The organism is Arthrobacter sp. GW822-FHT05G07 (assembly GCF_058799755.1).
This window is the reverse complement of sequence record NZ_JBXALT010000010.1, coordinates 112,464-219,044: the sequence shown is the minus strand read 5'-3', so window position 1 is coordinate 219,044 and position 106,581 is coordinate 112,464. Positions and strand designations below refer to the sequence as shown.

Genomic DNA, 106,581 nt, shown 5'->3' with positions numbered 1-106,581 from the left:
GCGATCGCGGCATCCAGATCGGTTTCGACCTCGTCCAAGTACCGCTTCCCCACACGCCGACGCAAACGGGACTCATCAACATCAACAATCAAGCACGCACCGTCGTTCAACGTCACGGCCAACGGCTGCGCGCCGCCCATGCCACCACAACCACCGGTCAACGTCAAGGTCCCGGCCAACGGGCCCTCCGTGGAACCCGCCGGAGCGGGTGCCGGGTGGCGTCCCTCAGCGGCCAGCTTGTTCCCCACCGCAGCAAAGGTCTCATACGTGCCCTGCAGAATGCCCTGGGTACCGATATAGATCCAGGACCCGGCCGTCATCTGCCCGTACATCATCAAACCCTCGGCCTCGAGCCGGCGGAACTCAGGCCACGTCGCCCAATCCCCCACCAGGTTCGAGTTCGCCAACAACACCCGGGGAGCCCACTCATTCGTGCGGAACACACCCACCGGCTTACCCGACTGCACCAGGAGGGTTTCGTCCTTCTCCATGGTCTCCAACGTCCGGGTAATCGCATCAAACGCAGCCCAGGAACGCGCTGCGCGGCCGGTTCCGCCGTAAACCACCAGATCATCAGGACGCTCAGCAACCTCCGGATCCAAGTTATTCATCAACATGCGCAACGGCGCCTCGGTCTGCCACGACTTGGCAGTAAGCTCAGTGCCCCGCGCGGCCTTAACCGGACGGGCACCAGAAGTGAAATCGGCGGGTGCCATGGTGACTCCTTCGTCTGTGGGAACTGTGTGGTGGAAAGATCTTCTGCTTCTACTAAAGCCCCTTTAGCGAGCGGCAGGAACGGCTTTTGGAGTGGTGCTGTCCGGGATTACAGACATGCTCAACCCCTCGCATTTACGCGACAATGAGCGCATGCTGGACCCATGGCAACGTTCCGCATTTCCACCCTTGTCGCAGCATCACCCGAGCACGTTTTCGCGACCTGGACGGACCTTGACCGGTACCCCGAGTGGATCGGCGGAGTCACCCGCGTGAGCGACCTCGTTGGTTCGATCGATGTTCCCGGCAGCCGCTACACCCTGTGGTTTGGACGCATGGCAAGCCCCACCGAGATCCTTGAAGTTGAGAGACCCCGGCACATCCGCACACGGTTCGGCAATGCGATTCTGAAGGGCGAGTCGGACGTCAGGTTTACTGCCGAGGGCGAGGGCACGCGCATCCACCAGGAGTTCGTCACCCGGGGATTCATCGCCGGGATTTTTGGCCGGCTTTTCGCCCTGGGATCCTACCGGGGCAGCTTCCGAGGTGAGCTGGAAACCTTCCGTAAACTCGTCGAGCGCGACGCGCCGAGACGGGGCTGACAGAAGTTTGCGCGCTACTGCCCGGGCCGCCCGTGGATTCGCACCGATAATTCGTCAGCGGCTTTCCGGATGCGGGCTGCCAGCACCGGCCATTGCTCAGCCGGCACTTTGTCCTCCAAGAACGTGACGGCGACTGCCGCCGTCGGCCATCCCACGTGGTCTGTCACAGCGGCGGCGATGGATCCGAATCCCGGCGTGATTTCGCCGTTCTCGGTGGCGTAGCCACGTTGCCGCACCTGGTCCAGATGGGACGATAACGCGGAGTACTTCATGATGGGGAACTCCACCTCGTGCCGGGACGTGAAGGCGGCGGCGTTTGGATACAACGCGCGAACCTGCGACTTGGGCAGGGCAGCCAGGATCGCGCGGCCCGACGCCGTGAGGTGGCTGGGAAGGCGGACCCCGACGTCGGTCACCAGACTCGGGCGGTTCTTTGCTCGTTCCTCCACAATGTAGAGCACGTCACGGCCGTGAAGCACCGCCAAGTGCGCGCTCTCACCAATCACGTCCACCAGGGAAGCGAGCATGGGACGCCCCAGCCGGGACAAGGGTTCCTGCCGCGAGTAGGCCGAGCTGAGCTCGAACGCGCTGATGCCCAGTCCGTAGCGCTGCTCCTCGTGCAGGTGCAGGACGAAGCCATTCGCCTCCATCACGCCGAGCAAGTGGTACACGCTGGATCGCGGCAGGCCGAGCGCCGTTGCAATGTTCGACGCCGCCATGGGACCGCGGCGCGAAGCCAACAGTTTCAAGATGCGCAGCGTATTTTCGGCGGCCGGGACTTTGGACGTGGCTTTGCCTGGTGCGGTGGGCGTCGTTGTCATGGTTCCTCGCTGCTTGGGCTGCTGACGGGATACCGGGCATAGCTGTCCGGTATCCCGTACTCAAGCGTGCACCCTTGTCAGGGCATCCGACAATGCGAAACCGCTGATCCTGTCTCGGATACCGGACCCGCTTGCGACCCCTAACCCTTGGTTGGGGCTACACCCTTACGCCTGAGCAGGAACGTAATGGCTCCCGCCGCGGCCAGGACCAGAGCCACGATCAGCCCGATGGTCCAGCCGCTCATCCCGTTGGATGAGGCAGCCAGCGGACTGGCGGCCTCTTGCGACTGTGAATCAACCGAGGCGCCATCCTTGGCAGCTGACGCGGCCGGCGGCACTGAAATACTGGGCGCGGCCGACGCTGTGGCTGCGGGGGTTTCTACGGCTTCGGCCGGCGTACCGGTTTCGGCAAGCTCGACGGCGGGAGCGTAGTCACGCGGCCAAGGAACCACGATCGGGGCTACTCCGGTTCCCGAGTGCTGGGAGACGTCAACCTGGCCGGCTGCAGCCTGCCCGGCCTGTCCACCAGCATTGGCCGCGGCAGTTTGGCGTGCAGCTTCAGCCTGGCGGGCGGCTTCTGCGGCAGCTTCGGCCTGACGTGCGGCTTCGGCCTGACGTGCGGCTTCGGCGGCTTTGGCAGCGTCGGAGGCCTTGCCGGCGTCGACAGCTGCTGTATCTGCCAGGCCGGCAAGCTCGGCGATCATGGCGTCGATCGAGGCAACGTGGGCCCTTGTGGCCATGTCCCGATCAAGGGCTGCAAACTGACCAACCGTAGCGAATGCGTGCGCATCTGCCCGGCTGCCGTCCAAGGCAACATCGGCGGCTACCCGCAGTTCCAGATCTGCGGCGTCCAGTTTCTGGTAAGCGAGGATGCGGTTGTCGAGGTCCTGCGGACCAGCAAATCCGTACTCCAGGAAGTAACGGACGTCTGCGTGGCTGGCAGACTTCACGGCCTCGGTGGCAGCCTTCTGTACGTACTTGCCACCCGTGGCCTGGTATTGGAAAGCACGCTGGCGGTCGGCAACCAGTGCGGCCTCGTCCAGCTCAAAGGCAGCATCGTGGCCGACGGCGACGAAGTCCTTGATTGCAGCATCGCCACCCAGCAGCGCAGCCTCCGCGGCTTTCCGAACCTCAGGCGTACCCACCAATGCGAGATCCAAGGTGGCCTGGCGGGCATCATTGATCAGCGCGTCGAGGTCGGCACCGGGCGCCGTCAGGGTTGCGAGAAGCCCGGGAAGCTCTTTGGCTGCTTTTCCAAAAGCTTCTTGAAACGGCTTCTTAGCGGTCATGCTTGCACCGTCGATGATGGCACGCGGAACGGCCTGTGTGGTCTGGAATTTCCAGTCGGCCATCAATCGGGCCGTGTCTGCTTCCCTCGCAGCTGATGCTGTGTTTTTGGCCTTCTCCACGGCGGCCTTCGCGCGATCAGCGACCGCAACGGTGCCGTTGGGATTGGCTGCGATGTCTGACTTGATTTGTTGGAGCAGCCCGGTCACTGTTGCCGTCTCTGAATCGCGATCGGCAGCAACAAACTGGCCGTAACGAAGGAAAGTAGCGAGGACCTCCGGATCATAGGTGTCCAGAGCCGCTTGGGCTCCGAGAGTGACACCGGCGATGGGCGAATTTGTCAGGTGTGTGACAGCCTCCCGGTCCTGGCCCTGAGCAGTCTTACGCCAGCCCTCGAGAACGAATCCCTCGATAGCCTCAGCGCCTTGATCCAAGCTCTTGGAAGCAGCCATGCGGACGGGACCCTCGTAGTTGAGGAACCAGCTCGTAGCGATCCGCAAATCAAGTTCCCAGGACTTGGCCCAACCGCTCGACAGGAAGCTATCAATCACAGCGGGGTCATTCGTGGCCAGTACCCGGACCGCGCTCTCCCTGACGTTCTCGCTTCCCCGCGTCGTCAGCTCGGTGACCAGCTGCTTGCGGTCCGCGGCCAGCGTAACGTCCTGTCCGCCGTCGAGAAATGTCAGCAGCGCCTCCGGCCCGCCCACAAGAGCCGCAGCAGCGGCGGCACGGGTTGCAGGGCCACCCGCCTTCCACAGCTCAACGACGCCGGCAGTATCAGTCGCCCGCTCCACGAACGGGACAGGAGCCTGAGCGGCGTGCGGAACTTCAAAAGCTGGAATTTCGTAGGCCTGAGCGGGAGCAGCGAGGAGCAAAGAAGCCCCAGCTACAACGGCAACAAGGGCAGCAGTAACACGGCGCCGGGCAGTGCGGAATGCAGAGTTCAAGAGTCCCCCAAGTAACGGATGCGATGGCAGCGCGGAGTTCAATGGGGGCGACGCGGATGCGAGGGATGCCTGACCGGTGACGAGCTGTCCGCGGTCATCATATCCGACCGGAGACTATGACTTTTACCACGGTGAAAATCGACGCCACTGGACTGTCTGCGATCAAAGACACCAAAGCCCCGTGAGTCCCATCACAAGGCGCCCAAAAGTGATCTGCTGGATAGCGATCCCCTCCCAAAGACGAGAAGGTTTTACTATGCAACAAACCAAGCTGGCTGTGGAGAGCTCTGTCCTCCAGGCCGCGGGTACGGCGCTCAGCCGAGGCCTCAACGTCCGTCACATTCGCTTCATGGCGCTCGGATCTGCGATCGGCACCGGCCTTTTCTACGGCTCCGCCTCCGCCATCCAGAAAGCCGGCCCCGCCGTCCTGCTGGCCTACATCATCGGCGGCGCGGCCGTGTTCATGGTGATGCGAGCACTGGGCGAAATGGCTGTCCGACACCCCGTGGCGGGCTCCTTCGGCCAGTACGCGTCCAAGTATCTGGGACCGTTCGCGGGCTTTGTGACCGGTTGGACTTATGTGTTCGAGATGGCGATCGTGGCCATCGCCGATGTCACAGCCTTCAGTATCTATATGGGCTTTTGGTTCCCACAGGTGGACAGATGGATCTGGGTGCTCGCGATCATCCTGTTTCTGGGCGCCATGAACCTGCTCAGCGTGAAGGTGTTCGGCGAGCTCGAGTTCTGGTTCTCGCTGATCAAGGTGGTGGCGATTATCGCCATGATCGTCGGCGGTGCAGCGATCGTCGTGTTCGGCTTCCAAACGGGCGACGGCGGTGGCGTGGCACCGGGACTCGGGAACCTCGTGAATCACGGCGGTTTGTTCCCCAATGGTTTCGAGGGGCTCCTGGCCGCGTTCGCCGTCGTGATGTTTGCCTTTGGCGGGATCGAGACGATCGGTATCACGGCGGGCGAGGCCACGAACCCCAAGAAGGTCATCCCGCAAGCAGTTAATACTGTGCCCGTCCGCGTTTTGTTGTTCTACGTACTGACTTTGGGCGTGCTGATGAGCATCTTCCCGTGGAATGAAATCGGCAGCAGCGGCAGTCCGTTCGTGCAGATCTTCGATGGTTTGGGCATCCCGGCCGCCCCGCATATCCTCAACGCCGTGGTCATTACCGCCGCGCTCTCGGCGATCAACAGCGACATCTTCGGTGCTGGCCGCATCCTGTTCGGACTGGCCCAGCAGGGACACGCGCCCAAGAGCTTCAGCAAGATCTCCCGGCATGGTGTTCCGTGGATGACCGTGGTGATGATGGGCGGGATCCTGCTGGTGGGCGTCGTATTGAACGCTGTCATTCCGGAGGACGTGTTCGTGCTCATTGCCTCGATCGCTACCTTCGCCACCGTGTGGGTTTGGGTGATGATCCTCGCTTCGCACGTCGCCATGAAGCGGGAGATCAAACGCAAGGGCCTGCCGGCGTCGGAATTCGGTTCGCCTCTGTGGCCTGTTGCGTCCATTCTCACCATGGCGTTCATGGCCATGGTGATCGTGATCCTGGGCGTCTTCGAGGACACGCGTGTTGCCTTGTACGTTGGCGGAACCTGGCTGGTGCTGCTGTTCGTGGCCTACAAGCTGTGGGTCCGCGGTGGCGGATTGCTCAGGGCAGAGCTGGTGGACGAGACCGCGCAAATGCCCATTGTGAAGGCACCCTAGTTTGCTGGCCGGGCTGTCGTTTGCTGGCCGCGTCTAGTTTCTGAGGCGCGTGGACTTGTGCCCCGGCAGCGGTGGCGCTTTGGATTTGTAGCTATGCCCGGTGGGAGTGCTGACACGGATCGTGTGCACGTCACCGGGCATGCTCTTTGCGGTCCAGCCCGGATTCTCCTTGGTGTGGTTGCAGGCTTCGCAAAGCCCGGCCCCATTGTTGAGGTGGGTGCTGCCTTCTGAATGCCAGGGAATGACGTGGTCGATGTGCCGGATGGGCGCGTCACAATACGGGGTACGGCATGTGTTGTCCCGGATGTGGATGAAGCGTCTCAACTTTTGGGGGAAGAACCGTGCTTTTGAGTCCATCGTCAGGAGCTCGCCGCTGCGGGGAGCTGTGTAGAGGCGGCGGAGCAGCACTCTCAATTCGCTGCGGTCCGCGGACTCCAGGTTCCAATGAAGCTGATCCTCATACCCGGATTGTTCCTCAACCAGAAGCGCCCTTGCCCATTCAGCGGGTACGATTCCGTAGCCTTCGAGCCGCGCGGGCTCGGGGTCCCCTTGAAAGAGCGTGCGATCGGTCATGACGAGGTTGAGGTTGATGCCCGCGACACCACCCGACGTGCCCGTAACGCGTTCGGTCAGGGTGTCAGCCATGACTTGGCCGCGGGTCCGCGCGTCCCCGCTGGAACGGACGGAGTCCGCTGTCCGGGTCAGCGCTGCATAGACGGCCACACCTTGGGCGACCGGGAGCAGTGCGGTGAGGTACGTCATGGTGTCCGGCGCAGGACGGAGGCTGACCGTACGTTCCGTAGCTGCACGGCTGGCTCGCTGTGCCACAGACCGCGGGTCACGACGATATGCGGCGGCTTTTGCGGCGGCGATGATGGCCTTGTCTCCGGTCCCATCGAAGGTCCCGGCGTCCGGGGCGAGTTCCTCGTCCACCGCTGCCCGGTCCTCAACGGACAGGCAGGCTGTTTCCTTCACGAGCAGCGTGGCCCGCCACTCGTTCAACTGGCCCGACTCCAGCGCTGCCATGGTTCGCGGCATCTCCGTGACAAGCGCTTTGGCAAAGCCAAAGAGTCTGGATCCTTTATTCGGTGATTCCCGCCGTGCCAACGCCACCTGCGCAGCAACGCCCATGCCACGCTCTGCCGCGGGAACCCCGGCCTGGGCCTGCTCGGCCCTCTGCGCCAGATCAAACGCCACTGCAACCCGGGCTTGCCGGGCTGAAATGGCAGACTTCAGGTCCTCAAGATCGCGCAATTCATCAATCAGCGCCGAGCTATCGGCGGTGATCTGAAGTGACCCCAGCTCAAGGATGAGCTCCCGGATGCCCCGTCCGCTAACTGCCACTCCAGACGCCACCGCCCCGGGAGGTGCAGAAGGCAGGACACGGGCTGGTAAAGCCAGTGGCGAAGCCACTGCTGCCTCCTGCGATCCCCGAATTCCGCCCATAAAGCTACTCTTCCAGGGGCCCCGGCCGAACATCAGACCTGTAGTTGTCTATGTGGAAAACCCCACAAACGCCCGCGTCGCAGCAAACGTTTGAAGCGCACCCGCGCCGAGATGGCAGTTAATGCCATCTCGGCGAAAGGGTGGGCGCGGCAGGGCTACCGAGCCGACCATCCACCGTCCATGGTGTAGCTCGCACCGGTAACCATGCCGGCGTCGTCGGAGGCTATCCACGCTGCCAACGACGCAACTTCCTCCACCTCCACCAACCGCTTCACCGCGGACTCCGTCAGCATCACCTTGGCCAAAACCTCGGCCTCGGGGATGCCGTGGAGCCGGGCTTGATCGGCAATCTGGCGTTCCACCAAGGGGGTCCGAACGTACCCGGGGTTGATGCAGTTGGACGTGACCCCGCGCTCGCCGCCCTCCAAGGCGGTGACCTTGCTGAGTCCCTCGAGGCCGTGCTTGGCGGACACGTACGCGCTCTTGTAGGCCGAGGCGCGGAGCCCGTGGACCGACGAGATGTTGATGATCCGGCCGAACCCGTTGGCGTACATGTGCGGGAGGGCGGCCCTGATGAGGAGGAACGGGGCCTCCAGCATCAGGGCCAGGATCCGCCGGAACTCGGCGGGTTCGAACTCCTCTATCGGCGCAACTTTCTGGATCCCTGCGTTGTTGACCAGGATGTCGCAGTCGAGGCTCAGGGCGGCCAGCGCGTCCACGTCCAACAGGTCCACCGTCCAGGCTGTGCCGCCCAGCTCATCGGCGAGCGCCGCAGCTCCGGAGGCATCGACGTCGGCCACTACTACTTTCGCTCCGCGGGCGGCGAGCGCCCGGGCGCAGGCGGCCCCGATTCCGCTGGCGCCGCCGGTCACCAGTGCTTTGCGTCCGTTCAAGGAGTTGTCCATCAAATTAGCCCTTCGCTGCTGAAGACGTAGTCAGTCCATGCCGGATTGCGTCCGCCTCGTCCACCTCTTGCAGCGCGATGCCCTTGGTTTCCTTGAGTGAAACAACGGCGACGACGGTGATGGCGCAGGCGACTACAAGGTAGATCGCTGTGGGAACCCATGAGCCGGTGTCCTTGAGCCACTGGGTCGCCAGCAGCGGGGCGAGTGAGCCGGCGAAGATGGACGTGACCTGCGAGCCGAGCGAGACACCGGAGTAGCGCATGCGGGTGGGGAAGAGCTCGGACATGATGGCCGGCTGCCCTGCGTACATGAAAGCGTGGAGGCACAGGCCGATGGTCACGGCGAGCACAATCACTACGGCGTTCTTGGTGTCGAACATGGGGAATGCGAAGAACGGCCAGGTTGCGCCGGTGATTGCGCCCACCAGGTAGACGGGCTTGCGTCCCCACGAATCCACCAGGCGTCCCACCTGCGGGATGACCAGGAAGTGGATCACATGGGCGATCAGGAGCGCCAGAAGGAGCGAGGAAGTGTCGTACTTGTGGACGCTCTTGAGGTAGACAATCGCGAAGCTCACCACGAGGTAGTACATGATGTTCTCGGCGAAGCGGAGGCCCATGGCCTGCAGGATGCCCTTGGGGTACTTGCGGATGACCTCGCCAACGCCGTAGCTGATGGCCTTGGACTCCTCCACCTGTGCCTTGGCTTCGAGGAAGATCGGGGCTTCGGTGACGTGGGTGCGGATGTAGTAGCCAACGAACACGATCACTGCAGAAAGCCAGAACGCTACGCGCCAGCCCCAGCCGAGGAAGGCTTCGCTGCTCAGTGTGGTGGACATGACGAACAGGACCAGCGTGGCCAGGAGGTTACCCACCGGCACGGCTGCCTGCGGCCAGGATGACCAGAAACCGCGGGACTTGTTGGGGCTGTGCTCAGCCACCAGCAGGACAGCACCGCCCCATTCGCCACCGAGCGCGAAGCCTTGGATGAAGCGAAGAGCAACCAGCATGGCCGGTGCCCAGTAGCCGATTTCCATGAAGCCGGGGAGGCAGCCCATCAGGAACGTCGAGACGCCCACAATCACGATGGTCAGCTGCAGGGTAGGTTTGCGTCCCAGCTTGTCGCCGATCTGGCCGAAGACGATGCCACCCAGCGGACGGGCCACGAAACCAACGGCGTACGTGATGAAGGCCTGGATGATGCCGTCCAGTTCGTTGCCCGTGCTCGGGAAGAAGTACTTGCCGAAAACCAGCGTGGCGGCAGTGGCGTACAGGAAGAACTCGTACCACTCCACCACCGTGCCCACCATCGATGCGGCGACGATCTTCTTGAGTCCGGAACCTTCGCCGGCGCCTTTCCCTGCTCTTGATGCGGAGCGCTGCTCTACGCTCATATCCATCTCCTCAGTGTCCTCTTTGACCCTCTTGAACGTGATGTGATCCACAACACGAAATGCTCCACTGAGTATTGCTGCAGATTCTTCCGCACTCAATGACCAAAGTGGCACTGAGTATGTGCAAAATTGCAGATATGAATCCGAACCCCGACGACCTCCTCATCTTGCTTACCGTCTCACGTTCAGGAAAATTTACGACGGCGGCCCAAGCCTTGGGACTCAACCACACCACCGTTTCGCGCAGGATAGCGGCGCTGGAGAAAGCGCTGGGGGGCCGGGTCCTCGCGCGCGCGGCTGGTGGTTGGGAGGTAACGGAGCTGGGAGCGGAAGCGGTGCTGGTCGCGGAACGGATCGAAGCGGCGGTGGGCGCGCTGGGACCGAGCGACCGCGCACCCGACCCCATCACCGGCGTCGTACGCATGACCGCAACTGATGGCTTCAGCGCCTATATCGCGGCACCTGCCGTGGCCCGTTTGAGAAGGGAGCATCCGGGACTCAGCGTGGAGATCGTCACTGTGACACGGCGGGCGTTGCAACAGCGATCGGGCCTGGACATCGAGGTGGTGGTGGGGACGCCGCAGGTGCACCGGGCCGAGGCGATCCGGCTCGGTGAGTACCGGCTGGGGATGTACGCGTCCCGCGCCTATTTGAAAGACAACGGAACGCCGTCCAGCATCGAGGAACTCACGCAGCACCAACTGGTGTACTTTGTGGACTCCATGCTGCAAGTGGATGACCTGGATGCTCCCCGCAGGCTGGTCCCAGCCATGCGCGACGGCCTGAGTTCAACCAATGTGTTCGTGCATGTTGAGGCTACCCGTGCCGGGGCGGGCGTGGGATTCCTGCCGTGTTTCATGGCCGATCGGCACAGTGATTTGGTGCGGCTCCTGCCAGCGGACTTCGCGGAGCTCCTGCCCTACTGGATGGTCCTCCGCCCCGACTCCATGCGCCGCCCCGCAGTTGCCGCCGTCGTGCAGGCCTTGCGGGAGGAGACGGAGCAGCGTCGGGAGGAGTTGCTGGGCGCGGAATAGCGCAAGGGGGAAATCACGACCCCAAGGGGATCACCAGCGGCGTGTGGCTCACAGGATCGTCGATGACTACGCACGGCAGGCCAAATACGTGCTCCACCAACTCGGCCGTGACCACGTCGGCGGGCCGGCCCTCGGCAACCACCGCGCCGTCCTTCATCGCGATGAGGTGCGTTGCGTAGCGGCAGGCGTGGTTGAGGTCGTGCAGCACGGCCACCAAGGTATTGCCCTCGCCGTTAAGCCGCCGGAACAGCTCAAGGAGCTCGATCTGGTGCGCGATATCCAGGAACGTGGTGGGCTCGTCCAGGAGCAATAAAGGGGTTTGCTGTGCCAGCACCATGGCCACCCACACGCGTTGCCGCTGCCCACCGGAGAGTTCGTCCACCAAGCGACCGGACAGCGACGTTACGTTGGTGGCCTCCAACGCAGCAACTACTGCGGCTTCATCGGATTCGGACCATTGACGCAACAGCTTCTGGTGCGGGTAGCGTCCACGGGCAACAAGGTCGGCCACGGTGATTCCGTCGGGCGCAATGGATGTCTGCGGCAACAAACCGAGACGCCGGGCGACTTCCTTGGCTCCGTAGGACGAAATGTTCTTGCCGTCCAACACAACGGAACCGGAGGAAGGTTCCAGCAACCGGGACAACGCCCGCAACAGTGTTGACTTACCGCAGGCATTCGGGCCCACGATCACCGTGAACTCGCCGTCGGGAATGCGGACATCGAGCGCCGAGGACACCGTGCGGCCAGCGTATCCGAGGCTCACATTATCGGCCCTGAGGCGCGAACCCACGCCAGAGCGGACCCGGGAAGGCCGCGAGCCTGCCGATCCCGGTTCAACCAACACGTTAGTCATTGCAATCTCCTTCAAGTCGTCACTCATTGCCGCTTCACCTCACGGGCAAGGAGCCACACGAGGTAGCACCCACCGATGCTGACGGTCACTACACCCACGGGCAGTTGGACGGGCGCGAAAAGGTTCTGGGCCACGATGTCGCTGGCCACCAGCAGGAACGCACCCATGGCGGCCGATGGAACCATTGCCACAGAAGCGGACCGGGTCAGTCGCCGAGCAAGTTGAGGGGCGGCCAAGGAAACAAACGCGATGGGGCCGGCAGCAGCGGTGACCATTGCCGTCAAAGCCACGCCCACCACTGCGAGGACCAGCCGCGAGCCTTCCAGCCGAACGCCCAAGGCCCGGGCGGCGTCGTCGCCCATTTCCAACAGGCCCAGCCGCCTGCCGTAGAAAGACAACGCAGCCAGCAGCGCCATGAAGATGACCACCACAGGCAACACCTGATCCCACGAAACTTTGTTCAGGGAACCAGCGCCCCAGACGGCCGCGGACATGGCCTGTTCCAGGGAGGCTTTGAGGATCATGAAGGTGTTCACCGACGCCAACATGGCGCTCATAGCGATGCCGGCGATGATGAGCCGGAAACCCTGGATGCCCTTCTTGTAAGCGAATACGTACACGAGCGCCGCCGTCACCAGCCCACCCACCAACGCACCGACAGACACCGCGTAGTAACCGCCGCCCATCAGCAGGATGACCACCAGCGCGCCGGTGTATGCACCGGTGTTGAAGCCGATCACGTCCGGACTTCCCAGTGCGTTTCGGGTCAGCGACTGGAAGATTGCCCCGCTAACCCCCATGGCCGCCCCCAATAACAGGGCCAGGAGGACGCGGGGCAATCTCCACTCCACCACCACCATGTGCACGGCGCCGCCGGATTGGCCCAGCAGCGCAGAAACAACGTCCGGTACCGCCACGCTGAACTCGCCCAGGCCAAGGGCGACGACGGCGAGCGCCAGGGCGGCGGCGACGAGGACGGCGGTGACAATCAGGGTGCGGACGTCGATGCGGAGTGAGACGCGCCCGCCGAAGCGGCGGACGGAGAGGGTCCGCCTGCCAAAGTCAACGGGCGCCGCTTGCTCAACCGGGGTAGCTGACTCAACCGAAATCACAAGGTGCTCACTTTCCGGCGTCGGATGAGCCAGATGAGGACGGGCGCGCCAACAAATGCGGTGATGATTCCAACCTGCATCTCGCCGGGACGGAGAACAAGGCGCCCCAGGATGTCGGACATCAACAGCAGCACGGGAGACAGCACCAGCGTGTAGGCCAGGATCCATCGCTGGTCCGGACCAACAATCCATCGGGCAACGTGCGGGACCATGAGCCCCACGAATCCGATGGGGCCCGCGGCTGCGGTCGCGGCGCCGCAGAGCAGGGTCACTGAAACGATGGTCCAGACGCGGGTGCTCACAATGTTGGCCCCGAGTGACTTGGCGGTGTCGTCGCCCATGGCCACGGCGTTCAAGGGCCGGGCCATGGCAAGGGCGATGAGCGTTCCAACAAGGATGAACGGCGCCACGGTGGTGAAGATCTCCCACGTACGGTTGCTGAGGGTGCCGGCGCTCCAACTGCGCATGCTGTCAAAAACGGCCGGGCGAAGCAGCGTGATGCCGGACGATATCCCGCCCAGGACTGCCCCGAGGGCAACTCCGGCAAGGGTGAGGCGGAGCGGGGTTGCGCCGCCCCTCCCCCGTGAACCAATGAAGTACACAGCCACAGTGGCCACCACTGCACCCGCGAAGGAGAACCAGATGTACTCCTGGATGCTGGTGACGCCGAAGATCGCCACTCCAAGGACCACGGAGAACCCCGCGCCCGCGTTGACGCCCAGGATGCCGGGGTCCGCCAACGGGTTGCGGGTCAACGCCTGGATGAGTGCCCCGGACAAGCCGAGGGCAACCGCGACCACCACGCCAGTGACAGTCCGTGGCAGGCGGAGATCGTGGATGATGACGTGTTCCGGCGAGCCATCGTAGGCAGTGATCGCGGGCCAGAGAGCGGCCAAGTCAACGTCCTTGGACCCCACCACCAGGCTCAGCCACAGGACCAGGGCCAGCGCGGCGAGTGCTGTGAGCAATCCCAGCAGGCGGTACCGGTTCACGGCCACCAACCCTGCCGACGCCGAGGGTGGCGGGGAGTCCCCGGCAACCGGCACCGCGTCTGGCAGCTCGACCGCCGCTGCAGTTGCCGAGCGCGGCGCCATGGTCCCGGACGCCATTTAGAGGCCCAGCAATTCGAACTTGGCGTCCTGAAGGTCCACGATTTCCTCGCGATCCCACTTCTCGTTGGACCACAGTTCGTCAAACCAGCGGCGCGTTTGGGCGTCGAGATTTTCCCAGCGCTCTTCCCAGGCTTCGCTCTTGTCCGTCCAGTAGCCAATCAGCTTGTAGGACTCGGGCTTGAGCTTCTTGTCATGCCGGAGGTACTTGCGGATCCCGCGCAATACCTTGGTTTCGCCGGCGACCCAGATGTAGCCCACGCCGCCAGGCAATTCCATGGAGCGCAGAACCTCGTCCAAACGGGATTGGCTGTGGCCGTTCCCACCGTAAATCCAGGCAACCTCGGTTCCGGCGCCAAGGGTAAGTTCCTGCTGGTGCGACGGATCCTCCACTTCGATCAGGACCCGCGTCCGGACACCCGGCGGACTCTGCTCAACGAGCCGTGCGACGGCCGGGAGGCCCGTGGCGTCGGCGAGCAGGATCTGCCACTGCAGCCCGGCCGGCGGTTCATACAGTCCGGTTGGAGAGTTAAGTCCGACGACGTCGCCAGCTTGGGCGCGCCCGGCCCAGGAAGCTGCCAATCCGCCGTCGTGAACCACGAAGTCAATGTCCACGGTGCCTGCGCCGGCGTCCACCGCGCGGACCGTGTACGTCCGCATGGCGGACGGTTCGACGCCAGGCGACCAGTCCCACGAGTCCCCGGTGGAGATGGGCAGGCGGGCCTCATGGCAGCCCGGATCCGGCAAGAACACGCGAAGGTATTCGTCCCCGACTCCAGTGGTGTCGAAGCCGGCCAGCCCCGGACCGCCAAAGGTAATCCGGATCATTCCGGGGGTGAGCAGCAGTGTGGAAATGACCTCGGCGCGGTAGATCCGCATCATGATAGGAGCGCCTTTTCAAACTTCTCCAGCAGGGCATACTGGCCGCTCGGGGAGCCGTAGATCATTTCGAGGTCGTAGGTGTGGATCTGCTTGTTGGCCACGAACGGCAGCGAGGTCCACAGTTTGTTGTTGGCCAGCGGAGCGAAGGCGTCCGGGTTTGCGCCGTCCTTCTCGGGAACCTCGGTGGTGATGATGGCGTCGATTCCGTTGAGCTGTTGGAGCTGCTCGGCACTGAGCTTCACACCTTCGCCGTCGGCTAGTGGGGAAACCTTCAGGCCCAGGTCCTTGATGACCAGACACGGCGTCCCGTAGCAACTGACCGAAACTTGGTCTTCGTAGTAGTCCACCGGGCCAATCACCAGGTTGCTCTTGCCGGCATCGGCCAGGCGCTTCTTCACGTCGTCAACCTTTGCCTGGTACTTATCCATCCAGGCTTGGTACTGGTCGGTCTTGCCGAAAGCCTCGGCTACGGTCTTGAACTTGGTGCGCCAGTCGCTGCCGTCGAAGCCGTTGAAAGTGTAGGTGGGGGCGATGTCGGAGAGCTTGGCGTCAAGCTCCTTTTCGTAGCCCAGGCCGTTCAGGATCACGTCCGGCTGTGCTTTGAGGATGGCCTCAAAGTTGAACTCCGGGTAGTTGGTGAATGGGGTGATGCCCTTGAGTGCATCTTGGTCGAAGAAGTACGGGAAGCCCGTGTATCCGCTGTCCCGGATGGGCTGCTGGCTTGCGAGTGGTATGCCGAGCGTGATCAACATGTCCAGGTCCGTGGTGTACATGCCCAGGGCCTTCTTCGGCTCGGCCGGCATGACTACTTCCTTGACCTCACTTTGGACCGTCCGCGTTTCGGATTTGGTGGTGGCGCTGGCGTCAGTGGTGGCGCAGCCACTCAGGAGCAGGGCTGCGGAGGCCAGGGCCGCAACGGCGGCAGACATGGTTTTAGAGCGTGAAATCACTGCGGTCCTCTTGATTCTCAGGGGAGACGGAGAGCTCCCGGTAGCGGCCGCAGGTATCTCGACGGGCCGCCGAAGTTAGGTATACCTACCCTAACAACGGAAGGGGCTGAGAAGCCCCTGGATTCTACTCGGAACCGGCCAAAGAATGGCGGTTTCCGGCCTTAAGCGAGGACACGTACCAGCCGGGAGTGTGCCCCATCACCTTTCGGAACACCTGCACGAAGGCGCTCGGGTTGTTGTAACCCACCCTCCTGCTGACCGAGGAAACCGGGTAGCCGGCGGCCAGTAAACCCAGGGCAACCCGCACCCGGGCGTGGATGCGCCACTGGGCAAACGTCATCCCCGTTTCCTTGTGGAAGAGGCGGGACAAGTTGCGGACACTGATGGAAACGTGAACGCTCCACTCCTCCAGTGAACGGTCCAGGGCAGGATCATCCAGGAGGGCCCGGGCAATGAGCTCCAGGCGAGGGTCGGAGGGCATCGGCAACAGCATCGGCCTGGCATCCACTACATCCAACAGTCCCAGTACAACTTGCTCCGAACGTTTCCTGATGGAATCGTCCATGTCGAAGTTGCTCATGTGGCGTAGCAGCTCCTGAGCGGCCGTGGGCACAGTAACCGCCACTGTCCGGCTTGTCAGCTGCGGGGCGAGCTGCGTAGATATGTGCGAGCAGTAGAAGTCGGTCCCCTGCGTGGATTTCACCGCATGAACCACCCCTGCGGGAATCCACAACCCGAGGGTGGCCGGGACAGCAAAGAAGCCTCCGCCGGCCTCCACCGTCAGCACTCCGCGGGCACCCCAGAGCAGCTCATGGGTATCGTGGACATGTTCAGTCCACGTCGCCGGCGTCGCGCACTCGAAATATCCCGTGTAAACGCCATAGTCCTGCGACATCGTCTCGCCCTCCACAGAAGCGTCCACCTGGATTTCCGAAGCTGGCGCGGTCTGTCCGGATTGCGATATAGCTTGGCGGGTCATCTGGCCTTCTCGAAGTTAGGTGAGCCTTACTATGGTAAGCATGCCCTCCAGTTCCGCCATTCCGTCCTGCCCGCCCGGACGTAACAAGCCAGCACCCTGGACCGTCTCCCGTCTCTTCACCTTCACTTTGTTCGCCAATCGCCGCTGGAAGCTGTTGCTGGTGGGCTGCGCGGGACTCGCCCTGCACCAGGTCAGCGAGGCTTTGGTGCCGGCAACCATCGGCGCCGCGGTGGACAACGCCATTCAACCGAACGACGCCGGCGCGCTCCTCGGATGGCTGGGCGCCTTGGCTGTGGTGTTCGTTGTGCTCGCTTTGTCGTGGCGTCTCGGCACCCTGGCCACTGAGCGATCCTTCAATTACGGCTCTCATGACCTCCGGCAACTGGTGGTGGAACGGACGCTTCACCACCGCGGTATGGCGGCCCGACGAGCACCCGGCGAAATCGTGGCCATTGCTTCTTCCGACGCCGACAGGGTGGCCGGGCTGTCCTGGCTGATCAGCGGCGGTCTGGCTGCAGCGGCCGGCGTGATCACCTCGGCCGTTACCCTCCTGCTGATCTCGGTGCCCCTGGGCCTTGCCGTTCTCTTGGCAACCCCGGTCATGCTGCTGGTGATGCACCGGCTCACCAAACCGCTCGAAAACCGCAGCGACATGGAGCAGTCCACGGCGGCCCGCGCCGGCGCCTTGGCCACCGATTTCATCACCGGCTCACGCCCCCTCAAGGGCCTTGGCGCCGAGGATGCAGCCATCGAGCGCTACCGCGCAGCGAGCCGGGAATCCCTCGCTTCGGCCCTGAAAGCCATCCGCGCCAAGTCCGCTTACACAGGAGCCAGCACGGCCTTGTCCGCAGCGTTCCTGGCCGGTATAGCCTTCTTCGCAGCTTGGTTCGCCGTCCAAGGAACCATCACGGTGGGGGAACTGGTGGCCGTTGTTGGCGTGGCCCAGTTCGTTCAGGGCCCCATGGCGTCGCTGGGCTTCCTCAGTGTGGAACTGGCACGCAAACGCGCCTCGGCAGCACGCATCGCAGTCCTGCTCGAGGAACCGGACGCCGTACCCGCCCCGGACGCGGAAGAACGTACGACGGCGGCAGCTGGCTCAGCAGCAACACTCACCTCCCCGGCGGAACCAGCTCCATACGGGGAACCAGCGCCGCTGCTCGAACTCAGCGGCAACGCAGACAACAGCGCATTCCCGCCCTTCACTGCGTCAATCGGCGAAATCGTTGGCGTCGTACTTCCGGACGGAGACCACGCGCGGAAACTGGTTGACACTCTCGGCTTCCGCACACCGGCTCCCCCGGGTCTGATATCCATCGATGGCCGCGACGCCGCCCACCTTGATCCCCACCACGTCCGTTCACGGGTCTTTGCCGACAGCCACGATGGTGTCCTGTTCCGCGGCAGTGTCCGCGAAAACGTGGCAGTATCCAGCACCGAACTGGAGGAACGCGCCCTGGCGGCCGCCGCCGTCGGGGACTTCGTCTCGCAACTGCCGGAAGGCACGGAAACTGTTCTCACAGGGCACGGCCAGAGTCTCTCCGGAGGCCAGCGGCAGCGACTGGTGCTCGGCCGCTCGCTGCACCAAAAGCAACCGGTTCTGGTGCTGCACGACCCCACTACCGCCGTCGATACCGCCACCGAAGCGGTGATCGCTGATGGCTTGCGGAACTTCCCGGACAAGGCCCTGGTGTTGGTGACAACGAGTCCCACTCTGCTGGCCATTTGCCATCGGGTGGTGATGGGCGGAGCTGATGGGCCGCCTGCAACCGGTACGCACCGGGAGCTTCTTGCCACGTCCGCCAGCTACCGTGAGGTGGTGGGCTCATGAGCGCGGAAATCCTGCCCATTGCCACGCCACGCGAGACCCGGAAGGCAATGTGGCGCCTGCTGGCGCAACACCCGGGCAGGCTCACCCTGACCATCGTGGTGTTGCTGGCGGCGTCCTGTTGCGGCTTGGCGGCCCCGGCACTTCTGGGCGTGATGGTCAACATCGCGGCCTCGGGCGGGGACGTCTTGTCCCTGCTCTGGCTGGCAATCGGGCTGCTGGTTGCTGGTGGACTCGGCGCCCTCCTGGGCATTCTGGGCCAGAACCTGCTGGCGCGGATCTGCGAGGAAGCCCTCGCCGGACTGCGCGAGGAAGTGTTTGCCGCCGCCGCCCGGAAGCCGCTCGCCCAGCTGGAAAAGGCGGGCATCGGCGACGTCGTGGCCCGCGTGTCCGGCGACGTTGAAGCCGTCAGCGAGGCCATCTCGGGCGTGCTTCCGGCGTTCACCAGCGCCGCCTTCACCATCGCCGTGACGCTGCTGGGTCTGGGCGTGATCGACTGGCGCTTCGCAGTTGCCGTACTCGTTGCGGCGCCGCTGCAGGTCTTCACCCTGCGATGGTTCCTCAAGCGAACCGCGCCCATCTACCGGACCGTGCGGATCACCGAGGCCAACCGGACCGAGCAGATCATCGAGACCGTGCATGGTTCGCCGTCCGTTGTGGCGTTGGGCCTCGGGTCGCGGCATGCGGATCTTGTGGCGGCAGCCTCCCACGAAAACATCGGCCATTCGATGCGCGGGGTGGGTTACCTGACCCGCTTCTACAACCGCCTCAACTTGGCCGAACTCATCGGTTTGTCCGCGGTCCTGGTGGTGGGGTTCTGGCTCCACGCCGAGGGCGCCGTCACCATCGGCGCGGCGACGGCAGCAGCACTGTACTTCTACCGGCTCTTCGATCCGATCGGGCTGGTTCTGGGGCAGTTCGATGAGCTTCAAAAAGCCGCAGCCGGATTGGGCAGGATGTTCGGGCTCACCATGTCTGCGGGGCGAACCACTGCCCGGCCCTCGCCAGCGGCCGCTGATGCCGGCATCGTCCTGGACGACGTCACCTTCGCCTACCCCGGCCAGCGGCCCGCGCTCCACGGCGTCTCCCTCACGGTGCAACCCGGAGAGCGAGTGGCCATTGTGGGCACCTCAGGCGCCGGCAAGACCACCCTCGCCAAAGTCATCATGGGCTTGGAACACCCCCACAGCGGAACAGCATGGGTGGGCGGGCTGGACTCAGCCGCTGGTGCCCCGGCGGAGCTGCACGAGCGCATTGCCATGGTCAGCCAGGAGGTGCACGTCTTCTCGGGCACACTCGCCGAGGACCTCAGGCTCGCCAGACCGGACGCGTCCGCCGATGAGCTTGCGCACGTGCTGGAGACAGTTGGGGCGACTTGGGTTGAAACGCTCGACGACGGACTGGACACCTCCGTAGGCGCCGGCGGCCACCAGCTCACTCCGGAGCAGGCGCAGCAATTGGCCCTTGCGCGTTTGATGCTGAAAGACCCACCCATCGCGGTTCTGGACGAAGCTACTGCTGAGGCCGGAACAGGATCGGCCCACATGCTGGATCAGGCTGCCGAAGCAGCATTGGCCGGAAGGACCTCAGTGGTGATCGCGCACCGGTTGTCCCAAGCAGCCTCGGCTGACACCGTGGTGGTCATGGAGCAGGGGCGGATTGTCGAGTCGGGTTCCCATCAGGAACTGCTGGCAGTCGGCGGGCGCTACGCTCACCTGTGGGAAGCCTGGAACAGTTCACTCAGCCGCAACTGAAGGTTCGTTTGCGGCCACAGTAACGGGATCGTGCCGGACCGGGATTCCTTGGGCGAAGGCCCGCACTTTGGCGTCGTCCCACATGTGCGCGGGAACGCCACCTCCCAGGAGCTTGCGGGCGAGGGTGGGGTCGTCGCCGAACGGTGCGTGGCTGCCGGCCATGATCATGTTGCCGTAGCGTCGCCCCTTGAGCATGGCGGGATCGGCAATGATCATGGTGTGTTCGAAGGTGGCTGCGATGGTGGCGGCGTCGGCCCGGGCGTTCTTGAGGTCCGGTGCATCGCCGGAATTGACCACATACAGTCCATCCGGGGCCAGGACCGAGTCCGCATGCGCGGTGAACTCCCTGGTGGTCAGGGCCCGGGGCGTGAGGGCTCCTGCGAAGACATCGCGAATGATGAGGTCCCGGGTGTCCGGCGTTAGCGACTCGGTCACCTCACGGGCTTCGCCCACACGGATGCGCAGCAAGGGGGCCTTGGGCAAGTCGAACCAGCCGCGAACATAATCGGCCAGTTTCCCGTCGAGCTCCACAACCACCTGCCGCGCTTCCGGATAGGCGGCGTGAAAGTACCGCGCCATGGAGCATGCTCCCCCGCCCAAGTGCAGGGCACGCAGTTTCGGTTTCTGTTCCCGGGGCCAGCGCGACTCCACCAGCGCCGCAATCCAGCGCATGTATTCGAAGTCGAGGAACAGCGGGTCAGCAAGGTCAATGTGCGAGCTCATGACTCCGTTGATCTTCAGGAGCCAGCCGTTGGAGTTGTCCTGGTCCTGCAGTAACTCGCAGTCGCCGGTATCGATGTAGTAGACCCCCGCCACCGGACCGTCGGGGCGGGTGCCTGTGGGCACCTCGACGACTCCCGCCGTCGACCTTTGCGACTTACTGATCCTGCCGCGTTTTGCCACTACTTCCGCCCTGCCTGAGTCATGCTTCAAGCCTAGTGGAGCGCCGCATTACTCCGAACGGTCACACAAGTAGTAAGGATGCTTACAGTTTTGCTGTTTGCGCCATAAGATCACATCATGGAGCTTGGTGAATTGGTGTGGGCGGAGGTATTGACCGTCGCAGTGGCATGGCTGACCGTCGTCTGCCTCCTGCTGGCCCGAGTGCCCAAGCCGCCAAGCCTCATCGACTCACCACTCGACATGGACCAGCCCGAAGACTCTGAATCGCGCTAAAGCCTGGCGTCTCGTATCGGCAGTCCGCAAGAGTCAGGTCCTGCGGATGGACGTGGGTTCGTAGACCATGACCGAGCCCTCGGCCGGCGCCAGGCAGGTCAGCTGACACTGCGGTGAGCGGCGGGGCTGCAGTTCCACATCGATATGCGCCGGGTGTGGCGGGTTGCCGGTGATGTGGATACGCCAGTGGTCGCCCTCGTGCAAAGTCTCCGTGACCAGATAGTCATGGCGGCCGGCAGGACCGAAACGCTCGAGCACGGCCGCGACGGCGGCTTGTTGCAGTGGGGAAAGATCCGTATATCCGCGCAGATACCCTGCGTGGATGCGTCCGGCGAGGTGTTCTTCAATGGTGGCGACTGAGGACTGGGCATCGAGCCCGCCGTAGTACACGCCGTCGGGAACCACTACGGCGTTGGCTGCGAACCTGTCCCCGCCAACGTGGGAGCACTCCCAGACCAGCTCCGGCCAACGCTCACCCAGTGCACGTCCCACGGGCCGGCCCCGCACCGCGCAGCAAGGGTCATGCCGACCATGAGCGCAGATCAGGATGACCGGCGGAAATCCGGGCTTTCCGGGGGATGCCAAAGCGGTAACGATGTCGGCCAGGTCCTCATCCCGGTCCCACGTTCCCCACAACTGCTGATAGGCGCCCGAGCTGTGATGGCGCACTACGGCCCAACTGTTCGGACCGTGGCGTCGGCGGGGACCGGGCCGCCGCACCAAGAGAACCCGGGCACCCGCCGTCCGAGCTGCGGAGAGTACAAGGGCTTTGGTCCCGGCCTCAAGATCAAGGCCGTCGAAGCCGTTGGGCGGCCACCCGCCCCGGTACTCTACGAGGACCCAGACCAAGCCGGGTGACGCCGTGCCTGCCATCGAGTCGCCGCGAATCCGGGCGCTATCCGCGCAAAAGAAGCCTGGTGTGGGAAGCGATGAGGTTGTCACTGTTGATGGTCACAGTTCAGCGGTGACGAGAACTCCAGCGCGTAACAACCTTTCGACCAGTTCAACGCCAAGATCAGACGCGAGGTGAGCTTCGCCGTCCAGCAGGCGCCTTACGGAGGGCAGATTTGCCTCGGGGAAGTCGAGCCAGCCCACGCGAGTAGTCAAGCGTGATCCTTCAAGCCGCGCTTCCAATGCCTCCCGAAGCCGCACCAGCGACTCCGGGCCCAGGCCATCGAGAGCCGCGAGTTGGGCCACCGGACCAAGCGGGGCCGGGCGTCCCTGTCCCCTCCGGGTGCGATGAAAAAGGGACGTAGTGTCCGCCTCCAAGACGGCTGCGGCGAGGCGTTCACGGACAGCGGCGATCTCCTCATCAGGTCCATCCACGCCCAACGGCAAGGACCGGCGCACCTCGGGATCGTCGCACAGCGCTGCAAGCGCGGCCTGTGCGAGGTGTTCGGCCAGCGCATGGCGGGTCCAGCTGTGGACTCCCAAGGTGAGGTGGATCGAAACCTTCCCCTGCGCCTCGGCGGCATGCAGCCAGCCACGCGGCAGGTAGAGGACATCGCCGGGCTCGAGGACGGTATCGATGTAAGCCTTGCCTTGAGCTGCCTCGGCGACGGCGGAGCGGCGATCGGTCCACGGCTGGCTACGCAGCGGGTCCACATGGACCGGCTCATGGATGATCCAGCGCTTCGTTCCTTCGATCTGCAGGACGAAGACGTCGTGGACGTCGTAATGGTCGTCGAAACCACGGTTCTGGGGCGGAGTGATGTAAGCATTGGCCTGCACGGGATGTCCGAGCTCAGTGCTCAGCTGCGTGCTGAAGCTGGACACTGGCTCCCATGTGCGATGCAGCGCTTGGAGAACCAAGGTGGCTCCGTCGGCGAACTTGCGCCAGAGCTGGGTGTCGTCCAGCTGGTCGGAGATAGTGGCGCCAACGCCTGCCGGCGACGTGAACGAGGACTCGGGAAGAGTCGAGCCGCCCTTGGCGACGCGCAGGAAAGGCGTCCGCAGTCCGCGACGCGAAATCAACTCGTCGACGGCGTCGGCTGAGAACAAATCGGAGAAGTCGCCCACACCACGGGTGAGCAGCGCAGTACGCCCCCAGACGTCGCTGGCGAACTTCTCATAGCCGATGTCAATCAGGCGTGTTTCCAAGACCCCGGCGTCCTTCACAGCGCCGAGGTCTTGGAAATCAGTGCTGGTAGAGCTCAAACTTAGCTGCCTTTTTGCTCAGCGCCGCCGTCGGCACCACCATCAGCGCCACCATCGGCACCACCATCAGCGCCACCATCGGCACCGCCGTCAGCGCCACCATCGGCACCGCCGTCAGCGCCACCATCGGCACCGCCGTCTGCACCGCCGTCGTGGACACCTGGGGTGCCGGCTGCGCCACCGTCAGCGGGGCCTTCAGCGCCGGAGTCTGCGCCACCGTCGGCGCCCCCGTCAGCACCGCCGTCGTGTGTGCCCGGGACGCCGGCCGCGCCGCCGTCTGCCGGGCCTTCCTGCTGGCTTGGATCCTGCTCTGGATTAGTCATGCTTCCTCCCGAGAATCTAATGGCGTAACCAGGCTCCGATTTCGGCGCCTGCTTCCCGGGCGTTCTGCACCGAGACCGCCCGTGATCACCATATCGATATGAATCATCTGTGGGAACAGCTTGCGCGCACTGAAAACCGCTAAAGCCCGACGGCGGGACGCACCATCCGATGTTCGGGCAGCGAGTACCAGGAAGGGTCGCAGAGCTGCCGTTTGCCGTCCGGTACAAAACCGTTTCGACGATAGAAAGCCTCGGCCCGGGGATTGTCATCGAGCACCCACAAGTATGCCGGCGCGTCGCCGATCAGCGCATCTACCAGCGCCTGACCTACACCCCGGCCATGGACATGCTCCAAGGTGTAGAGCATGTAAAGCTCCCGTTCGCACGGACCGTCTTCGTCCTGTCCGGGGCCTGCCGCGCCGAGGCCCACCAAGTGACCGTCGGGATCGTGTGCCAACATCCGGGTGTGCCCCGCAGCGATGAACGCCCGGTACCGTTCGATGCGGTCGGGCAGCGCAGCTTCCTGTTTCTCGAAGAACTCCGGAGGCAGGAGGTGCCCGTAGCTCTCCTTCCACGACTGGACATGCATGAGGGCCATGGCCTCGGCGTCGTCCACCGTTGCCGGGCGAATCGTGAAATCCATCCGCTACCGCACCCTGGCAATCGCGAAGCCGTCCCAGCCCTTGCTTCCTACCGTCTGGATGGCGGTGGCATCGAGGCGCGGATCCTGGCCCATCTTTTCCAGCATGGCAACGATTCCGGGCGCATTCACCTCATCCCGCTCGGGCTCCAGGATGGCGCCGTCCCAGATAACGTTGTCCACCACGATCACGGTGCCCGGGTGGCCCAGCCTGATGGCCCAGTCGAGGTAGTTGGAGTCGTTTTCCTTGTCGGCGTCAATGAACACGAAGTCGAACGATTCCTGGCCCACCAATGTTGGAAGCGTGTCCAAGGCAGCACCTACCCTGATGTCCACCTTGTGTCCGACGCCGGCGGCATCCACGTTGGCGCGCGCCACGTCCGCGTGCTTCTGGAGGAATTCGCACGTAACTATCCTGCCGTCGTCGGGCAGTCCCTGCGCCATCCAGATGCTGCTGAACCCGGCCAAGGTTCCCACCTCCAGCACCCGCCTCGCACCGGACATCTGCACGAGCATCCGCAGCAGCTTGCCGGCGTTGGGGGCCACTTCGATGGCCGGCATGTCGGCCTCGACGGCGGATGTCAGGGCGCGCTTATGGGCAGGATCAGGACGCACGACGACGTCAGTCAGGTAATGCTCGACGTCAACCCAACCGGGCTCGGTCACGTGTTCAATCATGGGCCCCAGTCTTGCACTCACCGCAGCCCGGGGGAAGGAACTACTCCGTAGCGGAAATGGCGTCTTCGAGCCGCTCCACCTTGCCGGTCAGCTCACCGCTGTACCCGGGACGGATGTCAGCCTTGATGACCAGGGAGACGCGGCTGCCGTAGCGGCCAACTGCCTCGGTGGCGCGCTTGACGACGTCGAACACCTCGTCCCATTCGCCCTCGATGGTGGTGAACATGGAGTCCGTCTGGTTGGGCAGACCGGACTCGCGGACAATCTTGACCGCAGCAGCGACGGCGTCGTGCACGGAGGCGTCAGGGGTTGGCCCCCCGTTGGCGGCGGAAGCGGGCTGGCCCGAAGGGGCGACTGAAAATGCAAGCAACATGAAATCCAGTGTTTCATGTACTGGTTTGTCATATAACAACGTACTCCCGCGTAACAACGGGCCGGCACGCCTCCATTGCTACCCTGACAAGCATGGAACAGCCCTCTGAACGCAAGCCCCTCAGGGCAGACGCCGCACGCAATGTGGACAAGATCATCACCGCCGCACGGCAGTGCTTCCGGGAACATGGCCCCGAGGTACCCCTTCAGACCATCGCCGCCACCGCTGGAGTTGGCCCCGCGACGCTGTTCCGCAACTTCTCGGACAAAGAGCAACTGGTGCTCGCAGCACTGTCACGTCAGCTCCGGTTGCACGTGGACCCGGTGGCTGAGGCTGCCCTCGACGGCATGGACGCCGCCGAAGGATTGACTAACGTCATCGACGCCGTGATGAAGGTTGCCAGCGACGACGCGAACCTTCTGGACGCCGTCGCGGGACGACGCGGACTCCTGGTGGGCATCACCGGTGGCCTCATCGGCTCCATGGCCACTCTCCTGGAGCGCGGCCAGGGGCAAGGCTCCCTGCGACGCGACATCACCATCGAGGACATGGTCCGTTTGGTGGCCATGCTCATCGGTTCCGTGGACACCATGGAGCCGGGATCTGAAGCATGGAAGCGTCCTGTGGCGCTGATCGAGGATGCCATCCGGACGGAGCGCCCCTCCCGGCCGCTGCCGGAGCAGTCGGGCATCCCGGGGATGACGTTTACTGAGGCCGTGTAGTTCTTAGCCCCAACCCAGCAGCCGAAGCAATGCTGCAGCCGCTGCGCCTGAAATCACCACCACGAGGAACGGCGCGCGCAGCCACAGTGCGACGGCGGCAGCAACCAGGGCGCCGATGCGGGCGTCGATGACCAAGCCTTGCCCTGACGCGACGGCGTTCACCACGGTCAAGGACGCCAGCAGGCCAATGGTCATGGTGCCGGCGACGTGCATGATCCTCGGGCTTTCCAGCAGCTTGGCCGGCACGAAATAGCCCACCAGCTTGGTCAGATACGCCAGCACACACGCAATGAGGATCCACAGCCAGAGGTTCATTTCTTGCCTCCGTGTCCGCGCTGGTGCTTCTCCGCGTAGGGATCGACGTCCGGTTCCAGTCCTTCATCCATGCGTGCGTGGCTGAACCAGCCAATGACGCCTGCCACTACGGCGGCCACCAGGATGGGAACTCCGGAGGGAACAAACGGCACGGCCAGGATGGTGGCCAGTGCACAGGCGGCGGCGATGGCCCAGGGTTCGCGGCCCTTCAGTCGCGGCCACAGCAGAGCCAGGAACGCCGCAACGGCAGCGCCATCCAAACCCCACTGCTTGGGATCACCCATGGCATCGCCGGCCAGAGCACCAATGGCGGTGAAAATATTCCACAGGATGAATATGCCTATTCCGGCTGTCCAGAAGCCGCGACGTTGCTCGTCGGGATCCGACTGGCCGGACGCCGTCGCCGTTGATTCATCGATGGTTACATGCGCGGAAAGGTAACGCTTCCACCCTCCGGGGCGAAGCATTGCATTGATCTGCATGCCATATATGCCGTTGCGGAGACCCAGCAGCGCACTGGCTGTCATCGCCGCCACCCCGGAGCCGCCTCCGGCCACTACGCCGATGAAGGCGAACTGCGAACCTCCGCTGAACAGGAGGAGGCTCAACACCATGGTTTGCCAGAAATCGAAACCGGACGCCACGGACAAGGCACCGAAGGACACGCCGTACAGGCCCGTGGCAATGCTCAGGGACAGCGCCACTTTGAATGCCGGAGATTCCCTGAGTCTCGTAGCGGCAGGGCTGCCGCTCATTTCCGCAGGCTCCAGGACCAGAGGATGAGCGGAATCTGAAGGGGCAGGCGGACGGTGTGGATGCGTCGTTCCGCGGCTGAGCCCTTGGGACCATAGGCGCGTCGCAAGGCATCTATATGCCCCGCAAGGAATGCAGCGAACATCGCCGTAGTAGCGTCCGCAGCAACCTTACGGGTAGCAGGGATCAGAAGTCCGACGGCGGCAGTCACCTCAAGCAGTCCCGACGACGCAACCCATTCCTCGCGGGACATGACTGCCAGCGGGCCGTTCGGACGGCTGCCAGGCTCATCCTTGCGGCACAAGTAATCCGGAACCACCGGGAAATAGAACGTGGGCGTACGGAAGTGCTTCGCGGCGCTGGCCAGAAGCAGGGCGCTCAAAGCGACTGCGGAGGTGGTTTGGGTTGCTTGTGCTGACCAGCGAAAAGACATGAGACCACTCAATCACAAGCAAGGTGACCCCCAAAGCCGAGCCCACGTTGACCTAGTTGGACACCATCAGCTGCGCCAGCACCTGCGCCGGCTTGTTGGTGGTGATTTCATGGATGCCCAGGCCTTGGCACAGGGCCACGTCCTTCTCCGAATCAACGGTCCACACCCGGAAGATCCGGCCAGCCTCCAACCAGCGCTGAACGTTGCGTGCATGCTCCCTGACGTATTCAATGCCAGGGCCGGCAATTCCTACCTGACCTTCATCCAGGACGCGTTCGGCATCCAGTTGAGTTGCCCTCAAGACGTTGGCCACCGCCCCGCCGGTGAAGAAGCCCAGACCGAACTCCTGGCGGATCTCCTTCGCGGTGAAGTTGTCCACCAACTGGCAGATGTGCTTTCCGGGAACGGTCTCCAAAAGGCGTTGCACCGAGTCCGAGTCGAAGCTCATGAAGGAAACCAGGATGTTATCCAGCCGGGACTCCTCCGGCGTCCACCCTTCCTCATGAAGCAGGGCCAGCACGCGCTCCTCGAGCTTGAGGCCATAGGGACTCGGGTGCTTGAGTTCAATGGCCAGGCCAATCTCGCGTCCAGCTCCCCGCAGGATGTCCAGCAAGTCGGGCAACGTCAGGAACTGATCAGACACTCCCCCGTAGGCTTCGGGAATGCGGGCGCCCTTCCATGAAGAAAAGTCCAAAGCACGGAGCTCCTCAAGGGTGTGCTCACCAACCGGACCAGTGCCGGTGGAGGTGCGGTCCAGATCGGCGTCGTGCAGCAGGACAAGATGCTGGTCCCGGGTAAGGTGCACATCGCATTCCACACCGTCGGCACCATCGGCAATGGCCTTCAGATAGGCGGCACGGGTGTGCTCGGCAAAGGCGGCACTGGCGCCGCGGTGGGCGTAGACCTTGGGCCGGCTCGGGGCGAAGTCGTCGCTAGTCATGCAGACACGTTAGCCCACCCTGCTGGACGCTCGGGGGCTACGCTGGGCTAATGCAGGTGAACTCTGAACAAATCCCAACCGAAGACGTCACCAACCCCAATTCCACGGCAGGTTCCGCACCCGCACGCGGCCGTTCCGCCGTCGTCGAACTGTCCGCTGGCGACATGGAAAAAGCGGCAGCGTTGCTCCGCATGAAACGGTTGGCCCTGGCGCTGCTGATCGCGATGGCGGTGATCTTCACGGTGGCGTTCGCGTTCCAGAAGCAGTACCCGTGGCTGGAATACGTCCGGGCGGCGGCCGAAGGCGGCATGGTGGGCGCACTGGCCGACTGGTTCGCTGTCACCGCACTGTTCAAGTACCCCATGGGTCTGAAAATCCCCCACACAGCAATCATTCCGCGTCGCAAGGACCAGATCGGTGAATCGCTCAGCGACTTCGTGGAGAGCAACTTCCTGTCCCAGGAGGTTGTGCAGGACAAGTTGGCGAGCATCGACATTGCCCGCAAGGCAGGCCGGTGGTTGTCGGCCCCAGGCGGTGCAGAGCGCGTGGCCAAGGAAGGCGGCGCGGTGATTCGAGGCGCCTTCACGGTACTGAACGACGACGACGTGCAGGCTGTCATCGAAGGCATGGTCCGCAAGCACCTGCTCACCCCGCCGTGGGGACCGCCTGTAGGCCGGATGGCCGAACGGATCTTCGCCGACGGCCACCACCACACCCTGGTTGACCTCCTGGTTGACCGTGCAGCCGACTGGGTAGATGCCAACCACGCAACTGTGAACAGGCTCGTCTCGGATCGCTCCCCTCTGTGGGTGCCGACGTTCGTGGATGGCCTGGTGGGTGACCGCGTGTACGTGGAACTCTCCAAATTTGTTCGAGCAGTACAGGCGGACCAGAACCACCAGGTGAGGCAGTCAATCGACGCCTACCTCACTGATCTTGCCCAGGACCTGCAACACGATCCCGCCATGATCGAGCGCGCCGAATCCATCAAGGCCCAAATCCTCGGCGACCCCGAGGTCCGCGAACTGGCGTCCCGCACATGGGGAACGGTGAAGAATGCGCTGCTCAACGCCGTCGACGATCCCAACAGCGAACTGAGCCAGCGTTTCAAGAACGCCGTCCGTGACTTCGGTACGCGCCTGGTCAACGACGACGAATTGGCCGGCAAGATCAACACCTGGATTGGCGATGCCGCCGGGTACCTGGTGAACACGTACCGTTCGGACATCGCCGGCGTCATCTCCGATACCGTAGCCCGCTGGGATGCCGAGGAAACGTCCCAGAAGATCGAGCTTCAGGTGGGCAAGGATCTCCAGTACATCCGCATCAACGGAACCGTGGTGGGCGCGCTGGCCGGGTTGGCGATCTTCACCGTGGCGCATCTGCTGTTTGGCTAGACGCTAGAGCTATTCAGTCCCCCTTGGTACCTTCAAACGCATGCCTATCAAACTTGAGAACGTCGGTATCGCAGTCCGGGATCTCGAAGAAACCGTCGCCTTCTTTACGGATCTGGGCCTCACGGTCGTGGGCCGGGACACCGTCAGTGGTGAGTGGGCCGACACCGCTGTGGGGCTGGATGGCAACCACGCAAAAATCGCGGTGCTCCAAACCCCGGATGGCAATGGCCAGCTTGAGCTCTTCGAGTACATCCACCCTGACGCGATCGAAACGAACCCAACCCTTCCCAACGAGATCGGAATGCACCGCGTCGCGTTCTCGGTTGACGACATCGACCACGCCCTTGAGATCGCCGCCAAGCACGGATGCCACCCGCTCCGCGGTGTGGCGAACTATCAGGACGTTTACAAGTTGACGTATCTTCGCGGTCCCAGCGGGATCCTGGTCATGCTGGCGCAGAAACTCTAACGGGAGTCACAGCCATGCTGAAGCAAGTCGCTGAAGGCGTTCTGGTTCACGAGAGCGAGTTCATCCAGAGCAACTGCACGGTGGTACAGGGCCGGGACGGAGTGTTGCTGATCGACCCCGGCATCACGGTCAACGAGATGGCGGGCATCGCTGAGGACCTTCAGCGGTTGGGCCAACCGGTGGTGGCAGGATTCTCCACGCACCCTGATTGGGATCACGTGCTGTGGCACCCGGACTTCGGTGATCCGCCGCGGTATGGCACAGCGCGCTGCGCGGCGTCCATCCGGGGTGTCCTGTCCCAGCCGGACTGGACGGACCAAGTGGCTGAGGGACTGCCGCCGGAGTATGCCGAGCAGATTCCGATGGATCTGCTGGGGCTCATCACCGGCTTACGCGCCGGGGCGGATGAGATTCCCTGGGATGGACCCACAGTTCGCGTTCTGGAGCATCAAGCCCACGCCCCAGGCCACGCAGGACTCTTGGTCGAAGAAAGCGGCGTCCTCGTGGCCGGTGACATGCTTTCGGACACCCTGATACCGTTCCTCGACCTGGAGGCGGCTGATCCGCTCTCTGACTACCTCGAAGCGTTGCAGCAGTTTGAAGCCGCGGCCGGCGATGTTTTTGCCGTGGTCCCCGGACACGGTTCGGTGGGCGGAAGTGAGCAATTGCTGGAACGCATCAGCTTGGATCGGGCGTATGTGCAGGCCCTGCAGGATGGCCGTGATCCGCAGGACCCACGCGTAGGCCCGGCGGCACCCCTGTATTGGATGGCCGATGTGCATTCCTGGCAACTGCAGCGGCTAGCTGAGAAACACAGGGGCTGAGTTTCTCATGAAGTGTCATTCTTGAGAAAATCGGCCCCTGCGATTCGCACTGTATTGACTCAGTTAATGATTGGCGCCGCATCACAGCGTTCCTTGTCGGCTCAGCCCAGCAGATGCACCATCTGCCCCGGCCTCGCTTGACCGAGCACGTCAAGGTCTTCATCGCGCACCACGGCGATCACCGGCGACTGCGAAGTGTCCGGGTGGCCAGCCAAGGCGATGACCGGCAGGCCCGACGACGGCAACAGGACAGAGCCTGATACCAGCGGTTGAGCTTGGGGTATTGGAGCGGAGGTCACGTCAAGCGGCCGGCCCACCAGCCGCGCGCCTGCGCGGTCCGACTCGGGCGAGAGAATCCACGGTTCGCTGGTCAACCGAAGCCACGTGCCGGCGTCGTCATTCTGCGCCTGAGGCCCGCGCGAAACCCTCGCAACCACTGGACGTTCGGGGTCCAAAGCGCGCCGGGCAGGGTGGTTCACCTCCGGGGAACCATGATTATTGGGCCGCCCGAAGGTCAGGGCCGCTCCGGCGCTTATTGCCTCTCCTTGCGCGGCCTCTCCCTGCGCAGATATTCCGCCTTGGACCGCCAGGTAATAGCGAATACCAAACATGGCAGGGCCAAGCTCGAGCACTGCTCCCGGTGGGACGCGAACGGCTTTGTTCAGAGGAAGTTCGGTGCCGTTGAGCGTCACCATGCCTTCGGCGCCGGTGACCGCAACGGCCGAGCCCGACACGAATCTCAGCTTCAGCCCGCCCAACAGCACCTCAAGTCCGGCTGCAGAGTCCGGGTTACCCAGCAGGCCATTGGCCAGATGCATGGACGCGCGGTCCAGTACTTGCTCAGGACCGAGAACCATGGAGCTCGATCCCGGCTCCACCACTACCGCACCCATCAGGCCTCCCCGAACACAGAGTTAAGCGAACGCTTCGATCTGGACGCCGGCCTGTTCAAGGCCTTCCCTCACCGCAGCAGCCATGTTCACCGCACCGGGCGTATCGCCGTGGATGCACAACGAGTCAGCCTGTACTGGCACCACGGTTCCATCGATGGCCAGCACTTCCTTGCGCGTTGCCAGCCGCACGGCCTGGGCCACGACGGCTGCCGGGTCCTGCAGGACGGCGCCTTCCTGGGTGCGGGGCACCAGTGTTCCGTCCGGTAGGTAGGCCCGGTCCACGAACGCTTCGCGGAACACCGGGTGCCCGGATTCCTCGGCGAGCGTCAGCCACGCCGATCCCGGCAGGCCAAGCACGGGCAGCCCGGGATCGTAAGCGTGCACGGCAGCCACTACGGCTTCTGCCTGCTCAGCGTCCCGGACGATCCTGTTGTAGAGCGCACCGTGGGGCTTCACGTAATCCACCGATGCTCCCACCGCGTGGGCCATGCCGTCCAGGGCGCCAAGTTGGTAGAGAACGTCGCCGAACAACTCGTCAAAGGTCATGTCCAGTGAGCGCCGGCCGAAGCCTGCGAGGTCCCGGTAGCCCACATGGGCACCGACACGGACATCCAGTTCGAACGCCGCACGGCAGCTGTCCAGCATGGTGAGGGGATCACCGGCGTGGAAGCCGCAGGCCACGTTGGCGCTGCTCACGATGCGGAACATCGAGGCGTCGTCTCCCATGGTCCAAGAGCCGAAAGACTCCCCGAGGTCAGCGTTCAGGTCCACTGTTACCGCCTTCCAGCGTTGGGTTGTTCAAAACATTCTTTGGAGCGTTCGGAAGCAGTTCGCCAGGAACAGTGTCCGGCAGCGGGCCGAACGCTTCCTTGGCAGTGGACACCACTGCACGGCCCATCATCAGGTTGCCTGCACCACCTACCACCGCGCCGACGCCGAACGGCAGAGCGCGGCCCAGGAACGCGGTCCCTTGCCGCTTGAGGAGGTTCTTCAGGAACGCGCGTTGGATGGAATCGCGGATGACACCGAAGCCACTTCCGGGAATTTTCTTGGTAAGCGTCCGACCCCACGCATTGGTCACGCCCTTGCTGCGCCCCAGCGACTGCCCGCTCAGGGCACCCAGCATGGACGTGCCTTCCTCGCCTAGCATGATGGCCATGACCATGGTCTGCGCGCGGACAGGGTCAGTCAGCCGGATGCCGTGCAACTCCGCCAATGACGACGCATACAGCGCGGTGGTCTCCAGGAAGCCCACGGTTGCGAGCGCGGAAAGTCCCAGCGATGCCGCGGTTCCGATACCAGGCACGACGGCGGTGGCGCCCACCGCTGCACCCCCGCCGGAGATGGCCAGCAGGTAGTGGCGCTCCAGTTTGGCGGCCAGCTGCGCCGGTGAATCATGGGGGTGCCTGCGTTGAAGCCTGCGAAGGTTGGCCAGGACCAGGGGTCGCTGGACTTCGACAGCCCTCAGAAGCACATTGTGCACTCCGGGCTTGGCGTTGCCTTCGGCGTCAAACACTGCGTTGTGGGCTGTTTCCTGGGCGATCTTCACCGCCGGGTTGGGGCGCTTGGGCATCTTCACATCTCCTTGGCAGTTAGTCGTTTCACGGGGAACTGCTTGCTTCAGCCTATGCCACGCCCCCGCCTTGCGAGAGCCGTTCATGGGCGTATGTGGACAGTATTCCGCGCAGAGCGGAGCCCACAACGGGCGCGCCTCGGCGTAGACTTGGATGCACTCACGGAAGCAGTCCATGCAAGGACAGGGAGTATCCGTAATGAAGGCGACAAACAAAACCGAGCATGTCATCCGACACCACACCGACGCTCCGGCGGAGGGTGAAACGGAAGGCTGGGTTTCGCACGATACCGGCATCCACAGCCAGGACGCAGCTGAAGGTCCGGACATCGACGACGACGGCGTGCCGCCGTCGGGCGCTTCATAACTTAGATTCCTCCGGGACTTCGTTCCGGTCAGCCGGCCACCGCGCCAGCGCAAGGTGCAGAGCGCCAGCGCAAGGGGCAGAGCGCCAGCGCAAGGGGCAGAGCGCCAGCGCACCTTCCACAGCGTCAACCCCCCGGTTTAGGCTAGTGGGATGGCCTCGTTGAGAGCGCTGCGGCCCTTTGCACACCGCGAATTCCGGGTGCTGATTTCTGCGCTGTCCATCTCCATCTTTGGATCCGGCATGTGGGCAGTGGCGATGGTCTATGAGGTGATCCACCTTGGTGGCGGCCCGCTGGAACTGTCCTTGGTTGCCACCGCGGCCAGCATCGGACTGGTGGGCTTTGTGCTGGCGGGCGGCATCGCGGCCGACCGTTTCCCGCAAAGGCTCCTGATCATCGCAGTGGAGGGCGCCAACCTGGCAGTCATCGCCACCATCACGGCACTTGCCATGTTCAATGTCCTTCAACTGTGGCATCTGGCCATCGGCGCGTTCGTTCTAGGTGTGGGCCAGGCGTTCTTCTTCCCCGCCTACTCGGCCATGCTTCCGCGCATCCTCCCTGCCGACGACCTTCTGGCCGCTAATGGCCTGGAAGGAACCGTGCGGCCGGTATTGCAGCAGGCGGCCGGTCCGGCTCTCGCGGGGATCTTGGTGGCGGTGCTGTCCCCGGCCCATGCCGTGGCTGGTGTGGCTGTGTGTCATTTGCTGGCGTTCGGGATCGTGAACCTCCTGAGCCGTCAATCGCCTGATGATCCCGGCTTGGCTGACACTGGTCCGGACAATGCTGTTACGGGCGCTCCGGCCTCGCGCAAGTCCTCCCTCTTTAAGGATCTCCGGGAGGGATTCAGCTACACCATCCGCACACCTTGGCTTCTTTGGACCCTGATTTGGGCTTGCCTGTCCGTGCTGTTCCTGATCGGACCCATCGAGGTCCTGCTGCCGTTCGTTGTCCGCGATCAGTTGGGTGGCGATTCCCGGACGTTCGGTTTTCTGCTGGCTGTCATGGGGGTGGGAAGTGCCGCCGCCGCGCTGGCCACTGCAACGGTCCGCCTCCCCCGGCGCTACCTGACGGTGATGGTGGTGACGTGGGGACTGGGCAGCCTGCCGGTAGCTGCGATCGGATTCATGGACAACTTTTGGGTGCTCGGTGCCGCCATGCTGATCTTCGGTGCCACCGAAGGAGTGGGCATGGTGATCTGGGGGACGCTGCTGCAACGGCGAGTGCCACGGCATTTGCTGGGCCGCATATCGAGCCTGGACTTCTTCGTTTCGCTGGCCCTGATGCCGGTATCCATGGCACTCGCCGGACCTGTTGCCGAGGTGGTTCCCATCTGGGTCATCTTCTTCGTCGCCGGTTTGGTGTGTCCCATCATGGCTTTTGTGGCTCTCTTTGCGGCCCGGATGATGAGCGATGAGATCGAGAACCCCTTGACCTCCACCACCATGGCTTCAGAATCTGCAGACACACAGCCCGACTCTGTGTAGCGTGTGCCATATCGCAGAAAGGACTCCCCCATGGCCGCTGGTACCAAAGATGATCCCTGGCAGCTCACAACTCCCCCAGGATCGTCCGGCTACACCATGTACAAGGACGAAGCCGCGGATCCCCAGGCGATTGTTTGCCAAGTGGGATCCACCAAACTTCTGTACCAACTGCGTGCCATTGAGGACCTGCACGCATGGCTGCTGGAGCAGGGTGATTGGGTTCCCCTAGGTGCCGCCGATGAAGGCAAGGATGCTGCCCCGGGAACAGTAGAGGCATGGGGCCGGAGCGAGGACAACCCCGTGGGCGGTTGGTACGGACTCCGCAAGGGCTACCGGGGCCGGTTTGGAATGTACATGCCGCCGCTGCTCGAAGCCCTCGGCTTGGCTGAGCTCACCCACGAGAAGCGGAACAACACCATGCGGGCTATCGCCAAGTAGCTCAATAACCGCGGCTTTCACTCGGTGCGTACGCTTGGGACGCGAAGATATTCAAGCCCAGGACGCGGGAGAGATACGCGGTGGCCTGTTGGCCGCGGACGCTGTTCCCCGCGGGATCGAGCCGTGGTGAAAAGGCTCCGATTCCGGCTTTGCCGGGCGAGACCGTGAGCAGTCCGCCGGACACTCCGGACTTACCTGGGAGCCCGATCTCAAACAGCCATTCCCCTGACCTTTCATACAGCCCGTTGGCCGCAAGAACCGCGAGGGTGTCCCGGCATACTTCGGCTGAAACCACGCGCTTGCCAGTGACCGGGTTGACCCCGCCATCGGCAAGTGTGGCGCCCATGATGGCCAGATCGCGGGCGCTGACCCGCAGTGAGCATTGCTTGGTGTAGACGTCCACCACTTCCAGCGGGTCGCGCCCGATCCTGCCGTAGCTTTCCAAGAGCCGAGCAATGGCGCGGTTGCGGGTGTTGGTGACAGCCTCGGACCGGTAGACCACCTCATCCAGTACCAGATCCCGGCCTGCGAAAGCGGATAGTCCTGAGTGTATGGCGTCCCACTGCTTGTCAGGCGCACTCCCGGGCATCAGGGCCGTGGTGGCCAGCGCACCGGCATTCACCATGGGGTTCATGGGGTGCCCGTCATTGAGCTCGATGGCAATCACGGAGTTGAACGCGAGGCCGGTGTTGTTCACCCCCACTAGGTCAGCCATGGCCGCATGCCCGAATTCCTCGCAGACCAAGGCATACACGAAGGCCTTGGAGATGGACTGAATGGAAAACTCCACGTCGGCATCGCCGGTCACATGCACTCCACCGTCCACTTCCACCACACAGACGCCGAAGAGTTCAGGATCGGCTTGGGCCAAGACAGGAATGTAATCCGCAACCGCACCGTCCTTGCACCCACGGTTCCGGTCATGAGAGGCGGCTACCAGCGAATCAACCTGCTCCCAGCCCGGCAGTGTTCCCGTGGAAACTGACTGTTCCACGCCCTCAACATTTGAATTCACACAGGTGCCCCCCGGATCCGTCGAAATACTTCTACTGAGGACCGCTATTTGCCCGCGAGCGTGCCGATCTGGGCTCCCCCTTGACCGAACACCGCCAGCTTTCCGTCTTCCTGGATCTTTGCTGTGGCGGCATTGGAAAGCCACGTGTCAACACCCTCGCAGGCCATCCGGGTGGACGCGAAACCTCCGAACGCGATAGTTTTCCCGTCCTCTGTCCAGGACCCCATGAGCCTGTTGCAGCCGTCGGTTCCAGACACACTGCCATCTGACTTTAGGTCAAGGGAGGGTTGCTTGGTGTCGCTGGTGTCACCCCACACACCGACGAAAGGACTGGTGCCGCTTCCCGCGCAGCCGGCCAGAAGGGCTGCCGCAACGAACGCCAGGGAAACAGTGCGGAAAATGCGAGTCTGCGCCATGCGGTCAGCTTAGGTCTAGTTCTCCAAGATTCACCAGAGTTCGGACAGCTCTGCCTGCCACCATCTGTTGGCGTTCACATGATCGTGCGGTCGGTCGCGACTCAGACGACCGACCGCACTAGCCCGTTTACGCAGCGATGGCGCCCCGGGCGGGCCCCAGAACCCGCCACACCCATCGCTGCTAACTCCGTCGATGAACCGCAACGCAGCCGAAAAGGGCAACGGCGCAGTACGCGGTTCAACGACATGGGCACTGGATAGGTGCTTTGACCTGCGGAAACGTGACGCGGAGTTGGGAGAATTATTTTCTGCCACTGCTTTTCTGATACTTCACGGCGAGTGCCCGGCCCTGTCCGAGGGGTTCGAGCCGCAGACATCCACCAGAATCGCCTCCTTAATCGCCGACACTTTTCCCCCTCTCAGAACACTCATGAGTAGTAAGAGAAAATGAGCAACTGACGCCTCGCAGGAGCAAATCGTGAAGTTACCCCTAGGTCTCGCCGTCCCAGCATTCACGGAGGCTTCGGACATCCACCTTCTGATAATGGTCGGCTTGGTCTTCTTGACTGGAGTCGCAGGGGCGGCCACCGTTAGCTTGCTCCTGCTGCTTGCACCACTGGCCACATTGTTCCTGGGGCGCAACAAGCCCGGCAGGAAGACCGACGTGAAGCAAAAGAAGACCGACGGCGGTTCGACGCGCCTGCCGCCGCCGCTCACCCTTGGCGACGAGGCTGCTTAAGGTCAGCTGCCGCCGTCGTGGGTTACTCGCGGCTGGCCCGGCGTCACAGCACCAGCCTGGAACTTTGGCCCGAGGACCGGCGTCCTCGGGCCGCGCGAGCGTGGGCAGATTGTGGAGTTCAGTCCTCGAAGCGCAGATGATTGTCGGAGCCGCCCGTGAGGTGGGCGATGATGTCCGATGCAACGGCGTGAAGTTTCTTGTTTCTGTGGCTTGAGGCCTTGGTGAGAAACTCGAACGCCTCGTCCTGGCTGCAACGGTTCTGGGCCATGATGACTCCGCAGGCGAGGTCGATGACTGTTCTGGAGGACATGGCCGTTTTCAGGTCGGCGTTGAGCTGCTCCACGGTTTCGATTCTGATGGCCAGGCGCAATGTACTCCCGGCAACGTCAGCGAACGCGGCGGCTTCAGCAATCACGGCCTCCGTGAAGGTACCTGCTGTGGGTGCGAAGAAGTTGATGACCGCTTGGGATGTTTCACCCAAGTCCATGGGTACCCCCAAGGCACTGTGGATGCCTTCAGCCGCCAAGGCGGCGCTGTAACGCGGCCAGTTGGTGTCGGTGGCAACATCAGCCAGCAGCACCGGATGGCCAACATCCAAGGCTTCCAGGCAGGGACCTTCCCCAAGTCCCTGTTCAATCATGTCCAGTTGAACTGCCCTCTCGCTGCTGCCGGCGACGGTGGCGGTTCGCTTGCGCCGGCGCAAGGTCAGGGCGCAGTCGATGTTCTCGCCGGCCACCTTGCTCATCGCATCGCAGGCGAAGCCGGTCACACCGTTCAGGATCCCGTGGATGTCGGAGCTGCCAACCACCAGCTCGTGCAGGCTTCTGATGTGTTCGGCACTTCCGGTGGTTTCCATGAGCCTAATGGTAGGAAGTGTTCCGCTTTCCGTCACCCATTGCCGGGAAACCGGCCCAACGCACCTACCGCCCCGCGTGCCGCATAACTAAGCATGCTTACTATGGTCCAGGCGGTACACAACTACTGACGAGGAGCCAGGCATGACCCAGCGAACGGTTTCGGACCTCATTGCCGAACGCCTCCAAGCGTGGGGCGTTGAGCGCGTCTTCGGTTACAGCGGTGATGGCATCAACGGTTTCATGGGCGCCCTCAGCCGCGCCGAAGACAAGATCGAGTTTGTCCAGGCGAGGCACGAGGAAGCAGCGGCTTTCATGGCGGTGGGGCATGGCAAGTACACGGGCGGCGTCGGCGTCGTGACATCCACCCAAGGCCCCGGCGCCGTCCATCTGCTCAACGGCCTCTACGACGCCAAGATGGACAGCGTCCCGGTGGTGGCCATCATCGGCCAGCAGAGCACCACGGTCCTGGGCTCGGCTTACATGCAGGAGATTGACCTGCTGACGCTCTTCAAGGATGTCGCAGCCCAGTTCGCACAGTTGGCGAGCTCACCCGAGCAGGTCCCCATGCTGATCGATCGCGCGTTCCGCACGGCACTGGAGACCCGGTCCCCTTGCGTTGTCATCGTGCCGCACGATATCCAGACCGCCGAAGCCCCCGAGCTCAAGCAGGAACACGGAATAGTGGTTACCGCTCCCGTCTGGCATCCGGCACGGGTCATGCCCCGCGAGGAAGAGCTGGATGCCGCAGCGGACATCCTCGCCACAGGTGAACGGATCGCGCTGTTCGTTGGGCAAGGTGCCCGTGGAGCTCAAGAAGAAGTTGCGGCGCTGGCCGAAAAGCTCGACGCCGGAATCACCACCAGCCTGCTCGGCAAGCCTTACGTCGACGAGACCCTCCCTTTTTCTGTCGGCACCATGGGCCACCTCGGCACGACTGCCAGTGCGTTTCTGCTCGAGAACTGCGACACCCTGCTCATCATCGGGTCCAACGATCCCTGGACCGAGTTCTACCCGAAGCCCGGCACCGCCAAGGCTGTGCAAATCGACATCGATGGCCGCAAGATCGCCAACCGATACCCCGTTGAGGTGGGCTTGGTGGGCGACGCGGCAGAGACCCTGACCGCACTGAACCAGCGCCTGGCATCACGAAACCAGCCATCACGCACCCAGTGGCGTTCCGACGTCGAAGACCAAGTCCGCGCGTGGCGTCGCCTTTCAGAGGAGCGCGCCAATGTCCCCGCCGAGCCCGTGAATCCGGAACTGGTGGTGCGGGAGCTCAACGGCCGGCTCCCCGACAACGCCCAGGTGAGTATCGACGTCGGCAGTTGCGTTTACTGGTACGCCCGCCAGTTGATCCTTCCGCGCGGAGTCCCGGCTCACCTGAGCGGCACGCTCGCCAGCATGGGATGTGCCATCCCCTACGGGTTGGCGGCGAAGCTCGCGCATCCTGACCAGCCGTTGGTAGCGCTGGCCGGGGATGGCGGCATGCAGATGCTGGGCGTCGCGGAACTCATCACGGTGGCGCACCGCTGGCGCGACTGGACGGACCCCCGCTTCGTCGTCTGCGTTTTCAACAACCGAGACCTCGCCGAGGTTTCCTGGGAACAGCGCGAGACCGAAGCCGAGCCCAGGTTCACCGCCAGCCAGGAAATCCCCGACTTCCCCTACGCGGCCTATGCGGAGCTGCTGGGCTTGGCGGGAATCCGGGTGGAAGACCCCGCCAAGCTCGGCGACGCTTGGGACTACGCTTTGTCCGCGGATCGTCCGGCTGTCATTGAAGTCCTGACCGATCCCGGCATCCCGCTACTCCCGCCCTTCCCTGCCGGAGCAGAGAAGCTGGAGGGCATGCGCTCCGCGCTCGCCCAAGAAGGCGCCGAAGGTGAGCACGCCCGCCAACTACTGGACATCTATGCGGAGGGCGAGTCCCGGCTGCGGGACTCTCAAGGCAAGCAGCAGCCTTAGAGGTTTTCCACCAGTGAGACGTCACGTACAGCACCCTTATCCGCGGACAGTGCCATGGCGGCGTAAGCGCGCAGGGCAGGAGAGACCTGGCGGTCACGGTTCTTGGGCTTGTAGCCGCCATTGACTTCCAGTTTTTCGCGGCGTTCGGCGAGGATCTCGTCGGAGACCTGCAAGTTGAGGGAGCGTGTAGTGATGTCGATGCTGATGATGTCGCCGTTTTCCACCAGTGCGATGGCGCCGCCCGAGGCAGCTTCCGGGGAGATGTGCCCGATCGACAGGCCGGAGGTTCCGCCGGAGAAGCGGCCGTCCGTGATGAGGGCGCACTTCTTGCCCAGGCCGCGGCCCTTGAGGAAGCTCGTTGGGTACAGCATTTCCTGCATGCCCGGGCCGCCCCTGGGGCCTTCGTAGCGGATGACCACCACGTCGCCTTCCTTGACCGTCTTGTTGAGGATCTTTTCCACGGCTTCGTCCTGAGACTCGCACACAACTGCCGGGCCTTCGAAGATCCAGATGGACTCGTCCACGCCTGCGGTCTTCACCACGGCGCCGTCCACTGCCACGTTGCCGCGCAGCACAGCCAGGCCGCCGTCCTTGGAGAAGGCGTGCTCCACGGAACGGATGCAGCCGCCCTCCGCGTCGGTGTCCAGGGAGGTCCACTCGTTCGACTGCGAGAACGCGGTGGAAGAGCGGACGCCACCGGGAGCCGCGTGCCACAGCGCCTGTGCTTCCTCGGTGGCCTTGCCGCCGCGGATGTCCCAGTCGTCCAACCAACCGTCCAGGTCCGCGGAGTGCACGGAGTGGACGTTCTTGTGCAGGAGGCCGCCGCGGTTCAGCTCACCCAGCAGTGCGGGGATGCCACCGGCGCGGTGCACGTCCTCCATGTAGTAGGTCTTGTTCCCGGCGACGTTCGGGGCCACCTTGGCCAGGCAGGGCACCTGGCGGGACTTGGCATCCATCTCGGCCAGGCCGTACTCCACCCCGGCTTCCTGGGCCGCAGCCAGCAGGTGGAGGATGGTGTTGGTGGAGCCGCCCATGGAGATGTCCAGGGCCATGGCGTTGTCAAAGGCCTCAGCGGTGGCGATGGAGCGCGGCAGCACGGAGTGGTCGTCGCCGTCGTAATAGCGCTTGACGAGCTCGACGACGGTGGCGCCGGCTTTCTCGTACAGCGCCTTACGCGCGGTGTGGGTCGCCAGAACGGAGCCGTTGCCCGGCAGGGCGAGGCCGATGGCCTCGGCGAGGCAGTTCATGGAGTTGGCGGTGAACATACCCGAGCAGGAACCACAGGTGGGGCAGGCGTTCTCTTCGATGAGGTTGATGTCTTCATCGGAGATGGATTCGTCCACCGCGTCGGCAATCGCGTTCACCAAGTCAAGGGAGCGCACGGAGCCGTCGGTCAGGGTCACGCGGCCGGCCTCCATGGGGCCGCCGGAAACGAACACCACGGGGATGTTCAGGCGCAGGGCGGCCATGAGCATGCCCGGGGTGATCTTGTCGCAGTTGGAGATGCACACCAAGGCATCGGCGCAGTGTGCGTTGACCATGTACTCAACGGAGTCGGCGATCAGGTCACGGGACGGCAGCGAGTAGAGCATGCCGGAGTGGCCCATGGCGATGCCGTCGTCCACGGCGATGGTGTTGAATTCGCGGGGCACAGCGCCTGCGGCGAGGATCGCGTCGGAGACGATCCGGCCCACAGGGGCGAGGTGGGTGTGGCCGGGGACGAATTCGGTGAAGGAGTTGGCCACGGCGATGATCGGCTTGCCGATGTCCGTGCTAGCGACGCCGGAGGCGCGCAGCAGTGCGCGTGCGCCAGCCATGTTGCGGCCGTGGGTAACTGTTCGTGAGCGTAGTGCAGGCATGAATACCATCCTGCTGTTGTTCTACGGCGGGTGGAAGACGGTGTGGCTACTAGTAGTGAAAGTACCAGAGTAATAGTGTTGGATGCGTGAAAGATGAGAGGCGTAAGGAACTGGGGCTTTTCCTCCGGACCCGCCGCACCCAGGCCCTGCGTTCGGACTACGGCCTGCCGCCGGTAGGCCGATCCCGCGAGCGCGGCCTCCGCCGGGAAGAGATCGCGTTCCTCTCAGGGGTCAGCGTCACGTGGTACACGTGGCTTGAGCAGGGCCGGGATATCAGTCCGTCACGGCAGGTCCTTGAGTCCATAGCGCGGGCCCTGCACTTGTCCGATACCGGGCTGAGCTACGTGCTCTCCTTGGGCGGCTACTCGTCTGCTCCGCCTAAAGGACCGGTGGCCGCCGATGCGCCAGCCCATGTCCAGCGCCTGCTGGATGCCCTGGACCCCAACCCTTCTTATGCGCTGTCCCCGGACTGGGGCATTGCCGGCTGGAATCGCGCCTACGAAGCCCTGTACCCCAACATCGGCACCTTCAATGCCTCGGACCGGAACCTCCTGTGGCTCGTCTTCACCGATCCGTACATCCGCGACCTGCTGCCCGACTGGGACGTCACCAGCAAGAGGTTCCTGGCTGAGTTCAGGGCCGAAACAGGCCAGCGGCTGGGCGATCCCGACGTCGAATACCAAGTAGAGCGGCTCAAGGAAGCCAGTAGGGAGTTCCAGGAAAGCTGGGACAGGTACGACATCCTGGGCTTCGAATCCCGCGAGCGTCAGTTTCACCACCCGGCGGTCGGCGTACTGCAGATGGAGCACCACCAGGTGTCACCATCGGACCGGCCGGACCTGCACATCGTGGTCTACACGCCGGCGCCCGGGAGTGATGCGGGCGCGCAGATGCAGCGGCTGATGGGTGCCTGACGTCAGCCGGGCTCCTTCTTGTTCACGACGAAGTTCGCAGGCACCGATGCGATGCCATTTGCCTGGACTACCACGTAGTGCTGCCCGGGATAGTAGGTCCGGGTGGTGATGGGGCGGAAGGAGTGTTTTTTTGAGACAGTGACGGTTTCACCGGGCGCAATCCGGCGGGATGTGAGCTTGAAGGTTTTGGCGCTTACCGTGCCGTTGAAACGCTGGAAACCGATGGAATAGTCAATGGCTGCCGTGGCGGGCTGGGAGCCCTTATTCTCTATCTCCGCTGTAAATTCCACGGTTCCGTCCCACGCGATGGCCGGGTGGAGGATCCGGGGCTCCATGACCACGAGTCGGCCACCCGAGTAGCCGAGGAGTGCCAGTGCCTCGGGATTGCCTTGCTTGACCAGGGTCCTGAGTCCGTGGCGAATAACCCTTGCCGTGGTGGCATCCGGGTTCCCTGACCAGCGGCGCGCCGTGGCCACCACCAGCAGTGGATCAATCCGGCTCAGATCGTTGAGATGGTTTGCCGCGGATCGTCGAACATAATCGGCATCGTCCTGGTAGGTGGCATCGAGGATCCCCTGCGTTGCCGCTGGATTGGCCACCAGCCACGGCACTCTCTTGGCCCATGGCAGGTAGGCGCGGGAGCCCTCTGTTGCGAGTCGGCGGACGTTGTGGTCATGGTGGTTCGTCCAGCTTTGCATGGTCGCGATGGCCCGTTCCGGCCGGGCAGCGATGAGGTCGCGGATGGCGAACTCTCCCGTGAGCCGGACAGTCAGGCGGGAAAGCACCGCGAGTGCGGCGTCGAAGTCGGCGAGTGCCCCGGATTGGAGCGCCCTGCCGGTCACCACTTCGGAAACCGGCCAGAGCATCCATCCTGTAAACCGTGGGTCGTCGAGAGCATCGAGAAAGATCCGCTCAACCGAGGAGCAGCCTGCCGGAAGGTCTTGGAGCAGCGCGTCCCTCACGATATCCACGCGTTGCCGGAGACGTTCCCCGTCAAGGGACGGGCGTGAACGCTCCAGGGTTGGCAGGTCAACGCCAGGCCCGGAGCCCATGAGGATGGACCGCAGTTCGGTCACCACACTGGAATCGATCAGCTCATCCATAGCGCCCATGTTTTCTCCTTCGCCGGTGCTGTCATCGTAGGCGATGGGAGGGACACCCAAAGCGCGCACAAAGCCGCCCACCCACCGGCGGTGCGCTGGACGCAAGCGGCCCGGGCGACACAACGCCACAGACCTGACGAGCATCACCGGACCCCTCGCCGTCGTCGTCGAATAGTGGATCCAACCAGGCCATCCATGGCGCGGCGCGTTCAGTAAGCGCACTATGGGGAGATGAACGCCCACAGTGCCAACGGAATGGCGCAGGGCGGTTCCGGTAGCTTCGGGGCTGGCCTGCACCCGTGGAGCCGTTATGTGGCTTTGGGCGATTCGTTTACCGAAGGTTTGGGCGATCCTGAACCGCGTAGCCCCGGTGGCCTCCGCGGTTGGGCGGATCGGGTTGCCGAAGAGCTGAGCACGGGTCACCAGGATTTCGCCTATGCCAACTTGGCCATCAGTGGACGGCTGCTGCACCAGATCCTGGAAGAGCAGCTGGGGCCGGCCATCGAGCTGCAACCTGATCTGATCACCCTCAACGCCGGCGGCAATGACCTGCTCTTCCACAGGAGCGATCCGGACAAACTTGCCCTTGAGTTGGATGCAGGCGTGGAAAGTCTCGCCAGGACCGGCGCCACAATCGTGCTCTTTACCGGCCCGGACTGGGGCGCTACCCCGGTGCTGGGCTTGGCCCGCGGCAAGGTGGCGATCTATAACGAGAACATCCGGGTCATTGCGGCCCGGCATGATGCCCTGATCGCGGACCTCTGGGCACTGCGCCAGCTGACGGATCCGCGCATGTGGGATGCGGACCGGCTGCATTTTTCTCCGCTGGGCCAGCACACCATTGCCATCATGGTGCTGGACACCCTCAATGTTCCGCACTCCCTGGAACCATTAACCCCGAAAGCCCTGCCCGAGCGGAACTGGCGTGAGGCACGCGCAGGTGACATGGTATGGGCTCGTGAACACCTCTTCCCGTGGGTTGTGCGTCGCCTGACACAGCGAAACGCCGGCGACGGGCGCCACCCCAAGCGCCCGGAGCCCGGCCCCGTCTTCGGCGCGGGCATGCCGCCGGGAAGCTTCGTTGGCAGCGATCCCCGCAACCTCACCGCCAAGGATGACTCCTTGTAGAACCGGACGGGAGAGGCCGGACCGCAAACTGCCGGTGTATGCAGTCCGTCACCCTTTGCCGCGCCTGTGGTGGTGTTGGCTGGATCGACGCTAAAATTTCACTTGCCGCAAGTACAAGCTCTTGGGCATCAATCTGCGTTTCATTTCTTAGGAGCGCCATACCGTGAGTGGGGGAACCGACCAGTCATGACGGCAGGCAGTACCCCCCGTCCGCTTCCCGGGACAGCAGCGGCCACGAACCAGCCTTCAAGCACTGCTATCAAGGCCCCACAACCAGCGGCTCCTGCAACAAAGCCTGTAGCGTACCCAGCTATCTTGCAGGGGTTCCTCGGCTCCTTGTTCATGTTTGCAGGGTCCATCGGCATCGGGTGGATCGCCAACGGTTCCCCGATGATTCGACACCCCATAGTCATTGCCCTGCGCACTGAAGGCTGGGGCGTGACGGTCTCTGCCGTCCTCCTGACCGTGGGTGCCATGTTGCTGGTCCGGTCCTGGCTGAGGTTGGGCCAACGGATGGGCAGCTGGGAGGGCAATTCCCTCAAAACGATCGTTGCAGCGATCGGAGCCTGGTCCCTTCCTTTGTTGTTCGCTGTGCCCGTGTATTCGCGTGACGTTTATGCGTACATAGGCCAGGGCAGGCTGATGATGGAGGGCCAGGACCCTTACGACGTCGGCATTTCGGCTTTGAATAACTGGTTCGCTTTGGGCGCAGACCCGGCTTGGGCGGAAGCCCGTACTCCGTACGGGCCCTACTTCTTGTGGATGGCCCACGCCGTGGTTGCCGTCACGGGAGCCCAGCCGGACGTATCAGTCCTGCTGTTCCGGCTGCTTGCCGCCGGCGGGGTGTTGTTGTGCGTTGTGTACGTGCCCAAACTCGCTGAGCTCCATGGAATCAACGGCGCCAGGGCGCTTTGGATCGCGGTGGCCAACCCGCTCTTCCTCATCAGCTTCGTGGCCAGCGCCCACAACGACGCCATCATGGTGGGCTTCGCCGTTGCGGGAACCTACTTCGCGGCCACCAAACGGCCTCTCCTGGGCATCCTCCTGGTAACACTGTCCATCGGGATCAAACCGGCCACCGTGCTCTTGCTGCCCTTCATCGGCCTCATGTGGGCAGGCGCCGGTGCGTCTTGGCCGCGCAAGTTTGGAATTTGGGCAGCTACCGCGAGCATAAGCTTCGCCATTCTGGTGGTCAGCGGCATCCCTTACGGCCTGGGCCTTGGTTGGGCGTGGGCCATCACGGACCCCACCCCCGGCTTTACTGGCTACTCACCGTCGGGATTCCTGGGCCAGCAGATCGAGTTCCTCGGCAACGCTCTGGGGCTGCCTGGCAATGCGATGGCTGACGTCCTGCGAGCCGCCATGAAGTGGGGCGCGGTGGCTTTGGTGCTGGTATTGATGTTCCGCGGAGATCATTCGCGCGTAGTGCGGCGGATGGCTCTGGCCTTCGCGGCGATCGTGCTGCTCTCCCCCATCATTCAGCCGTGGTACATCCTCTGGTTCGTGCCTTTCCTGGCCGTGACGGGGATCAGGGACGACTGGCAGATGCGGTGCCTCTATGTCGGGGTGACGTTCTTTGTGGTGTTCGGTGCGCAAGACCAGCTATCGGTCTGGTCCTTCGTGGAGGTCTCGGTGGACCTGTCCTCACTGGCCTTCGCCATCGCATTGCTCTTCGCGTTCTACCTGGTGTTCCTGGACATTCATACCCGCAGGCTGCTGGTTCAAGGCAAGCTATCGCGCTGGGTGGGGCAGACTGACCGTCGCCTGCTCCACCGCCCTCCGACTATCCGCTAAAGCGCTTTCGGCACCACCGGGGCGCCGTCGCGGTTCACGCGCCGTCCCAGCTCAACCGTCCGCTGCACGGACCACCACAGCAGAACCACCAGCAGGACATTCCGGGTGGTCAGCACGGCTGCCATGACCGGGTGGGCGTGTATGAGCGGGGTGTAGAACAGCGGATAAATCACGAACGTGGTCATGGCAATCGCCATCAGCAACGCGGCCGGTACCTTCCAACGGTTCCAGTCGTGCGTCAGGCCCGCAATGATCACGGGTGCCAGCCAGATGATGAATTGCGGCGAGCCCACTTTGTTGAACACGATGAACGCCGTGGTCATCATCAGGGCACCTTCGAGGAACAGTTCCTCGCGCTCCGCACCGCGCTTGAGTGCACGGATCAGGAGGATAGCGGCCGCGATCGCGGCAACAATCAGCAGCGGCTGCATCAGGAAAGCAGCCACTTCGGCACCCGGCCCGTACACCTCCGTGGAGTTAATGGCTGTGTTGTCGGCCATTTTGGAGCCGGCAACGTTGAAGACACTAAGCCACACCCAGGGCGTGGAGAAGGTGGCTTCCAGCTGCATACCGCGCTCACCCTGATTGATCAGGAAGTCGAGGATGTGGCTGAAGCCACCAGCGAGGTACGTTCCAAACCCTACGACGGCGGTGACGCCCACCCCGGCAGCGATCATCTGCAGACGGTTGCGGGAAGCGATGATGATCGGTACCAGCACCGCTGCGGGCCACACTTTGATCCACGTTGCGATGCTCAACAGGACAGAGGCGACAACGGGCCTTTGAGCAGCGCAGATCAAGGCAATCAAAACAATGGAGGTGGTGATGCCCTCAACTCGGGCAAAGCTGAGATACCCCATGAACACGGTGAAAAACAGCCACCACCATGCGGGCGCGATCCCGCTGACCCGGCGCGGGCCACGCGTCAGGTACCACAGGCCCAGCGCGTTGAGGGCTGTGATGAGCAAGGTCCACATCAGCAAATAGAGGTCCGGACCGGCAATGCCCGCCAGGAAAATGGGAATCTGGGCCAGCACCGGATAAACCCAGGGACTGATCTTCCCGCTGAGGTTCTCCGGGTTGTAACCGTCCATGGCCCACTGACGGTATTGCTCAGTGTCACTGAACGTGTTGCCGCTGAGGAAGAAGGACGCCATCCAGCACAGGAAGTAGAAGTGAACCACGGCAAAGCCCCACCAGACGCTGCCGGGGCGGGCGAACCACGCTATGACTGCTGGAGGCAGGACACGGCTGCGGAGACGGACCAGCTGGTCGAAGAACGTCGCGGAAATCTTAGTGCTCCTTGGCAGCTGGGGCGGTGACCACGGATGGCTTGCGGCCCAGTGAATACAGGCGACGCGCCGACCAGAAGAAGAGAACCACAAGCAAGACGTTGCGGATGGTCAGGACCAGCGCCATCCAAGGATTGTTGTGGCTCAGTGCATCGTAGAAGAGCGGGTAAATGAAGTAAGTGGCAACGGCGATGACTATCAGCATGGTGGCCGGAACCCGCCACTCTTTCCAGTTGTGTGCCAGCCCCACAGCTACAGCCGGAGCAAGCCACACCATGAACTGCGGTGAACCCACTTTGTTGAACACGATGAAGGCGGTCACCAGGGTGAGGGCTCCCGAAAGGAGGAGCTCTGTGCGGTCCACTCCTCCGTTGAGCTTGCCTTGGTGCAACGCCCAGAACGTCAGACCGGCGACGGCGGCTGCGGCAAGGAGCAACAGCGGCTGCATCAGCACGGACATGAATGCGGTACCGGGCCCGTCCACCTGCATGGAGTTGATGTCTGTGTTCATGTACATGCGGGAATCCCCCACCCCGAGCACCGACAACCACAACCATGGTGTGGTGAAGGTTGCTTCGAGCTGCATGCCGCGGTCTCCCTGTTGTGTCAGGAAGTTCAGCAACTTGGGGACGGCACCCACTGCCGCGGCGAGCCCAACTACAACCGCCGTCGTCGCAATTCCTGCCGCCACAACGTGCAGGCGCTTCCTGACCACAGCGAACAGGGCCAGCATCACAGCGGCGGGCCATACCTTAACCCAGGTGGCAACGCTCAGAAGGACCGACGCGACGAACGGCCGGGTAACACCGTAAACAAGGGCCACCAGCACTATGGGTGCCGTGAGTCCGTCAACACGGGCGAAGCCCAACCAACCCATGAGGAAGACGAATACCAGCCACCACCAGGCAGCCGGGATTGCTTCCTGCCGACGGCCGCGGTCGGTGAGTTTGAGCACCGCCCAGCCGTTCAGCAGAGTGGTGAGCAGGACCCACAGGAAAAAGAAAGGGCCTGGACCGGCAATAGCTGCCAAGCCCATAGGAATCAGCGCCAGGATCGGGTATACCCACGGGCTGGGTCCGCCTGTGAGGTTTGCGTCGTTGAACCCTGCCAGCGCCCAATCACGGTAGATGAAGGTGTCGCTGAAGGCTTCCCCGCGCAATGAGAGCACGGCGGCAAAGACCAGGAACACCAGGTGAATCACCACAAAGCCCCACAACAGGCCACGCGGGGAGTTCATGCGTGAAGCCAACCTCGCTGGGATTGTTTTATCGCGAAGGTCCGCGAGCATACTGAAAAAACTGTCCATCAACGAAGAACTTCCTGGCTAGGTGGGTCCTTGCCTCAGCAATCCCCAATTTTCATGGGACCGAAAAACCCCCGCATGCTACTTTACGCGAGTCACCCAAATGCCCGGCAGTTGCCTAGCCTGCGGGCTGGGCTTCGGTCTGCGCGCGTATGCTCCATGCGGACCAGTCCAGGGGGTGAACGGAGGGTCGACCCAGCAGGTAGCCTTGCGCTGCTGTGACCTTCAGCGCGGTGACTTCATCAAGCTCGGCTGCGGTTTCGATGCCTTCCGCAATGATGTCCGCGCCGATCTCCCGGGCAAGCTCCACAATGGCCCTGGCCCGGATTTTCTGACCGTCGCTGCTTTCTATTCCCTCAATCAGATGGCGGTCCAGCTTGATGATGTCCGGGCGCAACTGTTCAATCCGCTCCATGGAAACCAGGGCGGCTCCGGACGCACTGATGGCCAGCCGCAGGCCCAGGGTTCGCAGTGGCCCCAGGCCGTGGTCGCCGGTTTGCCCTTCCACGGATTCCAAGCTGCCCGTCAATTCAACAATGATCCTGTCCGGAGCGAGTGCCGCCGCAGCCAGAAGGTTCCGCACGCGGGGGTCGCTGGACGTTGCGGGGGTGAGGTTCAGCGCCACGGACATGTTGTCCGGGACGTCGTGCGCTGCCGTCAGGGCGCAGTGCAGCGCGGCAATTTCGAGTTCCGTTCCCAGTCCGGCTGCCGCAGCCTCGTTGAACCAGACATCGGCTCCGGCGCCATCCTCTCCGACGAATCTGGTGAGCGCCTCTACGCCCACCACCTCGCCGCCGGGCAGTGCATGGACGGGCTGGAAGGCTGTCAGCAAGAGTTTGTCCGCCAGGATCGACTGGATGCCTTCACGGACTTCGTGGCTGACGGGTACCGATACTGTCCTGGCTGTATCCGAGGACTCCAAGTGCAGGCTGGCAACTTCACGCTGAACGGGGACCTTGGCCGCTGAAGCTGGTGTCTTGCGGGTCTCGAGCAAGTGCTCCAACAAGGCACGCTCGGGATTCCCGGGACGTGCCTCAACCAAGGCGCGGAGGTTGTTCCTCGCTCCTTCGCTCCGGGCGTCGCTGTCCGCAAGGATGGATTCAATGATGTCCAGCACTTGTTCGCGCATGGTCATGTCTTCGCTTGCCGGCGCCTTAACAGCGTCATCGGCCGCAGCAGCGTCATCCTTCGGTGAGCTGCCGCTTTCCGGTTTAAAAGAGCCCGCGTCTTGAGCCATTAATTATTCCTTTGTGTGTCCCCCACTGGCTAAGCCAGCCATGACTTGGCCCACCAATAAATATGTGGGCCTTGTCACGAATCTTACAGATGAATGAGGGCATCTGAGACACCGAGGAGACTCCTGACGAGGGAAAACGTGTTATTGGACGGCAAGCCCTGACATGCTGGAGGGGTGACATCCATTTCAACGGAATCACCCCGCACCGCACTCAGTTGGAAGCTGTTGCCGGCGGCGTTGCTTTCCTTGTCCGGCGTGCCGCTCTTTGCCATGGGCAACGAGCTGCTTGGCTATGGCCTGCTGGGGGCGAGCGTGGCCACCGCGGCTTTCATCGACCACCGGCTGATGCGACACCTCGCGTTGATCGCGGCCGGTATGACCATCTTCAGCCTGGTGCCCCTCAACGCTGACCTCAGCACAGAGCACATGGCCCTCATGGGCGGCGCTCTTGCATTGGCGGTGCTGGTGCCATGGGTGGTTTCCCGGTTCGCCTACCGCGAGGACATCATCAAGTTTCCCGTGAACACCGGCCGTAAGTGGCCGTTGGCAGCGAAGCTGTACCTGATAGGCGTGGTGGCGCTCGGATACTTCATCCTGCCGGTGTACCTGATCAGGACCGGTGTTTACCAAAACTGGCCTGACGCTTCGGATCCCGACATCTTCTGGCGGCTTTTCCTTGGAGTCAACGCCGTGGGTATCTGGGATGAACTGTTCTTCATCTGCACCACCTTCACCCTGCTGCGCCAACATTTTCCGGACTGGCTGGCCAACCTCCTGCAAGCAGTGGTCTTCTCGTCATTCCTGTGGGAGATCGGCTACCAGTCGTGGGGCCCGCTGCTGACGTTCCCCTTCGCACTGCTGCAGGGCTACACGTTCAAGCTCACCAAGTCATTCACCTACGTAGTGTCCGTGCACCTGCTCTTCGACTTTGTCTTGTTCCTGGCGTTGGTCCACGCACACAACCGGGATTGGCTGCCGATCTTCCTGTACTAGTACCAGGGCTACGCCCCGGAACCAGCCCACGCCTCATCGGCGACTTCGATCTCCTGCGCCATGTCATCGAGGAACCGCATCACCGTTTCCCGTTCTTCGGGTGTCAGACGTGCTGCCGCCAGGAATCGTTTGGCCTGCTGGCGCCCAACGGTCCGCATCGCAGCCTCGTGCGTTTCGGGAGTGATGGCGATGGCGAGCGCGCGGCGGTCGGAGGGGTGGGCGCGTCGCGTGACGTGCCCGGCGCGTTCCAGCCGGTCGAGCAGCTTGGTGGTTGACGCCGTCGAGATATGGAGCCGGGAGGCTATTGCACCGGGGGTGGCAATCACGCCATGGTTGGCGCAGACAATCAGATAGTGCAGAGCTCGCATATCGGATTGATTGAGTTTCATGTATCTGAGGGAAGCGTCGGAGAGGCGTTGTTCAGCCTCGCGCAGCCTCGCCAACGATGCCATGAGGTCGCTAACTTGCTGGACATCGGCCTCGGAGAGACCGGAGCGATCCACTAGTTCCTGATGAGGATCGTTGGCGTCCAGATGATAGATGCCGGCAGAAACCGGGGTCCCGGCTTCTTCGGGTATCTCTTCAGGACTGGACATGTTTGGTATGTTACACCTAACTTCCTACATGGTAGCCTTTCTTCTAGCTTGTCTAGCAATATTCAGGTTTCAGGCAGAAACAGGGTGTGGAGGAAGGGCAAGATGAACGCGACAGAGATGGTGGTCCTCCTTGACGACGCCGGAACGCCCATTGGCGAGGCTCCCAAGGCAGGGGTGCACACACTTGATACTCCCCTCCACCTCGCTTTTTCCTGCTACCTGATCAACGATGTTGGGGAAGTTCTGCTGACCCGCCGTTCGCCGGAGAAGAAAACGTGGCCCGGGGTGTGGACCAACAGCTTCTGCGGCCACCCGGGGCCCGGTGAAGAGTTCGAGGACGCCATCCTCAGGCGGGCACAGTTCGAACTCGGAGTGGACGCCAACAAGATCGAACTGGTTCTCCCCCACTTCCGATACAGGGCCATTGACCCCACGGGGATTGTCGAGAATGAAGTTTGCCCTGTGTACGTAGCCCGCATCACCGGTGTGTTGAACCCGAATCCCGCCGAGGTAGCCGACTGGGCCTGGATCTCACCGGCACTGCTGGCGGATGCTTTGGAACACACACCCTCCGCTTTCAGTCCGTGGCTTGGGCTGCAATTTCCACAGCTCCTCGAGGCGAACGCCTTGCCACTCCAAGCAGGAGCCGAGGCATGACCATCACCTCAAATGCCGTCCGGGGTCGCACTGATCTTTGCACCGCAATAGAGAACGAACTGAGCGGACTCATTGACAAGAGGGCCAGCGCAGCAACGGCATACGGTGCGGACTTCGCCAGGCTGTGGGCGCTCGCGGGCCAGAACGTCCTCGGCGGCAAATTCGTCCGGCCCTTGCTGTTGATGGAAACGTACGACGCACTCCACAAGCACGGTCCCGCAGAGCCACACCAGCGCGAGACCGCCATCAGCATCGCCGCTGCCATCGAACTCCTCCACTACGCCTTCCTGCTGCACGATGACGTGATCGACGGCGACCTCGTCCGCCGCGGGCACCCTAACCTGATCGGCTCCCTCCTTGCGGAAGCCGGCGAAACTGCCCGGACGGACGGCGCTGACGGCGCCCGCGCCGGGAGCGGCCTCCACTGGGCCCAAACCGGCGGAATCCTGATGGGCGACATGCTCCTGGCCGCGACGCACCAGGCCTTTGCCCGTGCCGAACTCCCTCACGAGCTTCGCCTGCGGCTCCTCGATCTCCTGGAACACACCATCAACGAGACCGTGGCCGGCGAACAACTGGATGTGGGCCTTGGTGATGGCATTATTGCCCCGGACCTCCAGACCATCCTGATGATGTGCGGCTACAAGACCGCGACGTACACCTTCGAACTCCCGCTGCGTGCCGCCGCCACGCTGGCCGGTGCCGACTTCGCCGTCGAGAATGCGCTCGCAACAGCCGGCCGGCATCTTGGGCTCGCTTTCCAACTCCAGGACGACCTCCTGTCCACCTTCGGGGATCCTCGCCGCCATGGCAAGGATCCCTTTTCAGACCTACGCGAGGGCAAGGAAACAGCCATCATCGCCCACGCGCGGACCACCACCGTGTGGCCGGACATCGAGCCCTTCTTCGGCAGGCCCGAGCTCAGCGTCGGTGACGGTGAGCACGTGCGGCGGCATCTCAGCGATTGCGGTGCCGAGGTATTTGTCCAAGGCCTCATCGAGGAACAACTGCAGGCATTCAACAATCAGCTGACAAGCACCATCCCGGCAAGCGTCCGCAACGTATTGCTTGACCTCGCGGGACAGCTGGAAGGACGGCAATCATGAGCGTCGCCGCGGACACCTCGTTTACGCATTTCACCCGGACGGCCGAACGTGCCGCCAACCAAGTCATCTCCGCGTACTCCACCTCGTTCGGTTTGGCGTGCAGGCTGTTGGGATCCCGACACCGCCAACACGTCCGCAACATCTACGCCTTGGTGCGGGTGGCCGACGAACTCGTGGACGGCGTGACGGCGGAAGCCGGCCTGAGCTACCAAGAGCAGTGCGACGCCCTGACGCACTTCATCGCTGAGACGCACCGGGCCGTCAAGCTCGGCTACAGCAGCGACCTCATCATCCACGCGTTCGCTCAGACAGCCCGGACCGCCGGAATCGATGATTCGCTCATCGATCCGTTCTTTGATTCCATGCGCATGGATCTCGGCGAGCGAAGCGAAGCGCCGGCGGCGCCCCTGCGCTTCGATTCCGACGCCCACGACGGTTATGTCCACGGTTCCGCCGAAGTTGTCGGACTGATGTGCCTGCGCGTCTTCATGCGGGATGAGAACATCGACGACGGCGACGCCGCGGCTTTGGAGTACGGCGCCAGCAGGTTGGGTGCTGCTTTCCAGAACATCAACTTCCTGAGGGACCTGGCCGACGACACTACCCGCTTGGGCCGCAGCTACCTTGGCACCTCGGACCACCTTGAGGACCGCGACCGCATGGAGTGGGTCAGCACCATCCGGGCGCAGCTGGCCGATGCCAACGCCGTCATTCCGATGTTGCCCCGCGACGCCAGGGCTGCAGTCCGGAGCGCATTGGCGTTGTTCCAAGCCCTCACGGACAGAATTGAACAGACCACCGTGGACGAGCTCTACCGTCACCGGGTTCGTGTCCCGGATGCCGTGAAAGCCGGACTCGCCGCCCGCGCTGTTGCCTCAACCTGGATGGAGTTGCACCGATGACCCGGACAGTAGTGATCGGCGGTGGCATCGCGGGGCTTGCCACCGCCGCGCTCCTCGCCCACGAAGGACATGAGGTCCAGCTCCTTGAGCAACGCGACCACGTGGGCGGCCGTGCAGGCAGCCTCGAACGGGACGGCTTCCGCTGGGACACCGGCCCTTCCTGGTACCTGATGCCCGGCGTCTTCGATCACTTCTTCAACTTGCTCGGCACCAGCACCGCCGAACAGCTGGATCTGCGCACCCTCAGTCCTGCGTACCGCATCTTCAGCGAACCAAACCACGACGGCGTGCGGCCGGACCCGCTGACAATCCCCCTCGGCAGCGAGCAGGTTTTGGAGACCTTCGAAAGCGTTGAGCCCGGCAGCTCCAAGGAACTCGCGTCCTACCTGGTTTCCGCCCGGCACACCACCGAAATGGCTGAACGGTTCTTCCTTTACAACCCGTTCACCAAAATGCAGGCGCTGCTCCAGCCGGAGGTTGTGCGCAGCCTCCCCAAGCTCGCACAGCTACTCCTGACACCCCTGGACAAGTACGTTTCCCAGCGGTTCCAGCATCCGGTGCTCCGGCAAGTGCTTGGCTATCCCGCGGTTTTCCTGGGCACCAGCCCTTCCGCTGCTCCGGCGATGTACCACCTGATGAGTGCCTTGGACCTGGGCGACGGCGTGCAGTACCCGATGGGTGGGTTCCGGGCTCTGGTTGAGCGGCTCGAAGCACTGGCCGTCGACGCCGGAGTGCGGATTCACACCGGCGCGGAAGCCCTCAAGATCACCACCCGCGAAGCGACCCACCCCAAGAAACTCGGGCGATTCGACGGCCTTAACCTTCCCGCCGGTCTCACCGGCAAAGACAGCCGGGAAGTCACCGGTGTGAAGTGGCGCGACAGTTCCGGGGCCGAGCACTACAGTGTTGCCGACCTAGTGGTCTCCGGCGCTGACCTGCACCACACCGAAACCCAGCTGCTCGGCGTCAGGGACAGGAGCTACAACAAAAAGTACTGGCAGAGCCGCACCAGTGGTCCCGGCGCCGTGCTGGTGATGTTGGGAGTGAAGGGTTCGCTGCCGGACCTGCCTCACCATTCCTTGTTCTTCACCCGTGATTGGGAGGCGAACTTCGCCTCGATCTTCGGTGACGATCCGAGCATTCCCGATCCTGCGTCCATATATGTCTGCAAACCCAGCGCCACCGATGCCGGTGTCGCACCACAGGACCACGAGAATCTCTTTGTCCTGGTTCCCATCCCCGCCGATCCCTCGTTGGGAGGGGGCGGAGCCGATGGCAGCGGCGATGTGATGATCGAACGAACTGCCGACGCCGCCATTGACCAAATCTCTCAGTGGGCCAACATCCCGGATCTCCGCGAACGAGTGGTGGCCAGGCACACCATTGGGCCGGCCGACTTCGCCCGCGATTACAACTCGTGGCGCGGCGGCATGCTGGGACCCGCACACACACTCCGGCAAAGCGCGATGTTCCGGGCACAAAATGCCTCCAAGCGTGTTCGAGGCCTGTACTACGCCGGCGCCACAACTGCTCCGGGCGTTGGCGTACCCATGTGCCTCATCAGTGCCGAACTGGTCCTTAAACGGATCCGCGGCGATCACAGTACCGGCCCTACCACTGTGAGGCCTGTAGCTAGCAGGATTGGCTAATGGGTGTTCTCTACTTGGTCTCGTTGCTCCTGGGCATCGCCTGCATGCTCCTGCTCGATCACCGTTTCCGCCTGTTCTTCTGGCGGGACCCAAAAGCGGCCGCAACCGTGACCGCCGTCGGGGTCTTGTTCCTTCTCGGCTGGGACCTGGCCGGAATCGGCCTGGGGATCTTCCTCCGCGGCGAGGGCACCATCGCCACCGGGCTGCTGCTCGCCCCGGAACTGCCCATCGAGGAACCCGTGTTCCTGCTTTTCCTGGTGCTCTGCACCATGGTCCTGTACACGGGCGCGCGTCGGCTGCTTGACCGGGCACCGGCCCCCCGCAGTGCGAAACAGCGGGAGCACGTATGACGTACCTCTGGCTCGCGCTCGCCCTCATCGCCGCAGCCGTAGTTGCAGGCGTGATCTTTGCCCGTCAGGGCGCACGACCAGGCGAGGCAGGCAAACACTGGAAAGCCGTAGGCCTCGCGTTCGCTGCGCTGGCCGTCCTGACAGCTGTTTTCGATTCCGTGATGATCGGCATGGAACTCTTCCACTACGACGCTTCGCACATCCTCGGCGCCAAAATCGGCCTGGCGCCCATTGAGGATTTCGCCTACCCGCTCGCCGGAGTGGTGGCGCTTCCCGGCCTGTGGATGTGGCTGACGCGCAAACGTTCCGGGGAATCCAACCGTGCGGGCAACCTCAAAGGCCTCGTCCCCCAGGCATTACTCGCATCCCGACCAGTCAGTTGGATCAACACCGCCTACCCGTTCGCCGCGGCCATGCTCCTCACCACCCGGGAAATCGACTGGGTCCTGATCGTGGGTACTTTCTACTTCCTGATCCCCTACAACCTGGCCATGTACGGCATCAACGACGTCTTCGATTACGAGTCGGACCTCAAGAACCCGCGCAAAGGCGGCATCGAAGGCGCGCTCCTCCAGCCGAGGCTCCATCGCCCCATGCTGTGGCTCGCAGCCATCACCAACATTCCGTTCCTACTGGTACTGGCATTCGCGGGCGGACCCGCCGCCTGGATCAGCCTGGCCGTGAGTGCATTCGCAGTGGTGGCCTACTCCGTCGCCGGACTCCGCTTCAAGGAACGCCCGGTCTTGGACTCGCTGACGTCCAGCACGCACTTCGTCAGTCCCGCCGTCGTCGGCTTGGCGCTGGCAGGCGCCGACGTGACGCCGGGACTGGTTATCCTGCTGGCCGCCTTCTTCCTCTGGGGAATGGCCGCCCACGCTTTCGGCGCCGTCCAGGACATCGAACCCGACCGGCAGGCCGGCATCGGCTCCATAGCAACAGTCATCGGTGCCCGCCGGACGGTGAGGCTCGCCGTCGGCCTCTGGCTTGTTGCGGGCCTCGCAATGCTGGCCACGCCGTGGCCCGGGCCGCTCGCCGCGATCATCGCCATCCCGTACATCGTCAATTGCGCCCCGTACTGGAAGGTGATGGATACGACGGCGGCACGCACCAATGTGGCTTGGCGGCGGTTCATCTGGCTCAACTACGGTTCAGGATTCCTGGTGACGCTCATTTTCATCCTGCAATGGAGCCTCACGTCATGATGCTGTGGATTTCTCAGGGTCCTCAGGGTCTTCGTCGATCGTGTCCAGTGCTTCGCGCATGTGCTGCAGGAAATTCACCACTACCTGCGACTCGTCAGGGCTCAAGGCGCATGCTGCGTCCAGCATCCGACGGTGCATCCCACCCAGGGTATGCCGCACTTCCTGGTCCGAGCCGGGAGTGGCCTTCAGGATCAGTGCCCGACGATCAGTGGGGTGAGGTTCGCGTCGAATATGGCCGGACTCCACCAAACGATCGATCAGGGTTGTCATGGACGCGGACGTTATGCCGAGCTTGTCACCCAGATCCTTCGGCTTCATCACCTTGCCGGCAGCTTCGGCTTCGAACAAATAGCGCAGGGCCAGCAGATCCTTCTCGCCCATACCCATGGAAGAGCGGGTCCTGCGTCTCATCGCTTGCTCGGAGGCGCGGTAATCCCGCAAGGCGTTCAGGACGTCAATGGCTATGGCCTTCTGACCTGGGTCTTTGCCGTACCAATAGCCCTTTGCGTGGCCTTCCGCGTCCATCCGTTGTTCCTTCGATAAGCGTAAAGCTTGATTCACTAGCATTTTGATACTAGGTCACGCAACGCGCTTGTGCATGACATTGCACCGCCCACAAGGAAAGAGGCTCAGAACATGGCAACTCGAAGCTCAGATCTTAGGCGGCAGATCGCAGTTACCGTGAGCTTGGTGGTCTGCATCGTTGGCTCGATGATCGGCGTCGGCGTGTTCGGAGGGACGCCCATCGCGCAGGCAGCCGACGGCGCCTTGGCCGCCGATTCAACCCTTTTGGCGCCCGCGACACCGGCGTTCTCCATCTGGTCTGTGGTTTACACCGGGCTTGCTGCGTTCACGGTATGGCAATGGTTGCCTTCCCAGCGGGCTAATCCGCGACAGCGGTCGCTCGGCTGGATCGTTGCCGGGTCCATGCTCCTGAACGCGGCGTGGATTCTGTCCGTGCAGGCCGGCCGGCTTTTGGTGAGCGTTGTGGTGATTCTGGCGTTGCTGGTGACTCTCGTGGTGGCCTTCCTTCGCTACAGCCGGAGCCGTGCTGACTCCTGGGTTGAGGCCGTTGTTGTTGATGGGACATTGGGGTTGTACCTGGGCTGGACCAGCGTGGCAGTGTGCGCCAACATCGCAGCTGCACTGAAGGCCTCTGGTTTTGGGGGCTTCGGGTTGCGCCCTGAAATCTGGTCCGTTGCTGTACTTGTGGTAGTAGCTATCGTCGGTATTGCCTTGGCGATCAAGGGCCACGGTCGCCTCGCCCTGGCGGCCGCCATCGCGTGGGGCCTAGCGTGGATCACCGTCGGCCGCAGCACTGACGCACCCGAATCATTTCCGACGGCGATCGCAGCCGCCGTTGCTGCCGCGCTGGTCCTTGGCGCGGCGATTACGGTACGGGCGCGGGCGGTGCTGGCCGAGCGGTAGCCTCGGCGGTGAGGGGCGACATCTCGGCTCTTTGCCTAACGCCCGCACCCAGAGCGGGACAAGCGCAACCGCCGAGGGGCGACGTCTCGGCTCTTTGCGACGCCCGCACCCAGAGCGTGACAAGCGCAACCGCCGAGGTGCGACATCTCGGCTCTTTGCGACGCCCCTGTGGGCTCAAGGAGATGGACTCTCTGGCCTTGTGCGGGCTGGTTTTCCACATAGGGAAGTTGGGGCCTGATGGTGCTGGCTGTGGGCTGGAAGAGTTGAGACATGCAGCCGATTCGAGCCACTCAAACGCCGTCAGGTGATGCGTTCGATCGCGCCTCGGAACCTCTACCCGGCGACTCCACGCCCCCTTCTTCAGGGCCTCCATCTGCTTATTCAGCGCCCCGGGTTTCTGACCTCTTTGCGCTCCTTGGCTCTGTCTCTCTGGGCCACTCCAGTACCGAGCTGATTGACCAGCTCCGCGGATTGGAGGACCTGAAGTCCGCCATCACCGGCCTCCAGGCCCGGATCGCTGTGGCCTTTGACCTCGCCCAGCGCAGGGAACAGGAGACCGCCGGCGTTCCCGCGTCCGAACGCGGGCAGGGTGTCGGGGCGCAGTTGGCGTTGGCGCGGCGTGAGTCCCCAAACAAGGGTTCCCGGCTGTTGGGGTTGGCGAAAGCGTTGGTGTTGGAGATGCCGCGGACCTTGGCCGCGTTGGAGTCGGGCCAGCTCAATGAGTGGCGTGCCACGCTCCTGGTGAAGGAAACCGCGTGTTTGTCTGTGGAGGACCGGTGCAGTAGATGAGGAACTCGCACCCGACACCGGGACCTTTGAAGGGAAAGGCGATCGGGCAATCATCGCCTCTGCCAAGGCTGCCGCGTATCGTCGTGATCCCCGCTCGGTAGCCCAACGGGCCAGTCACGCAGCCACCGAACGAACAGTGAGTCTGCGACCCGCGCCGGACACCATGACCTACCTGGCCGCCCTCCTGCCAGTCGCCCAAGGCGTGGCTGCATATGCTGCGTTGACCCGGGCCGCTGACTCGGCCCGATCCAACGGCGACTCCCGTTCCCGCGGCCAGGTCATGGCGGACGCCTTGGTCGAACGCGTTACCGGAACCCCCGGCGGGATCTCCGGGATCAACCTGGACGTCGTCATGACCGACCGGACGCTCTTCCAGGGCGACAGTGAACCAGCCCGGCTTAAGGGCTACGGAATCGTCCCGGCTGAGTGGGCCAGAACCCTACTTGTGGAACTTCAAGCAGTCGAAGCAAGTGGTTTGGCGACCGGCCAAGAAGGCGCATCAGATCCTGACTGTGACTTCAAAGTGTGGCTGCGCCGCTTCTATACGGCACCCGGAACGGGTGAGCTCCTGAGCATGGACTCCAAAGCTCGACTCTTCCCCACACGACTCCGGCGTTTCATCGAAGCTCGGGACGACACCTGCCGCACCCCCTACTGCGACGCGCCCATCCGCCACATCGACCACGTCGTCACCTGGCACTCCGGCGGAACCACCACCTTGACCAACGGGGCAGGCCTCTGCGAAGCCTGCAACCACACCAAAGAAAACCTCGGATGGACTGCAAAGCCGCTCAACGACGACGTCCACACATTCGAACTCCGCACGCCCACAGGCCATTCGTATAAATCCAAAGCGCCACCATTACCCGGATGTCACACCGCTCAGGGACGCGAGCGCGGTGATCATTTGTCACAGACGACGGTGGCGGCGGCCGCAGCAACGCCCGCCAACTGGGGATCACCTCAGCAGGAAAGCCGAGATCTCACCCGAATCTAGGTGCGAACTGGAGAAAGGAAGAGCTCAGCAGCACCTACGGCGTGCAGGCGTCCTTCAGTGCCTGAACTGACTCAGCCGGCACTTCGTCTCCTGCTTCGGCGATCTGGTTCAACGGCGTCGTAATTTCTGCGGGGACACCGGCAGCTCCGGCTGCCGAGACCAGGCCGGCAAGTAGTTGCTTGTCCTGAACGCTGACCAAGCCGTCCTGGACCACAGCGCAGACCTGCTTGGTCACCTCGTCGGCGGCCGCAGTGGCCACCTTCGATGCGGCGTCGCTGGCTGCGTTGGTAGCTGCTTCCTCCACGGCTCCGCAGCCGACGAGCAGCAACAAAAGGGGGACGGCGGACAGTGCTGCAAGTCGACGAGTCATGATCCCAGACTAGCAATCACTGGCCGGCCCACTGACGCGCTAGTTGGAAAGGTGCCGCGGTGCTCCCAGGGTTGTGCCGGCAGCGCACGGTGCAACCACCGGCACAGCATGGGAGGACCTAACCGGCAATGAGCTCCTTGACCGGGCCTTCGTGCAGGGCAAGGTAGACATCATCCCGGATCTGGTTGGCCTGCCGGTCCGTCATGGTCCGCGTGAGAGGACGCATCACCACCCGGATCAGGGCGTTGGACTGCCCCTCGCGGATGCGGAGCCGTTCTTGCGCTGCCGGGGGAAGCGACCCGCAGGGAGTCAGGGCCAGCAGTTCCACGCTTTCAAGGTTCTCGGCCCGGTCTCCCAGCGCAGTCCGGACCCTGTCGCCAAGCAACTCAGCATCCAAGTCTTCCCCAACCACAATCGAGAGATCCCGGCTGATGGAAGGCATCGGGGAGACCGGCTCCCAAGGTTTCAGGTCCATCATCTGTTGTTGAATTCGTGGGTCCGCGGACCTCAGCAACCTGATGTCGGGGATGCCTTTGCGCAGCATCAACGCGCGGTCCAGGCCCATCCCGAGGGCCAGCCCTGACCAGCTCCCGGGCTCCAAACCAGCGTCCAGGAAAAGTTTCGGCGACATCAGCCCACACTCCGCGAGTTCCAACCATTCGCCGTCCATACGGACATCGATCTGAAGGCCGCGGTGAGTGTAGGAATGGACAGCCGGAACTGCCCTCCAGTCCGCGCCCGGAAGCACAGCTGTCACAAGGGCCTCGACCATATCCTGCAAGTGGCGCGGGCTCAGAGCCGTGCGGGAACTGACCCTCCACAGGTCCACTTGATGGGGTGTCCCAACGTGGGTGCGGTCAATGGAATCACGGCGGTAGACCAAGCCTGGGATGGCCCAGAGCTCGTCGATAGACTCTTCAGGATCCAGACCACGCAACAGCGACGGGATGGACGCTGAGGTGTGGCTGCGCAGCATGACGGTGGGGCTGATGTAACGGGAGTATCTTTGGTCGCGCGTGACGTCTGCTGGACTGAAACCCAGCCGATCGTAGTTGTCCGCAACGCTGACCAAGGGACTGTGGCGGATGGTCCGAGCCGTCACGTCCCCTTTGTCGCGCAGGGCACGCACCACGTCCCGCAAGAGTAACTGCATGGCGTGGGGGCGGTGATCAGGATTGGAGAGGTCCCTGACCTTCAGGGCGTTGTGAAGCTCGTCCGGGCTTAAATACGTAGGCATAGCTGGTCCTTCAGTGTGGAATGAGTGGGTTTTCCTCCCCCGACTCACTCCGCGCCAGGACCTAGGCGCGCGCCAATAAGCCCTCGCGACCGGAGACCGGTCGGGGGCAAGTAAATCGGCGCATGGAGAGCATGGGCCGACTATACCCCCGCGCAGGGCTCCGGCACAGGCACGTGGAAACTTCGCAGTGCTTGGTAACTAAGGATTGCGTGCTAATTACGGGTTGCTCGGAATCCGTGAAACATCCGCCACGCATCGTAGAGCCAGGCCTGAAGAGTCGGAAGAGAGCGCACAGTCTCCTTCAATCGCCGCGTCCGGGTCATTTATCGCTACGCGTCACCGCAAGCGCAAGTACCAACAAACTTTCTTGAAGACCCTAGCGTTCAATGAGCCGGTACACCGAGACGTGGCTCCGGGACTCGGCGGTGAACTCGCTGCGGTCCCAGTCCCCCACCTGGATTCGAGCTCGAATCCGGCCAACCGTGCCATGAGATCGAGCTCGCTAGGCCAGATGTAGCGGTGCGGCGTCCGCCCCACCCGCGCCTCGCGCCCGTCCGTAAGCTCCGGGCCGAAGTGCACGTGATGTGAGATGACGTGTTGGCGCAGCACATCGTAGGTGTCCACCAGGAGATATCCGGGTTGAGCCACCTCCACAGTTCCGCCGTGTCCGGGCGGCAGCGAACGCAGTTGCGGCACCCAGAGCTCAATGACGAAGCGTCCGCCAGGTATCAGGTGCCGGGCAGCGTTCTCGAAGCACCGGATTTGCTCTTCCTGGGTAAGGAGATTGGCGATGGTGTTGAACACGAGGAAAGCCAAAGAGAAATTCTCGCCGGCCCGGGCCCCGGTCATGTCGCCCTGCACCACGGGGATCCGGTCCTCGCCCACCTTTTCACGGAGACGCGCGATCATCGCGTGGGACAGCTCGATCCCACTGACCGGGATCCCGGCTTCCGAAAGGGGGATGGCCACGCGACCGGTACCGATCGCGAATTCGACGGCGGAACCTCCCTTGGCGAGCCCGGACAGGACCTCGACTGTGGGGCCCAGGACCTCGGGAGAGAACATCCCCTCGCCAGGAGTGTCGTACTGGCCGGCGGCTTCGTCGTCCCAGAGCTGTTGCTGGTTGATCATCCTTCCACTATTGCAGCCGGGTACCTGCGGCCCGGTGAGGCGCCCCCACCTATGCTTGACGGATGGGAGAAAAGCCAGTGGACCATGTGGCGTTGGCCGTCTGCATGATCGATATCTCGTCCGACATTCGGCGTAAGTCGCTCAACGAGACCGGCTTGCGCCCCATTTCGAACGGTGTGCTGGAAATTCTCCGCGTCGTTGAGAGCCACCCCGGCGTCACTGTTGCCGAGGTGGCCGCGCGTTTGGGTCGGCAACTGAGCAACGTGAGCGTCCAGCTGCGCGAGCTCGTGGCGGCCGGATTGGTCACGCGGGTCAAGGATGTTGCAGACAAGCGATACGTTTCCCTCCACCCCACGGACGAATCCAAGCGCATCAAGTCGCTCCTGGAAGGAGCATGGGCTGACGCGCTGACGAAGGCCAGCGATCGGCTGCTCCCCGAAGAGCGTGAAAAAATCGCGGCCAGCCTGCCCGCCCTGGAGCGGTTGGCTTCGTTCCTTGCGGAGCCGGAACACCACTAAGACACACATCACGTCCCCACGGCTTACGCCCATCTTTCAAAGTACTTATACTTTTATAAGTATTACTACTTTCAAGAATGGGTGACGCGTGGCATCACAACTGCTCGAATCGGTGGGCAACAAAGTCCAACCAAGCCAACACAACAAGAAGGGCATCGGCTGGCGGGCCCTCCCCTTCCTGGCTTTGGCTCAGTTCATGGTTGTCCTGGACGGCACCATCGTGAACCTGGCACTCCCCCGCCTCCAGATCGAGATGGGCATCAGCGACTCCACCCGGGCATGGGTGGTCACCGCCTACGCCCTGGTCTTCGGCGCTTTCCTGCTTCTGGGTGGCCGGATCTCGGACTTCTGGGGGCGTAAGAGGACTTTCATCACGGCCTCCGCGGGCTTCGCTGTTGCCTCCCTGATCGGTGGACTGGCGCAGCAGCCATGGGAACTGCTTGGGGCACGTGCGCTGCAGGGCATCTTCGCAGCGCTGCTCGCACCGGCGGCGCTCGCGCTCCTCACGGTTGCCTTCCCTGGCGGCAAGGACCGCGGCACGGCGTTCGCCATCTTCGGCTCCATCAGCGGGGTGGGTGCGGCGGCAGGAGTTTTGCTGGGCGGCTTCCTCACCGAGTTCGTCTCGTGGCGGTGGTGCTTCTTCGTCAACGTCCCCATCGCCATCATCGCGCTCATCGGCGTTTGGACTTTGGTGAGCGAAAGCAAAGCCGGAGGCTCCACCAAATACGACTGGCCCGGCGTCGTTCTTGCCGCGCTGGGCCTCGGCTCCTTGGTTTACGGCTTCGCAAACGCCGAGCACGGCTGGGGCGCGATCGAATCGTGGGGCTTCATCGCCGCAGGTGCCCTGCTGCTGGTACTTTTCGTCGCCGTCGAACGCAAGGTAAAGAACCCGCTGCTGCCGTTGCGCGTCGCTACAGAACGCAACCGTGCAGCAGCCTTCCTGGCATCATTCCTGGCCGGAGCGGTGTTGATCGGCGGGATCCTGTTCATCAACTTCTATCTGCAAATCGTCCTGGGCTTCGCGCCGTTCGCCGCCGGAATCGCGTCGCTGCCCATGACGGTGGTGCTGATCATCACCGCCGGCCTCGTTGCGAAGAACCTGCCCAGGTTGGGCGCCAGAATCCCCAGCGCGCTGGGACCTGTCTTCATGGCGGCAGCCACGCTGTGGCTCACCCAAGTCACCCCCGACGGCAGCTACCCAATCAACGTGCTGCCTGCGCTGGTGCTTATGGGCGTCGGGCTGGGAATGGTCTTCGTTCCCATGCAAAACCTGGCACTGTTCGGCGTGGACAAGGACGATTCCGGCGTCGCCAGCGCACTGGTCAACGCTTCACAACAGATCGGCGGCTCGTTGGGCATCGCACTGTTCAGCGCTATCGCGGCAGCAGCCACCGCCGTCGGCGGTGGGACACTGGCCGCACTGACATCGGGCTACTCACTGGTGTTCCTGTGGGCCGCAGGCGTGGCGATATTGATCGCCCCCATCGCGCTCCTCCTGATCCGAATCGACCGCAAGACGTTCAGCGGGACGGGCGACACTCCGCACATCCACCTGGGTTAGCCAGAGCAAGGCGCCGCCACCCGATCAGGGTGACGGCGCCTTTGCGCTGCAGCATTAGCTGTCGCTGGGGAGCCGGAGTTCAGGACGACGACGGCGGACGGCTTACGTAACCATTGGCGTGAGGTAACTCACATTCTGTAAGCTAAATTCAAAGTCACGCAGCCGGCTTCCCTCGCACCACGTTTGGCAGGTCCCCAATGGCCCCCAATTCACTCAAGGCCGAGATTCTCCTGGCCCATGGCGTCGCACCCTCCGCGGCCTCCGTTGCTCGACGAAGAGCAGCCGAGAACCATGGCCACCATCGCGTTGCCAATAAACCCGATGCTCTCCTGGGAGCCATCGCCGTCAGGCAGCTCTTCCACCGCTGGCCGTTGGTGCCCTCCCGCGAACTGGAACGCATCCGCCACGTGCTCATCCACTGCGACCAGCTGGGCTCTCCGGATACTCATCACTTGTCGGAACCGGCCCAAGCGTTGTTGGACCTCATCAACGGTGAGTTGGACCGTCGCGCCGTAGCCAAAACCCGGCAGGAAACCGCCAGCAGCAACTGACTACGGAATGACCGCTACCACGTCGATCTCCAAGCTCGGGGCACCGGGCCTCGCGTCAACCGGCGCTACCGGATGATCGGAAGGCCTGCCGTCGGGAAGACGCTGGGGAAGATCGACGGCGGCGGGACGGGTACGGTCTCCAGCGGCACGGCGACAGTCTCCGCACCAACGGTGACGTCGTAACCCCGCACATCAATTCGAAGCGGCTCCTGGCTGTAATCCGCTTCGGGCACCAGCGTCAGGGCAATGGAACCCTGTGCGAGATCCACAGCCAACAAGCGTCCCTGCACCTTGAGCCGGAAGGACAGGCCTTCCCATTCAACAGGCAGGCGCGGATCGAAGCGCAGCACCTCACCTTGGTCCCGCATGCCTGCGAAACCGCACACCAAAGAGCTCCAAATACCGCCCGTGGAGGCGATGTGGACGCCGTCGATGGTGTTGCCGTGGGAGTTGTCGAGGTCGATGAAGAGTGCCTCGGTGAAGTGCTTCAGCGCGACATCTCCGTAGCCAACCTCGGCCGCCATGATGCCCTGAACGCAGGCGGACAGGGTGGAGTCGCCGGTGGTGATGGGATCGTAGAAATCGAAGGCGCGCTGCTTCTCCTCCGCAGTGAAGTCCTGCCACTGCAGGAACATGGCCAGTACGGTGTCAGCCTGCTTGAGGACCTGGTGCCGGTAGATCACCAGGGGGTGGAAGTTCAGCAGCAACGGGTACTTGGACTTGGGAGTGTTCCAGTCCCAAGGCTCCAGGGTCATGAAGTCGTTGTCCTGGCTGAACACCTGCAGGTGCGGATCGTACGGGAGCGACATCCGCTCGGCCGCCTGCCGCCACACCATGCGCTCGGTTTCGGCGACCCCCTCGTGTTCCAGCGCAGCGGCGGCCCGCAGATTGAAGCGCGCCATGACGTTGGTATAGAGGTTGTCGTTGACCACGGCCGTGTACTCATCCGGGCCGGTGACGCCGTGGATGTGGAACATTCCGTCCTTGCCGAAGAAGCCCAGCGACGCCCACATGCGTGCTGTTTCAATCAACAGGTCGGCGCCCAGTTCGCCGCGGAAGGTGTCATCGCCGCTGGCCCACTGGTATCGGTTGGCTGCGAAGGCGATGGCCGCCGCAATGTGGAACTGGGCAGTGCCGGCAGCGTAGTACGCACTCGCTTCGAGGCCGTTGATGGTCCGCCACGGGAACAGCGCACCGTCCACGCTGAGCTCCTTGGCCCGGACGCGCGCGTCCGGCAGCATCGCGTGCCGCGATTCCAGCACCTTACGCGCCCCGCAAGGATTGGTGTAGGTCAAGTAAGGCAGGAGGTAGACCTCCTGGTCCCAAAAGTAATGGCCCTCGTAACCGGAACCACTCACACCCTTGGCCGGGATACCCGCAACGCCCGCCCGGGCAGTGGCTTGTGCCAACTGGAACAACCCCCAGCGCACCGCCTGCTGCATTTCCGGCTGACCACCAATTGAGATGTCCGCAGTGGTCCAGTATTCGGCGTAGTGGGCCTTGCTCTGGGCAAGGATGTCGGAGAAGGACACCAGGTTCGCTTCGGCTTCGGCCGCGAGGATTTCGCCGCGGTCTTCGGCGTCAGTAGAGCCGGCCACCACGTAGCTGACCGACTTCTCCAAACGGAAAGTGTCGCCGTCGTGAATGGCCAAAACGTAACGGACAGAGGACTCGTCCTCCGCCACCAAAGTCTCGAACGGCTGGCCTTCGGCGGAAATCCAGTGGTCCACGGCCATGGCGACGCGCTGGCGGGACTCAGAGGTCTCCCATGCGAGGCGAAGTGAGCCGTCGGCGCCTTGGAGGTGAAGCGGCAGCAGGACACGCCCGGCGTGCCGGCCTGAGCGGCGGGGATCGTGGACCGAGTGGTCCTCCACAGGCTGGTCCTGGCGGTTCACGACGCCGGAGGTGATGTCCGCGGACACGTCGCGGTCAGCTGTCAACGACAGTTCCAGGCCAAGACATCCGCGGGAATCGAAGCCCACGGCGCGGCGCTCTACCGTGGAGACGGTAGCGCCCGAACGGCAGGCCCAGGTGATGCTTTCCTCGTAGACGCCTGTGGAGAAGTCCACGCTGCGGTTGTAGTCCAGCACCGTGGATTCGGCCAGGCTCAGCGCCTCACCGTCAATGGAAACGGTGAAGTTGTTGGCATCCGGCACGTAAACGATCCGCTGGCCCGTCCGGGCAAAACCGTAGGCATTTTCGGCGTGCTTGATGTCCCAAATCTCATGGAAACCATTGATGAACGTGCCGGGAAGTTCGCCGTCCCCGGCTGTTGAATGCGAGCCACGAATACCAAGGTGGCCGTTGCCAAGCGCGAACAGCGTTTCCAGCGTTCCCTCGTCACCGGGGACGTGGATATTCTCCACGAGCTTCCAGGGCTCGCAGGGGAAGCGAAGCCGATCGGAGCTGATGAGTGCCATGGGCTGTTGAAGTCCTTCGTAAAAAGTAGGGTCAGAGAAGATCGTTGAGGTCGTCGACCACCAGCGTGGCACCGGCGTCGAGCAGGGTCTGCCGGCCCGCTCCGCGGTCCACGCCGATCACGGCATAAAAGGCCGCACCCGCACCGGCTTGAACGCCGGATACTGCATCCTCAACCACGATGCATTCCTCCACCGGCACGCCCAACAGGCCTGCCCCATAGACGTAGGTGGCCGGGTCCGGTTTACCGGGAAGTCCGACGCCGGCAGCAACCTGGCCGTCCACCACCACCTCGAAGTGGTGGTCGAGCCCGGCGGCCTTCAGTACCGCAGGCGCGTTACGTGAAGAGGACACGACAGCCACCTTGAGACCCAGCTCCACTGCGGCGTTGATGAACTTGACCGAACCTTCATAAGGCTCAACGCCGCGTGAGTTCACGATCTCGTTGAAAATCGCGTTCTTGCGGTTGCCCAGGCCTTGCACGGTCTCATTGTCCGGGTGGTCATGGACCGGCCCCTCGGGCAGCGTGATGCCGCGTGACGTCAGGAAATCGCGGACGCCATCGAAGCGAGGCTTGCCATCAATGTGATCGAAGTAGTCGCTCTCTTGGTATCCCTGCGGGTGGCCTGTGCCGGCCAGGTAGCCGTCGAAAAGTTCCTGCCAGGCCTGCTCATGCACCACGGCCGTGGGCGTCAGCACGCCGTCGAGGTCGAACAACAGCGCCGAGGCGCCGGTCCAGGCATTACGAAGATCAGTCATGTGCATTGTTCCGTTCAGCGCTTGTGGCGCGTGGTCTTGCGTTCGATGAGCTTGGTATCGAGCAGGTGGTTGGAGGGTTGGTGGGGGGATTCAGTATTCAGCAGGCGTTCACACAGCAGGTTCGCTGCGAAGGCGCCTTGGTCGGCAACGGGTTGCGCCACGGTGCTCAGGCCAAGGAACCAGCTCATGGGGTGATCGTCTATACCGATCACGGACACGTTCTTGGGCACGGAAAGGCCGTGCTCGCGCAGCGCCATCAGGGCACCGAACGCGGCCTCGTCACAGTGGGCGAACACTGCTGTGGGCCTCCCGCCGCGGGTCATGAGTTCGGTCATTGCCCGCCTGCCGTCGTCGATGCTTGGCCCGGCTCCCACCACAAGGTCCGGGTGGACGGTGAGGTGGTGTTCATCCAGTGCACGCCTGAAGCCACGGAACCGTGGAGTCTCAGTCACAACGGAGTGTTCATTGCTCGAGAGAACGGCCAAGTCCCAATGGCCCAGCCCCAGCAGGTGTTGGGTAGCCTGCCAGGCCGCGTGTTCGTCATCGATACCTACATTGTCCCACGGAACATTTCGCATGCCCACGCTGGCTACTGCGAGCCCGCAGGCTTCCAACGCTTCCACCTCATTGGGGGCGAGGTCAATATTGAGCAGGAGCAGCCCGTCCACTCTTTGCGCAAGGTTTCCAAGGTCCGCAAAGAACTGCTGCCTCACGCTGGCCTTGTTGCGCAGGCTGATCAGGACGGTGTCGTAACCACTGTCGCCGAAGACTTCTTCTGCCGCTTCCACGGCTTGGGCGAAGAACCAGGCGGTGGCCGTGGGGGCGACGATGGCCACCAGACCCGTGCTGCCGCCCGCCAGCCTGGACGCCGCGGCTGAGGCTTTATAGCCAAGTTTGCTGGCGGCTTCCGCCACCTGTCGCTGTGCCTTTTCGGAAACGTTGGGGAGCTTCCTGAGGGCCCGCGACACCGTGCAAATGGACAATCCGGAGAGGACAGCTACGTCCTGGATTGTCACCCTGTGAGTCCTAACCATGCAACACGGCCTCAACCCTTTCCATCCTCGCCTGACGCCTTGGCGTGCGACCCGAACCGGGTCACCAGCCAAAAGTGTAAGCGCTTACAATTTTGTCATTCAATAGAGTGCAGTCGAATGCGAAATTGTGACGCGAATCTCCCCAAGAGATTGCTTCCGGGCGGCAAATGCCTTCTAATCCCGGGACTTAACCCAGCACGTAGTACTTCAGGAACGCGCTGACATCCACCAATTCGGGGGCCTCGATCCTGTGGCCCATCCCCGGATAGGTCCTCGCCGTCAGGGCAACATTGGCGTTCAACCACTCCTCGGTGTGAGCTATGGCGTCCTCGTTGATCACAGGATCGGCCTTGTCCCGCCCCCAAAAGAAGGGTGGCGGCGAGTCGAAGGACTCGCTGAGGGCCAAGAGATCGTTGTCCAGGACGAACCCGGAGAGGCCCACGGTTGCTTTGAAGGCGTGGGGCCGCAGGCGGAGGAGCGTGCTGGCCATGGCCATGCCCTGCGAATAACCCAGCAGGCTGACGCTGCTGTGGTTGTCCTTGACGGAGTTGATCCAGCTGAACACCGAATTGGTGGATGCGATGACATCCGCGAAGTCGTTGGTCAGGAAGTAGTCCAGCAGGAACCAGCCGTAGTGGTCCCCAATGGCTTTGGGGCCGCGAAGCGCCGCACAGCTGAACTCGCCGGGAAGGTGAGGGAACAGGTCAACCATGCGCTGCTCGCTGGTGCCATACCCGTGCATCATTACCAGCAACGGCGTGCCCTTGCGCTGGTTTTCGGGCTTCGACCACACCACTGATTCCATGGGCACGAGCCTAGTAGACTGCGCTGGCCCTAGTAGCCTGTGCTGGCCCTAGTAGACTGTGCCCATGACTCCGCAGGAACTGGCCAACCTGGCCCATCTGCGGCGCGCCCGCGACTTCATCGATCGCGAATATGCGCGTCCCTTGGATGTGCCTACCATGGCTGCCGGCGCCCTGATGTCCCCCGCGCATTTTTCCCGCCAGTTCAAGGCCGCCTACGGAGAATCTCCATACAACTACCTCATGACACGGCGCATCGAGCGGGCCATGGCCCTGCTCCGCGCGGGAACCAGCGTCACCGATGCCTGCATGGAAGTCGGCTGTACCTCGTTGGGCTCGTTCAGCACGCGTTTCACCGAAATCGTGGGAATCAACCCCAGCGAGTACCGCGCCCGGGAGCACCACGCCGTGAAGGCCATGCCCAACTGCATCGCGAAGCAGCACACGCGCCCTGAAAGAAACGGCAAGTCCCCGCAAAACCTGAGCAGGATTGAAGAAGCGCCCGCGTCATAGCTGCAATAGCGTGTGATTCATGAACATTTCACTGAAATATGCACACGTCACTGTCAACGATGTTGATGAGTCGCTCGCCTTCTACCGGGACGCCTTGGGTTTTGACGTCCGGAACGACGTCGGCTCAGATGGCCAGCGCTGGGTCACTATCGGCAGCGATGCCCAGCCTGATCTTGAGCTGGTCCTTTCCCCGCCGCACGCTGGCCGCTCCCAGGCCGACGGCGACGCCATCCAGGAACTCCTCACCAAGGGCGTCATGCCCATGCTGGTGTTCACCACGGACGATCTGGACGCCACCTTCGAAAAGCTCCGCGCGTCCGGCGCCGAAGTACTGCAGGAACCGATCGACCAGCCATGGGGCCCGCGCGACTGCGCCTTCCGTGACCCCTCCGGCAACATGATCCGCATCAACCAGGGCTGAGTTTTCCCTGTTGAGCGATGTTCCGACGCCTGCCGATTGTTGTCAGCGACTCAAGAGGCCGGCGTCGGAGCGTTCGCCGTAGTTGTGTGTAGAGGCAATGGCGGTGGAAACGACGTCGGACAACCGGAACCGCCGGCCGTAAGCTTGCCGCTGCAGCCGCTCGCCGGTTCCGCGCCGGAGGATATTCGCCACTCCGGTCCGCGCGAGTGCCAGGTCCCCTGATTCCGTTAGGGCGCGGCGGATGTGCCGGAGCAGGGCGCCCGCCACGTCTGCGGCGGCAAAGGGCGCCTGCTCCAGCGGGTGCAGCAGTTGGTTGGTGACGCCGAAACGGCTGGCTTTCCAGTTGGCCATGCGGATCACAGGCGTCATGACGCCCGACGGCGGTTCCCCCTTGCGCCATTCGCTAGCCGACGTTTCCACAAGGGCACGTGCGAGGATCGCAATGGTAAGGGCGTCTTCGGCGTAGAGGCAGACGTCGGCGATCCGGACTTCTACGGTTGGATGCCCCCTGGACAGGCGCGCGTCGAAGTAGATCATGCCCTCGTCCAGTGGAACTCCGGTTCCCAGCAGTTCTGAAAGCACCTGCCTGTAGCCGTCTGCCGAGCCGAACACATCCATGGGACCTGCCGTGGGCCATCTGTTCCAGATCTGGGTCCTGTAACTGGCAAACCCTGTGTCGGCGCCCATCCAGAACGGGGAGTTGGCGCTCAAAGCCAGGAGAACCGGCAACCAATGTCGCATCCGGTCCAGCACGGCAACGCCTTCCTCCGGCGACTCGATGGACACATGCACGTGGAAGCCGCACGTGAGTTGCTCCCGGGAGATCAGGCCAAATTCCGTACCCATCGCGGCATAGCGCTGGTTGCCCGCGGTGGGCGTGGCATGGAAGACCGGCGGAGTGGCCAAAGCAGCAACCCGCGCCCCTACAGCCCGGGCCGCAGAGTCAGCCAACGCCCGCCCGGCACGAATCTCGGCACGGAGTTCTTTGGCGGTGCGGCACGGAAGCGAGTTGACCTCAATCTGTTCCTGCTTGAACTCCGACTTCAGGGACGGCCCGGCATCGGAGCTGTTGTCCGTTTCGGAGAAGCCAGCCACATCCAGAATTCCGGAGGCGAGCGCCAAGGGCATGCCATCTACTGGATCGGCAATCAGCAGTTCCTCTTCGACGCCGAATGTACGCACAGCCACCCTCCCCACGATGAGTTATTTAGAGACGGCGGTTATCCAACGTGGCGCGGAACCTCCATTTGGAAACCGCAGCGGCAGTGGAGCACCTGCGTTTGCAGGTACACCTCAAGGAGGCTGGGGCTGTCCGGATCGTCAGTGGTCCGGGGCGCCTCAATGACGCGTTCCGTGGGGCGTCCCAACGTCATGGGATCACCACAGTGGGTGCAGCTGAACCAGAGCCCGGCGGCAGAGGTGGCCAGAAATTCGCTCTGAATCGCAGGCACCAAGGCACTCAGGCGGACTGCGTGGGCGTAAAAGGTATCGCATTCGCTACAGGTGTAGCTGACCTCGACGATCTCCGACTGATTCGGCGTGGCTTCCACGACCGTCTCCACAAAAATGTACGAATCAGTGTCGCAAACGGTGCACCAAGGGCGCGCTCCGGTATCGACAGTTGCAGGCGCCCGCCCGCTTGCAGGTTTCGGGGCGGGAATCGGGGATCCAAGCGTCATTGCTGTTCTCCTTTTGTTCCTTCAAGGAGCCTGCATGGCGGCACGCTATGAGCCGGCCGAAAGGGGCCACGGCTAGAAAGGTGCAGTTCTTGGACCATCTCGGATGGCTCCAACTCATGAGGCTCCAAGGGCTATCTGCTTAACCCATGTATGAATGTAGTTCATGAGTGGCGGCCGTCACAAGTGAGGGAGTTGCGGTGGATTCCTTGCCAGCGCGGGCCTAGGGCTCAAAATGGGCTACAGGAGCCTGCTTCGCCACGCTGGTGACGAGCGACTCCGCGACTTCCCGGAGCTTCTGGTTGCGGGTGCTGGACGCCTTCTTGAGAATCTGGAAGGCCTCTTCCTGGGTGCACCGGTTTTGCCCCATGATGATCCCACAGGCGAGGTCAATGACCGTCCTGGACTGCATTGCGTCTTGCAGGTCATCGGCGTGCTGCTGCTTCACGCCAATCCGCACCGCCAACCGGAGAGAGCGTTCGGCCTGGCTGGCGTAGAGCTCGCAGTTCCTGATGGTCGCTTCGTCGTAAACGTTGGGCTGCGGCGCGAAGAAGTTAAGCGCCGCCGTGGCTCCTTCATCCAGTTCCAAGGGAACGCAAAGCGCGGAAAGATGACCGCGGTCCGCAATGACTGAACAGTACTCGGACCACCTCTCCTCCGTGGAAGTGTCAGGAACGTGCACCGTCCCGTGGCTGCGCATGGCCTCCAAGCAAGGACCATCCCCGTACGCCTGCTGAACTTCGTCGATCAGCCTGGCCTCATGGGTGCTTCCAGCCACCGTGGCAGTACGGCGCCGCCGGCTCAGGGTGATGCCGCAGAGCACGTCCAAGCCCACTGCTTCAGAGACAGCCGCCGCCGAGAACTTAGCAAGCTCGTCCAGAAATCCAGCTACATCCTCGCTGTCAACAACAAGATCCTGCAGCTGCTCCGGCACCGAAACAACGTCCGGCGCTGAAGCGGCATCAGGCAGCGCTAATTCAACGTTAATTTCGTCCATGCCTCATTTTACGATCGTCCGGGTGCGGCTTGTCACCGTCTCAGAAAGAGCGACGGAATCCTTGCATCTCCCGTGCACCTATGTGCACAATCTAGCTACAGTCCCCATCACAGGACCAGGCTTTTCAGCTCATGCAGACGGGCGTCCCTCATTTTTTGATGCCGAGGTACAGATCCATGCCGGCCCAGCCAGCCTCCAGAGTCCCGGACGAAGCCCATCAGCCCCCTGATGAACCGCTATGGTGCTCGCGCTGCAACACCGACCAGCACCTTCTGGTGAACTCGATCCAGTCGCATTACCCGCCCGCTCCCAACATGGTGGACGTTGCGTACGAGTGCCATGCCTGCAGGTACTCCTATGAGCATGTCGCCTCTGTGCGGCGAGTGGCCGCGGTTCTGAACCGCCCGGGCGTCCCTCAAGGAGTTCTGCAGTTCGGCGGCCAGTACCTCCACTGCGGTGAACCCATGAAGACCAAGAGCTGCGAGCTCCGCAGGATCCAGGCACCGCTGGTATTGACTCCTGGAGCGCAGCTACGGATGTACGAGGTACTCATCAATACACGCATCCTCGGATGTCACTGCGGTTTCCGCATGGAAATCCCGGATTGAGGTTTGGGGACGCCATGAGGAGCTACACCATCAGTTCTGGAGCTACCGGGAGGGACAGCATGCACGCAGAATCGCAACGAAAAGATCCTTTGACCACGGGTGGAAAGCTGAGGTCGGCCGGCAAGCGCAGCCTTCCGGATCCACCAGATCCGGACAACCTGCCCATCGACTACCCGGGTTCGGGGTGGGATTCCAGCAGATATCCCGCCACTGTTCCCGGAAGCCTCCGGCCGCAACATTCCGCTCACCGACGGAGCGCACGATCATGAGCGGATTCCCGCCGGACCCGTCACACCCTGATCCAACCCGCGAGCCGGGTCCCACGCCTGAGCCCGTTCCGTTGCCGGAACCAGGACCGCCGCCCGTTCCGGACCCCACGCCCGGGCCCGAACCCGGACCGGGACCCGCAGTTCCCACGCCCCCGCCAGGGCCTGGAACGACAGGGGAACCACCCGGGATTCTGACGTAGTCATCGCCGGGTCACTTCGCTCCACAGACCGGATCCCATAAATCCCCCAGTCGGGATCCGCACGAGGGCATGCCGCGCTACAGGGAGCGCGGCATGCCCTTTTTCGTGCCTGACAACCCTCCTCATCGCCTGCGGATCTTTGTTTATGTTGATTTCTCTTGACTTACCAACATAAACAAAGATAGAGTCAAGCAATTCCACATCGTTGTGACAGCAGTCACTGATGTGGCCGCCTTGAAAGTCGCCTTGACCGCAATGGAGGGTTAGTGTTCGCCGAAGAACGCCAGCAACTGATCTCCGCACTCGTCGCAGAGCGCGGACGGGTGAGCGTCACTGACCTCGCCGACCGTTTCAGCATCACCACTGAGACCATTCGCCGCGACCTCGCAGCCCTTGAGGGCTCCGGGAACCTGAGGCGCGTCCACGGCGGCGCCGTCCCCTCGGATCGCTTCAGCACACGCGAAGAGAGCATCCTTGAGCGCGCCGTCCAACGCCAAGTTGAAAAACTCCGCATCGCTCATGCAGCCCTCGCCCTGATCCCCCAGCTCACCGCAGGCAGCATCCTGCTGGACGCGGGCTCCACCACGGAAACCCTCGCGGACCTGTTGGCCCAACAGACACCATCGCGTAACGGAAACGATGAGCTCGTGGTCATCACCCACGCCATCCCCATCGCCGGCAAGCTCTCCTCCACTCAAGGCATAGCACTCCAGATCCTCGGAGGCCGCGTCCGCGGACTGACGCAGGCCGCCGTCGGGCAGTCCACAGTGGAAGCGGCCCACAAACTTCGCCCGGACATCGCCTTCGTCGGCGCCAACGGCATCCATGCAACGTTCGGGCTCAGCACACCCGATCCCGAGGAAGCCGCAGTCAAGGCCGCGTTCGTCACGTCAGCCCGCCGCGTGGTGGCCCTTGCCGATTCTTCCAAGCTGGACGCCGAAACACTGGTCCAGTTCGCCACCCTGAAGGATGTTGACACCTTGATTACAGACATCGAACCCTCTGCGGAGCTCGCAGCAGCCCTGGCCGACGCCGGCGTGGATTTGGTGATCGCATGATCGTCACCTTGACCGCCAACCCCAGCCTGGACCGCACGGTTGAGCTTCCCGGCGCTTTAGCCCGGGGCGAGGTGCAGCGCGCCGTGGCCGTGCACCAGGAATCTGGTGGCAAGGGGGTCAACGTTTCACGCGCGCTCGTGGCCTCCGGCCTCGAAACCCTGGCTGTTCTTCCGGGCGCCGATTCGGACCCGGTCCTTTCAGGGCTGCACGACGGCGGTGTGCCGTTCGCGGCGCTGCCCATCGGTCAGGCGCTGCGCAGCAATGTCACACTCACCGAACCGGACGGCGTCACCACCAAGATCAACGAACCCGGTCCGGAACTGAGCGATGACCAGCAGGACGCCCTGATCGGGCTGCTGCTGGAACGCTCCCGTGGGGCCAGCTGGGTGGTTCTCGCCGGATCACTCCCACCAGGAGTACCCGCGGACTTCTACGCCACCATCGCTCGTCGACTCCGGTCGAACTCGGACGGTACGGCCACCCCAAGCATCGCCATCGACTCCTCCGGGGCGCCGCTCGCGGCCGCTTTGGTAGGCGATGCCTCGGGAAAACCGGACCTCCTCAAGCCGAACGCGGAAGAGCTCGCCGAGCTTGCCGCCGCCGCCGGTTTCACCAACGTCTCCACAGCTGACGAACTGGAAGCAGATCCGGCCAAAGCCGCTGAAGCCGCTGCCGCCGTCGTCGCCAGCGGTGTAGGCGCCGTCCTCGCAACACTCGGGTCCAAGGGAGCAATCCTGGTGACGGCAGACGGAGCATGGCTCGCCACGCATCCGCCCATCAGAGCCGTCAGCACGGTAGGCGCCGGGGACTCTGCATTGGCCGGCTACTTGCTGGCCGCAACCCAAGGTGGCTCCGCACAGGACTGCCTTCGTCAAGCCGTGGCACATGGTGCCGCTGCTGCTTCGCTGCCGGGCTCCACTGTCCCGGCAGTCCACCAGACAACCCCCGATGCCGTAACCATCACGGCCCTCCAGAAGGACTCACAGTGACCCAGCTGATCACACCCCAATTGGTCACCCTCGACCAAAACCTGGGCGACTCCCCCGCCGACGTCATCCGCGTCCTGGCTGGCAAAGTTGCCGCCTCGGGCCGCGCCTCCGAGGTTGAAGGTCTCTTTGCCGACGCCTTCGCACGAGAGCAGAAGACCGCAACCGGCGTCCCCGGCGGCATCGCAATCCCGCATTGCCGCTCCGCTGCTGTCCAGGAGCCTGCCTTGGCCATGGCCCGCCTCTCCCACAAGGTGGACTTCGGCGCCAAGGACGGTCCTGCCGACCTCATCTTCTTCATCGCAGCCCCGGACGGCGCAGACCAGGAGCACCTGAAGCTGCTCTCCAAGCTGGCCCGCTCGCTGATCAAAAAGGACTTCACTGCAGCACTGCGTGCGGCTGCAACTGAGCAGGACATTGTGGACCTCGTGGATGGTGCGCTGGCTGATAAGCCGGCTGCTGCTACCGCTTCTGCCGCAGCACCCGCAGAGGCTGCACCGGCCGCTGCCGCCGCCAGCACGACGACGACTGCCGCACCCAAGCGCATCGTGGCCGTCACCGCTTGCCCAACGGGCATTGCACACACGTATATGGCTGCCGACTCGCTGGTAGCCGCGGCCCAAGAGATGGGCGTGGACCTCCAGGTGGAGACCCAAGGTTCCTCGGGCGCAAAGCCCTTGGACCCGGCAGTGATTGCGGCCGCTGACGCTGTGATCTTCGCCGTCGACGTTGACGTTCGCGGCAAGGAGCGCTTCGCCGGCAAGCCGGTCATCAACGCTCCGGTCAAGCGCGGCATCGACGAGCCAACCAAGATGGTCCAGGAAGCACTGGCAGCCGCGGATGACCCGCACGCGCGCCGTGTTCCGCACTTTGGTGCCGAAGAGCAAGCTGAGCGGGCCGAGGAGGAGAAGGGCGAGCACATCGGCCAGAAGCTGAAGCGCGCACTCCTCACCGGCGTCAGCTACATGATTCCGTTCGTGGCTGGCGGCGGTCTGCTGATTGCCCTTGGATTCCTGCTGGGCGGCTACGAAATCACTGAGGTTGCGGACAAGGTGGTGTTGGAGAACAACTTCGGCAACCTGCCTGAAGGCGGGCTCGCCATTTACCTCGGCGCGGTCCTGTTCAAGATCGGTGCCCTGTCCATGGGCTTCCTCGTTCCGGCGCTTGCCGGCTACATCGCCTACGCCATCGCCGACCGGCCGGGCATTGCCCCCGGCTTCGTTGCCGGCGCAGTATCAGGCTTCATGGGTGCCGGTTTCCTCGGCGGCATTGTTGGCGGTCTTCTGGCCGGCTACATCGCGCATCTGATCGGGACGTGGCAGGTACCCCGCTGGCTCCGCGGCTTGATGCCGGTTGTGATCATCCCGCTGCTGGCCTCCATCGTCGCTTCGGGCCTGATGTTCCTGGTCCTGGGCGGTCCCATCGCCGGCCTCACCGTGGCTCTCAACAACTGGCTCACGGGCATGAGCGGTGCCTCCGCCGTAGTCCTCGGCATCATCCTTGGCCTCATGATGTGCTTCGACCTCGGCGGCCCGGTCAACAAGGTTGCGTACGCCTTCGCAGTGGCTGGCCTGAGCGCCGGCAGCGCTGACAACCAGGCACCGTGGCTCATCATGGGCACCGTCATGGCCGCGGGCATGGTTCCGCCGCTGGCCATGGCCCTTGCAACCGTCCTGAACAAGAAGCTCTTCAGCCTCGCAGAGCGCGAAAACGGCAAGGCCGCCTGGTTGCTGGGCGCCTCTTTCATCTCAGAAGGCGCCATCCCCTTCGCTGCAGCCGACCCGCTGCGCGTCATCCCGGCCAGCATGGTGGGCGGCGCACTGACAGGCGCCCTCTGCATGGCTACCGGGGTCACCTCCCAGGCTCCCCACGGTGGTCTCTTCGTCTTCTTCGCCATTGGCAACCTGCCAATGTTCATCATCGCCATCGTCGCCGGAATGGTGGTCAGCGCGCTGGCCGTCATCGCCCTGAAGCGCTTTGCAGTCAAGAAGCCGGTCGAAGCCGAAGCCGCCCCGGCAACCGTCAGCGTCTAGCCTCTCAGGTCAAACGTCTAGACTTCCCACAAAGCCACCTCCCTCACCGCCACCCTTCATAAAAAGGAGCACCAATGCCAGAACGTACAGCCACCATCGCAAGCCGCGTCGGCCTCCACGCACGCCCGGCAGCAATTTTCGCCGAAGCAGCCGGAGACCTGGACCTCGACGTCACCATTGCACGCCAGGGCGAGCCGGAGGACGACGCCATGGACGCCGCCAGCATCCTGTCCCTCATGAGCCTCGGCGCTTCCCACGGTGACGTCGTGGTGCTGCGTGCCGAAGGTGAAGGCGCCGATGCAGCACTGGACAGCCTGGTGAAGATCCTCGAAACGGACCACGACGCGTAGCAGGGACACGCAAACTCCTTAGGGACGCAGAAAGAGCCTGGCGCCACGCAAATATGGGTGGCGCCAGGCTCCTTCCGTGTCCTACGGACCCGCCAACTCGTCGAGGTGGCGTGCGAGCATGCTGAGCATTGGACTCGTATCCGGCAGTTCCCCGCTCCACAGGCCGTGCATCGCGATTCCATCCAAGAGTGCACGCAGCCGCTGCTCTTCATACTGGGGGTCGCGCCCCTTGGAGAACTGGCCCGCTTCGGCCAAGATCTGAATGGCAGCGCGACACGCGCGATTTACCGCGTCGCTAAGCCTGATGGCAGCAGGGCGAAGCTCGCTGTCGGTCAGCGAAAGGACCCCGAGCTGGACTTGCGCCACCAGTTCCATGCGCCGTTCTTTGTCGAGAGGGAGCAACTGCAGCAGCAACTCATCAACGAGTGCCCGGCCGGCCAGCTCAAGAGCGGCCACCCTGGCGGTGACTCGGTCCTCAATGAGTTGCAGGCAATACTCCCGAAGAGCATGCTGCGTGGCAAACGCCCGGCGCAACGAAGCGGCGGCAATGCCGGCTTCCGCGGCAACCCCGCGCACGGACAGGCCCGCAAGCCCATCACGTTCGAGGACACGTAGAGATGCCTCCGCAATCTCTGCAGTGCGTGCTTCGGCGTCGATTCTTCGGGGCATGGGGTTTCACTGCGAGGAAGTAGTGGCGGGCACGGGACGGGCGGCCTTTTTTGGCCAGATCGTGTAGCTCACAGCCCAGAGGAAATCGATTGCGAAGATGATTCCCAGAATGCGAAAGAATCCGGAGAGCGCTGAGGTTCGCTCAGCGTCATTGACGAGGAGGATGATCGCGCCCAGGGTCGCGGAGGCGATGACCACCGCCAGGGCTGTAAGAAGTACATCCCGCCAGCACTTGACCGTATAGCGGGCTCCCGTGAGCCGTTCCGGTGCAGGTCCGCTGGCGAATCGATGCTGGAAGTGAGCATCGGCCCAGGCCACCATGCGTTTGCCATAGGCGATGGAGACGCCAATGTAGATCGCTGCCAGTCCGTGCTGCCATGAGGCAGTTCCCCCGCCGAGTAGATCGACGGCCACCAAGGCAAGCAGGACAGCATCGATCACGGGAGCAAGGATCAGGAGAGCCCCACCAAGGCGGGGGCGCCGCAACAAATACCGCGCCGCAAGCCCGGCAAGAATCGCCACCCAGAACGCAACTTCGCACACCACGATTGCTAACAGAATCATTTACGGCCCCCAGACGCTATGCCCCGTCAATCCTTATTAGTACGAGTGTACTCATAAAATTCCCGGGACCGCCTTAAGGCGCATGGTCTACCTCGGCGCCTCGCCGTTCAAGTAGGCAGCAATCGAGGCTTCCGTGGGCTTCACTTCCTTCAGCTCTTCCGAGAGGAAAGCCTCGATGATGCGCGGGTCTACGTAGGAAGAGCGGGCCACGGAGGGGGTGTTGCCCAGCAGCTCCGAGGTCTCCTTAATGGCCCGCACAATCGCTTGGCGGGGAGTCCCCTTGTGGCCTGATTTGATGAGGTACATTGCTGCCGCGGCTGTCCCCTTCCACGTCCGGAAATCCTTGGATGTGTAGGCTTCGCCGGCGATTCCGCGCAGGTATTCGTTGATCATGGAAGCGTCCACGGAGACCCATGAGCCGTTGGCTTGGTAGGCCAGCAGTCGCTCCTTGCCTGGCCGTCCCACGAGCGGCTCAAGGAAGGCCGCCAAGGCGGGATCGTGAATGGAAGTGTCCCACAGCTGGCCACTCTTGCCGGGGAATTTCAGGAAGACGTCCGGACCGTCCACCCGCGCGTGACGGCAGCGGAGAGTGGTGAGACCGTAGGAGCCGTTCTGCTTCATGTAGATTTCGGAACCGACGCGGAGCGCGCCCAGATCCATGAAACGCACTGCGGCCGCAAGGGTCTGCTGCCGGGGTTCAGTGGCGTCTTGGAGGTGGACTGTCACGTTGCGTCGAACCGTTGGCAGGACCAGGCCCAGCTTGGCCGCACGGATGAACTTCTCGGTGTCCTTCCGCTCCCGCCAACCAGGGTGGTAGATGTACTGACTGCGCCCTGCGGCGTCCACCCCGGTGGCCAGAATGTGCCCGTGTTCGTAGGGACTGATCCACACATCGGTCCATGCAGGCGGGATCGCCAGCGCATTGATGCGCTGGCGATCCTCTTTGCTGACCAAGCTGCCATCGGGGTGGCGGTAACTGAATCCCTTCCCGACCTTGCGGCGGACAATGCCGGGCTTGGAAAGATCACTGCGCTTCAGCCTGGGCATGGCCTGTCCGCCCTGTTCGCGATCAGCCTGGTCCGGAGTTCCGCCTAGGCCTCGTCCGGATCCGTCACGGCAGCGCCGGCGTTCATGATTTCGGCGTTGATCATCCATACCAGCTGCTCAAGGCGGGCGATGAATGCATGCAGAAGGTCCGCCGTCGTGGGATCTTCTTCGTCCACTTCGTCATGGACATCGCGCATGGTCTGGACTGCACGCTCTACGCGGTCAGTGACAAGCTTGACGGCGTTCTTGGTGTTGACCAGGCCAGCCGGGAATTCTTCCAGGCGAGTGCCCTTGGCGATGGTCGCACTGCGGCCGTCGGGCAAGGCGTGAAGGGCCCTCATGCGCTCGGCAGTGTCGTCAGCGAACTGGCGCGTCGCCAAGACCAACTCGTCCAGCTGGAGGTGAAGGTCGCGGAAGTTCGGACCCACGATATTCCAGTGTGCCTGCTTTCCCTGGAGCTGTAGCTCGATCAGGTCTGTCAGGACGATCTGAAGGTTGTCTGCAAGCTGCTGTGACGCTTTCATGTGTTCCTCTCGTGGACGTTCATGTGAGCGAAAAACGTGCCGCTGAATATCTGCGGCAACTGCCCAATCATCAGGTGACGACTTCAATAAGCCTTTCATAAGGGTGCTTAGTAGTACAATGAGGAGTGTTACTGTTCACGACTGGCGAACTTCGCCCCCCAGCGAAGCCCGCTTCGTGATAACTGAAAAGGCACTTCGAGGCGACGGACCGCCTCCAAGTACCGGCATAACTAAATCGAAGTAAATCGGAATGCATAGTTGGGAATCGGCGATTCATCAAAGATTCCCCCAGAAAGGAATGTGCTGACCATGAATACGCTTCTGATCATTGCTGGTGTAGTAGCAATTGTTCTCCTTCTCGTAGGCGGCTTCTCGCAAGCCCTGAACTGGCTGCTGTGGGTAGGCGTCATCCTCCTCGTCATCGCGGCCATCGGCTGGCTGCTGAGCTTCATGTCGGGTCGTAGGGGACACACGGTATAGAGCAACGGGGGCTTGCTCCAGACGACGTAGGGCTGCCCCCGCCGCAGCACAGCTGCAGCCCGGGGGCGGCCCTCAGCCGTACTCGGAGCTTATTCAGCCCCGTCCGGACTTTCTCCGGTGGTCGAGGGCGGGGGTGCCGCGTCGGGGTCCTGGGGAGTGGGGAACTCGTCACCCGGAGCCTCGGGCTCTCCCTGGGCCGGCCGTTCGGGCGTCTCGCGCTCATCACCCTGACCGGGCATTTCCTGCTCAGGCGTGGGCGTGCCGTAGCCGCCGGGCTCGCTTTCCGGGTCCACGCGGTGTTCGTCCTGACTCATTGCTTCCTCCTTGGAAATCCGATGAGGCCCCGACACAAAAGATCGAGGAATGCTGATAGTTCCGACCGTAGTCCGGAGTATGGTCGTCGTCCACCAGAACCACACGGAGGTGCACAGATGGTAGAGCCGGAGCAGGCTCCCCGGATCGGCAGGAACGAGTCCACCGAGGAACGGATGGACCGGAACTGGATGGAATTGATCCAGGAGTTACGGGTTCTCCAAACAGGGGTGCAGATCCTCGGCGGTTTCCTGCTCACACTCCCCTTCCAGGAACGCTTCGAACTCCTGGACGACTGGCAACGGAGCCTCTACCTCGTCAACGTGATGGTGGCAGCCCTGACCACCGTCCTCATCGTGCTCCCGGTCAGCGTTCATCGCCGCTTGTTCCGCAGGGGGCTCAAGGCCACCCTGGTTTCGAGTGCCGATGTGGTCACCAAGTGGGCTTTGGCTGGTGTGGCTTTGTTGATCGTTGGCTCTGCCACCCTCGTTTTTGACTTCACCGCCGGCCGGACGGCCGGGCTTGTTGCTGCAGGATTCATCATCCTGGTGCTGCTGCTCCTGGTGGTGGGAACGCCGCTATGGCTGCACCGCCGCGCCATCCGAAACGGCGACGGCAACGGCAACGGCATTGCAAGGGAAGAGTGAGCCCGATGCTGAGACCCGTCAAGCACCCCGACACATCCGGCAAGGACAAGACGCCCGCGCGCCATTGGGTCAAGGACCACGGCTTGCTGTTGGTCAACGCAGGCCTGTTCGTCGTCTTCCTCGGGGGAATGATCATCTCGGGAGCGGCAACGTACAGCGAGGAACAACAGGCTCACGGCCAGCCGGCCACCGGGATCCCGGATTTTTTGACATCAGGCAGCTTCTGGGAAGCCGTCTTTGAAAACTGGGAATCGGAGTTCCTTCAAATGGCCATGTACGTGGTCCTTACCGTTTTCCTGTTCCAAAGGGGGTCCTCGGAGTCAAAACCCGTGGACAAGGAAGCACCACAGGACCAAGATCCCCGCGATGCCAAGAAGTCACCCAAGACCCCGTGGCCGGTGAGGCGCGGCGGCTGGGTGCTGAAGGTCTATGAGCACTCGCTCTCCGGCCTGCTAGGCCTCCTGTTCCTGGCCTCCTTCACGTTGCACGCGGTAGGTGGCGCGGCCGCTTACAACGAGGAACAGCTCAGCCATGGCCTGCCCGAGGTCTCCACCTGGGAATACATTGCTTCCAGTCAATTCTGGTTTGAGTCCTTCCAGAACTGGCAGAGTGAGTTCCTTGCTGTGGCCGTCCTGGTGGGAGCCTCCGTGTACCTCCGTGAACGTGGTTCGCCCGAGTCCAAACCGGTAGCAGAACCGCACTACGAAACCGGCGCCTAGTAGAAGCAGGGAGAATTAGGGACTAGTGGAATTAGAGAAAGGAAACACATCTTGCCGGGAAAGAAGAATTCCAGCTTGAAGGACCCAAAGCTCTATGAAGAGCTTCGCGATGATGGCGCTTCCAAGGAGAAGGCAGCACGTATCTCCAACGCTGCCGCAGCCAAAGGCCGCAAAGAAGTAGGCAGCAAGGGAGGAAAGTCCGGTGATTACGATGACTGGACCGTGGACAAATTGAAGTCACGTGCAAAAGAGCTCGGCCTCAAAGGCTACTCGGCCAAGAAGAAATCCGAGCTGATCTCCATGCTGCGGAATCACTAACCAACAAAAGCTGCGGCCGCCCACCGGACGGCCGCAGCTTTGTGGAATTACGACGCCGGTTCACGCCTTTTTCTTGGCCCGCGCCTTTGGTTTGCTGGCAGTTTTGCTGGCGGCAGCAGCGTCGTCGTCCGCTTTTTCCTTGCCGCGTTTCTTGTCCAGGCTGCGCTTGAGCGCTTCCATGAGGTCGATGACGTCGCCGCCCTCGCCTTCACCTTCCACCACGCCGAAGGTTGCCTCGGTGTCCAGCGCTTCGCCCTTCTCCAGCTTGGCCTCGATAAGTGTCTTCAGCTGCGCTTGATAGTCATCGGTGTATTCGTCGGGATCAAAGTCGTGCGCCATGGATTCCACCAGGGCGGAAGACATTTCCAATTCCTTGTCCGAGATCTTGATATCAGTCTCCAGCGACGGGAACTTGGCCTCGCGGACCTCATCGCCCCACAGCAGCGCCTGGAGCAACAGCACATCCCCCCGCACCCTGAGCGCCCCCAAGCGGGTCTTCTGCCGCAGTGCATACTGGACAATCGCGATTCTGTCCGTGTCCTCGAGCGTCTGCCGGAGCAACATGTACGCCTTGGGCGATTTGGAGTCAGGCTCCAGGAAATAGCTGCGCTCGTACATGATGGGGTCCAGCTGCTCGGCGGGGATAAACTCCACCACCTCAATTTCGCGGCTGTTCTCCTCAGGCAACGACTTCAATTCGGCGGACGTCAGAACTACCGTGCGGCCTTCTTCTTCGTAGGCCTTGTCAATATCCTCGTACGCCACAACTTCGCTGCAAATCTCGCATTTCCGCTGGTATCGAATGCGCCCGCCGTCCTTATTGTGGACTTGGTGCAGGCCAATATCGTGATCCTCCGTGGCACTGTAGAGCTTCACTGGTACGTTGACCAGACCGAACGCGATAGATCCCTTCCATATGGCCCTCATGCACCCAGTCAACAGCACAACACAGCGGAGGAGAAGAGGTGGCAGGCAAGCAACAGGAGCGGGTGAACGTGGAAGGCCACGAGCTCACCCTCACCAACCTGAACAAAATCATCTACCCGGAAACCGGCACCACCAAGGCCGAAGTGCTGGAGTATTACGCCGCAGTGGCGCCTTTCCTGATCCCTGCCGCTGCCAACCGGCCCGTCACCCGCAAGCGCTGGGTCAACGGAGTGGGTACCGCCGAAAACCCCGGGCAAGTGTTCTTCCAAAAGAACCTTGAGGACTCGGCACCCAAATGGATTCCCCGTGCCGCCATTCAGCATTCAGACCACACCAATGTTTATCCCATGGTCAACAACCTTGCGACGCTCACATGGATGGCCCAAATCGCGTCGCTGGAAATTCACGTACCGCAGTGGCAGGTGGATCCTTCAGGGAAGCCGCTCCGCCCCGACCGTTTCGTCCTGGACCTCGACCCCGGGCCCGGGGCAGGACTGCCCGAGTGCGTTGAAGTGGCCAAGCTTGCCCGTTCCATCCTGCAGGACATGGGAATGGACCCGGTCCCTGTTACCAGCGGCAGCAAAGGCATCCACCTCTACACTGGCCTGGACGGGACGCTGAAGTCCGAGCAAGTGTCCGCCTTCGCCAAAGAGCTGGCCCGGGCCTTGGAATCGGACCACCCCGAGCTGGTGGTCAGCGACATGAAGAAGTCCCTCCGCCACGGCAAAGTGCTGGTTGACTGGAGCCAGAACAGCGGGAACAAGACCACCATCGTCCCGTATTCGCTGCGCGGGAAGGCCCACCCTACGGTCGCCGCGCCCCGCACGTGGCGGGAGCTCTCCTCTCCTTCGCTGGAACACCTCGACTATGTGGCCGTGATGAAGCGCGTGAAGACAGGCAAAGACCACTTCGCGCCGATCTCCGAACGCCACCTGCCGCCTCACGGCGAGGATGAGAATGACGACGACGGTGCTACCGGAAGCAGGTCAGGCACCGGCCGTTCCCGCGAGCGTGTGGTGACAGTAGAGAACCGTCTCGCCAAGTACGTCGGGATGCGCGATCCGGGCAAAACCCCGGAGCCGTTTCCGTCGTCGTCGGCTGTTTCTGCCTCCCCGCAATCGGCGGGCTCCTCCTCCGAACAGCCGAAGCCCGGCGACCCTCCGCCGCCCGGCGGCATTTTCGTCATCCAGGAGCACCACGCCCGCCGCTACCACTTGGACCTGCGCCTGGAGCACCATGGCGTCCTGGCTTCCTGGGCACTGCCGCGTGGCATCCCGGAAAGCCCCGACCGCAACAACCTTGCCGTTCATACCGAGGACCACCCCATGGAATACGCGAACTTCGCGGGCGTCATTCCCAAGGGTGAGTACGGGGCCGGGACCATGACCATTTGGGACCGCGGCGAGTACACCTGCGAGAAGTGGCGCGACGGCAAGGAAGTCATCGCGACGCTCACAGGCGAGCCGGGTGGTGGCCTTGGCGGCACCAAACGGTTCGCGCTCATCAATACGGGTCAGAACTGGCTGATCCATCTCATGAAGGAGCAGCCGGGCGGGCGTAGGGGCACCCAATCTGCGGCCAAAGCCGCGGCACCCAAGTCCGCTCCGACTCAGGCCCCTGCTCCCCGGCCCATGCCGAACTACACCCCCATGCTGGCCACTTCCGGGACCACCGCCGACCTTAGAGGCGACGATTGGCTGTATGAACTCAAGTGGGACGGAATCCGGGCGATCATCACCGGCACGGAGGGCAGAGTCCGGCTCATGAGCCGCAACGGAAACGATCTCACCGCCGCCTATCCCGAACTGACGGACCGCGCATGCTGGCCCGACGGCGATTTCGTGGCTGATGGCGAAATTGTGGCGCTCGGCAAAGGATCGCGGCCTGATTTCGGCCGGCTGCAGCTAAGGATGAACTTGGTCAAAGCCGCGGACATCGAACGTGCCCGGGCAACGGTTCCGGTGCAACTCATGCTGTTCGATCTTCTGTACGACGACGGCACGGACCTTAGCGGGCTGCCTTTCCACGAGCGCAGGGAGAGGCTTTCCGGATTTGCGGAGCGCTGGCGGGTCGGCTGTCCCCTTCACCTTTCCGCGGTGCTGGACCACGACGTTGAGGACCTTATGACGAGTGCCGCCGAGCTTGGCTTGGAAGGAGTCATGGCTAAGAAAGCCGACAGCCGTTACGTGATTGGCCGCCGCAGCAGGTCCTGGATCAAGCTCAAACTGGAGCAGAGCCAGGAAGTGGTGGTGGGCGGTTGGCGGCCCGGTGCCGGTGCACGGGCCGGGACCTTCGGCGCATTGCTGTTGGGCATCCCGGACGGCGACAAGCTACATTACGTGGGCCGGGTGGGCAGCGGTTTCAAGGACTGGCAGCTCAGGGACATCATGGAGAAACTGGAGCCCTTGGCTATTGTTGAGTCGCCGTTCGCGGACATTCCCCGGGAAGACGCTGCGGGCGCTACATGGGTGAGTCCTGAGCTCGTGGCGGAAGTGACATTTGGGGAATGGACGGGCCCTGGAAGGCTGAGGCATCCGGTGTGGCGTGGGTGGCGTCCGGACAAGTCCGCTGGCGAGGTAACGCTGGCCGGCTCATGAACCAGCCCAACTTTGGAAACCAGCCCAACTCATGAACCAGCCCAACTTTGGAAACCAGAGGCCCGTCCTGACGGTGCAGTAAGGGCTGGCTTGTCCCGAAGCTGGGCTGGTTCGTAGGGAGTTGCGGTTAGGAGGAGTGCGGCATCTGCGGGCGGCTGGTTCTATGGATCGCCGTCACAGCTGCGCCTTGGCCCATACGTCCGTGGGCTTGGTCGCGCTCCTTCGGGTGGCGTCGTTTGCCGTTACCGTCAGGCCATTGTTTGCTCTGGTCAGCGCCCAGTGCCACGGCAATGGTTGTGGGCTCGGGCATCGGGGCCATGTCCATGGACTCCACCAAGTGGCTCGCTACCTCAGGATTGATGCGCTCAGAATCGTGATTCGCAGTCATGGTTCTTCCTTTCCAGTGTGCCTGTATTTCCATGTGCCTGTCCGCAGGTTTACCAGCGGACCTTCTTCTCGGTCTTAGCCTGCTTGCCGCTGGCGGAGGTGGGCTTGTGCCCCTTACCGGTGCTTTGCCAGCCGGCCGGTGCACCGCCCCCGGATTTGCTGGCCAGCATTGCCTTCTGGGCGTCGGTCAGTTTGGACTTGATACCACCGGAAGCCGGGGTCTTCTTGTTTTCGGAAGGGTTGGCAGTCATACGTGGACTCCTAAAAGTGTGAGTCCTGAAGAGACACGTATCCCATGTCGTTGCGGTTCGGGAAAAAGGCGTCGAGAACGGGAACGGCATGGAGGCAGGGCCTCAACAGGCGTGGATTTTTGTCAGGTGAAACTCGGCTGTGCCGCGAGGGGCAGAGACCGGTCTACTCAAAAATCAGTGTTCCCATGCCTCATACCCTAACCAAGACCCGGCAGATTTGTGAACCCCTCACCTGCAGCTTCTTCCAACCGCACAAGGATTCATCCTCGGCTAGCATGGCAAACGTGACCCGGAGAGCATCCATCGCCACCACATTGCGCGCTGCCGGCTGCGTTTTCGCGGAGGACGAAGCCCAACTCCTCATCGACGCCGCCCACCATCCGGAGCAGCTCAACCGCATGGTGGACCAACGTCTCAGCGGACAGCCCTTGGAACACATCGTCGGGTGGGCGGATTTCTGCGGGAAGCGCATGTCCGTAGGACCTGGCGTGTTCGTGCCGCGGCGTCGCACGGAGTTCCTGGTGCGGGAAGCGGCGATGATCGCCAAGCCGCTAACAGCCAGGCGCCGTGCCGTCGTCGTGGACCTTTGCTGCGGTTCCGGCGCTATAGGTGCAGCTCTCAACGATCTCCTGGGGAGCTGCGAGCTGCACGCGGCGGACATCGACCCCGCCGCGGTCCAGTGCGCGCGCCGCAACGTTGAGCCCCGAGGCGGCTCTGTGCACCACGGCGATCTCTACGGAGCCCTCCCCCGGGAACTGCGCGGGAAGGTAGACATCCTGCTGGCGAACGCGCCGTACGTGCCCACGGAGTCAATCGGGATGATGCCGCCGGAGGCGCGGCTCCATGAGCCGCGGGTGGCGCTCGACGGCGGCGCTGACGGTTTGGATGTGCAGCGTCGGATAGCGCTGGGGGCGGCTCAGTGGCTTGGGCCGGGAGGGTCCGTGGTGATGGAAACCTCGGGACAACAGGCGCTGGAGACCGCTCGGATTCTAGGCGAGGCGGGGTTCATCGCGGAGGTGGCCTCGGACGAGGAATTGGAGGCAACCGTGGTGATCGGATCATCACGGTAGCCCCCTCGAATCATCAGCTTTTGGACCCGAATCCGGCACGTTAAGTTGGCTCAGCTAAACAATTTGGTAACAACGTGCTCCGGAGGGCAAAAACGGGCCCGGATCCGCATGATTACGGGGTAAGAGCGGGTAATGACATGCAACACAGTTAGGCAATTTGCATCCTCATATGGCCCAAAAATAGGATCTCAACTCGGGTTTCCGGTCCAAAACGCGTAAAATTGAAACCCTGCCCAGAGCGGGGCAGCAGAAGTCGCAAGCAAATGACCTCCCTAGGAGAAGCCCAAATGCCCACAGACCAAAGCAACACCGTCTCTCCGGATGGCGCAAGGAACGCCACCGGGAACCAGGTATTGGCAGGCCCCACCCCGGCCGCCACGAACGCAGCACATGCAGTAAAGAACGCAACCAAGAAAACGAAGCTTCGCCCGAAGCGCCGGCTGAAAGAGTCCGACGTCAACGTGGTGAACAAGCCGATGCTGCGCAAAGCACTCGGCGGCACGATCGTCGGCAACACCATGGAATGGTACGACGTCGGCGTGTTCGGCTACCTCATCACCACCATGGGTCCTGTCTTCCTGCCCGAAGCAGACCCATCAGTACAGACACTCTTCCTGCTGGGCACCTTCGCCGCAACCTTCATCGCGCGCCCCCTTGGCGGCGTCGTATTCGGTTGGCTGGGCGACAAGGTGGGCCGCCAGAAGGTGCTCGCAGCAACACTGATGCTCATGGCGGCAAGTACGTTCGCCGTCGGCCTCCTTCCCGGCTACGCGCAGATCGGCATCTGGGCCGCCGCGTTGCTGGTGATCCTGAAGCTCATCCAGGGCTTCTCCACCGGTGGCGAGTACGCCGGTGCCACAACCTTCGTCAGCGAGTACGCCCCGGACAAGCGTCGCGGCTACTTCGCCAGCTTCCTTGATATGGGCAGCTACATCGGCTTCGCCCTCGGCGCCGCCCTGGTTTCGGTCCTGCAGCTGACGCTCGGACAGACGGCCATGGAGGAATGGGGTTGGAGGATTCCGTTCCTGATCGCTGGTCCGCTGGGCCTCATCGCCGTGTATTTCCGTAGCAAGATTGAGGAATCCCCCCAATTCCAGGCAACCCTGGACGCCCAGGAAGCTTCTGCCAAGGACGCAGCATCGCAGGATGCTGCGGTAGCCAAGGGCCCCATTGGCATCATCAAGGCCTACTGGCGCCAGATCGTGTTGGCCATGATCCTCGCAGCCGCAGCCAACACTGTTGGTTACGCCCTGACGTCGTACATGCCCACATACCTTACGGATTCCAAGGGTTACGACCCCGTCCACGGCACCTTGCTGACCATCCCGGTCCTGGTGATCATGGCCGTTTGTATCCCACTGACCGGTAAGCTCTCCGACCGTATCGGCCGCCGTCCCGTGCTGTGGATCGGTGCAGGCAGCACCATCGTCTTCGCTATTCCGGCCTTCCTTCTGATCGGCATTGGCGACATCTGGTCCACACTTGCCGGTCTCGCATTGATTGCCTTCCCGGTGACGTTCTACATCGCCAACCTGGCTTCGGCCCTGCCGGCCCTGTTCCCGACATCCAGCCGCTACGGCGGAATGGGCATCGCGTACAACTTCTCCGTAGCGATCTTCGGTGGAACCACGCCGTTCATCGTGCAAGGCCTTATCGAAGGCACCGGCGACGACATGATGCCGGCGTACTACCTGATGGCAACGTCAATCGTGGGTGCGGTGGCCATCTACTTCCTGCGTGAATCCGCCCAGCGTCCCCTGCCCGGCTCCATGCCCAGTGTGGACACCCAGGCAGAGGCACGCGAGCTCGTGGCAACGCAGGACACCAACCCGCTCATCAACCTGGACGAAATGCCGTTCGACGGCCGGCCGATCGATGATGCCGTGTTTGGCAAGAGCGACAAGGACTTGACCCCCGCTTAGGAACTCACTGCCTGCAACTTCTGCACAGCGACGCTTAATACAAGCGATTCAGTTAGTTCGCGGCAGTTTGCCGCCCACCGTAGCCACCAGCCCCAAGGCGCTCTCCTTGGTGTTGGTGGCTACGGCTTGTTAAGCGCCCAACTGCGCTTGGACTGCCTCGCCAATGATCCGCGCACCTTCCGGGAAGGCGCCCGGATTGGGTCCGGTGTAGTTGAGGCGGATGTACGGCCCTTCCGGCTCAGCGGGGAACCACTCCGTTCCGGCGGCAATGAGCACCCCGGCAGCCTCGCAATCTTTAGTGAGCTGATCCACGTCGAACCCGTCCGGCATCCGCAACCACAGGTTCAAGCCGCCCTTGGGCAGGTGGCTGAGGTGGGCCTGCGGAACATGTTCGCGGAGGCTGGTGACCAGGAGGTCGCGCCGCGACTGCAGTTGGTGGCTGAGGCCGCGAAGGTGCGTTTGCCACCCGGGCTGCGTGACGACGTCGAGCGCTGCCGCCTGAAGCAAGCCGCTGACATACATTGACTCGGCGGCTTGCGCGCCCATGATGCGTTCGCGCGCAGGACCCCGCGCGATGATGGCTGCGATGCGAATGGATGGCGAAACGCTCTTGGTCAGCGAGCGGATGTACACCACGTGGCCGGAGTCGTCCTTGGCGGCGAGTGGCACTGATGGCGCGGTGATGCCGAAATCGTGTGCCCAGTCGTCCTCCACAAGGAAAGCTCCGTGCCGCTGGACGATCCTCAGGACCTCCTCGCCACGCTCCGCGGACCATTGCGCACCAGTGGGATTGGCGAAATTGGGTTGCGCGTAAAACAACCGCGCTCCGGATTCCTCAAAAGCCCTCTCCAGCTCGTCCGGGTCAGGCCCCTCCGGGCCGCTGGGGACAGGAATGACATTTACCCCGGCCTGGCCCGCTGCCAGCAGCGCGCCCCAGTAACTGGGCGACTCCACCAGCAGCGGCTGGCCGTGCCCCACCAGACCGCGGAAAATCGAGCTGAGTCCGCTCTGGCTGCCTGGAAGAACGACGACGTCGCTTGGCTGGGGCGGCGTGACGCCAACCGGCGTTGAGGTACTGAGTTCATGCGCGAACCAGGTCTGAAGTTCGGGAAGCCCCTGCGCGGGTGGCCGGGACAGGGCGGCGTCTCCCCTTGCGGCCCGCGTGAGGGCGGCGCGGACGAGTCTTTCAGGGAGGAGTTCGCGGTCCGGATACCCCGAGTGGAACGCGATGACATCGTTGGTGGCACTGCGCATGGCGGCAGAGTTCAGGGGCCGCGCGGTTTGGGCTGCCCGCAACGCCGCTGTTTGCCAGCCGTAGTCCGAGGGCCTGGCCGTGCGGTATGCCCGCACGAAGGTTCCGACGCCGGGACGGCTCTCGATGAGGCCCTGGGCCGTGAGTGTCCTCAGGGCTTTCTGCACTGTGACGGGGCTTGCTTGATATTCGGCAACGAGTTGTCGCGTGGATGGCAGTTTGGCTCCCGGCGCCGCCCCTGCGATCCATTCTTTTACTCGCGAGACGATTCGAGAACTGCTATCGTGATTCATGAGTCCTAATAGTAGCGCTACTACACTTTCTCGACCAGTGGTATCCACCCGGACATCGACCGGAATCTGGTGGGGCCTCCTCGGCGTCGTTGCTTTCTCCTTCACGGTGCCGCTCACCCGGGTGGCTGTGGAGGGCATGTCTCCCCTATTTATCGGAGCGGGCCGTGCCGTGGTTGCCGCCATCCTTGCAGCGCTTGCCTTGGGCCTGACCCGGCAACGTTTTCCACAGGGCATCCAATGGTTGCGGCTGGCTGTGGTGGCCGGAGGGATCGTGGCCGGATTCCCGTTGCTCACTACCTTCGCCCTCACCAGCACGTCCGCCAGCCATGGAGCCGTGGTGATCGCGCTACTGCCCGCGGCCACGGCCACCGTAGCGGTGATCAGGGGACGCGAACGTCCTCGCCCGTTGTTCTGGGTCCTGACCGCGGTGGGAGTGATTGCCGCGGTGGTATTCGCCTTGGTTCAGTCCGGTGGATTTGGTTCCCTTCACTGGGCGGACCTGCTGCTGCTAGGTGCCGTGGTTGCCGCCGCAATTGGCTATGCGGAAGGCGGATTGCTGGCCAGGGAACTCGGCGCATGGCAGACCATCTCCTGGGCCTTGGTAGTGGCGGCACCCGTGATGATCCTGCTGACGGTGCTCTCGCTGGGTTCCGGCGCTCCTTCTGCCACCCCAATCCAGTGGTTGTCCTTCGCCTACCTTGGGGTGGTGAGCATGTTCCTCGGCTTCTTCGCTTGGTACCGAGGCCTGGCCATCGGACCCATGGCGCAGGTCAGCCAGATCCAACTCGTCCAGCCCGTCATGACCATCGCTTGGGCAGGACTCTTGTTAGGCGAGTCGATGACCTGGACCACCATAGTGGGCGGCCTCGCAGTGATCGTCTGTGCTGGTGCAGCTGTCCGCGTCAGGCTCAGGAAGTAGGAACCCCATGTACACGCCAGCTCACTTTGCCGCTTCCGAGGAGGCCGTGGCCTCGCTGCTCCATGACTCCGGGGCAGCCAACCTGGTCACCATGACGGAGGACGGCTTGCTCGCCACCCTGCTGCCGTTCGTTTACGAGCCCACCGTCGGCGAGCACGGCGCCTTGCACGCGCACATGGCCCGCAACAACACGCAGTGGTCCATGCCGGCTACCGGAGAGGCCTTGATGATCGTGCAGGGCTCGGATGCCTACATTTCCCCGTCCTGGTACGCCTCCAAAGCCCAACACGGCAGGGTTGTCCCCACCTGGAACTACTCCACCGCCCACGTCTACGGTGAACTCGTCATTCACGACGACGCGGAGTGGTTGGGCAGGCACGTGCGGCGCCTGTCTGACCAGCACGAGGCCGGCATGCCCCAACCATGGTCCGTAGACGAAGCACCCGAGCGGTTCATTTCCGGGCAACTGCGGGCGATTGTCGGCGTCGAACTCTTGATCAGCAGGGTAGAAGCCAAGACGAAACTCAGCCAGAACCGTGCCCCGGCTGATGTTGACGGTGTCATCGCAGGGCTCCGCGCAGCGGGCGACTCGGCGAGCGCGGCCGATGTGGAACGGGCGCGGACCTCGTAGAATCGGCGCATGCGTGAGGTTCCGGTGGGGTCGATCCACCATCTTGAGATCTGGGTGCCGTTCCTTGAACGGGCCAGGGAAGAGTGGGGGTGGCTGTTGGGCGAGCTCGGCTATGAGCCCTTCCAGGAGTGGCCCACGGGGTGCAGTTGGAAGCTCAATGGCACGTACGTGGTGGTGGAGCAGACTGATGCCATCACCGGTACAAGCCACAGGCGCACTGATCCCGGGGTGAACCACGTGGCCTTCCATGCAGGCACCCGGGAGAACGTGGACAGGATCCGGGCGCTCGGCGCGGACGCAGGCTGGTACGAGATGTTCGAGTCCAAGTATCCGCACGCCGGCGGCCCGGACCACTACGCCGCGTACCTGCTCAACACGGACAGCTACGAGGTTGAGCTGGTAGCGGAGTAGTTACTTCGGTGGGACCGCAGGACGCCACATGGCAACGCGCGGCCAGCGGGTCAGGCCCAACTCAGCCTCGTGCTCCATCAGGTGGGCCAGCTGCGGACCCCAGCTGCCGGCGTCGAGCACGTCAAAACCAAGGCGACGATAGTACGGGGCGTTCCACGGCACGTCCCGGAACGTGCTCAGGGTTTGCCTTTGCATACCGTGGCCTCGCGTCCAGACGCGCGCGGCATGCAGCAGTTCGCGGCCCAGACCCTGATGCGCTTGATCGGGGTGGACACTCACTTGTTCCACGTGACCGGCCCCGTCCACGATGTCAGCCAAGAGATACGCCACCGGGTAATCGAGCCCGTCCACGGACACCCAGGCACGCCCGGCTGTGGCATAACTGTTCAGCTCATCGATGGAGAGGGGCTCGTCGTCGGCGATGGAGTCCATTCCCAAGGCCCGGAAAGCCTGGCCCGCGGCACGCTCGATCTCCTGCAAGATCAGCAGGTCGTCCGCATGCGCGAGCCTGATCATTGCCGCGGGTCCTGGGCTTGCGGGGTTTGGGCTTGTGGGGTTGGGGCTTGCGGGGTTGGGGCTTGCGGGGTTTGGGCAACCAGAAACCCGTTGCGCTTCTCGATCAGGTTTTGCAAATACCGGGCCAGGATCAGCTTCTCCACCAGCCGTCCCAAAGGACCGAACGGCGCCGCGAATTCCACGGTATCCACCATGAGGGTCCCACTGCCGTCCGGCCGGAACTCGTGCGTGTGCCGGAGGTACTTGAAAGGGCCCTTCACCTGTTCATCGGAGAACGACGACGGTGCCTCCATCCGCGTGATGCGGCTGGTCATGCGGAAGCGGACTCCCAAGTGCCACGCCTGCCAGGTGACAGTCTCGCCCTCCGAGATCAGCCCGGTGGTAACGCCGCCCACCGCCTTCTCACGGCTCTGGGTCATGGACCCCACGTGGGCATCGATGTTGCGGGAAAGGTCGAACAGCTCCTGCGGCGACATGGTGGAGCGGGTGCGGCAGACGAAAGCGACGGGCATACCTCGATCTTCCCAGACCTTTACCCGTACGCGCGCCGAAGCCCACTACGGGTTGTGACCGGGCTTATGGCGGCTTGGGCGGCGACACTGCTAATTTTCAAAGACAAGCCTTAACTGATTGGTGGTGTTCCCCTGTGCCCGGATTGATGGTCCACGCCCGCGAACTCCACCGGCTGGGCCCTGCCAACAACGATCGCCTCTCGGCGGTGCGGGTGGCCCTGAGCGTCGCAGTTCCCGGACTCTTCCTCCTTGTCATTGGCCGTCCGGACCTCATGATGTACGCCGTTTTCGGTGCGCTGACCGGGATGTACGGGCGCAACGAAACGCATCAGCTGCGGCTCAAACACCAAGTCCAGGCTGCCCTGTTCCTGGTGGGCGGGCTGACCATCGGCGTGTTCCTTTCCGTGAACCACATCCACTCCTGGTGGTTGGTGCTGGTGGCCACCCTGTTTGCCGGGTTCGGGTCGCTGTATGCCGACGCCGTGCGCCTCAAACCGATCGGCCCGTTCTTCGGCATCCTCGCGTTGGGCGCCTGTGCATCCGTGCCCACCAATGTTCCGTTCACGACGGCGGTACTCATCGGGGCAGCGTCCGCCGCCTTTTCCATTGTGGTCGGTTTTACCGGTTGGCTCCGGCGACGCACGTGGGAGGCCGGTGCTGCCCGCGACGTTCCCGTCCTCCGCGGCCCGCTGCGTCAAGCCGCACTGGTCCACGCTGCGCGCTATTCCTTGGCGGTAAGTGCTGCGGGGACTATCGGCGTCCTCAGCGGGAGCGGCCACCCGCACTGGGCCATGGCCGCCGCGGCTGTGCCGCTAGCCGGCGCCGACCTCCCAAGCCGCGTCCACCGAGGTATCCACCGCATTGTGGGAACATTCCTCGGGTTGGCGATTGTCGCCGTCGTGCTTTTCCCCGGTCCGCTATCGCCGCTGCAGTACTTCCCCGGTCAAACCGCGGTGGTACTCGCTGTGCTGGTGGCTCTGTGCCAGTTCCCCACAGAGCTGTTCATGGCACGGCATTACGGGTGGGCCATGGTGTTCTTCACGCCGGTGGTCCTGCTGATCGCACAGTTGGCCGCACCCATGGATCCGGGTGTGCTGGTCATGGAGCGTGCCATCGAGACATTCGTAGGAGCCGTAGTTGGCATCGCGGTTGCTGTGCTGGTGCGGGCGCCGCGGAGCCGGGTCAGTCCGTAACTACCAGGATGTTCGGGTGGATTTTCGTCAGGCCGCTCGATTCCAGCTGCTTGGTGTCGTAGTCATCGGAAACCAGAACAGCGGATTTCTGGTCCGGGCCACTGATTCTCAGCATCTCGCCCTGGATGGAGTCGGTGCAGCCACTGTGCCAAAAGGATGGGTCCACGGATTCTACGATCAGGCAGGATGGGCGGGCTTGCTTGCCTTGTCCCAGGTAATATTTCTTCCCGTTTGCCTCTGCAACCAGAAGAATCTTTTCCATGTGGATCTCGCCGAGATCTAGGTCCTCCGGCGGATTGTCCGCCGCCGTTGCTTCCCGTTCCAAAGCCTGAAATCCCGTGGAGCCGGCACCGGAGCAACCGCTCAGCAGTAATCCGCTGAGAACTATGGCCCCCACTAATGCCAAGGATTTGTTCTTCATAGCACTGCCCCCTCAGGCTCGAATGAAGTGTCATAGTAACCCGATGGTCCCTGTGGGGCGTGGTCAAGTCCCTCGTCCCAGCTTCCTGCCTAGGGTTCCAGCGGCCGGCGAGGCGGGCCGGAGGTGAGCTTGGCCGGCAGGATCCGGGCGAAGAAGCTGACCACCTTGTAACGGCGCGTCGGTATGGAGACACCCTTGCCCTGGGCGTTGTCCTCCAGCCCCTCGCGCACCACACGCTCGGCGGTGAGCCACAAGAACCGGGGAGCAACGGATTTGTCCATGCCCATGCGATCGTGGAATTCGGTGTGGGTGAACCCGGGGCACACCGCAGTGACCTGCACGCCGGACTTTGCGTAGGTGATGTTGGCCCACCGGCTGAACGTCACTTGCCAGGCTTTGGCTGCGGAGTAAGTGCCCCTATTGGCGAACGCTGCCACGCTGGCAACGTTGATGATCCGCCCCTTCCCCCGGGCCAGCATGACTTCCAGCGCCGCGTGGCTCAGCTCCATGGGTGTCTGGACGTGGAGCCTCAAGTGGCGGCGTTCCTCGTCCAGCTCATTCCTTTCGAACGACTTCAACAGCCCGATGCCGGCATTGTTAACCAGGACATCCACGGGCCGTGTTGCGTCCCGCAAACGGTCTGCGACGGCTGAAACGCCGACGTCGGTGGTCAGGTCCGCGGAAAGAACCTCCGCCGAGATACTGAAGTCGCGTTCAAGCTCTTCGGCCGTTTCTTTCAGGCGCTGTTCGTCGCGGGCTACCAGGACCAGGTGGTGCCCGGCTTCGGCGAGTTGGCGGGCGAATTCCGCACCGAGCCCGGCGGTGGCCCCGGTAACCAGGGCGGTGAGTTCATTGGCTCGAGTCGTCATGCGCCTAGACTAGTACCCACACTGGAATTGAAACGATGCAAAGCCGCAAAGGATTCCCATGGTCAACTCTTTCCTGCAAGGTCCACTTGTCCTCAACAACAACGGGGCGTGGTGCTGGTTCCAGGACGAGCGCGCACTGATCGACCCCGCCGCTAACACGTTGCTGGTGGGCTCGGTTGCTGCCCCGGAAGGACAGGGTGGTGCGGAGCGTGGCGGCAACATCGAAGTTGCCGTGGTGAACCTTGCTACGGGCCAAAGCCGCGTTTACGTACTCCATGAAAGGTTGGAGGCCGATGACCACAACGCCCCGGCTCTCTTCATCCGGCCCGACGGTCGTTACGTGGCCATGTATGCCAAGCACAAGACGGACAACTATTCCCGCTGGCGCGTGTCCACCAAGCCGCACGACGCGTCCGAGTGGGAGCCCGGGCAGCAGTTCGACTGGACGGAACTCGCCGACGGCCGCGGTGCCACCTACTCCAACCTCCACGCTTTAAGCGCCGAAGGCCGGGTCTACAATTTTGTCCGCGCCATCAACGACGACCCCACACTGATGATTTCCGAGGACGACGGCAGCACCTGGAGCTACGGCGGCAAGCTCTTCACCCGCCCCAAAATCGGCTACGTCAACGGTTACACCCGATATGTCAGCAACGGCACGGACCGGATCGACCTCATCACCACGGACCACCACCCCCGCGACTTCAACAACAGCATCTACCACGGCTACATCCAGGGCGATGCGCTCCACGACGCCGAGGGCAGGGTGGTCAGCAAGCCCGTCATCGGCTCAGCCGGGATCAACCAGGCGGCCCTGACCACCGTTTTCGAGGCAGGATCAACGCTCGACGGCGATGTCCTCACCCATGGTTGGACTACTGACCTTCGCCGGCGGGGCACGGAACTCGCGGCGATCGTCACGTGCCGGGCCAACGACGTGAACGGTCCGCTGCAGCGGGAGCAAATGCTCGACGTCGACGATCACCGCCTGCTGTACGCCCGCTTTGACGGGGTGCGCTGGAAGCTGCATCCCCTCGCCGTCGCCGGTCCCGGTTTGCTGCCGCACGAGCAGGACTACACCGGGCTGGGTGCTGTGGACCCGAATGATCTGGACCGGGTCTATATCTCTGCACCTGTGGATCCGAGGACGGGCAAAGCTACAGAACACTACGAGATCTACCGCGGAGTGACATCCGATGCCGGCGCGAGCTGGACGTGGGAAGCCATCACAGAGGGATCCACCGTGGACAACCTCCGGCCCATGGTGGTCCCAGGCGACCCGTCCGTCCACGCAGTGTGCTGGTTCCGGGGATCGATGGCGTCCTCGCAGGCGTATGAAACTGAGATTGTGGCGCTTGTTGACGCGCCGAGGGGTTAGCTTTCGCCCCTTTCAACGCTCGAAAGTGCCGAAAGCCAACCCCTCACCGCAGGAACTTAGGCGAACTTCGCCAAAGGGTTGGCCAAGCGGCCTGCCATTTGGAGCCCACCGGAGGGATCCGAGATGTCCAACATCTGTTGGTTGTTCCTCAGTTGCAGGCGGTTGAGGCAGGAGAGCTCGAAGTCCGGGGCAAAGAGATCGTGCATGGCGAACTGGTCTGCAAGCTCCGGGTGCCGCTGCTGGTATTCGCGGAGCACAGCCGCGGCAGTTCCCCAGAACTCGTCTTCACGCAGCGTCCCGTCCTCCACAAGGATTGCCCCGAGGAAACGGAAGATGCAGTCGAACACGTCCGTGAAGATGGCCAGGACCATTTCCTCGGCAGGGATCTCGGCCTTGACGCGGGAGACTTCCTCCGGAAGTTCCAGCCGATCCCCCATGACCACGATTTCCTCGGCGATGTCCTTCATGATCGCCCGGACGGGCACGCCGTCTTCGAGGATCAGGATGACGTTCTCACCGTGGGGCATGAAGGCGAGCTCGTACTCGAAGAGGCAGTGGACCAGCGGCACAAGGTAGGCCTCGAAGTAGCGGCGAAGCCACTCGGTGGGCGCCAGGCCGGACCGGGAAATCAGGGCAGAAACCACGGAGTTTCCGGACGAATCCACGTGCAACAAAGACGCCATCGTTGCCAGCTGCTGCCCGTCCTTGAGCAACGGGAGCGGACTTTCCCTCCATAGGGCCGAGAGCATCTTGCGGTAGGGCGAACCCTTGGCCGAAGCAGCCTCGTAGTAGTGGTTGTGGTAGCCGATGGCCGCGGTTTCACGGATCATGGCCAAGCCCCGGTCCTGGAGCTCCTGGTCATTGCCGATCAGTTCCTGCAGCCAGTCATTGATGGCCGGCGTTGCCTTCATGTACTGCGGAGACAGGCCGCGCATGAAGCCCATGTTCAGCACGGACATGGCCGTCTTAACGTAGGCCTTCTCCGGGAAATCGGTGTTGAAGAACGTACGGATGGACTGCTGCGCCTGGTACGAATCTTCACCGGTGCCAAGGTTCACGATGTGGCGCTGGGCGATTTCTGCCGCGAACGTCACCGTGAGCTTGTTGTCCCACTGCCACGGGTGGACCGGCATCAGGAGATAGTCCTCGGGATCCAGCCCGGATGCGGACAGTTCCGCGTTGAACCACGCAAGAGTGGCCGGGCCGAGCTCAGCTTCGAAGTGCGTCCGGTAATCCAACCCGGCACTCGATGTGAACACAGCCTTGCTGCGGTGCACCGCAATCCACTGCAGCTTCACGGTGGCACCGGTCTCCGGAGCGAACGCGTGGTAGTCGGCAATCCCAAATCCAAGCCGGCCATTGTTGGCCACGAAGCACGGGTGCCCCTCGGTCATGCTGTGCTCAATTGCTTGGAAGTCCGCAGCCCGGTCAGCACCACCGGTGATGCCCGCAGCCAACTGCGCCGAGGTGAAGGGCTTGCCCTGCTTGTAGGCGTGGCTGGCCAGCGTGCTGCTGATTTCCTCCAGGTACACAGGCAGCATTTCCTGGCGGATGGCCAGTGCCTCGTGGAATTCGGCAATGAAGTCCAAGGCATCCACTGGAAGCTCTTGACCGTCCCGCAACCGAACGATGGATTCGGCTGTTACGGACCAGTGCTCCAATTGCAGCAGCCTGGCGCTGAAGCGGTATTCCGTAGCGGCGTCATCGCTCACCACCTTATAGAGCCCGACGCCGGCGCCCTCTTCCCGGATCAGCTCCGGGACCAGGATGCGCTCGTGCGCGAACTCGGCGATTGCCTTGCGGACCAGGTGCCGGTTGGCAGCGGCCCAGCGCCCAGGGGTCAGGTGCGACACGGTATCAACGGCAGTGGTGGTGGCGTTGTGGGCAGTGGTGGTCACAGGGATTCTCCTCTGGTCGCCGCGGCAGGCGCGGCCAGAATCGGGGTCAGGGTAGCGAGAAAATCCTCGCGGGTGCAGAAGCTCAGCAGTCCTTGCTTATGGTCTTCGGCGGGGTCGACGGCGGGAAGGGTCACCACGCCGTGGGGCCGGAAGCCCACTTTCTTGTTCAGGACATGAATCTTGTGGTTGCGGGCGTCAGGCTCGACGACGATGCGCCGGGTTGCGGGGTCAACGAACAGTTCCGCCATGACGGACTGCATGACCGAGGTGGTGAAGCCAGGCTGGGGAGCACCGGCGGGCGGGGACACCAAGAGGTGCATGCCGATGTCGCCGGGCTGGACCTCATAAACGTCCGCCAACGGCGATGACTCCGGGCGGTAGCGCTCCATGAGGAAGGCGGGGACGCCGTCGTCGAGGCCTAAGAACGCCTGGTGATGGCCCGATTCGGCAATCTTGGAGTATTCCTCCACAACGTCCTGCTCGGTGGCCGAAACCATGCCCCAGAATCGCGCATACTCCTGGCTCACCCAGCTGTGGAGGACAGGTGCGTCCGCTACGGGCTCGACTGGTCGGAACGTGAAGCTCATGCGGTTGCCCCCACTGCAGCCGGAAGCTCTGCGGAAACGGGTGCGGGTGCGCCGAACTGCTGGAACGCGATGCTGCGCTCGATCGGGTAAACCTCGCGGCCGGTGATTTCGCGCAGGATGCAGGAGTTGCGGTAGGCGGACATACCGAGGTCCGGGGTGACGAAGCCGTGGGTGTGGAGCTCCGCGTTCTGGACGAAAATCTCGCCGGGTTCAACGCCGGTTCCATAGTTGCGCTCGACGTCGAAGCGGCCCTTGGAGTCGCGGCGGATCCGATCGTGGATGCCTGCCAGGAAGGCGGGCTCCTTGTAGCTGTAGCCGGTGGCCAGGACCACGGCCTCGGACTCCAGGCTGTAGCTCTGCCCGTGTTCCTCGTGGTGCAACTGGAGTGTGTGGGTGCCAGTGGCGGGGTCCCACTCCGCGGCGGTGAGCGACGAGTGCGTGTGCAGCTGCGTGTCCACCATGCCGGAGAGGCTCTTGGTGTAGAGAAGATCGTAGATATCGTCGATCAGGTCCGAGTTGATGCCCTTGTACAGGTTCTTCTGGCTCTTGATCAGGGAATCGCGTTGCTCGCCCGGGAGCGAGTGGAAGTAGTCAACGTACTCCGGCGAGGTCATCTCGAGGGTGAGCTTGGTGTACTCCAGCGGGAAGAAACGGCCGGAACGGGTCACCCAGTTGAGCTGGTAACCGTAGACGTCAATTTCCTGAAGGAGTTCGTAGTAAAGCTCCGCTGCGCTTTGGCCGCTGCCCACGATGGTGATGCTGCGCTTGGACTGCAGCTCGCTCTTCCTCGACAGGTAGTCGGCGTTGTGGAGGACAAGTCCGCCGGCGTCCACTATCCCTGCACAGGAGTCCGGAATGTACGGGGACGTACCGGTGCCCAGGACCAGCTTGCGGGCAAGAAGTACCTCAGCGCCGTCCGGCCCCTGCACAGAAAGCCGGTACACGCCGTCGTCGTACGTCACATCCAGCACATCCGTGCTAAAACGAACGGACTCAAGCTGGCCGGCCACCCACTGGCAGTACTGGTTGTACTCGGCGCGGAGCGGGTAGAAGTTCTCGCGGATATAGAAGCGGTACAGGCGGCCCGTCTGCTTCAGGAAGTTCAGGAACGAGAACGGCGACGTCGGGTCGGCGAGCGTCACGAGGTCCGCCATGAACGGGACCTGCAAATGCGCCGGTTCCAGCATCATGCCGGGGTGC

The 106,581-nt window shown here is 63.0% G+C and carries 110 protein-coding genes and 2 pseudogenes (1 of these 112 cut by a window edge); 49 read left to right on the top strand and 63 right to left on the bottom strand.

Annotated features, from left to right (window positions below; genetic code table 11):
- Positions 1–716, bottom strand: a 716-nt coding sequence (locus tag AC1RJY_RS18165; RefSeq protein ID WP_498602905.1) for a urocanate hydratase family protein, incomplete at its 3' end; no start/stop codon positions are given.
- 162 nt (positions 717–878) lie between these two features.
- Here AC1RJY_RS18165 and AC1RJY_RS18160 point away from each other — a divergent pair.
- Complete coding sequence (locus tag AC1RJY_RS18160) at positions 879–1,316, top strand: SRPBCC family protein (protein WP_011773158.1); 438 nt, start codon at positions 879–881, stop codon at positions 1,314–1,316.
- Positions 1,317–1,330: 14 nt separating this feature from the next.
- Here the strand turns inward: AC1RJY_RS18160 and AC1RJY_RS18155 are convergent, their stop codons facing one another.
- Together AC1RJY_RS18155 and AC1RJY_RS18150 are read right to left on the bottom strand one after the other, a co-directional pair.
- A complete protein-coding gene (locus AC1RJY_RS18155; protein WP_011773157.1) occupies positions 1,331–2,137 on the bottom strand; it encodes an IclR family transcriptional regulator in 807 nt (268 codons plus the stop codon).
- Positions 2,138–2,277: 140 nt separating this feature from the next.
- On the bottom strand, positions 2,278–4,371 hold the full coding sequence (locus AC1RJY_RS18150) for an ALF repeat-containing protein (protein WP_498602904.1): 2,094 nt from the start codon (positions 4,369–4,371) through the stop codon (positions 2,278–2,280).
- A 256-nt stretch (positions 4,372–4,627) separates the two neighbouring features.
- Between AC1RJY_RS18150 and AC1RJY_RS18145 the strand changes: the two genes are divergently transcribed.
- Complete coding sequence (locus AC1RJY_RS18145) at positions 4,628–6,088, top strand: amino acid permease (protein WP_498602903.1); 1,461 nt, start codon at positions 4,628–4,630, stop codon at positions 6,086–6,088.
- A 33-nt stretch (positions 6,089–6,121) separates the two neighbouring features.
- Here AC1RJY_RS18145 and AC1RJY_RS18140 read toward each other — a convergent pair whose 3' ends face one another.
- From AC1RJY_RS18140 to AC1RJY_RS18130, 3 genes are all read right to left on the bottom strand, one after another.
- A complete protein-coding gene (locus AC1RJY_RS18140) occupies positions 6,122–7,567 on the bottom strand; it encodes an HNH endonuclease (RefSeq protein WP_498602902.1) in 1,446 nt (481 codons plus the stop codon).
- A 122-nt stretch (positions 7,568–7,689) separates the two neighbouring features.
- Positions 7,690–8,439, bottom strand: a complete 750-nt coding sequence (locus tag AC1RJY_RS18135; protein WP_011773153.1) for a 3-hydroxybutyrate dehydrogenase — start codon at positions 8,437–8,439, stop codon at positions 7,690–7,692.
- A gap of 4 nt (positions 8,440–8,443) precedes the next feature.
- Positions 8,444–9,832, bottom strand: a complete 1,389-nt coding sequence (locus AC1RJY_RS18130) for an MFS transporter (protein WP_011773152.1) — start codon at positions 9,830–9,832, stop codon at positions 8,444–8,446.
- A 137-nt stretch (positions 9,833–9,969) separates the two neighbouring features.
- On the opposite strand from AC1RJY_RS18130, the gene AC1RJY_RS18125 reads away from it, so the two are divergent.
- Complete coding sequence (locus tag AC1RJY_RS18125; RefSeq protein WP_498602901.1) at positions 9,970–10,866, top strand: LysR family transcriptional regulator; 897 nt, start codon at positions 9,970–9,972, stop codon at positions 10,864–10,866.
- Between the two features lie 13 nt (positions 10,867–10,879).
- Here the strand turns inward: AC1RJY_RS18125 and AC1RJY_RS18120 are convergent, their stop codons facing one another.
- The 6 genes from AC1RJY_RS18120 to AC1RJY_RS18095 all read right to left on the bottom strand — a co-directional run bounded on the left by AC1RJY_RS18120 (position 10,880) and on the right by AC1RJY_RS18095 (position 16,754).
- Positions 10,880–11,722 (bottom strand): ABC transporter ATP-binding protein, encoded by an 843-nt coding sequence (locus AC1RJY_RS18120; protein ID WP_286140142.1) that lies wholly within the window; start codon positions 11,720–11,722, stop codon positions 10,880–10,882.
- Between the two features lie 23 nt (positions 11,723–11,745).
- A complete protein-coding gene (locus AC1RJY_RS18115) occupies positions 11,746–12,834 on the bottom strand; it encodes a FecCD family ABC transporter permease (RefSeq protein WP_498602900.1) in 1,089 nt (362 codons plus the stop codon).
- Positions 12,831–13,943, bottom strand: coding sequence for an iron chelate uptake ABC transporter family permease subunit (locus AC1RJY_RS18110; RefSeq protein WP_498602899.1), 1,113 nt, complete (start codon positions 13,941–13,943; stop codon positions 12,831–12,833). The genes AC1RJY_RS18115 and AC1RJY_RS18110 overlap by 4 nt, the downstream gene beginning before the upstream one ends.
- Entirely contained in the window at positions 13,944–14,825 is an 882-nt protein-coding gene (locus AC1RJY_RS18105; RefSeq protein WP_210064940.1) for a siderophore-interacting protein, read from the bottom strand.
- Positions 14,822–15,754, bottom strand: a complete 933-nt coding sequence (locus tag AC1RJY_RS18100) for an ABC transporter substrate-binding protein (RefSeq protein ID WP_014920515.1) — start codon at positions 15,752–15,754, stop codon at positions 14,822–14,824. The genes AC1RJY_RS18105 and AC1RJY_RS18100 overlap by 4 nt, the downstream gene beginning before the upstream one ends.
- 145 nt (positions 15,755–15,899) lie before the next feature.
- Complete coding sequence (locus AC1RJY_RS18095) at positions 15,900–16,754, bottom strand: helix-turn-helix domain-containing protein (protein ID WP_498602898.1); 855 nt, start codon at positions 16,752–16,754, stop codon at positions 15,900–15,902.
- Between the two features lie 40 nt (positions 16,755–16,794).
- Here AC1RJY_RS18095 and AC1RJY_RS18090 point away from each other — a divergent pair, with 40 nt between their 5' ends.
- Both AC1RJY_RS18090 and AC1RJY_RS18085 read left to right on the top strand, forming a co-directional pair.
- Positions 16,795–18,582 (top strand): ABC transporter ATP-binding protein, encoded by a 1,788-nt coding sequence (locus AC1RJY_RS18090; protein WP_498602897.1) that lies wholly within the window; start codon positions 16,795–16,797, stop codon positions 18,580–18,582.
- Positions 18,579–20,333, top strand: coding sequence for an ABC transporter ATP-binding protein (locus AC1RJY_RS18085; protein WP_498602896.1), 1,755 nt, complete (start codon positions 18,579–18,581; stop codon positions 20,331–20,333). Before AC1RJY_RS18090 ends, AC1RJY_RS18085 begins: the two co-directional genes overlap by 4 nt.
- On the opposite strand, the gene AC1RJY_RS18080 is transcribed toward AC1RJY_RS18085, so the two are convergent.
- Positions 20,316–21,236: a spermidine synthase gene (locus tag AC1RJY_RS18080; protein WP_498602895.1), complete on the bottom strand. Its 921-nt coding sequence runs from the start codon at positions 21,234–21,236 to the stop codon at positions 20,316–20,318. The two genes, AC1RJY_RS18085 and AC1RJY_RS18080, sit on opposite strands and share 18 nt — an antisense overlap.
- Positions 21,237–21,353: 117 nt before the next feature.
- Between AC1RJY_RS18080 and AC1RJY_RS18075 the strand changes: the two genes are divergently transcribed.
- The gene (locus AC1RJY_RS18075) at positions 21,354–21,509 is read left to right on the top strand and encodes a hypothetical protein (RefSeq protein WP_011773143.1); all 156 of its coding nucleotides are present in this window, start codon (positions 21,354–21,356) and stop codon (positions 21,507–21,509) included.
- 33 nt (positions 21,510–21,542) lie between these two features.
- Here AC1RJY_RS18075 and AC1RJY_RS18070 read toward each other — a convergent pair whose 3' ends face one another.
- The 6 genes from AC1RJY_RS18070 to AC1RJY_RS18045 all read right to left on the bottom strand — a co-directional run bounded on the left by AC1RJY_RS18070 (position 21,543) and on the right by AC1RJY_RS18045 (position 25,680).
- Positions 21,543–22,382, bottom strand: coding sequence for a sucrase ferredoxin (locus AC1RJY_RS18070; protein WP_052295469.1), 840 nt, complete (start codon positions 22,380–22,382; stop codon positions 21,543–21,545).
- A gap of 78 nt (positions 22,383–22,460) precedes the next feature.
- Positions 22,461–23,666 carry a cupin domain-containing protein gene (locus AC1RJY_RS18065; RefSeq protein WP_286176371.1) on the bottom strand — a complete coding sequence of 402 codons (1,206 nt, stop codon included), beginning with the start codon at positions 23,664–23,666 and terminating at the stop codon, positions 22,461–22,463.
- Positions 23,667–23,668: 2 nt separating this feature from the next.
- A complete protein-coding gene (locus AC1RJY_RS18060; RefSeq protein ID WP_498602894.1) occupies positions 23,669–23,989 on the bottom strand; it encodes a BatC protein in 321 nt (106 codons plus the stop codon).
- 139 nt (positions 23,990–24,128) lie between these two features.
- Positions 24,129–24,632, bottom strand: a complete 504-nt coding sequence (locus tag AC1RJY_RS18055; protein WP_498602893.1) for a GNAT family N-acetyltransferase — start codon at positions 24,630–24,632, stop codon at positions 24,129–24,131.
- A gap of 3 nt (positions 24,633–24,635) precedes the next feature.
- Entirely contained in the window at positions 24,636–25,307 is a 672-nt protein-coding gene (locus tag AC1RJY_RS18050) for an O-methyltransferase (RefSeq protein ID WP_011773138.1), read from the bottom strand.
- A gap of 40 nt (positions 25,308–25,347) precedes the next feature.
- The gene (locus tag AC1RJY_RS18045) at positions 25,348–25,680 is read right to left on the bottom strand and encodes a thiamine-binding protein (RefSeq protein WP_014920506.1); all 333 of its coding nucleotides are present in this window, start codon (positions 25,678–25,680) and stop codon (positions 25,348–25,350) included.
- Between the two features lie 92 nt (positions 25,681–25,772).
- Between AC1RJY_RS18045 and AC1RJY_RS18040 the strand changes: the two genes are divergently transcribed.
- Complete coding sequence (locus AC1RJY_RS18040) at positions 25,773–26,402, top strand: TetR/AcrR family transcriptional regulator (protein ID WP_014920505.1); 630 nt, start codon at positions 25,773–25,775, stop codon at positions 26,400–26,402.
- 3 nt (positions 26,403–26,405) lie between these two features.
- Here AC1RJY_RS18040 and AC1RJY_RS18035 read toward each other — a convergent pair whose 3' ends face one another.
- Genes AC1RJY_RS18035 through AC1RJY_RS18020 form a run of 4 tightly spaced genes read right to left on the bottom strand, consistent with a single transcriptional unit; the run spans position 26,406 to position 28,843 of the window.
- Positions 26,406–26,717 carry an AzlD domain-containing protein gene (locus tag AC1RJY_RS18035; RefSeq protein ID WP_498602892.1) on the bottom strand — a complete coding sequence of 104 codons (312 nt, stop codon included), beginning with the start codon at positions 26,715–26,717 and terminating at the stop codon, positions 26,406–26,408.
- The gene (locus AC1RJY_RS18030; protein WP_498602891.1) at positions 26,714–27,472 is read right to left on the bottom strand and encodes an AzlC family ABC transporter permease; all 759 of its coding nucleotides are present in this window, start codon (positions 27,470–27,472) and stop codon (positions 26,714–26,716) included. Before AC1RJY_RS18030 ends, AC1RJY_RS18035 begins: the two co-directional genes overlap by 4 nt.
- Positions 27,469–27,903, bottom strand: a complete 435-nt coding sequence (locus tag AC1RJY_RS18025) for a DoxX family protein (protein ID WP_498602890.1) — start codon at positions 27,901–27,903, stop codon at positions 27,469–27,471. Before AC1RJY_RS18025 ends, AC1RJY_RS18030 begins: the two co-directional genes overlap by 4 nt.
- A 52-nt stretch (positions 27,904–27,955) precedes the next feature.
- A complete protein-coding gene (locus AC1RJY_RS18020; RefSeq protein WP_011773133.1) occupies positions 27,956–28,843 on the bottom strand; it encodes a glycerophosphodiester phosphodiesterase in 888 nt (295 codons plus the stop codon).
- Positions 28,844–28,893: 50 nt separating this feature from the next.
- On the opposite strand from AC1RJY_RS18020, the gene AC1RJY_RS18015 reads away from it, so the two are divergent.
- Genes AC1RJY_RS18015 through AC1RJY_RS18005 form a run of 3 tightly spaced genes read left to right on the top strand, consistent with a single transcriptional unit; the run spans position 28,894 to position 31,533 of the window.
- Positions 28,894–30,240, top strand: coding sequence for a DUF445 domain-containing protein (locus AC1RJY_RS18015; RefSeq protein ID WP_498602889.1), 1,347 nt, complete (start codon positions 28,894–28,896; stop codon positions 30,238–30,240).
- 40 nt (positions 30,241–30,280) lie between these two features.
- Complete coding sequence (locus AC1RJY_RS18010) at positions 30,281–30,709, top strand: VOC family protein (protein ID WP_011773131.1); 429 nt, start codon at positions 30,281–30,283, stop codon at positions 30,707–30,709.
- Positions 30,710–30,723: 14 nt separating this feature from the next.
- A complete protein-coding gene (locus AC1RJY_RS18005; protein ID WP_498602888.1) occupies positions 30,724–31,533 on the top strand; it encodes an MBL fold metallo-hydrolase in 810 nt (269 codons plus the stop codon).
- A gap of 101 nt (positions 31,534–31,634) precedes the next feature.
- On the opposite strand, the gene AC1RJY_RS18000 is transcribed toward AC1RJY_RS18005, so the two are convergent.
- The 3 genes from AC1RJY_RS18000 to AC1RJY_RS17990 are packed head-to-tail and all read right to left on the bottom strand — an operon-like array spanning position 31,635 to position 33,999.
- Entirely contained in the window at positions 31,635–32,426 is a 792-nt protein-coding gene (locus AC1RJY_RS18000; protein ID WP_498602887.1) for a 5-oxoprolinase subunit C family protein, read from the bottom strand.
- 21 nt (positions 32,427–32,447) lie between these two features.
- Positions 32,448–33,197 (bottom strand): LamB/YcsF family protein, encoded by a 750-nt coding sequence (locus AC1RJY_RS17995; RefSeq protein ID WP_011773128.1) that lies wholly within the window; start codon positions 33,195–33,197, stop codon positions 32,448–32,450.
- A complete protein-coding gene (locus AC1RJY_RS17990; protein ID WP_043805707.1) occupies positions 33,181–33,999 on the bottom strand; it encodes a hypothetical protein in 819 nt (272 codons plus the stop codon). The genes AC1RJY_RS17995 and AC1RJY_RS17990 overlap by 17 nt, the downstream gene beginning before the upstream one ends.
- Positions 34,000–34,198: 199 nt before the next feature.
- Here AC1RJY_RS17990 and AC1RJY_RS17985 point away from each other — a divergent pair, with 199 nt between their 5' ends.
- The 3 genes from AC1RJY_RS17985 (at position 34,199) to AC1RJY_RS17975 (ending at position 36,286) form a co-directional block, all read left to right on the top strand.
- Entirely contained in the window at positions 34,199–34,366 is a 168-nt protein-coding gene (locus tag AC1RJY_RS17985) for a hypothetical protein (RefSeq protein ID WP_498602886.1), read from the top strand.
- Positions 34,367–34,516: 150 nt separating this feature from the next.
- A complete protein-coding gene (locus AC1RJY_RS17980) occupies positions 34,517–35,848 on the top strand; it encodes an MFS transporter (protein WP_498602885.1) in 1,332 nt (443 codons plus the stop codon).
- A gap of 30 nt (positions 35,849–35,878) precedes the next feature.
- On the top strand, positions 35,879–36,286 hold the full coding sequence (locus tag AC1RJY_RS17975) for a DUF6855 family protein (protein ID WP_498602884.1): 408 nt from the start codon (positions 35,879–35,881) through the stop codon (positions 36,284–36,286).
- Between the two features lies 1 nt (position 36,287).
- On the opposite strand, the gene glsA is transcribed toward AC1RJY_RS17975, so the two are convergent.
- Positions 36,288–37,280 carry a glutaminase A gene (gene glsA, locus AC1RJY_RS17970; RefSeq protein WP_498602883.1) on the bottom strand — a complete coding sequence of 331 codons (993 nt, stop codon included), beginning with the start codon at positions 37,278–37,280 and terminating at the stop codon, positions 36,288–36,290.
- 65 nt (positions 37,281–37,345) lie between these two features.
- Positions 37,346–37,717, bottom strand: coding sequence for an META domain-containing protein (locus AC1RJY_RS17965; protein WP_011773123.1), 372 nt, complete (start codon positions 37,715–37,717; stop codon positions 37,346–37,348).
- Positions 37,718–38,195: 478 nt separating this feature from the next.
- On the opposite strand from AC1RJY_RS17965, the gene AC1RJY_RS17960 reads away from it, so the two are divergent.
- Positions 38,196–38,456: a hypothetical protein gene (locus AC1RJY_RS17960; protein WP_498602882.1), complete on the top strand. Its 261-nt coding sequence runs from the start codon at positions 38,196–38,198 to the stop codon at positions 38,454–38,456.
- A gap of 118 nt (positions 38,457–38,574) precedes the next feature.
- Here the strand turns inward: AC1RJY_RS17960 and AC1RJY_RS17955 are convergent, their stop codons facing one another.
- Positions 38,575–39,312: a GAF and ANTAR domain-containing protein gene (locus tag AC1RJY_RS17955; RefSeq protein ID WP_043469656.1), complete on the bottom strand. Its 738-nt coding sequence runs from the start codon at positions 39,310–39,312 to the stop codon at positions 38,575–38,577.
- Between the two features lie 142 nt (positions 39,313–39,454).
- On the opposite strand from AC1RJY_RS17955, the gene AC1RJY_RS17950 reads away from it, so the two are divergent.
- The gene (locus AC1RJY_RS17950; RefSeq protein WP_498602881.1) at positions 39,455–41,275 is read left to right on the top strand and encodes a thiamine pyrophosphate-requiring protein; all 1,821 of its coding nucleotides are present in this window, start codon (positions 39,455–39,457) and stop codon (positions 41,273–41,275) included.
- Here AC1RJY_RS17950 and ilvD read toward each other — a convergent pair.
- Entirely contained in the window at positions 41,272–43,134 is a 1,863-nt protein-coding gene (gene ilvD, locus AC1RJY_RS17945) for a dihydroxy-acid dehydratase (RefSeq protein ID WP_498602880.1), read from the bottom strand. The two genes, AC1RJY_RS17950 and ilvD, sit on opposite strands and share 4 nt — an antisense overlap.
- A gap of 86 nt (positions 43,135–43,220) precedes the next feature.
- On the opposite strand from ilvD, the gene AC1RJY_RS17940 reads away from it, so the two are divergent.
- Positions 43,221–44,048 (top strand): helix-turn-helix transcriptional regulator, encoded by an 828-nt coding sequence (locus tag AC1RJY_RS17940; RefSeq protein WP_014920495.1) that lies wholly within the window; start codon positions 43,221–43,223, stop codon positions 44,046–44,048.
- A gap of 2 nt (positions 44,049–44,050) precedes the next feature.
- Here AC1RJY_RS17940 and AC1RJY_RS17935 read toward each other — a convergent pair whose 3' ends face one another.
- Complete coding sequence (locus AC1RJY_RS17935) at positions 44,051–45,160, bottom strand: YhaZ family DNA alkylation repair protein (RefSeq protein ID WP_286176372.1); 1,110 nt, start codon at positions 45,158–45,160, stop codon at positions 44,051–44,053.
- A gap of 222 nt (positions 45,161–45,382) precedes the next feature.
- On the opposite strand from AC1RJY_RS17935, the gene AC1RJY_RS17930 reads away from it, so the two are divergent.
- Together AC1RJY_RS17930 and mptB are read left to right on the top strand one after the other, a co-directional pair.
- Positions 45,383–46,279, top strand: coding sequence for an SGNH/GDSL hydrolase family protein (locus AC1RJY_RS17930; protein WP_498602879.1), 897 nt, complete (start codon positions 45,383–45,385; stop codon positions 46,277–46,279).
- 186 nt (positions 46,280–46,465) lie between these two features.
- Positions 46,466–48,073 (top strand): polyprenol phosphomannose-dependent alpha 1,6 mannosyltransferase MptB, encoded by a 1,608-nt coding sequence (mptB, locus tag AC1RJY_RS17925; protein WP_498602878.1) that lies wholly within the window; start codon positions 46,466–46,468, stop codon positions 48,071–48,073.
- On the opposite strand, the gene AC1RJY_RS17920 is transcribed toward mptB, so the two are convergent.
- From AC1RJY_RS17920 to AC1RJY_RS17910, 3 genes are all read right to left on the bottom strand, one after another.
- Positions 48,070–49,458, bottom strand: a complete 1,389-nt coding sequence (locus AC1RJY_RS17920; RefSeq protein WP_011773091.1) for a glycosyltransferase 87 family protein — start codon at positions 49,456–49,458, stop codon at positions 48,070–48,072. The two genes, mptB and AC1RJY_RS17920, sit on opposite strands and share 4 nt — an antisense overlap.
- Positions 49,367–50,671 carry a glycosyltransferase 87 family protein gene (locus tag AC1RJY_RS17915; protein ID WP_498602877.1) on the bottom strand — a complete coding sequence of 435 codons (1,305 nt, stop codon included), beginning with the start codon at positions 50,669–50,671 and terminating at the stop codon, positions 49,367–49,369. The genes AC1RJY_RS17920 and AC1RJY_RS17915 overlap by 92 nt, the downstream gene beginning before the upstream one ends.
- A gap of 115 nt (positions 50,672–50,786) precedes the next feature.
- Positions 50,787–51,905 carry an EAL domain-containing protein gene (locus tag AC1RJY_RS17910; RefSeq protein WP_017200773.1) on the bottom strand — a complete coding sequence of 373 codons (1,119 nt, stop codon included), beginning with the start codon at positions 51,903–51,905 and terminating at the stop codon, positions 50,787–50,789.
- Between the two features lie 174 nt (positions 51,906–52,079).
- Between AC1RJY_RS17910 and AC1RJY_RS17905 the strand changes: the two genes are divergently transcribed.
- On the top strand, positions 52,080–52,898 hold the full coding sequence (locus AC1RJY_RS17905; RefSeq protein WP_043805695.1) for a CPBP family intramembrane glutamic endopeptidase: 819 nt from the start codon (positions 52,080–52,082) through the stop codon (positions 52,896–52,898).
- An 8-nt stretch (positions 52,899–52,906) separates the two neighbouring features.
- Here the strand turns inward: AC1RJY_RS17905 and AC1RJY_RS17900 are convergent, their stop codons facing one another.
- Positions 52,907–53,494 (bottom strand): MarR family winged helix-turn-helix transcriptional regulator, encoded by a 588-nt coding sequence (locus AC1RJY_RS17900; protein ID WP_011773087.1) that lies wholly within the window; start codon positions 53,492–53,494, stop codon positions 52,907–52,909.
- A 102-nt stretch (positions 53,495–53,596) separates the two neighbouring features.
- Here AC1RJY_RS17900 and idi point away from each other — a divergent pair, with 102 nt between their 5' ends.
- Genes idi through AC1RJY_RS17870 form a run of 6 tightly spaced genes read left to right on the top strand, consistent with a single transcriptional unit; the run spans position 53,597 to position 59,360 of the window.
- Complete coding sequence (idi, locus tag AC1RJY_RS17895) at positions 53,597–54,151, top strand: isopentenyl-diphosphate Delta-isomerase (RefSeq protein WP_011773086.1); 555 nt, start codon at positions 53,597–53,599, stop codon at positions 54,149–54,151.
- A complete protein-coding gene (locus tag AC1RJY_RS17890) occupies positions 54,148–55,257 on the top strand; it encodes a polyprenyl synthetase family protein (protein ID WP_011773085.1) in 1,110 nt (369 codons plus the stop codon). Before idi ends, AC1RJY_RS17890 begins: the two co-directional genes overlap by 4 nt.
- The gene (locus tag AC1RJY_RS17885) at positions 55,254–56,159 is read left to right on the top strand and encodes a phytoene/squalene synthase family protein (RefSeq protein WP_011773084.1); all 906 of its coding nucleotides are present in this window, start codon (positions 55,254–55,256) and stop codon (positions 56,157–56,159) included. Before AC1RJY_RS17890 ends, AC1RJY_RS17885 begins: the two co-directional genes overlap by 4 nt.
- Positions 56,156–57,808 carry a phytoene desaturase family protein gene (gene crtI, locus AC1RJY_RS17880; protein ID WP_498602876.1) on the top strand — a complete coding sequence of 551 codons (1,653 nt, stop codon included), beginning with the start codon at positions 56,156–56,158 and terminating at the stop codon, positions 57,806–57,808. Before AC1RJY_RS17885 ends, crtI begins: the two co-directional genes overlap by 4 nt.
- Positions 57,808–58,158: a lycopene cyclase domain-containing protein gene (locus AC1RJY_RS17875; RefSeq protein ID WP_498602875.1), complete on the top strand. Its 351-nt coding sequence runs from the start codon at positions 57,808–57,810 to the stop codon at positions 58,156–58,158. The genes crtI and AC1RJY_RS17875 overlap by 1 nt, the downstream gene beginning before the upstream one ends.
- Positions 58,155–59,360 carry a prenyltransferase gene (locus AC1RJY_RS17870; RefSeq protein WP_498602874.1) on the top strand — a complete coding sequence of 402 codons (1,206 nt, stop codon included), beginning with the start codon at positions 58,155–58,157 and terminating at the stop codon, positions 59,358–59,360. The genes AC1RJY_RS17875 and AC1RJY_RS17870 overlap by 4 nt, the downstream gene beginning before the upstream one ends.
- Here AC1RJY_RS17870 and AC1RJY_RS17865 read toward each other — a convergent pair.
- Positions 59,355–59,885 (bottom strand): MarR family winged helix-turn-helix transcriptional regulator, encoded by a 531-nt coding sequence (locus AC1RJY_RS17865; protein ID WP_187329912.1) that lies wholly within the window; start codon positions 59,883–59,885, stop codon positions 59,355–59,357. The two genes, AC1RJY_RS17870 and AC1RJY_RS17865, sit on opposite strands and share 6 nt — an antisense overlap.
- Positions 59,886–59,996: 111 nt before the next feature.
- Here AC1RJY_RS17865 and AC1RJY_RS17860 point away from each other — a divergent pair, with 111 nt between their 5' ends.
- The gene (locus tag AC1RJY_RS17860) at positions 59,997–60,788 is read left to right on the top strand and encodes a TspO/MBR family protein (RefSeq protein ID WP_498602873.1); all 792 of its coding nucleotides are present in this window, start codon (positions 59,997–59,999) and stop codon (positions 60,786–60,788) included.
- Positions 60,789–61,058: 270 nt separating this feature from the next.
- Positions 61,059–62,574, top strand: a pseudogene (locus AC1RJY_RS17855) (HNH endonuclease).
- Between the two features lie 34 nt (positions 62,575–62,608).
- Here AC1RJY_RS17855 and AC1RJY_RS17850 read toward each other — a convergent pair.
- The 3 genes and pseudogenes from AC1RJY_RS17850 to AC1RJY_RS17840 all read right to left on the bottom strand — a co-directional run bounded on the left by AC1RJY_RS17850 (position 62,609) and on the right by AC1RJY_RS17840 (position 65,312).
- A complete protein-coding gene (locus AC1RJY_RS17850; protein ID WP_011773078.1) occupies positions 62,609–62,944 on the bottom strand; it encodes a hypothetical protein in 336 nt (111 codons plus the stop codon).
- Between the two features lie 118 nt (positions 62,945–63,062).
- The gene (srmL, locus tag AC1RJY_RS17845) at positions 63,063–64,181 is read right to left on the bottom strand and encodes a PheS-related mystery ligase SrmL (protein ID WP_498602872.1); all 1,119 of its coding nucleotides are present in this window, start codon (positions 64,179–64,181) and stop codon (positions 63,063–63,065) included.
- Between the two features lie 376 nt (positions 64,182–64,557).
- Positions 64,558–65,312: pseudogene (locus AC1RJY_RS17840) on the bottom strand (class I SAM-dependent DNA methyltransferase).
- Positions 65,313–65,374: 62 nt separating this feature from the next.
- On the opposite strand from AC1RJY_RS17840, the gene AC1RJY_RS17835 reads away from it, so the two are divergent.
- The 3 genes from AC1RJY_RS17835 (at position 65,375) to AC1RJY_RS17825 (ending at position 67,942) form a co-directional block, all read left to right on the top strand.
- Positions 65,375–65,830 (top strand): MarR family winged helix-turn-helix transcriptional regulator, encoded by a 456-nt coding sequence (locus tag AC1RJY_RS17835; RefSeq protein WP_011773075.1) that lies wholly within the window; start codon positions 65,375–65,377, stop codon positions 65,828–65,830.
- A gap of 88 nt (positions 65,831–65,918) precedes the next feature.
- Positions 65,919–67,391: an MFS transporter gene (locus AC1RJY_RS17830; protein ID WP_014920480.1), complete on the top strand. Its 1,473-nt coding sequence runs from the start codon at positions 65,919–65,921 to the stop codon at positions 67,389–67,391.
- Between the two features lie 197 nt (positions 67,392–67,588).
- Positions 67,589–67,942, top strand: a complete 354-nt coding sequence (locus AC1RJY_RS17825; RefSeq protein WP_011773074.1) for a hypothetical protein — start codon at positions 67,589–67,591, stop codon at positions 67,940–67,942.
- 65 nt (positions 67,943–68,007) lie between these two features.
- Here AC1RJY_RS17825 and AC1RJY_RS17820 read toward each other — a convergent pair whose 3' ends face one another.
- From AC1RJY_RS17820 to AC1RJY_RS17805, 4 genes are all read right to left on the bottom strand, one after another.
- The gene (locus AC1RJY_RS17820; RefSeq protein WP_498602870.1) at positions 68,008–70,362 is read right to left on the bottom strand and encodes a glycoside hydrolase family 65 protein; all 2,355 of its coding nucleotides are present in this window, start codon (positions 70,360–70,362) and stop codon (positions 68,008–68,010) included.
- Between the two features lie 31 nt (positions 70,363–70,393).
- Positions 70,394–71,125: an HAD family hydrolase gene (locus AC1RJY_RS17815; RefSeq protein ID WP_014920478.1), complete on the bottom strand. Its 732-nt coding sequence runs from the start codon at positions 71,123–71,125 to the stop codon at positions 70,394–70,396.
- Between the two features lie 8 nt (positions 71,126–71,133).
- Positions 71,134–72,135 (bottom strand): LacI family DNA-binding transcriptional regulator, encoded by a 1,002-nt coding sequence (locus AC1RJY_RS17810; protein WP_238324466.1) that lies wholly within the window; start codon positions 72,133–72,135, stop codon positions 71,134–71,136.
- Positions 72,136–72,340: 205 nt separating this feature from the next.
- Positions 72,341–72,958, bottom strand: a complete 618-nt coding sequence (locus tag AC1RJY_RS17805; RefSeq protein ID WP_210066211.1) for an alpha/beta hydrolase — start codon at positions 72,956–72,958, stop codon at positions 72,341–72,343.
- A gap of 64 nt (positions 72,959–73,022) precedes the next feature.
- On the opposite strand from AC1RJY_RS17805, the gene AC1RJY_RS17800 reads away from it, so the two are divergent.
- Both AC1RJY_RS17800 and AC1RJY_RS17795 read left to right on the top strand, forming a co-directional pair.
- The gene (locus AC1RJY_RS17800) at positions 73,023–73,469 is read left to right on the top strand and encodes a helix-turn-helix transcriptional regulator (protein WP_011773070.1); all 447 of its coding nucleotides are present in this window, start codon (positions 73,023–73,025) and stop codon (positions 73,467–73,469) included.
- Between the two features lie 19 nt (positions 73,470–73,488).
- Positions 73,489–73,890: a VOC family protein gene (locus AC1RJY_RS17795; RefSeq protein WP_011773069.1), complete on the top strand. Its 402-nt coding sequence runs from the start codon at positions 73,489–73,491 to the stop codon at positions 73,888–73,890.
- 42 nt (positions 73,891–73,932) lie between these two features.
- Here the strand turns inward: AC1RJY_RS17795 and AC1RJY_RS17790 are convergent, their stop codons facing one another.
- From AC1RJY_RS17790 to AC1RJY_RS17780, 3 genes are all read right to left on the bottom strand, one after another.
- Positions 73,933–75,078, bottom strand: a complete 1,146-nt coding sequence (locus AC1RJY_RS17790) for a glutamate--cysteine ligase 2 (RefSeq protein ID WP_052295464.1) — start codon at positions 75,076–75,078, stop codon at positions 73,933–73,935.
- A 32-nt stretch (positions 75,079–75,110) separates the two neighbouring features.
- Positions 75,111–75,569, bottom strand: a complete 459-nt coding sequence (locus AC1RJY_RS17785; protein ID WP_043469641.1) for a hypothetical protein — start codon at positions 75,567–75,569, stop codon at positions 75,111–75,113.
- 220 nt (positions 75,570–75,789) lie between these two features.
- The gene (locus AC1RJY_RS17780; RefSeq protein ID WP_011773067.1) at positions 75,790–76,563 is read right to left on the bottom strand and encodes a GAF and ANTAR domain-containing protein; all 774 of its coding nucleotides are present in this window, start codon (positions 76,561–76,563) and stop codon (positions 75,790–75,792) included.
- Positions 76,564–76,739: 176 nt separating this feature from the next.
- Here AC1RJY_RS17780 and AC1RJY_RS17775 point away from each other — a divergent pair, with 176 nt between their 5' ends.
- Positions 76,740–77,171, top strand: a complete 432-nt coding sequence (locus tag AC1RJY_RS17775; protein ID WP_043469638.1) for a hypothetical protein — start codon at positions 76,740–76,742, stop codon at positions 77,169–77,171.
- 263 nt (positions 77,172–77,434) lie between these two features.
- Here AC1RJY_RS17775 and AC1RJY_RS17770 read toward each other — a convergent pair whose 3' ends face one another.
- A complete protein-coding gene (locus tag AC1RJY_RS17770) occupies positions 77,435–77,644 on the bottom strand; it encodes a hypothetical protein (RefSeq protein WP_162486102.1) in 210 nt (69 codons plus the stop codon).
- A gap of 262 nt (positions 77,645–77,906) precedes the next feature.
- Here AC1RJY_RS17770 and AC1RJY_RS17765 point away from each other — a divergent pair, with 262 nt between their 5' ends.
- The 4 genes from AC1RJY_RS17765 to AC1RJY_RS17750 all read left to right on the top strand — a co-directional run bounded on the left by AC1RJY_RS17765 (position 77,907) and on the right by AC1RJY_RS17750 (position 82,067).
- Positions 77,907–78,698 carry a DeoR/GlpR family DNA-binding transcription regulator gene (locus tag AC1RJY_RS17765; protein ID WP_011773064.1) on the top strand — a complete coding sequence of 264 codons (792 nt, stop codon included), beginning with the start codon at positions 77,907–77,909 and terminating at the stop codon, positions 78,696–78,698.
- Positions 78,695–79,687 (top strand): 1-phosphofructokinase family hexose kinase, encoded by a 993-nt coding sequence (locus AC1RJY_RS17760; protein ID WP_011773063.1) that lies wholly within the window; start codon positions 78,695–78,697, stop codon positions 79,685–79,687. Before AC1RJY_RS17765 ends, AC1RJY_RS17760 begins: the two co-directional genes overlap by 4 nt.
- Complete coding sequence (locus tag AC1RJY_RS17755; RefSeq protein WP_011773062.1) at positions 79,684–81,717, top strand: PTS fructose transporter subunit IIABC; 2,034 nt, start codon at positions 79,684–79,686, stop codon at positions 81,715–81,717. Before AC1RJY_RS17760 ends, AC1RJY_RS17755 begins: the two co-directional genes overlap by 4 nt.
- Before the next feature lie 74 nt (positions 81,718–81,791).
- A complete protein-coding gene (locus tag AC1RJY_RS17750) occupies positions 81,792–82,067 on the top strand; it encodes an HPr family phosphocarrier protein (protein WP_011773061.1) in 276 nt (91 codons plus the stop codon).
- Positions 82,068–82,148: 81 nt separating this feature from the next.
- Here the strand turns inward: AC1RJY_RS17750 and AC1RJY_RS17745 are convergent, their stop codons facing one another.
- From AC1RJY_RS17745 to AC1RJY_RS17730, 4 genes are all read right to left on the bottom strand, one after another.
- Positions 82,149–82,736 carry a TetR/AcrR family transcriptional regulator gene (locus tag AC1RJY_RS17745; protein WP_498602868.1) on the bottom strand — a complete coding sequence of 196 codons (588 nt, stop codon included), beginning with the start codon at positions 82,734–82,736 and terminating at the stop codon, positions 82,149–82,151.
- A gap of 6 nt (positions 82,737–82,742) precedes the next feature.
- Positions 82,743–83,300, bottom strand: coding sequence for a hypothetical protein (locus AC1RJY_RS17740; protein ID WP_498602867.1), 558 nt, complete (start codon positions 83,298–83,300; stop codon positions 82,743–82,745).
- Between the two features lie 87 nt (positions 83,301–83,387).
- Positions 83,388–84,347 (bottom strand): DNA topoisomerase IB, encoded by a 960-nt coding sequence (locus tag AC1RJY_RS17735; RefSeq protein WP_498602866.1) that lies wholly within the window; start codon positions 84,345–84,347, stop codon positions 83,388–83,390.
- Positions 84,348–84,391: 44 nt separating this feature from the next.
- Positions 84,392–84,871, bottom strand: a complete 480-nt coding sequence (locus tag AC1RJY_RS17730) for a Dps family protein (protein ID WP_014920468.1) — start codon at positions 84,869–84,871, stop codon at positions 84,392–84,394.
- Positions 84,872–85,180: 309 nt separating this feature from the next.
- Here AC1RJY_RS17730 and AC1RJY_RS17725 point away from each other — a divergent pair, with 309 nt between their 5' ends.
- Positions 85,181–85,351: a DUF4175 domain-containing protein gene (locus tag AC1RJY_RS17725; RefSeq protein ID WP_143711595.1), complete on the top strand. Its 171-nt coding sequence runs from the start codon at positions 85,181–85,183 to the stop codon at positions 85,349–85,351.
- Between the two features lie 89 nt (positions 85,352–85,440).
- Here AC1RJY_RS17725 and AC1RJY_RS17720 read toward each other — a convergent pair whose 3' ends face one another.
- A complete protein-coding gene (locus AC1RJY_RS17720) occupies positions 85,441–85,665 on the bottom strand; it encodes a hypothetical protein (RefSeq protein ID WP_014920467.1) in 225 nt (74 codons plus the stop codon).
- Positions 85,666–85,782: 117 nt separating this feature from the next.
- On the opposite strand from AC1RJY_RS17720, the gene AC1RJY_RS17715 reads away from it, so the two are divergent.
- The 3 genes from AC1RJY_RS17715 to AC1RJY_RS17705 are packed head-to-tail and all read left to right on the top strand — an operon-like array spanning position 85,783 to position 87,347.
- Entirely contained in the window at positions 85,783–86,310 is a 528-nt protein-coding gene (locus tag AC1RJY_RS17715; protein ID WP_498602865.1) for a DUF6328 family protein, read from the top strand.
- Between the two features lie 5 nt (positions 86,311–86,315).
- On the top strand, positions 86,316–87,029 hold the full coding sequence (locus AC1RJY_RS17710; RefSeq protein ID WP_143711594.1) for a DUF6766 family protein: 714 nt from the start codon (positions 86,316–86,318) through the stop codon (positions 87,027–87,029).
- A 51-nt stretch (positions 87,030–87,080) separates the two neighbouring features.
- The gene (locus AC1RJY_RS17705) at positions 87,081–87,347 is read left to right on the top strand and encodes a DUF7218 family protein (RefSeq protein ID WP_014920464.1); all 267 of its coding nucleotides are present in this window, start codon (positions 87,081–87,083) and stop codon (positions 87,345–87,347) included.
- Between the two features lie 60 nt (positions 87,348–87,407).
- Here the strand turns inward: AC1RJY_RS17705 and ku are convergent, their stop codons facing one another.
- Complete coding sequence (gene ku, locus AC1RJY_RS17700; protein ID WP_014920463.1) at positions 87,408–88,274, bottom strand: non-homologous end joining protein Ku; 867 nt, start codon at positions 88,272–88,274, stop codon at positions 87,408–87,410.
- Between the two features lie 38 nt (positions 88,275–88,312).
- Between ku and AC1RJY_RS17695 the strand changes: the two genes are divergently transcribed.
- Positions 88,313–90,871: an ATP-dependent DNA ligase gene (locus tag AC1RJY_RS17695; RefSeq protein ID WP_498602864.1), complete on the top strand. Its 2,559-nt coding sequence runs from the start codon at positions 88,313–88,315 to the stop codon at positions 90,869–90,871.
- A gap of 127 nt (positions 90,872–90,998) precedes the next feature.
- Here the strand turns inward: AC1RJY_RS17695 and AC1RJY_RS17690 are convergent, their stop codons facing one another.
- Together AC1RJY_RS17690 and AC1RJY_RS17685 are read right to left on the bottom strand one after the other, a co-directional pair.
- Entirely contained in the window at positions 90,999–91,259 is a 261-nt protein-coding gene (locus tag AC1RJY_RS17690) for a hypothetical protein (RefSeq protein WP_043469625.1), read from the bottom strand.
- A gap of 49 nt (positions 91,260–91,308) precedes the next feature.
- The gene (locus AC1RJY_RS17685) at positions 91,309–91,509 is read right to left on the bottom strand and encodes a hypothetical protein (RefSeq protein ID WP_043469623.1); all 201 of its coding nucleotides are present in this window, start codon (positions 91,507–91,509) and stop codon (positions 91,309–91,311) included.
- A 185-nt stretch (positions 91,510–91,694) separates the two neighbouring features.
- Here AC1RJY_RS17685 and AC1RJY_RS17680 point away from each other — a divergent pair, with 185 nt between their 5' ends.
- Together AC1RJY_RS17680 and AC1RJY_RS17675 are read left to right on the top strand one after the other, a co-directional pair.
- Positions 91,695–92,579, top strand: a complete 885-nt coding sequence (locus AC1RJY_RS17680) for a putative protein N(5)-glutamine methyltransferase (RefSeq protein ID WP_210064999.1) — start codon at positions 91,695–91,697, stop codon at positions 92,577–92,579.
- A 287-nt stretch (positions 92,580–92,866) separates the two neighbouring features.
- Positions 92,867–94,501 carry an MFS transporter gene (locus AC1RJY_RS17675; RefSeq protein WP_011773048.1) on the top strand — a complete coding sequence of 545 codons (1,635 nt, stop codon included), beginning with the start codon at positions 92,867–92,869 and terminating at the stop codon, positions 94,499–94,501.
- 129 nt (positions 94,502–94,630) lie between these two features.
- Here AC1RJY_RS17675 and AC1RJY_RS17670 read toward each other — a convergent pair whose 3' ends face one another.
- Positions 94,631–96,046: an aminotransferase-like domain-containing protein gene (locus AC1RJY_RS17670; protein WP_014920460.1), complete on the bottom strand. Its 1,416-nt coding sequence runs from the start codon at positions 96,044–96,046 to the stop codon at positions 94,631–94,633.
- Here AC1RJY_RS17670 and AC1RJY_RS17665 point away from each other — a divergent pair.
- The 3 genes from AC1RJY_RS17665 to AC1RJY_RS17655 are packed head-to-tail and all read left to right on the top strand — an operon-like array spanning position 96,045 to position 98,007.
- Positions 96,045–96,965, top strand: a complete 921-nt coding sequence (locus tag AC1RJY_RS17665) for a DMT family transporter (RefSeq protein WP_011773046.1) — start codon at positions 96,045–96,047, stop codon at positions 96,963–96,965. The two genes, AC1RJY_RS17670 and AC1RJY_RS17665, sit on opposite strands and share 2 nt — an antisense overlap.
- 7 nt (positions 96,966–96,972) lie before the next feature.
- On the top strand, positions 96,973–97,596 hold the full coding sequence (locus AC1RJY_RS17660) for an FMN-binding negative transcriptional regulator (RefSeq protein WP_498602863.1): 624 nt from the start codon (positions 96,973–96,975) through the stop codon (positions 97,594–97,596).
- Between the two features lie 9 nt (positions 97,597–97,605).
- Positions 97,606–98,007, top strand: a complete 402-nt coding sequence (locus tag AC1RJY_RS17655; protein WP_011773044.1) for a VOC family protein — start codon at positions 97,606–97,608, stop codon at positions 98,005–98,007.
- Here the strand turns inward: AC1RJY_RS17655 and AC1RJY_RS17650 are convergent, their stop codons facing one another.
- Both AC1RJY_RS17650 and AC1RJY_RS17645 read right to left on the bottom strand, forming a co-directional pair.
- Positions 98,008–98,523 carry a GNAT family N-acetyltransferase gene (locus AC1RJY_RS17650; RefSeq protein ID WP_011773043.1) on the bottom strand — a complete coding sequence of 172 codons (516 nt, stop codon included), beginning with the start codon at positions 98,521–98,523 and terminating at the stop codon, positions 98,008–98,010.
- A complete protein-coding gene (locus AC1RJY_RS17645) occupies positions 98,520–99,035 on the bottom strand; it encodes an SRPBCC family protein (RefSeq protein WP_498602862.1) in 516 nt (171 codons plus the stop codon). Before AC1RJY_RS17645 ends, AC1RJY_RS17650 begins: the two co-directional genes overlap by 4 nt.
- Before the next feature lie 74 nt (positions 99,036–99,109).
- Here AC1RJY_RS17645 and AC1RJY_RS17640 point away from each other — a divergent pair, with 74 nt between their 5' ends.
- Positions 99,110–100,228 (top strand): FUSC family protein, encoded by a 1,119-nt coding sequence (locus AC1RJY_RS17640; RefSeq protein ID WP_498602860.1) that lies wholly within the window; start codon positions 99,110–99,112, stop codon positions 100,226–100,228.
- On the opposite strand, the gene AC1RJY_RS17635 is transcribed toward AC1RJY_RS17640, so the two are convergent.
- Positions 100,218–100,649 (bottom strand): hypothetical protein, encoded by a 432-nt coding sequence (locus AC1RJY_RS17635; RefSeq protein WP_498602859.1) that lies wholly within the window; start codon positions 100,647–100,649, stop codon positions 100,218–100,220. The genes AC1RJY_RS17640 and AC1RJY_RS17635 overlap by 11 nt on opposite strands.
- Before the next feature lie 89 nt (positions 100,650–100,738).
- Positions 100,739–101,518 carry an SDR family NAD(P)-dependent oxidoreductase gene (locus tag AC1RJY_RS17630; RefSeq protein ID WP_014920452.1) on the bottom strand — a complete coding sequence of 260 codons (780 nt, stop codon included), beginning with the start codon at positions 101,516–101,518 and terminating at the stop codon, positions 100,739–100,741.
- A 58-nt stretch (positions 101,519–101,576) separates the two neighbouring features.
- Between AC1RJY_RS17630 and AC1RJY_RS17625 the strand changes: the two genes are divergently transcribed.
- The gene (locus AC1RJY_RS17625) at positions 101,577–102,896 is read left to right on the top strand and encodes a BNR-4 repeat-containing protein (protein ID WP_498602857.1); all 1,320 of its coding nucleotides are present in this window, start codon (positions 101,577–101,579) and stop codon (positions 102,894–102,896) included.
- 56 nt (positions 102,897–102,952) lie between these two features.
- Here the strand turns inward: AC1RJY_RS17625 and AC1RJY_RS17620 are convergent, their stop codons facing one another.
- The 3 genes in view from AC1RJY_RS17620 to AC1RJY_RS17610 are tightly spaced (each overlapping or abutting the next) and all read right to left on the bottom strand, a layout consistent with a single transcriptional unit that may run on beyond the window.
- A complete protein-coding gene (locus AC1RJY_RS17620; RefSeq protein WP_498602856.1) occupies positions 102,953–104,794 on the bottom strand; it encodes an IucA/IucC family protein in 1,842 nt (613 codons plus the stop codon).
- A complete protein-coding gene (locus tag AC1RJY_RS17615) occupies positions 104,791–105,381 on the bottom strand; it encodes a GNAT family N-acetyltransferase (protein WP_498602855.1) in 591 nt (196 codons plus the stop codon). Before AC1RJY_RS17615 ends, AC1RJY_RS17620 begins: the two co-directional genes overlap by 4 nt.
- Positions 105,378–106,581: the 3' portion of a lysine N(6)-hydroxylase/L-ornithine N(5)-oxygenase family protein gene (locus tag AC1RJY_RS17610; RefSeq protein ID WP_011773035.1), read on the bottom strand. The gene runs 140 nt beyond the window's last position; 1,204 of the gene's 1,344 nt are visible here — the last part of the coding sequence; its start codon lies off the right edge, out of view; its stop codon occupies positions 105,378–105,380. The genes AC1RJY_RS17615 and AC1RJY_RS17610 overlap by 4 nt, the downstream gene beginning before the upstream one ends.

Coding starts and splice junctions, on each gene's coding strand:
- AC1RJY_RS18085 (WP_498602896.1), top strand. CDS start 18,579: ATGAGCGCGGAAATCCTGCCCATTGCCACGCCACGCGAGACCCGGAAG.
- AC1RJY_RS17835 (WP_011773075.1), top strand. CDS start 65,375: ATGGGAGAAAAGCCAGTGGACCATGTGGCGTTGGCCGTCTGCATGATC.
- AC1RJY_RS17780 (WP_011773067.1), bottom strand. CDS start 76,563: ATGGACGAAATTAACGTTGAATTAGCGCTGCCTGATGCCGCTTCAGCG.
- AC1RJY_RS18055 (WP_498602893.1), bottom strand. CDS start 24,632: ATGGATTTCACGATTCGCCCGGCAACGGTGGACGACGCCGAGGCCATG.
- AC1RJY_RS17660 (WP_498602863.1), top strand. CDS start 96,973: ATGTACACGCCAGCTCACTTTGCCGCTTCCGAGGAGGCCGTGGCCTCG.
- AC1RJY_RS17985 (WP_498602886.1), top strand. CDS start 34,199: ATGAAGGCGACAAACAAAACCGAGCATGTCATCCGACACCACACCGAC.
- AC1RJY_RS18135 (WP_011773153.1), bottom strand. CDS start 8,439: ATGGACAACTCCTTGAACGGACGCAAAGCACTGGTGACCGGCGGCGCC.
- AC1RJY_RS17980 (WP_498602885.1), top strand. CDS start 34,517: ATGGCCTCGTTGAGAGCGCTGCGGCCCTTTGCACACCGCGAATTCCGG.
- AC1RJY_RS17860 (WP_498602873.1), top strand. CDS start 59,997: ATGGCAACTCGAAGCTCAGATCTTAGGCGGCAGATCGCAGTTACCGTG.
- AC1RJY_RS17760 (WP_011773063.1), top strand. CDS start 78,695: ATGATCGTCACCTTGACCGCCAACCCCAGCCTGGACCGCACGGTTGAG.
- AC1RJY_RS17910 (WP_017200773.1), bottom strand. CDS start 51,905: ATGGCTCAAGACGCGGGCTCTTTTAAACCGGAAAGCGGCAGCTCACCG.
- AC1RJY_RS17665 (WP_011773046.1), top strand. CDS start 96,045: ATGAGTCCTAATAGTAGCGCTACTACACTTTCTCGACCAGTGGTATCC.
- AC1RJY_RS18000 (WP_498602887.1), bottom strand. CDS start 32,426: ATGGGTGCGGTAGTGGTGGAGCCGGGATCGAGCTCCATGGTTCTCGGT.
- AC1RJY_RS17625 (WP_498602857.1), top strand. CDS start 101,577: ATGGTCAACTCTTTCCTGCAAGGTCCACTTGTCCTCAACAACAACGGG.
- AC1RJY_RS18005 (WP_498602888.1), top strand. CDS start 30,724: ATGCTGAAGCAAGTCGCTGAAGGCGTTCTGGTTCACGAGAGCGAGTTC.
- AC1RJY_RS18160 (WP_011773158.1), top strand. CDS start 879: ATGGCAACGTTCCGCATTTCCACCCTTGTCGCAGCATCACCCGAGCAC.
- AC1RJY_RS17645 (WP_498602862.1), bottom strand. CDS start 99,035: ATGCCCGTCGCTTTCGTCTGCCGCACCCGCTCCACCATGTCGCCGCAG.
- AC1RJY_RS17785 (WP_043469641.1), bottom strand. CDS start 75,569: ATGACGCTTGGATCCCCGATTCCCGCCCCGAAACCTGCAAGCGGGCGG.
- ku (WP_014920463.1), bottom strand. CDS start 88,274: ATGAGGGCCATATGGAAGGGATCTATCGCGTTCGGTCTGGTCAACGTA.
- AC1RJY_RS17915 (WP_498602877.1), bottom strand. CDS start 50,671: ATGGACAGTTTTTTCAGTATGCTCGCGGACCTTCGCGATAAAACAATC.
- AC1RJY_RS18075 (WP_011773143.1), top strand. CDS start 21,354: ATGGAGCTTGGTGAATTGGTGTGGGCGGAGGTATTGACCGTCGCAGTG.
- AC1RJY_RS18130 (WP_011773152.1), bottom strand. CDS start 9,832: ATGAGCGTAGAGCAGCGCTCCGCATCAAGAGCAGGGAAAGGCGCCGGC.
- AC1RJY_RS18145 (WP_498602903.1), top strand. CDS start 4,628: ATGCAACAAACCAAGCTGGCTGTGGAGAGCTCTGTCCTCCAGGCCGCG.
- AC1RJY_RS17890 (WP_011773085.1), top strand. CDS start 54,148: ATGACCATCACCTCAAATGCCGTCCGGGGTCGCACTGATCTTTGCACC.
- AC1RJY_RS17715 (WP_498602865.1), top strand. CDS start 85,783: ATGGTAGAGCCGGAGCAGGCTCCCCGGATCGGCAGGAACGAGTCCACC.
- AC1RJY_RS18020 (WP_011773133.1), bottom strand. CDS start 28,843: ATGACTAGCGACGACTTCGCCCCGAGCCGGCCCAAGGTCTACGCCCAC.
- AC1RJY_RS17750 (WP_011773061.1), top strand. CDS start 81,792: ATGCCAGAACGTACAGCCACCATCGCAAGCCGCGTCGGCCTCCACGCA.
- AC1RJY_RS17820 (WP_498602870.1), bottom strand. CDS start 70,362: ATGGCACTCATCAGCTCCGATCGGCTTCGCTTCCCCTGCGAGCCCTGG.
- AC1RJY_RS18070 (WP_052295469.1), bottom strand. CDS start 22,382: ATGGCAGGCACGGCGTCACCCGGCTTGGTCTGGGTCCTCGTAGAGTAC.
- AC1RJY_RS18120 (WP_286140142.1), bottom strand. CDS start 11,722: ATGACTAACGTGTTGGTTGAACCGGGATCGGCAGGCTCGCGGCCTTCC.
- AC1RJY_RS17870 (WP_498602874.1), top strand. CDS start 58,155: ATGACGTACCTCTGGCTCGCGCTCGCCCTCATCGCCGCAGCCGTAGTT.
- AC1RJY_RS18100 (WP_014920515.1), bottom strand. CDS start 15,754: ATGTCTGCCGCCGTTGCGGCCCTGGCCTCCGCAGCCCTGCTCCTGAGT.
- idi (WP_011773086.1), top strand. CDS start 53,597: ATGAACGCGACAGAGATGGTGGTCCTCCTTGACGACGCCGGAACGCCC.
- AC1RJY_RS17935 (WP_286176372.1), bottom strand. CDS start 45,160: ATGGGCGCTATGGATGAGCTGATCGATTCCAGTGTGGTGACCGAACTG.
- AC1RJY_RS17825 (WP_011773074.1), top strand. CDS start 67,589: ATGGCCCCCAATTCACTCAAGGCCGAGATTCTCCTGGCCCATGGCGTC.
- AC1RJY_RS17815 (WP_014920478.1), bottom strand. CDS start 71,125: ATGCACATGACTGATCTTCGTAATGCCTGGACCGGCGCCTCGGCGCTG.
- AC1RJY_RS17635 (WP_498602859.1), bottom strand. CDS start 100,649: ATGAAGAACAAATCCTTGGCATTAGTGGGGGCCATAGTTCTCAGCGGA.
- AC1RJY_RS17990 (WP_043805707.1), bottom strand. CDS start 33,999: ATGCCCAAGCGCCCCAACCCGGCGGTGAAGATCGCCCAGGAAACAGCC.
- AC1RJY_RS18090 (WP_498602897.1), top strand. CDS start 16,795: ATGCCCTCCAGTTCCGCCATTCCGTCCTGCCCGCCCGGACGTAACAAG.
- AC1RJY_RS17740 (WP_498602867.1), bottom strand. CDS start 83,300: ATGATTCTGTTAGCAATCGTGGTGTGCGAAGTTGCGTTCTGGGTGGCG.
- AC1RJY_RS18110 (WP_498602899.1), bottom strand. CDS start 13,943: ATGGCGTCCGGGACCATGGCGCCGCGCTCGGCAACTGCAGCGGCGGTC.
- AC1RJY_RS17930 (WP_498602879.1), top strand. CDS start 45,383: ATGAACGCCCACAGTGCCAACGGAATGGCGCAGGGCGGTTCCGGTAGC.
- AC1RJY_RS17795 (WP_011773069.1), top strand. CDS start 73,489: ATGAACATTTCACTGAAATATGCACACGTCACTGTCAACGATGTTGAT.
- AC1RJY_RS17675 (WP_011773048.1), top strand. CDS start 92,867: ATGCCCACAGACCAAAGCAACACCGTCTCTCCGGATGGCGCAAGGAAC.
- AC1RJY_RS17725 (WP_143711595.1), top strand. CDS start 85,181: ATGAATACGCTTCTGATCATTGCTGGTGTAGTAGCAATTGTTCTCCTT.
- AC1RJY_RS18125 (WP_498602901.1), top strand. CDS start 9,970: ATGAATCCGAACCCCGACGACCTCCTCATCTTGCTTACCGTCTCACGT.
- AC1RJY_RS17875 (WP_498602875.1), top strand. CDS start 57,808: ATGGGTGTTCTCTACTTGGTCTCGTTGCTCCTGGGCATCGCCTGCATG.
- AC1RJY_RS17775 (WP_043469638.1), top strand. CDS start 76,740: ATGCCGGCCCAGCCAGCCTCCAGAGTCCCGGACGAAGCCCATCAGCCC.
- AC1RJY_RS17655 (WP_011773044.1), top strand. CDS start 97,606: ATGCGTGAGGTTCCGGTGGGGTCGATCCACCATCTTGAGATCTGGGTG.
- mptB (WP_498602878.1), top strand. CDS start 46,466: ATGACGGCAGGCAGTACCCCCCGTCCGCTTCCCGGGACAGCAGCGGCC.
- AC1RJY_RS17670 (WP_014920460.1), bottom strand. CDS start 96,046: ATGAATCACGATAGCAGTTCTCGAATCGTCTCGCGAGTAAAAGAATGG.
- AC1RJY_RS17850 (WP_011773078.1), bottom strand. CDS start 62,944: ATGACTCGTCGACTTGCAGCACTGTCCGCCGTCCCCCTTTTGTTGCTG.
- AC1RJY_RS17735 (WP_498602866.1), bottom strand. CDS start 84,347: ATGCCCAGGCTGAAGCGCAGTGATCTTTCCAAGCCCGGCATTGTCCGC.
- AC1RJY_RS18040 (WP_014920505.1), top strand. CDS start 25,773: ATGGAACAGCCCTCTGAACGCAAGCCCCTCAGGGCAGACGCCGCACGC.
- AC1RJY_RS17800 (WP_011773070.1), top strand. CDS start 73,023: ATGACTCCGCAGGAACTGGCCAACCTGGCCCATCTGCGGCGCGCCCGC.
- AC1RJY_RS17955 (WP_043469656.1), bottom strand. CDS start 39,312: ATGGAAACCACCGGAAGTGCCGAACACATCAGAAGCCTGCACGAGCTG.
- AC1RJY_RS18095 (WP_498602898.1), bottom strand. CDS start 16,754: ATGACCCGCCAAGCTATATCGCAATCCGGACAGACCGCGCCAGCTTCG.
- AC1RJY_RS17615 (WP_498602855.1), bottom strand. CDS start 105,381: ATGAGCTTCACGTTCCGACCAGTCGAGCCCGTAGCGGACGCACCTGTC.
- srmL (WP_498602872.1), bottom strand. CDS start 64,181: ATGCCTACGTATTTAAGCCCGGACGAGCTTCACAACGCCCTGAAGGTC.
- AC1RJY_RS18025 (WP_498602890.1), bottom strand. CDS start 27,903: ATGTCTTTTCGCTGGTCAGCACAAGCAACCCAAACCACCTCCGCAGTC.
- AC1RJY_RS17630 (WP_014920452.1), bottom strand. CDS start 101,518: ATGACGACTCGAGCCAATGAACTCACCGCCCTGGTTACCGGGGCCACC.
- AC1RJY_RS17950 (WP_498602881.1), top strand. CDS start 39,455: ATGACCCAGCGAACGGTTTCGGACCTCATTGCCGAACGCCTCCAAGCG.
- AC1RJY_RS18105 (WP_210064940.1), bottom strand. CDS start 14,825: ATGATGCGGATCTACCGCGCCGAGGTCATTTCCACACTGCTGCTCACC.
- AC1RJY_RS17965 (WP_011773123.1), bottom strand. CDS start 37,717: ATGGCGCAGACTCGCATTTTCCGCACTGTTTCCCTGGCGTTCGTTGCG.
- AC1RJY_RS17900 (WP_011773087.1), bottom strand. CDS start 53,494: ATGTCCAGTCCTGAAGAGATACCCGAAGAAGCCGGGACCCCGGTTTCT.
- AC1RJY_RS18045 (WP_014920506.1), bottom strand. CDS start 25,680: ATGTTGCTTGCATTTTCAGTCGCCCCTTCGGGCCAGCCCGCTTCCGCC.
- AC1RJY_RS17770 (WP_162486102.1), bottom strand. CDS start 77,644: ATGACTACGTCAGAATCCCGGGTGGTTCCCCTGTCGTTCCAGGCCCTG.
- AC1RJY_RS17690 (WP_043469625.1), bottom strand. CDS start 91,259: ATGACTGCGAATCACGATTCTGAGCGCATCAATCCTGAGGTAGCGAGC.
- AC1RJY_RS17685 (WP_043469623.1), bottom strand. CDS start 91,509: ATGACTGCCAACCCTTCCGAAAACAAGAAGACCCCGGCTTCCGGTGGT.
- ilvD (WP_498602880.1), bottom strand. CDS start 43,134: ATGCCTGCACTACGCTCACGAACAGTTACCCACGGCCGCAACATGGCT.
- AC1RJY_RS17730 (WP_014920468.1), bottom strand. CDS start 84,871: ATGAAAGCGTCACAGCAGCTTGCAGACAACCTTCAGATCGTCCTGACA.
- AC1RJY_RS18015 (WP_498602889.1), top strand. CDS start 28,894: ATGCAGGTGAACTCTGAACAAATCCCAACCGAAGACGTCACCAACCCC.
- AC1RJY_RS17885 (WP_011773084.1), top strand. CDS start 55,254: ATGAGCGTCGCCGCGGACACCTCGTTTACGCATTTCACCCGGACGGCC.
- AC1RJY_RS17975 (WP_498602884.1), top strand. CDS start 35,879: ATGGCCGCTGGTACCAAAGATGATCCCTGGCAGCTCACAACTCCCCCA.
- AC1RJY_RS18155 (WP_011773157.1), bottom strand. CDS start 2,137: ATGACAACGACGCCCACCGCACCAGGCAAAGCCACGTCCAAAGTCCCG.
- AC1RJY_RS17805 (WP_210066211.1), bottom strand. CDS start 72,958: ATGGAATCAGTGGTGTGGTCGAAGCCCGAAAACCAGCGCAAGGGCACG.
- AC1RJY_RS18010 (WP_011773131.1), top strand. CDS start 30,281: ATGCCTATCAAACTTGAGAACGTCGGTATCGCAGTCCGGGATCTCGAA.
- AC1RJY_RS17650 (WP_011773043.1), bottom strand. CDS start 98,523: ATGATCAGGCTCGCGCATGCGGACGACCTGCTGATCTTGCAGGAGATC.
- AC1RJY_RS17680 (WP_210064999.1), top strand. CDS start 91,695: ATGCCTCATACCCTAACCAAGACCCGGCAGATTTGTGAACCCCTCACC.
- AC1RJY_RS17720 (WP_014920467.1), bottom strand. CDS start 85,665: ATGAGTCAGGACGAACACCGCGTGGACCCGGAAAGCGAGCCCGGCGGC.
- AC1RJY_RS18140 (WP_498602902.1), bottom strand. CDS start 7,567: ATGTTCGGCCGGGGCCCCTGGAAGAGTAGCTTTATGGGCGGAATTCGG.
- AC1RJY_RS17865 (WP_187329912.1), bottom strand. CDS start 59,885: ATGGACGCGGAAGGCCACGCAAAGGGCTATTGGTACGGCAAAGACCCA.
- AC1RJY_RS18060 (WP_498602894.1), bottom strand. CDS start 23,989: ATGACTAATCCAGAGCAGGATCCAAGCCAGCAGGAAGGCCCGGCAGAC.
- crtI (WP_498602876.1), top strand. CDS start 56,156: ATGACCCGGACAGTAGTGATCGGCGGTGGCATCGCGGGGCTTGCCACC.
- AC1RJY_RS18050 (WP_011773138.1), bottom strand. CDS start 25,307: ATGATTGAACACGTGACCGAGCCCGGTTGGGTTGACGTCGAGCATTAC.
- AC1RJY_RS18035 (WP_498602892.1), bottom strand. CDS start 26,717: ATGAACCTCTGGCTGTGGATCCTCATTGCGTGTGTGCTGGCGTATCTG.
- AC1RJY_RS18030 (WP_498602891.1), bottom strand. CDS start 27,472: ATGAGCGGCAGCCCTGCCGCTACGAGACTCAGGGAATCTCCGGCATTC.
- AC1RJY_RS17745 (WP_498602868.1), bottom strand. CDS start 82,736: ATGCCCCGAAGAATCGACGCCGAAGCACGCACTGCAGAGATTGCGGAG.
- AC1RJY_RS17710 (WP_143711594.1), top strand. CDS start 86,316: ATGCTGAGACCCGTCAAGCACCCCGACACATCCGGCAAGGACAAGACG.